The sequence below is a fragment of the Streptomyces sp. NPDC004031 genome (assembly GCF_053604375.1).
This window is the reverse complement of record NZ_JBSGHL010000013.1, coordinates 1-115343: the sequence shown is the minus strand read 5'-3', so window position 1 is coordinate 115343 and position 115343 is coordinate 1. Positions and strand designations below refer to the sequence as shown.

The 115343-nt window shown below is 73.3% G+C and carries 97 protein-coding genes, 4 tRNA genes, 5 pseudogenes and 2 CRISPR repeat arrays (1 of these 108 running past the window's edge); of the genes and pseudogenes, 56 read left to right on the top strand and 50 right to left on the bottom strand.

Features of this window, described 5'->3' with window-relative positions; translation table 11 throughout:
• Positions 1-162, top strand: the final stretch of a protein-coding gene (locus ACWERV_RS11180; protein WP_452931475.1) for a bifunctional DNA primase/polymerase. It extends 528 nt beyond the left edge of the window; only the last 162 of its 690 coding nucleotides appear in the window; the start codon falls outside the window, past its left edge; it ends in the stop codon at positions 160-162.
• A 581-nt stretch (positions 163-743) separates the two neighbouring features.
• Complete coding sequence (locus ACWERV_RS11175) at positions 744-953, top strand: hypothetical protein (protein WP_398175262.1); 210 nt, start codon at positions 744-746, stop codon at positions 951-953.
• A gap of 411 nt (positions 954-1364) precedes the next feature.
• Here the strand turns inward: ACWERV_RS11175 and ACWERV_RS11170 are convergent, their stop codons facing one another.
• The 3 genes from ACWERV_RS11170 to ACWERV_RS11160 all read right to left on the bottom strand — a co-directional run bounded on the left by ACWERV_RS11170 (position 1365) and on the right by ACWERV_RS11160 (position 4524).
• Positions 1365-2348 carry a DUF5926 family protein gene (locus tag ACWERV_RS11170; RefSeq protein ID WP_452931471.1) on the bottom strand — a complete coding sequence of 328 codons (984 nt, stop codon included), beginning with the start codon at positions 2346-2348 and terminating at the stop codon, positions 1365-1367.
• Positions 2349-2569: 221 nt separating this feature from the next.
• Entirely contained in the window at positions 2570-3199 is a 630-nt protein-coding gene (locus tag ACWERV_RS11165) for an ATP-binding protein (protein ID WP_452931468.1), read from the bottom strand.
• Between the two features lie 425 nt (positions 3200-3624).
• On the bottom strand, positions 3625-4524 hold the full coding sequence (locus ACWERV_RS11160) for a glycerophosphodiester phosphodiesterase (RefSeq protein ID WP_452931465.1): 900 nt from the start codon (positions 4522-4524) through the stop codon (positions 3625-3627).
• 166 nt (positions 4525-4690) lie between these two features.
• On the opposite strand from ACWERV_RS11160, the gene ACWERV_RS11155 reads away from it, so the two are divergent.
• Together ACWERV_RS11155 and ACWERV_RS11150 are read left to right on the top strand one after the other, a co-directional pair.
• Positions 4691-6448: a S1C family serine protease gene (locus ACWERV_RS11155; protein WP_452931462.1), complete on the top strand. Its 1758-nt coding sequence runs from the start codon at positions 4691-4693 to the stop codon at positions 6446-6448.
• 51 nt (positions 6449-6499) lie between these two features.
• Positions 6500-6586: transfer RNA gene (locus ACWERV_RS11150), tRNA-Ser, on the top strand.
• Between the two features lie 170 nt (positions 6587-6756).
• Here the strand turns inward: ACWERV_RS11150 and ACWERV_RS11145 are convergent.
• Positions 6757-7145 (bottom strand): annotated as a pseudogene (locus ACWERV_RS11145) (hypothetical protein); the annotation flags it as partial.
• Positions 7146-7228: 83 nt separating this feature from the next.
• Between ACWERV_RS11145 and ACWERV_RS11140 the strand changes: the two are divergent.
• Together ACWERV_RS11140 and ACWERV_RS11135 are read left to right on the top strand one after the other, a co-directional pair.
• The gene (locus ACWERV_RS11140; protein ID WP_452931459.1) at positions 7229-8017 is read left to right on the top strand and encodes a GntR family transcriptional regulator; all 789 of its coding nucleotides are present in this window, start codon (positions 7229-7231) and stop codon (positions 8015-8017) included.
• Between the two features lie 5 nt (positions 8018-8022).
• A complete protein-coding gene (locus tag ACWERV_RS11135; RefSeq protein WP_452931457.1) occupies positions 8023-8781 on the top strand; it encodes a glycosyltransferase family 2 protein in 759 nt (252 codons plus the stop codon).
• 237 nt (positions 8782-9018) lie between these two features.
• Positions 9019-10205: direct repeats of the CRISPR family, unit length 29 nt; unit sequence GGGAACAGCCCCGCAGGCGCGGGGACCAG.
• Between the two features lie 132 nt (positions 10206-10337).
• Here ACWERV_RS11135 and ACWERV_RS11130 read toward each other — a convergent pair.
• Positions 10338-10898: a hypothetical protein gene (locus ACWERV_RS11130; RefSeq protein ID WP_452931454.1), complete on the bottom strand. Its 561-nt coding sequence runs from the start codon at positions 10896-10898 to the stop codon at positions 10338-10340.
• Positions 10899-11003: 105 nt separating this feature from the next.
• Between ACWERV_RS11130 and ACWERV_RS11125 the strand changes: the two genes are divergently transcribed.
• Positions 11004-11927 carry an FkbM family methyltransferase gene (locus tag ACWERV_RS11125; protein ID WP_452931451.1) on the top strand — a complete coding sequence of 308 codons (924 nt, stop codon included), beginning with the start codon at positions 11004-11006 and terminating at the stop codon, positions 11925-11927.
• 210 nt (positions 11928-12137) lie between these two features.
• Here ACWERV_RS11125 and ACWERV_RS11120 read toward each other — a convergent pair whose 3' ends face one another.
• On the bottom strand, positions 12138-12791 hold the full coding sequence (locus ACWERV_RS11120; RefSeq protein ID WP_452931448.1) for an ATP-binding protein: 654 nt from the start codon (positions 12789-12791) through the stop codon (positions 12138-12140).
• 106 nt (positions 12792-12897) lie between these two features.
• On the opposite strand from ACWERV_RS11120, the gene ACWERV_RS11115 reads away from it, so the two are divergent.
• Positions 12898-13440, top strand: a complete 543-nt coding sequence (locus ACWERV_RS11115; protein WP_452931445.1) for an SMI1/KNR4 family protein — start codon at positions 12898-12900, stop codon at positions 13438-13440.
• A gap of 224 nt (positions 13441-13664) precedes the next feature.
• Here the strand turns inward: ACWERV_RS11115 and ACWERV_RS11110 are convergent, their stop codons facing one another.
• Genes ACWERV_RS11110 through ACWERV_RS11100 form a run of 3 tightly spaced genes read right to left on the bottom strand, consistent with a single transcriptional unit; the run spans position 13665 to position 14589 of the window.
• Positions 13665-13997: a UTRA domain-containing protein gene (locus tag ACWERV_RS11110; RefSeq protein ID WP_452931443.1), complete on the bottom strand. Its 333-nt coding sequence runs from the start codon at positions 13995-13997 to the stop codon at positions 13665-13667.
• Entirely contained in the window at positions 13994-14353 is a 360-nt protein-coding gene (locus tag ACWERV_RS11105) for a GntR family transcriptional regulator (protein ID WP_452931440.1), read from the bottom strand. Before ACWERV_RS11105 ends, ACWERV_RS11110 begins: the two co-directional genes overlap by 4 nt.
• A 47-nt stretch (positions 14354-14400) precedes the next feature.
• Complete coding sequence (locus ACWERV_RS11100) at positions 14401-14589, bottom strand: hypothetical protein (RefSeq protein WP_452931437.1); 189 nt, start codon at positions 14587-14589, stop codon at positions 14401-14403.
• Positions 14590-14609: 20 nt separating this feature from the next.
• Here ACWERV_RS11100 and ACWERV_RS11095 point away from each other — a divergent pair.
• From ACWERV_RS11095 to cas2e, 8 genes and pseudogenes are all read left to right on the top strand, one after another.
• A pseudogene (locus ACWERV_RS11095) lies at positions 14610-14975 on the top strand (UTRA domain-containing protein); the annotation flags it as partial.
• A 953-nt stretch (positions 14976-15928) separates the two neighbouring features.
• Positions 15929-20557: a type I-E CRISPR-associated protein Cse1/CasA gene (gene casA, locus ACWERV_RS11090; RefSeq protein ID WP_452931434.1), complete on the top strand. Its 4629-nt coding sequence runs from the start codon at positions 15929-15931 to the stop codon at positions 20555-20557.
• The gene (gene casB, locus ACWERV_RS11085; RefSeq protein WP_452931431.1) at positions 20554-21258 is read left to right on the top strand and encodes a type I-E CRISPR-associated protein Cse2/CasB; all 705 of its coding nucleotides are present in this window, start codon (positions 20554-20556) and stop codon (positions 21256-21258) included. Before casA ends, casB begins: the two co-directional genes overlap by 4 nt.
• Before the next feature lie 67 nt (positions 21259-21325).
• The gene (cas7e, locus tag ACWERV_RS11080) at positions 21326-22558 is read left to right on the top strand and encodes a type I-E CRISPR-associated protein Cas7/Cse4/CasC (protein ID WP_452931428.1); all 1233 of its coding nucleotides are present in this window, start codon (positions 21326-21328) and stop codon (positions 22556-22558) included.
• Positions 22555-23292 (top strand): type I-E CRISPR-associated protein Cas5/CasD, encoded by a 738-nt coding sequence (gene cas5e / locus ACWERV_RS11075; protein WP_452931425.1) that lies wholly within the window; start codon positions 22555-22557, stop codon positions 23290-23292. The genes cas7e and cas5e overlap by 4 nt, the downstream gene beginning before the upstream one ends.
• Positions 23292-23993: a type I-E CRISPR-associated protein Cas6/Cse3/CasE gene (gene cas6e, locus ACWERV_RS11070; RefSeq protein ID WP_452931422.1), complete on the top strand. Its 702-nt coding sequence runs from the start codon at positions 23292-23294 to the stop codon at positions 23991-23993. Before cas5e ends, cas6e begins: the two co-directional genes overlap by 1 nt.
• The gene (cas1e, locus tag ACWERV_RS11065; protein WP_452931419.1) at positions 23990-24934 is read left to right on the top strand and encodes a type I-E CRISPR-associated endonuclease Cas1e; all 945 of its coding nucleotides are present in this window, start codon (positions 23990-23992) and stop codon (positions 24932-24934) included. Before cas6e ends, cas1e begins: the two co-directional genes overlap by 4 nt.
• Before the next feature lie 12 nt (positions 24935-24946).
• Positions 24947-25322, top strand: a pseudogene (gene cas2e / locus ACWERV_RS11060) (type I-E CRISPR-associated endoribonuclease Cas2e).
• A gap of 111 nt (positions 25323-25433) precedes the next feature.
• Positions 25434-27110: a CRISPR direct-repeat array (repeat unit 29 nt; unit sequence GTGCTCCCCGCACCCGCGGGGCTGTTCCC).
• 476 nt (positions 27111-27586) lie between these two features.
• Here cas2e and ACWERV_RS11055 read toward each other — a convergent pair.
• Positions 27587-28066, bottom strand: a complete 480-nt coding sequence (locus ACWERV_RS11055; RefSeq protein ID WP_452931416.1) for an RrF2 family transcriptional regulator — start codon at positions 28064-28066, stop codon at positions 27587-27589.
• 124 nt (positions 28067-28190) lie between these two features.
• On the opposite strand from ACWERV_RS11055, the gene ACWERV_RS11050 reads away from it, so the two are divergent.
• From ACWERV_RS11050 to ACWERV_RS11030, 5 genes are all read left to right on the top strand, one after another.
• A complete protein-coding gene (locus tag ACWERV_RS11050) occupies positions 28191-28931 on the top strand; it encodes an SDR family oxidoreductase (protein ID WP_452931413.1) in 741 nt (246 codons plus the stop codon).
• A gap of 264 nt (positions 28932-29195) precedes the next feature.
• On the top strand, positions 29196-29510 hold the full coding sequence (locus tag ACWERV_RS11045) for a hypothetical protein (RefSeq protein WP_452931412.1): 315 nt from the start codon (positions 29196-29198) through the stop codon (positions 29508-29510).
• Between the two features lie 359 nt (positions 29511-29869).
• On the top strand, positions 29870-30646 hold the full coding sequence (locus ACWERV_RS11040) for a DUF1906 domain-containing protein (protein WP_452931573.1): 777 nt from the start codon (positions 29870-29872) through the stop codon (positions 30644-30646).
• A gap of 305 nt (positions 30647-30951) precedes the next feature.
• The gene (locus ACWERV_RS11035) at positions 30952-31476 is read left to right on the top strand and encodes a SigE family RNA polymerase sigma factor (protein ID WP_452931410.1); all 525 of its coding nucleotides are present in this window, start codon (positions 30952-30954) and stop codon (positions 31474-31476) included.
• Between the two features lie 121 nt (positions 31477-31597).
• Entirely contained in the window at positions 31598-33250 is a 1653-nt protein-coding gene (locus tag ACWERV_RS11030; protein ID WP_452931407.1) for a long-chain fatty acid--CoA ligase, read from the top strand.
• Between the two features lie 251 nt (positions 33251-33501).
• Here the strand turns inward: ACWERV_RS11030 and pdxR are convergent, their stop codons facing one another.
• A complete protein-coding gene (gene pdxR, locus ACWERV_RS11025) occupies positions 33502-35046 on the bottom strand; it encodes a MocR-like pyridoxine biosynthesis transcription factor PdxR (protein WP_452931404.1) in 1545 nt (514 codons plus the stop codon).
• A gap of 47 nt (positions 35047-35093) precedes the next feature.
• Here pdxR and ACWERV_RS11020 point away from each other — a divergent pair, with 47 nt between their 5' ends.
• Positions 35094-35636, top strand: a complete 543-nt coding sequence (locus tag ACWERV_RS11020) for a carboxymuconolactone decarboxylase family protein (RefSeq protein ID WP_398175302.1) — start codon at positions 35094-35096, stop codon at positions 35634-35636.
• 33 nt (positions 35637-35669) lie between these two features.
• Here the strand turns inward: ACWERV_RS11020 and ACWERV_RS11015 are convergent, their stop codons facing one another.
• The gene (locus tag ACWERV_RS11015; RefSeq protein ID WP_452931402.1) at positions 35670-39659 is read right to left on the bottom strand and encodes a PAS domain-containing protein; all 3990 of its coding nucleotides are present in this window, start codon (positions 39657-39659) and stop codon (positions 35670-35672) included.
• 492 nt (positions 39660-40151) lie between these two features.
• Positions 40152-40589: an SSI family serine proteinase inhibitor gene (locus ACWERV_RS11010; protein WP_452931400.1), complete on the bottom strand. Its 438-nt coding sequence runs from the start codon at positions 40587-40589 to the stop codon at positions 40152-40154.
• A 303-nt stretch (positions 40590-40892) separates the two neighbouring features.
• On the opposite strand from ACWERV_RS11010, the gene ACWERV_RS11005 reads away from it, so the two are divergent.
• A tRNA-Ser gene (locus ACWERV_RS11005) sits at positions 40893-40986 on the top strand.
• A 204-nt stretch (positions 40987-41190) separates the two neighbouring features.
• Positions 41191-41263: transfer RNA gene (locus ACWERV_RS11000), tRNA-Arg, on the top strand.
• A gap of 110 nt (positions 41264-41373) precedes the next feature.
• On the opposite strand, the gene ACWERV_RS10995 is transcribed toward ACWERV_RS11000, so the two are convergent.
• The 3 genes from ACWERV_RS10995 to ACWERV_RS10985 form a co-directional block, all read right to left on the bottom strand.
• Positions 41374-42438 (bottom strand): hypothetical protein, encoded by a 1065-nt coding sequence (locus tag ACWERV_RS10995; protein ID WP_452931397.1) that lies wholly within the window; start codon positions 42436-42438, stop codon positions 41374-41376.
• A 4-nt stretch (positions 42439-42442) separates the two neighbouring features.
• Positions 42443-42721 (bottom strand): LysR substrate-binding domain-containing protein, encoded by a 279-nt coding sequence (locus ACWERV_RS10990; protein WP_452931571.1) that lies wholly within the window; start codon positions 42719-42721, stop codon positions 42443-42445.
• 357 nt (positions 42722-43078) lie between these two features.
• Positions 43079-43810, bottom strand: coding sequence for a flavodoxin family protein (locus ACWERV_RS10985; RefSeq protein WP_452931394.1), 732 nt, complete (start codon positions 43808-43810; stop codon positions 43079-43081).
• Positions 43811-43985: 175 nt separating this feature from the next.
• On the opposite strand from ACWERV_RS10985, the gene ACWERV_RS10980 reads away from it, so the two are divergent.
• Complete coding sequence (locus tag ACWERV_RS10980; protein WP_452931568.1) at positions 43986-44936, top strand: LysR substrate-binding domain-containing protein; 951 nt, start codon at positions 43986-43988, stop codon at positions 44934-44936.
• Positions 44937-44962: 26 nt separating this feature from the next.
• Here ACWERV_RS10980 and ACWERV_RS10975 read toward each other — a convergent pair whose 3' ends face one another.
• The 3 genes from ACWERV_RS10975 to ACWERV_RS10965 form a co-directional block, all read right to left on the bottom strand.
• On the bottom strand, positions 44963-46033 hold the full coding sequence (locus tag ACWERV_RS10975) for an alpha/beta hydrolase (RefSeq protein ID WP_452931392.1): 1071 nt from the start codon (positions 46031-46033) through the stop codon (positions 44963-44965).
• A gap of 178 nt (positions 46034-46211) precedes the next feature.
• The gene (locus ACWERV_RS10970) at positions 46212-46847 is read right to left on the bottom strand and encodes a DUF4291 domain-containing protein (RefSeq protein ID WP_452931389.1); all 636 of its coding nucleotides are present in this window, start codon (positions 46845-46847) and stop codon (positions 46212-46214) included.
• A gap of 101 nt (positions 46848-46948) precedes the next feature.
• Complete coding sequence (locus ACWERV_RS10965) at positions 46949-47728, bottom strand: class I SAM-dependent methyltransferase (protein ID WP_452931387.1); 780 nt, start codon at positions 47726-47728, stop codon at positions 46949-46951.
• Between the two features lie 476 nt (positions 47729-48204).
• On the opposite strand from ACWERV_RS10965, the gene ACWERV_RS10960 reads away from it, so the two are divergent.
• From ACWERV_RS10960 to ACWERV_RS10920, 9 genes are all read left to right on the top strand, one after another.
• Positions 48205-48879, top strand: a complete 675-nt coding sequence (locus tag ACWERV_RS10960) for a TetR/AcrR family transcriptional regulator (RefSeq protein ID WP_452931384.1) — start codon at positions 48205-48207, stop codon at positions 48877-48879.
• Between the two features lie 234 nt (positions 48880-49113).
• Positions 49114-49776 carry a hypothetical protein gene (locus ACWERV_RS10955; protein WP_452931381.1) on the top strand — a complete coding sequence of 221 codons (663 nt, stop codon included), beginning with the start codon at positions 49114-49116 and terminating at the stop codon, positions 49774-49776.
• Positions 49777-49917: 141 nt separating this feature from the next.
• Complete coding sequence (locus ACWERV_RS10950) at positions 49918-50514, top strand: histone deacetylase (RefSeq protein WP_452931566.1); 597 nt, start codon at positions 49918-49920, stop codon at positions 50512-50514.
• Positions 50511-51389, top strand: coding sequence for a PhzF family phenazine biosynthesis protein (locus tag ACWERV_RS10945; RefSeq protein WP_452931379.1), 879 nt, complete (start codon positions 50511-50513; stop codon positions 51387-51389). Before ACWERV_RS10950 ends, ACWERV_RS10945 begins: the two co-directional genes overlap by 4 nt.
• Positions 51382-51879, top strand: coding sequence for a GNAT family N-acetyltransferase (locus ACWERV_RS10940; protein WP_452931376.1), 498 nt, complete (start codon positions 51382-51384; stop codon positions 51877-51879). Before ACWERV_RS10945 ends, ACWERV_RS10940 begins: the two co-directional genes overlap by 8 nt.
• Before the next feature lie 403 nt (positions 51880-52282).
• Complete coding sequence (locus tag ACWERV_RS10935) at positions 52283-53125, top strand: response regulator transcription factor (protein ID WP_452931373.1); 843 nt, start codon at positions 52283-52285, stop codon at positions 53123-53125.
• A 143-nt stretch (positions 53126-53268) separates the two neighbouring features.
• Positions 53269-54897 carry a HAMP domain-containing sensor histidine kinase gene (locus ACWERV_RS10930; protein WP_452931564.1) on the top strand — a complete coding sequence of 543 codons (1629 nt, stop codon included), beginning with the start codon at positions 53269-53271 and terminating at the stop codon, positions 54895-54897.
• Positions 54898-54922: 25 nt separating this feature from the next.
• A complete protein-coding gene (locus ACWERV_RS10925; RefSeq protein ID WP_452931370.1) occupies positions 54923-56341 on the top strand; it encodes a glycosyltransferase in 1419 nt (472 codons plus the stop codon).
• Positions 56338-58518 (top strand): glycosyltransferase family 39 protein, encoded by a 2181-nt coding sequence (locus ACWERV_RS10920; protein ID WP_452931369.1) that lies wholly within the window; start codon positions 56338-56340, stop codon positions 58516-58518. The genes ACWERV_RS10925 and ACWERV_RS10920 overlap by 4 nt, the downstream gene beginning before the upstream one ends.
• A gap of 36 nt (positions 58519-58554) precedes the next feature.
• On the opposite strand, the gene ACWERV_RS10915 is transcribed toward ACWERV_RS10920, so the two are convergent.
• Both ACWERV_RS10915 and ACWERV_RS10910 read right to left on the bottom strand, forming a co-directional pair.
• Complete coding sequence (locus ACWERV_RS10915) at positions 58555-59016, bottom strand: PPOX class F420-dependent oxidoreductase (RefSeq protein WP_452931366.1); 462 nt, start codon at positions 59014-59016, stop codon at positions 58555-58557.
• A gap of 196 nt (positions 59017-59212) precedes the next feature.
• A complete protein-coding gene (locus tag ACWERV_RS10910) occupies positions 59213-60823 on the bottom strand; it encodes an MDR family MFS transporter (RefSeq protein WP_452931364.1) in 1611 nt (536 codons plus the stop codon).
• 160 nt (positions 60824-60983) lie between these two features.
• Between ACWERV_RS10910 and ACWERV_RS10905 the strand changes: the two genes are divergently transcribed.
• Positions 60984-61181, top strand: coding sequence for a hypothetical protein (locus ACWERV_RS10905; RefSeq protein WP_398175334.1), 198 nt, complete (start codon positions 60984-60986; stop codon positions 61179-61181).
• A gap of 57 nt (positions 61182-61238) precedes the next feature.
• Here ACWERV_RS10905 and ACWERV_RS10900 read toward each other — a convergent pair whose 3' ends face one another.
• The 8 genes from ACWERV_RS10900 to ACWERV_RS10865 form a co-directional block, all read right to left on the bottom strand.
• Complete coding sequence (locus tag ACWERV_RS10900; protein ID WP_031512534.1) at positions 61239-62078, bottom strand: RNA polymerase sigma factor SigF; 840 nt, start codon at positions 62076-62078, stop codon at positions 61239-61241.
• A gap of 174 nt (positions 62079-62252) precedes the next feature.
• Positions 62253-63134, bottom strand: coding sequence for an RNA polymerase sigma factor SigF (locus ACWERV_RS10895; RefSeq protein ID WP_452931360.1), 882 nt, complete (start codon positions 63132-63134; stop codon positions 62253-62255).
• A 180-nt stretch (positions 63135-63314) separates the two neighbouring features.
• On the bottom strand, positions 63315-63608 hold the full coding sequence (locus ACWERV_RS10890) for a Dabb family protein (protein ID WP_398175338.1): 294 nt from the start codon (positions 63606-63608) through the stop codon (positions 63315-63317).
• 19 nt (positions 63609-63627) lie between these two features.
• Positions 63628-63792: a hypothetical protein gene (locus tag ACWERV_RS10885; protein ID WP_398175340.1), complete on the bottom strand. Its 165-nt coding sequence runs from the start codon at positions 63790-63792 to the stop codon at positions 63628-63630.
• Between the two features lie 208 nt (positions 63793-64000).
• Positions 64001-64087, bottom strand: a tRNA-Ser gene (locus tag ACWERV_RS10880).
• Between the two features lie 41 nt (positions 64088-64128).
• Positions 64129-64575 carry a nucleoside deaminase gene (locus ACWERV_RS10875; protein WP_452931562.1) on the bottom strand — a complete coding sequence of 149 codons (447 nt, stop codon included), beginning with the start codon at positions 64573-64575 and terminating at the stop codon, positions 64129-64131.
• 155 nt (positions 64576-64730) lie between these two features.
• Positions 64731-65273 (bottom strand): tRNA adenosine deaminase-associated protein, encoded by a 543-nt coding sequence (locus ACWERV_RS10870; RefSeq protein WP_398175342.1) that lies wholly within the window; start codon positions 65271-65273, stop codon positions 64731-64733.
• Positions 65274-65552: 279 nt separating this feature from the next.
• Positions 65553-65738: a hypothetical protein gene (locus tag ACWERV_RS10865; protein WP_398175344.1), complete on the bottom strand. Its 186-nt coding sequence runs from the start codon at positions 65736-65738 to the stop codon at positions 65553-65555.
• 156 nt (positions 65739-65894) lie between these two features.
• On the opposite strand from ACWERV_RS10865, the gene upp reads away from it, so the two are divergent.
• The gene (gene upp / locus ACWERV_RS10860) at positions 65895-66530 is read left to right on the top strand and encodes a uracil phosphoribosyltransferase (protein WP_398175346.1); all 636 of its coding nucleotides are present in this window, start codon (positions 65895-65897) and stop codon (positions 66528-66530) included.
• 378 nt (positions 66531-66908) lie between these two features.
• On the opposite strand, the gene ACWERV_RS10855 is transcribed toward upp, so the two are convergent.
• The 4 genes from ACWERV_RS10855 to ACWERV_RS10840 form a co-directional block, all read right to left on the bottom strand.
• Positions 66909-67592 carry a LytR C-terminal domain-containing protein gene (locus ACWERV_RS10855; RefSeq protein WP_452931357.1) on the bottom strand — a complete coding sequence of 228 codons (684 nt, stop codon included), beginning with the start codon at positions 67590-67592 and terminating at the stop codon, positions 66909-66911.
• 21 nt (positions 67593-67613) lie between these two features.
• Entirely contained in the window at positions 67614-67910 is a 297-nt protein-coding gene (locus ACWERV_RS10850) for a type II toxin-antitoxin system VapB family antitoxin (protein WP_398175350.1), read from the bottom strand.
• A 91-nt stretch (positions 67911-68001) separates the two neighbouring features.
• The gene (locus ACWERV_RS10845; protein ID WP_452931355.1) at positions 68002-68904 is read right to left on the bottom strand and encodes a LysR family transcriptional regulator; all 903 of its coding nucleotides are present in this window, start codon (positions 68902-68904) and stop codon (positions 68002-68004) included.
• 61 nt (positions 68905-68965) lie between these two features.
• Complete coding sequence (locus ACWERV_RS10840) at positions 68966-73675, bottom strand: wHTH domain-containing protein (RefSeq protein ID WP_452931353.1); 4710 nt, start codon at positions 73673-73675, stop codon at positions 68966-68968.
• A 236-nt stretch (positions 73676-73911) separates the two neighbouring features.
• On the opposite strand from ACWERV_RS10840, the gene ACWERV_RS10835 reads away from it, so the two are divergent.
• Together ACWERV_RS10835 and ACWERV_RS10830 are read left to right on the top strand one after the other, a co-directional pair.
• Positions 73912-75594, top strand: coding sequence for a hypothetical protein (locus ACWERV_RS10835; RefSeq protein WP_452931351.1), 1683 nt, complete (start codon positions 73912-73914; stop codon positions 75592-75594).
• A 207-nt stretch (positions 75595-75801) separates the two neighbouring features.
• Complete coding sequence (locus ACWERV_RS10830) at positions 75802-76392, top strand: snapalysin family zinc-dependent metalloprotease (RefSeq protein WP_452931349.1); 591 nt, start codon at positions 75802-75804, stop codon at positions 76390-76392.
• 131 nt (positions 76393-76523) lie between these two features.
• On the opposite strand, the gene ACWERV_RS10825 is transcribed toward ACWERV_RS10830, so the two are convergent.
• Complete coding sequence (locus ACWERV_RS10825) at positions 76524-80834, bottom strand: carboxypeptidase regulatory-like domain-containing protein (RefSeq protein WP_452931347.1); 4311 nt, start codon at positions 80832-80834, stop codon at positions 76524-76526.
• A gap of 252 nt (positions 80835-81086) precedes the next feature.
• Here ACWERV_RS10825 and ACWERV_RS10820 point away from each other — a divergent pair, with 252 nt between their 5' ends.
• Complete coding sequence (locus ACWERV_RS10820) at positions 81087-82133, top strand: helix-turn-helix transcriptional regulator (protein WP_452931345.1); 1047 nt, start codon at positions 81087-81089, stop codon at positions 82131-82133.
• Positions 82123-83190, top strand: coding sequence for a hypothetical protein (locus tag ACWERV_RS10815; protein WP_452931342.1), 1068 nt, complete (start codon positions 82123-82125; stop codon positions 83188-83190). Before ACWERV_RS10820 ends, ACWERV_RS10815 begins: the two co-directional genes overlap by 11 nt.
• Before the next feature lie 83 nt (positions 83191-83273).
• On the opposite strand, the gene ACWERV_RS10810 is transcribed toward ACWERV_RS10815, so the two are convergent.
• The 4 genes and pseudogenes from ACWERV_RS10810 to ACWERV_RS10795 form a co-directional block, all read right to left on the bottom strand.
• Positions 83274-84440 (bottom strand): endo-1,4-beta-xylanase, encoded by a 1167-nt coding sequence (locus ACWERV_RS10810; protein WP_452931339.1) that lies wholly within the window; start codon positions 84438-84440, stop codon positions 83274-83276.
• Between the two features lie 214 nt (positions 84441-84654).
• A pseudogene (locus ACWERV_RS10805) lies at positions 84655-85002 on the bottom strand (transposase); the annotation flags it as partial.
• 165 nt (positions 85003-85167) lie between these two features.
• Entirely contained in the window at positions 85168-86355 is a 1188-nt protein-coding gene (locus tag ACWERV_RS10800; protein ID WP_452931338.1) for a metallophosphoesterase, read from the bottom strand.
• A gap of 159 nt (positions 86356-86514) precedes the next feature.
• Entirely contained in the window at positions 86515-87513 is a 999-nt protein-coding gene (locus ACWERV_RS10795; protein ID WP_452931336.1) for a hypothetical protein, read from the bottom strand.
• Positions 87514-87560: 47 nt separating this feature from the next.
• Here ACWERV_RS10795 and ACWERV_RS10790 point away from each other — a divergent pair, with 47 nt between their 5' ends.
• Together ACWERV_RS10790 and ACWERV_RS10785 are read left to right on the top strand one after the other, a co-directional pair.
• The gene (locus tag ACWERV_RS10790; protein WP_398175368.1) at positions 87561-88145 is read left to right on the top strand and encodes a TerD family protein; all 585 of its coding nucleotides are present in this window, start codon (positions 87561-87563) and stop codon (positions 88143-88145) included.
• A 141-nt stretch (positions 88146-88286) separates the two neighbouring features.
• Complete coding sequence (locus tag ACWERV_RS10785; RefSeq protein ID WP_398175370.1) at positions 88287-88895, top strand: hypothetical protein; 609 nt, start codon at positions 88287-88289, stop codon at positions 88893-88895.
• Positions 88896-88991: 96 nt separating this feature from the next.
• Here ACWERV_RS10785 and ACWERV_RS10780 read toward each other — a convergent pair whose 3' ends face one another.
• Positions 88992-89969 (bottom strand): LysR family transcriptional regulator, encoded by a 978-nt coding sequence (locus ACWERV_RS10780; protein ID WP_452931333.1) that lies wholly within the window; start codon positions 89967-89969, stop codon positions 88992-88994.
• Between the two features lie 52 nt (positions 89970-90021).
• On the opposite strand from ACWERV_RS10780, the gene ACWERV_RS10775 reads away from it, so the two are divergent.
• The 6 genes from ACWERV_RS10775 (at position 90022) to ACWERV_RS10750 (ending at position 95010) form a co-directional block, all read left to right on the top strand.
• On the top strand, positions 90022-90933 hold the full coding sequence (locus tag ACWERV_RS10775) for a serine hydrolase (RefSeq protein ID WP_452931330.1): 912 nt from the start codon (positions 90022-90024) through the stop codon (positions 90931-90933).
• Between the two features lie 83 nt (positions 90934-91016).
• A complete protein-coding gene (locus tag ACWERV_RS10770) occupies positions 91017-91991 on the top strand; it encodes an MBL fold metallo-hydrolase (RefSeq protein ID WP_452931327.1) in 975 nt (324 codons plus the stop codon).
• A 3-nt stretch (positions 91992-91994) separates the two neighbouring features.
• Entirely contained in the window at positions 91995-92138 is a 144-nt protein-coding gene (locus ACWERV_RS10765; protein ID WP_452931325.1) for a hypothetical protein, read from the top strand.
• Positions 92139-92384: 246 nt separating this feature from the next.
• A complete protein-coding gene (locus tag ACWERV_RS10760; RefSeq protein WP_398175382.1) occupies positions 92385-92714 on the top strand; it encodes a hypothetical protein in 330 nt (109 codons plus the stop codon).
• Positions 92714-94207, top strand: a complete 1494-nt coding sequence (locus ACWERV_RS10755) for a C2 family cysteine protease (RefSeq protein ID WP_452931322.1) — start codon at positions 92714-92716, stop codon at positions 94205-94207. Before ACWERV_RS10760 ends, ACWERV_RS10755 begins: the two co-directional genes overlap by 1 nt.
• Complete coding sequence (locus tag ACWERV_RS10750) at positions 94204-95010, top strand: hypothetical protein (RefSeq protein WP_452931319.1); 807 nt, start codon at positions 94204-94206, stop codon at positions 95008-95010. Before ACWERV_RS10755 ends, ACWERV_RS10750 begins: the two co-directional genes overlap by 4 nt.
• A gap of 69 nt (positions 95011-95079) precedes the next feature.
• Here the strand turns inward: ACWERV_RS10750 and ACWERV_RS10745 are convergent, their stop codons facing one another.
• From ACWERV_RS10745 to ACWERV_RS10730, 4 genes are all read right to left on the bottom strand, one after another.
• Complete coding sequence (locus ACWERV_RS10745) at positions 95080-95913, bottom strand: PIG-L family deacetylase (RefSeq protein WP_452931316.1); 834 nt, start codon at positions 95911-95913, stop codon at positions 95080-95082.
• A gap of 238 nt (positions 95914-96151) precedes the next feature.
• Positions 96152-96838 carry a hypothetical protein gene (locus tag ACWERV_RS10740; RefSeq protein WP_452931314.1) on the bottom strand — a complete coding sequence of 229 codons (687 nt, stop codon included), beginning with the start codon at positions 96836-96838 and terminating at the stop codon, positions 96152-96154.
• 98 nt (positions 96839-96936) lie between these two features.
• On the bottom strand, positions 96937-97773 hold the full coding sequence (locus tag ACWERV_RS10735; RefSeq protein WP_452931311.1) for a hypothetical protein: 837 nt from the start codon (positions 97771-97773) through the stop codon (positions 96937-96939).
• Entirely contained in the window at positions 97770-98315 is a 546-nt protein-coding gene (locus ACWERV_RS10730) for an RNA polymerase sigma factor (protein WP_452931308.1), read from the bottom strand. Before ACWERV_RS10730 ends, ACWERV_RS10735 begins: the two co-directional genes overlap by 4 nt.
• Before the next feature lie 73 nt (positions 98316-98388).
• On the opposite strand from ACWERV_RS10730, the gene ACWERV_RS10725 reads away from it, so the two are divergent.
• The 3 genes from ACWERV_RS10725 to ACWERV_RS10715 all read left to right on the top strand — a co-directional run bounded on the left by ACWERV_RS10725 (position 98389) and on the right by ACWERV_RS10715 (position 101401).
• Positions 98389-99348: a serine/threonine-protein kinase gene (locus ACWERV_RS10725; protein ID WP_452931305.1), complete on the top strand. Its 960-nt coding sequence runs from the start codon at positions 98389-98391 to the stop codon at positions 99346-99348.
• Between the two features lie 162 nt (positions 99349-99510).
• Positions 99511-100590, top strand: a complete 1080-nt coding sequence (locus ACWERV_RS10720) for a L,D-transpeptidase (protein WP_452931302.1) — start codon at positions 99511-99513, stop codon at positions 100588-100590.
• Between the two features lie 232 nt (positions 100591-100822).
• Complete coding sequence (locus ACWERV_RS10715; RefSeq protein WP_452931299.1) at positions 100823-101401, top strand: hypothetical protein; 579 nt, start codon at positions 100823-100825, stop codon at positions 101399-101401.
• 48 nt (positions 101402-101449) lie between these two features.
• Here ACWERV_RS10715 and ACWERV_RS10710 read toward each other — a convergent pair whose 3' ends face one another.
• On the bottom strand, positions 101450-102088 hold the full coding sequence (locus ACWERV_RS10710) for a C39 family peptidase (protein ID WP_452931296.1): 639 nt from the start codon (positions 102086-102088) through the stop codon (positions 101450-101452).
• Positions 102089-102507: 419 nt separating this feature from the next.
• The gene (locus tag ACWERV_RS10705) at positions 102508-104058 is read right to left on the bottom strand and encodes a UvrD-helicase domain-containing protein (RefSeq protein ID WP_452931293.1); all 1551 of its coding nucleotides are present in this window, start codon (positions 104056-104058) and stop codon (positions 102508-102510) included.
• A gap of 778 nt (positions 104059-104836) precedes the next feature.
• Between ACWERV_RS10705 and ACWERV_RS10700 the strand changes: the two genes are divergently transcribed.
• The 3 genes from ACWERV_RS10700 (at position 104837) to ACWERV_RS10690 (ending at position 107190) form a co-directional block, all read left to right on the top strand.
• Entirely contained in the window at positions 104837-105040 is a 204-nt protein-coding gene (locus tag ACWERV_RS10700; RefSeq protein ID WP_452931290.1) for a cold-shock protein, read from the top strand.
• 246 nt (positions 105041-105286) lie between these two features.
• A complete protein-coding gene (locus ACWERV_RS10695; RefSeq protein ID WP_452931287.1) occupies positions 105287-106783 on the top strand; it encodes a DEAD/DEAH box helicase in 1497 nt (498 codons plus the stop codon).
• 71 nt (positions 106784-106854) lie between these two features.
• Positions 106855-107190, top strand: coding sequence for an SCO5918 family protein (locus tag ACWERV_RS10690; protein WP_398175408.1), 336 nt, complete (start codon positions 106855-106857; stop codon positions 107188-107190).
• Positions 107191-107345: 155 nt separating this feature from the next.
• On the opposite strand, the gene ACWERV_RS10685 is transcribed toward ACWERV_RS10690, so the two are convergent.
• Positions 107346-107681 carry a MerR family transcriptional regulator gene (locus tag ACWERV_RS10685; RefSeq protein WP_398175410.1) on the bottom strand — a complete coding sequence of 112 codons (336 nt, stop codon included), beginning with the start codon at positions 107679-107681 and terminating at the stop codon, positions 107346-107348.
• Between the two features lie 1271 nt (positions 107682-108952).
• Here ACWERV_RS10685 and ACWERV_RS10680 point away from each other — a divergent pair.
• Positions 108953-109154 (top strand): annotated as a pseudogene (locus ACWERV_RS10680) (IS5/IS1182 family transposase); the annotation flags it as partial.
• Positions 109155-109224: 70 nt separating this feature from the next.
• Here the strand turns inward: ACWERV_RS10680 and ACWERV_RS10675 are convergent.
• Genes ACWERV_RS10675 through ACWERV_RS10665 form a run of 3 tightly spaced genes read right to left on the bottom strand, consistent with a single transcriptional unit; the run spans position 109225 to position 113957 of the window.
• Positions 109225-109611: a hypothetical protein gene (locus tag ACWERV_RS10675; protein ID WP_452931590.1), complete on the bottom strand. Its 387-nt coding sequence runs from the start codon at positions 109609-109611 to the stop codon at positions 109225-109227.
• Positions 109612-109646: 35 nt separating this feature from the next.
• Entirely contained in the window at positions 109647-113270 is a 3624-nt protein-coding gene (locus ACWERV_RS10670; protein WP_452931283.1) for a P-loop NTPase fold protein, read from the bottom strand.
• 9 nt (positions 113271-113279) lie between these two features.
• Positions 113280-113957: a hypothetical protein gene (locus ACWERV_RS10665; RefSeq protein WP_452931280.1), complete on the bottom strand. Its 678-nt coding sequence runs from the start codon at positions 113955-113957 to the stop codon at positions 113280-113282.
• Between ACWERV_RS10665 and ACWERV_RS10660 the strand changes: the two genes are divergently transcribed.
• Complete coding sequence (locus tag ACWERV_RS10660; RefSeq protein ID WP_452931278.1) at positions 113944-114291, top strand: tyrosine-type recombinase/integrase; 348 nt, start codon at positions 113944-113946, stop codon at positions 114289-114291. The genes ACWERV_RS10665 and ACWERV_RS10660 overlap by 14 nt on opposite strands.
• Before the next feature lie 88 nt (positions 114292-114379).
• Here the strand turns inward: ACWERV_RS10660 and ACWERV_RS10655 are convergent, their stop codons facing one another.
• A complete protein-coding gene (locus tag ACWERV_RS10655) occupies positions 114380-115168 on the bottom strand; it encodes an HNH endonuclease (protein WP_452931276.1) in 789 nt (262 codons plus the stop codon).
• Positions 115169-115343 lie beyond the last annotated feature (175 nt).

The window sequence follows — 115343 nt, the reverse complement described above, 5'->3', positions numbered from 1 at the left end:
CCGCCGTCGAGCAGCAGCGCCGGCCAACTGCGTTGGGTGCGCCCGCCGCACGACGAGCGCGCGGGCGGCCCGCAGCCGTGGCTGCCGCAGATCGGCACCCTGATCGACGCCCTGGTGCGGGCGGGACGCAGCATGCCGGGCAGCGACCGGCTGACCTACTGACGCCTGGACACCCTGACGCCCCGGTCGCACACCGGGCAGGGCTGACAGGCACTCGGAGCACACCGGTGCCCGTGGGACGGTGCCGGACGGAGCCGTTCGAGCCGTATGCCCCGGCATCTTGCCGTGGCGTACGGCTCCGCGCGCGCCACGGGACGGTGACGGCGCCACGACACGCCGGTCGGGACGGCGGCAACAGGCCGCTCCCGCAGCCGCTTTGCCCGTCCCCGCGTGTCCCCGTGTGTCCGCGCAGGTACTCGCGCGCTCTCGTACGTCCTTACGCGCTCTGCACGTGGGGTGGCGTACGGTCCGTCGTACGACCGTGACGGGGACGACGGCGATGCGCAGGTGGCGGCGGGCACGCGACGGCGTACGGCCGGGGCGTGCGCGGCCCGCCGGAATCCCTCGTACGGGTGAACGCGCGTCCTGGTGTCACTCGTTCGGGCAGCGGCCGACCCGGGTGACCTGGCCCGTGGCAGCAGATGGGCGGGAGGGTCCGCACCTGACCGCTATGTTCTCTTTCGTGGCACATTGCGTCGCGCCCGTCGGGCGGCGACCCGGCACGAGGAGGAGGGGAGCGGCGAATGGCAGCACACCGCCCGTCGGCACAGGACCCCGGCGACCGGCTGCGGCTCATCGCGGCCGCGAGCGCCGTCGCGCTCGCCGTCGTCCTGCCCCTGGCCGCGGTGACCGCCGACCACCACGACGGCGCCCCGCGCCGCCAGGCGGGCCACAGCACTCCGCACGACGCGCCGGACGCGGGCCGGAGGGGCGGCCCGGCGGACGGCGACTGACCGCCGGCGGCGGGCGGTGCGCCGGGACGCTGTGCTCGGGACGCTGTGCTCGGGACGATCCGGAAGGTCCCGCGGTGCCCGGCGCGCCTCGTCCGCGGGCCGCTGACCTGGGTCAGGACATGGAAAACCCGGTCGCTGACGACGGGGGATGCATCAGCGACCGGGCTGACTAAACGGTAACAAGACTTCGTCCGATCGCAAATTCCCCACAAGCGGAGGCACCGCCGATTCCTGCGGATTCTGCGGGAGTTGTGACCGGAATCACTGACCAACCGCTCAGTCGGACACGTGGCGCGGAGGCGCGACTCCCCCTGACAGGGACCGCCTGACCGCGACCGCGTGCGCGCCGGCGCGCACGCCGTCACGAACCCGCGGTACCGGTGTCCGCCCGGACACCGGCCCCGGCGGGCGTCAGCTCAGGGTGATCTGGCGGTTCATGAAGCCGCTGCGGGCCCGCCGCTCCTCCGCGGTCAGCGGCTCGGTACGGGCCAGGGTCTCCGCCAGGCGCTCGCCGAAGGCGGCCGCGGGCTTCTCGACCTCCTCCGCGACCATGCCCACCGGCAGGTCCCACACCGGCACGGTCAGGCCGTGCGCGCGGAAGGAGCCGACGAGCCGGGTGCCCTCGCCGAGCGAGGACGCGCCCGCGACGTGCAGCCGGGCCATCGCGTCGAGGAGCGCCTCCTCCGGGTGCGGCATGACCCACCGCAGGTGGTTCTTCTCCGGCGTCTCGCACCAGTACGCCGCCTCGACGCCGTTCAGCCGCACGGTCGGGATCACGGCCTCGTTCGCGCGCTCCAGCGACGCGGCCACCTCGCCGGTCGCCGTCTCCGCGTCCTCCAGCCAGAACTCGAAGCCGGTGTGGACCTCCGGCACGAAGGGCGCGTCCAGGTCCAGCAGGTCCTGCAGCCGCGGCCCGTCCGGGGCCGTCCTGCGGCCCTCCACCGGGTTGCCGGGCTCGGCGGTGAGCGCGCGGGACAGGGTGTCGGCGAGGTCGCGGCTGATGTCGCCGGACGCGGTGTCGCTCTGCAGGCCGAGCAGTACGGCGCCGGTGTCGCGGCGCAGTCCGGGCCAGGCCATCGGCAGCACGGTGCCGAGCGTGACGGAGGGCACGCCGTCGGGCAGCGCGGCCTTGAGGGTGAGCGGGGCGGTCGCCGCGGGCACGAGCTCGCGCAGCGCCACCCAGTCGCATTCGCCGGGAAGGCCTTCGAAGGGGCGCTTGACCAGTTCCGTCACCGCGTGCGCCGCCTCCCGGCCGTGGCAGGCCTTGTAGCGGCGGCCCGATCCGCACGGGCAGGGCTCGCGCGCGCCGACCACCGGCACTGCCGCGCCCTTCGCGGTCCCGGCCGCCGGTGCGGCCCCCTTGCTCCTGGTGGCGGTCGCGCGCTTCTTGGCCATGGCTCGGTCTCTCCCGGTGCGGCGTTGTTCCCGGCCGCGAGCCTAGCGCCCGGCGGCCCCCCGCCCGACCACGACGGGCGGTACGGGAGGGGCTGTTGCCGCGCGTGCGGGGTTCGGTGGGGTGCGCGCGCCCTTGGCCGGTGCCCGCGGGCCTGCGTCCGCGTCCAGGCCTGCGTACGAGCCCGCGCGGGCCCTTCACGGCCGCTCCCGCGGGACTGGGATCAGCTGCGGTCGTCCAGGGACTCGGCCAGGTCAAGCGGGAGGCCGAGGGGCACCCCGCGGGGCAGGCCGATGCCCGTACCGCCCGGGGCCAGGTCGTCACGGCGGGCGTGCCGGCCGCGTACCGGCAGGAGGGCCCAGACGGTGACCTCGCCGGGCGCGTAGTCGCCCACGCCCCAGCGGAGGGCGAGACTGCCGACGATGCCCAGGCCGCGGCCGCCGTGGGCCGTCAGGGAGGGGCTGGAGGGGCGCGGCCTGGTGGGCCCGCCGCCGTCCGTGACCTCGATCTTGAGCAGTCCGTCGTTCCCGACCGCCCACCCGGCCCTTATCCCGCCGTCCGCCTCCTCCGGACCGGCCTGACCGGCAGCCGTACCCGTGGCCGCGCCCGTGCCTGGGCCCATGACGCCCGGCATCGCGGTCTCCGCCGCGTCGCCCAGCGGGCGGGCGTGCCGGCACGAATTGCTGAGCAGTTCGGAAAGGATGAGCACCGCGTCGTCCACGACCGGTTCCGGCACGCTCTGCGCGTACAGATCCCGGCGCATACGCCGACGTGCCTCCGCGACGCCGCCGGGACCATGGGGCAGGGCCATGGTCGTGGACGTCGGCACCTCCTGTGCGACCATCAACGACACCCCCGTGACCTCCTTCACCCCACGCCACGGGATGGATGCCCTCTGGGACTGGACCGGAAACAGGCCAACCGCGATCTATTGACGCACTCCTTACGTCCCGGCAAAAGCCCCTGCGCCATATGTAGGGAAAACCCTGCGTTCCCGCACGCCCCGGGCCCGCACCGCATCCGGCGCCCGCCCGCGTACGCCCCCAGCTCAGACGACGTACCGGCGACCCCTGCTGCGCGTAGTGCCGCGACCCCGGTGACGGGTTCCCGTCCGGTCGCGGTCCCGCGGCGTATTGCCGTGCCGACGCCATATGCAGGGTGGATATCCCGCCACCCGCCTCCGGCGGCCCGCGCCGTGTACGCGGTACGGCCCCTGCACCCGGGACGGACCCGGCCGCGCGCCCCTTCCGTGCTCCGCCCGCGCTTCTCCCGCGCCGTTCAGCGCCGGAGCCCGCCGGTGCTGTCGAGCCCGCCCGTGCCGCCCATGGCCGCGAGCTGGGCACCCACCTGCCGAGGCCGGTTGGTGATGACGGCGTCGACGCCGAGCCGGGCGCACAGCTCCACGTCTGCCGGGTCGTCGACCGTCCAGACGTGAACGCGGTTCCCGGCGCGGTGCAGCCGCGCCACATACCCCGGATTCGCCCGCACGATGCGCATGCTCGGCCCGGCGATCCGCACCCCCGCCGGGATCCGGCCGTCGCGGTGCCGCGGCGACACGTACTGCATGAGGTAGACCGTCGGCAGCGCGGGCGCCGCGAGCCGCACCCGGCGCAGCGAGCGTGACGAGAAGCTCATCACCCGCACCTGGGAGGGCGCGCCCGCCGTCGCGGGCCGGTCCAGCCCGAAGTCGCGCAGCAGCTCGATCAGCCGCTCCTCCACCTGTCCGGCCCAGCGCGTCGGGTGCTTGGTCTCGATGGCCAGCTCCACCCGGCGGTCGGTGTCGGCCACCAGCTCCAGCAGCCGCCGCAGGGTCAGCACACGGCTGCGTTCCTCGGGGTCGCCGGGATCCCCCAGCGGATCCCGTTCCGGCGCCTCCGGGTCGGTCTGCCGCCCCTTCCAGGAGCCGAAGTCCAGCGCCGCGAGGTCGGCCAGCTCCAGCGAAGAGACCGCCCCGCGCCCGTTGGACGTACGGTTGACGCGCCAGTCGTGCACGCACACCAGCTCGCCGTCCGCCGTCAGCCGGATGTCGCACTCCAGGGCGTCGGCGCCGTCCTCGATGGCTTTCCGGTACGCGGCGAGCGTATGTTCTGGTACATCTTCGGAAGCACCCCGATGGGCGACGACCTGGACAGGTCGCCCCTGCGGGTACGCCTCCGGGACCGCGCGCACATGTGTCACCGGTTCATGGTGCCACCGCCTCGGCGGGCGTCACGCGAACCGGCTCCCGGCGCACGCGTCCCTGACATGCACAGCTCCCGCTTACGGCGGTCCGACACGCCGTGGGAAATGCTGTGTTCGGCCCACCACTCTGTCCTGAAGCTGTCCTGAACCGAGGAGAAACGCTGTGAGCACCGAAAACGAAGCCGGTTCCGTCCCGGCTGCGGAGTCGGCGGCGGCCGCACCCGGCGGTGCGGCGTACGACGGTGCCTCGGCGGCACAGGCTCCCACTCCTCCGGCGGCCCCGCCGGCGCCCACGGACGACGCCGCGCGCACCGAGGTGCTGCCGGCGCAGGCGCCTCCGCCGGTGGGACCGCCGTCGCCGTACGGCCCGCCGCCGGCCGCGCTCGCCCACCAGCAGCAGGCCGCCCCGGCGTACGAGCCCACGGCCCCCGCTGCTCCCGCGTACGATGCCAAGCCGCCCGCGTACGACGCCCCCGCGGCCGCGCCCGTACCCGCGCAGCCTCAGTCTCAGCCCCAGGCGCCCGCCGCCGACGCCCAGCCGCCGGTGGTGCCGGCCCAGCCGCAGGGCTACGGGCAGCACGCCGCGTTCGGCGCGGAGCCGCCGCACCAGGCCCCGCAGCCGCCGCAGAGCCCGCAGCCGCACGTCCCGCAGCCGCCGCAGGACCCGTACGCCGTGCCGGCCACCCCCTCGTACGCCACCGGGGGCCAGCCCCCGCAGACCCAGCCCGGCTACGGCGCCCCCGGCGGCCCCGAGGGCCCGGTGTGGGGCCAGCCCGCGCCCGTTCCCCCGGACGGCGGACGCAAGCGCCGCGGCTTCGGCGGCCTGGTCGCCGCGGTCCTGGTGGCCGCGCTGGTCGCCGGCGGAGTCGGCGGCGGCATCGGCTACTGGGCGGCGGAGCACAACGACAAGAACGACACGAGCAGCTCCACCACCGTTGCCGACGGCGGCAGCCAGAAGGCCCTCAACCGCGCCCCCACCTCCGTCGCCGGCATCGCCAACAGCGCGCTCCCCCGCGTCGTGACGATCAAGGCGAGCGGCAGCCAGGAGAGCGGCACGGGCACCGGCTTCGTCTACGACACCCAGGGCCACATCCTCACCAACAACCACGTCGTCGCCCCCGCCGCCGACGGCGGCAAGCTCACCGTCACCTTCTCCGACGGCAAGACGTACGACGCGGAGGTCATCGGCCGCGCCCAGGGCTACGACGTGGCCGTCGTCAAGCTCAAGAACGCCTCGGGCGTCAAGCTCTCGCCGCTCCCGCTCGGCAACTCCGACAACGCGGCGGTGGGCGACGCCACGATCGCGATCGGCGCCCCCTTCGGCCTGTCCGGCACGGTGACCACCGGCATCGTCAGCGCCGTCCACCGCCCGGTCGCGTCCAGCGACGGCCAGGGCTCGCAGGCGTCCTACATGAGCGCGATCCAGACGGACGCCTCCATCAACCCCGGCAACTCCGGCGGCCCCCTCCTCAACGCCAACGGCGCCGTGATCGGCATCAACTCCGCGATCCAGCCCGGCGGCAACACCCAGCCCGGCAGCCAGGGCGGCAGCGTCGGCCTCGGCTTCGCCATCCCGATCAACCAGGCCAAGCGCGTCGCCGACGAACTCATCAAGACCGGCAAGCCCGTCTACCCGGTCATGGAGGTCCAGGTCGACAGCCAGTACCAGGGCGACGGCGCGAAGATCGCCAGCGGCTCCGACGGCGTCACCGCGGGCGGCCCCGGCGACAAGGCGGGCCTCAAGCCCGGCGACGTCATCACCGAGTTCGACCACACGATCGTCGACAGCGACGAGACCCTGATCGGCGAGATCTGGCAGCACCAGCCCAACGAGAAGGTGGCCGTCACCTACACCCGCGACGGCTCCACCCACACCACCACCGTCACCCTCGGCTCCCGCGTCGGCGACTCCCCGCAGTAGGCTGACCCCCGCAGCGCCCCACCCCCCCACCGGGGACCCGGGGCACCGCGGGGAGGCTTGCCCGAGCGGCCGAAGGGAACGGTCTTGAAAACCGTCGTGGCAGCGATGTCACCGTGGGTTCAAATCCCACAGCCTCCGCACAGGCGGTGAACATGCGGGTGAGGGCGGGTCTCGGAAGTCCGAGACCCGCCCTCACCTGTTGTGCCGTCCCGCCCGTGTCCCGCTGATTCCCGCTCGCGACCAGTGCGTGTGGTCAACCTGTGGTCAGGTTTTCGGCGGGCGGCCGACCGTTACCCTTCGCTGCTCGCTACCGCCCGAGCGGTGGCACGGTCGCAGGTGCTCTGGGCGGCGTCCCGCGCCGCTCGGCGACACCCAGCCGCGCGAGCAGCCGCTCGCGCACCTCGCGGGTGATGAGCGCGCCGAAGCCGTTGGACGACGCCTCCGGCCGGTGGTGCCGCAGTTCGATGCCCATGGCCAGGTGCCAGAGAACGGCGGCCATGATCGGCCCGATCACCGCCCGCACCGTTCCGCCGACCGGTCCCGACTCGGCGTATGCGGGGATGACCTGCACTCCCGCAATCGCCCAGGTCAGCAGGCCCGGGGCGCCGGGTGCGCCGTTCCCGTTGAGGTTCTGCCGCGCCATGAGTGCGGTCGCGAAGAGTGCCAGCTCGGCGGCGAACATTGCCGCGCGCTCAGCCCGAACCCGCACACCTCAACTCGTCAAGACCTCTTGAGGACTTGCTATGCTGAGGCTCGCCCGACGATCAGGACGGTGAGCCGGTGGCCAAGGCGTACGAACGGATCGCAGACGATCTCCGAGACCGCATCCGCGCAGGTGAGCTGGCCCAAGGCGACCGCCTCCCGTCCGAGACGACGATGGCCGAGCACTACGGCAACTCCCTGCCGACCCTCCGCCAAGCGCTCGGCCTGCTCCAGGCCGAGGGCCTGATCGAGAAGCAGCACGGCCGCGGCAACTTCGTCCGCAAGCTCCGCACCCCCGTGCTGCGCACCAACCTCCGCCACCAGTGGGAGAAGGACCGTGCCCTCGAACCGGAGGACGAGCGCAAGCAGACCGGCGCCACCGAGCACGACACCGGCCTCGACATGGACGATCTGGTCTTCCACGCCGAATACCACGAGGTCGAGGCGGGCGAGGAGCTGGCCGAGATCTTCGACGTCCCGGTCGGCACGGCCATGGTCGAGCGCACCTACCGCACCCGCTACCAGGCAGAGGAGCACCCCTTCAGCCTGGTCGAGTCCTACCTCGTACGGGACGTGGTCGCCGCCAACCCCGCCCTCCTCGACGCGGCGAACGAGCCCTGGCCCGGCGGCACGCAGAACCAGCTGCACACCATCGGCATCGAGCTGGACCGGATAGAGGAACGCGTCCTCGCCCGCCCACCGTCCCCCGACGAGGCGTACGACCTGGGCCTCCCCCCGGGCTCGGCCCTGATCGTCCTCGGCAAGACGTCGTACGACACGACCGGCCGCGTCGTGGAGCACTCCTTCGTCCGCATGCCGGCCGACCGCACCGAACTGACCTTCGTCACCCCGCTGGAAAGGTGGTGACCGCCGTGCCGGATCACCAGGCCCGCCGCATAGACGTCATCACGGCCGTGCACGCCCCCTCGGCGCCCTACCTCGCGGACGCGTACAAGTCGCTGTGCGCGCAGGAACTGCCCGAGGGCTGGGAGTGGCACTGGATCATCCAGGAGGACGGCTTCAGCGACGCCGTACCCCCCCACGTCCCGGACGACCCGCGCGTCACCTTCCACCAGGGCCGCCCCGGTGGTCCCGGCGTGGCCCGCACGATGGCGCTGGCATACACGTCCGGCCCGTACGTGAAGGTGCTCGACGCCGACGACCAGCTGACCCCCGGCGCCCTGGCCCGCGACCTGGCCCTCCTCGAAGCCGACCCCACCCTCGGCTGGACGACCTCCCGCGTCCTCGACCTGCTCCCCGACGGCTCGACGGCCGGCTTCGACGGCGACCCGGAAGACGGCCCCCTCGCCCGCGGCGCGGTCTTTGACTACTGGGAGGCCAACGGCTACCGCGCCCAGGTCCACCCGGCGACCCTCTTCACCCGCCGCGACCTCCTCCTCGCCCTGGGCGGCTGGATGGCCCTCCCCGCCTCCGAGGACACCGGCCTCCTCCTGGCCCTCAACGCGGTGTCCCCCGGCCACTTCACCCGCGAATACGGCCTCCTCTACCGCAAGTGGGAAGGCCAGGCCACGGCCCAGGCCAGCCACACCGACACGGCCGAGCGCGACGCCCGAATGGCGGTCGTCCGTGCTCGGACAGAGGCACTGGCCAGGTGGCTGCAAGAGTCCTGACAACGCCGGAGTGGTCTGTGTGAGGTTCGGACGCGGTAATCCCTTTCGAGTTGCGTCGACAGGGACTGAACGTGGAAGGGCATAAGGGCCCCCGCTGCCTCAACAGGTCGTCCGCACGGGGGAATGGTTCCGAAGCCGCCAAGTCCACCCGAGCGAGCACCGACCGGCGAGGTGGGCTGGGGAACCCCGCAAGCGCAGAGAGCACTTCGCCCGCGTAAGCAGCCAGCGTCCTGGCTGGGGGATAGCCCCGCAGGCGCGGGGACCACTGAAGCTCTACGACGAAGCTTTTGGCCAGAGCGGGAACAGCCCCGCACGCGCGGGGACCAGCGCCGCAACACGATGCCGGCCCCGAGCGGCTCGGGAACAGCCCCGCAGGCCCGGGGACCAGGGAGTCGCTACGTGGGCGGTCGCGCACTTCCTGGGAACAGCCCCGCAGGCGCGGGGACCAGCGGCGGCAGACGACCGGGCTGCCGCCGGAGAAGGGAACAGCCCCGCAGGCGCGGGGACCAGCGAGCCGTGACGTGACGGTGCCCCGCCGGCAGGGGAACAGCCCCGCAGGCGCGGGGACCAGGGTCGCAACGGCTCCAACAGCGCGCGGGACAAGGGAACGGCCCCGCAGGCGCGGGGACCAGATCGACTCGGGCACCACGAGGCGGCCTTTGCCGGGAACAGCCCCGCAGGCGCGGGGACCAGTACGAGCGCGCCGGCGCCTGGCTGGTCGAGACGGGAACAGCCCCGCAGGCGCGGGGACCAGCGAGCGGCGGCCGTCATCGAGCGGGTGCGCTGGGGAACAGCCCCGCAGGCGCGGGGACCAGCCTTTTCTCGTCGTCGAGGAGTGCGCCCATGAGGGAACAGCCCCGCAGGCGCGGGGACCAGGCCGAGCACGCGCGGGACACCGGACACACCCGGGGAACAGCCCCGCAGGCGCGGGGACCAGCGTTCCCCTCGTCGTCCTCGACGCGGCCGAGGGGAACAGCCCCGCAGGCGCGGGGACCAGTCGTTCGGGTTCGAGGGGGATGTCACGGTGCAGGGAACAGCCCCGCAGGCGCGGGGACCAGCCATCGCGAAGGCGGCCGGCCGCGACGGTGCCGGGAACAGCCCCGCAGGCGCGGGGACCAGTTGGCCAGCGCGAGCAGCTGCTGCGCCTTGAGGGGAACAGCCCCGCAGGCGCGGGGACCAGATGACCGGCACACCGGAGCCGTCCGGCACAGCGGGAACAGCCCCGCAGGCGCGGGGACCAGGGCTGTGTAGACCTTCACGAATTCGCGGCTGAGGGAACAGCCCCGCAGGCGCGGGGACCAGCGCTAGGCCGTAACCCCCGGCCCCGGTCGATCGGGAACAGCCCCGCAGGCGCGGGGACCAGGGCCGCGGCGCTGCTGGCGGGCGCCGCGGCGGGGGAACAGCCCCGCAGGCGCGGGGACCAGAGTGCGCGACCAGCACGGTTACCTCTGGGCGCAGCCGGTTTTACTTACCTTTCGAGAATCGGATATACGAGGCAATGCGCGCGTCTTGTGACAGCTCGTAGCCATCCAGTTGTGCGGCAGCCCCATGAACGCTCACGACCTCTCGGACGTGCGCGATGGCGGCAACAGCAGATCGCGGTCCGGGTGAGTCTCGCCCGTCACCGAGCCGGAGACACCGAGATCCACACGGGCCGACTCGTGGAAGGCGTTGATCGCCGCGAAGGCCTCGCGGTTGCGGTCGCGCCAGTCGGTGAGGGTGCCGGGCTGCTTGCCGGTGGCCTGCCAGTCGACCGCGCGGGAGGCCGCGTTGAGGTCGTGGGCGGCCTCGATGACCTCGTCGCCGGCCAGGAGCATGATGCGTTCGAAGGCGCGGCCTTGTAAGCGGATGGCGTCGGCGAGTTGGGCGCGGAGCTGGGGCTCTGGGTCGTCGCTGGCGCGGATGCCCTCGCGGTGCTCATACAGCTCGACCGCGAGGAAGACGGCGGCGCGGACGCGGTCGACGTAGTTCTCGTAGGCGTCGAGCTTGCGGTCGTCCCAGCGGGTCAGCAGCTCGCGGCGGATCTTCTGGCGCTCGGACCAGTAGTTGGTGACGTACGTGGTCATGGCGCCGAGGAGGACGGCGGCGATCGTTAAGAGCTGTTCGGACGTGCCCATGGCGTTCCCCCGCCCCCGAGTCATCAAGACGTCTTGAGGATTTTAGGGGGCCCGGCGGGGCACGGTGTTACGGTGCGGCGAAGACGGCGTTGGAGAGGCGAGCGGATGAGCAACCCCACATCAGAGGCCCTGGTCACGCTCGGGCGGTGGTACGTCCGCAGCGCGCCGGGCACGGTCGGGAAGGGACTGCTCGCCGGGCGCTACCTCAATCCGCGGCTGAAGGACGAGCCGCGAAGGCGCGTCACCGCGACGGCAGTTGGCGCGAGCTTCGCCGTGGACACCCAGGACCTCATCCAGCGCTACCTCTACCTCTTCGGGGTGTGGGAGCCGCGCATGACGCAGTGGCTGCGCAACCGCCTCCAGCCCGGGGACACCTTCGTCGATGTCGGCGCGAACATCGGGTACTTCAGCGTGCTGGCCTCCCAACTCGTCGGCCCGCAAGGGCGAGTGGTCGCGATAGAGGCCTCACGCGACTTCACGGAGCAGCTTGAGCTGAACGCCCGGCTCAACGGCTGCGCCAACATTCGCGTCGCCCAGACCGCCGTCTCCGACAAGCGGCAGACGCTGACCTTCATCCTCGCCAGCTCCGCCAACATGGGCGCCAACAGCATCGTGCCGTGGGACGGGCCGGTGGAGTCGCAGTTCGACATCGAGGCCTTCCCGCTGCCCGACGTCCTCGACGCCGACGAGATCGCGAAAGCCCGCGTCATCAAGGTGGACGTCGAGGGCGCCGAGGGCAGCGTCGTACGCGGCATGGCCCCGCTGCTGGAACGCCTGCGGCCCGACGCCGAGGTCACCGTGGAGGTCACGCCGGACCGTATGGCCCAGCTCGGCGACTCCGTCGAGGAGTTGCTCGCCACCATGCGCGAACACGGCTTCCACGTCTACCGGCTCGCCAACGAGTACGCCGCCGCCACGTACCCGACCGCGCTCCACGGGCCGGCCGCCGTACCTGTCCGCTGGCGCCGCCCGGTCACCGACGAGAGCGACCTGATCTTCTCGCGGGTCGACGCCGAGACGCTGCCGTAGGGCCCAGGCGGGAGCTGAACGCACTGCACCCTCCGTCGCCGCGACGAGCCCGCGGCGGACGGAGGGAGCGGTACGTTCAGACGTGCTGGCGGGTGCGTGGCCTGGGGCGTATGCCCAGGTCGGCGCTGGAGCCGAAGGCCGAGTTCCCCGCGGACGTACGGAGACCCCGGTGAGGACCGAGTACCTGCTCGTCCGGCTCGCCCTGGGGCGTCATGCGGTCGCCTGCCACGCCGGATCGTCCAGCGTCACGACGGCCCACACCCTCTTGCCCACGCCTTCACGCGGCCCAACACCCCACTCCCCGTCGGTCAGCGCGTGGACGAGGGCGAGCCCGCGGCCCGACTCGGCCTCCGCCGAGAGAGGTTGCACGGAGGGCTTCGCGTCGTCCGCGTCGTGGACCTCGATACGGACGCCCTTCGGCAGCCGCTCGTACCGCGTCTCGACCTCACCCTCCGGCGGAGTATCTGCGTGCTGGAAGGCGTTGGACAGCAGCTCGGATAGGACGAGTTCGGCACGGTCGGCGAGGTCGTTCAACTCCCAGGCCGCCAGAACCCGTCGGAGGTCGTGCCGCGCCGTGCCGACGCACCGCAGGTCGTACAGCCACCGCTTGACGTATGGGGACGTCGCCGAGCCGGACGCGGTGTACAGGCCGCGATTGAGGGCCAGTTGGAGGACGCCACCGAGCGATTCGCGGAGCCTTACGGCGGCGAAGCGGATGGCGTCACGGTCCGCGCGCGGGTCGTCGAGGACGGACGCGGCGACGTCCCAGACGGAGCGGGCCGAGTCGAACTGCTGGCGCTCGACGTCGTCGGCCAGACGGGAGAGTGGCTTTGTCCACGAGTACGGACAGCGAATGTTCACCACTTCGGGAGGCACCTGCTTTCAGCCCTGTTCGATGTTCATGGCCTGAGCAGCAGAGCAAGTGGAGCAGTCGCGATGGGCTGTCAGCCCCTTCTGCCAGCATGCTGCCGTGACAGACACACGTGATCAGCTTCCCGCCGAAGCCACCCTCGACTTCCTGCGCTCCGCGTTTCCGCCTGAGTGGCGAGAACCGGCGCTCGGACATGAAGCCGTCGCGGCCTGGGAGCAGGAGAACCGGGTGATCCTCCCGGAGCCGTACAGAACGTTCATCGCGGAGGTCGCCAACGGGTCCAGCCTCGGCCCCGCCGGCGACGGCGGTCTCCAGCCGCTCGGCTGGCTGCCGGACACGTGGCCCGATCTCGGCCCGCGACAGCCGGGAGAACCGTTCCCTCTGGAAGCGGCCTGGCCCTGGGAGGACGAGGAGGGTGTCGACCCCGAGGACCCGCTGATCAACGCCGCATTCAACAAGGGGTCCATCGTTCTCGGAGCCGAGGACGGACCGTCCTTCTGGCTCCTGCTGACCACAGGCCCCCACCGCGGCGAGGTGTGGATGATCGCCGACGTCGGCGCCAGCCCGGCGCCCAGCGAACCAGCATGGGGCTTCAAGGAGTGGGTGCAACGCTGGCACACCAGCGACGACTGGTGGGACTGAACGCTTCGTATTGGCCGGTAGCAGGTCACAGGCTGTTCGAATCCGGGTGCCTCCCGAAGTGGTGAACATTCGCTGTCCGTACTCGTGGACAAAGCCAGGAGAGGTAGCCGTCGGCGGCGACGAGGTGGGCGGGGCGCCCCTCGGGACCTTGCCACCGCAGGCGGCGGAGGACGCGGTCCGGCGAGGGCTCGGGCGGCTCGAAGACGGTGGTCTGGGGATCTCGGTCATGGGTGTGCCTTCTGGTGAGGCCTGATGGGGGTGGTGAGGGCGACCGCCGCGTGGTCGCCGGGAAGTACGAGGAGCGCGCCGCCCAGGACGTGGCCTTCGGCGTCGGTGAAGGTGCGCTCGATCGCGAGCACGGGCGTACGGGCGCCGATCCGCAGCGACTGCGCTTCCGCCGAGGTGGGGAACCTGGCGGTGGCCTGGTCGGTGCTGGTCGCGGCGGGTACGCCGGCGGCGGTGAGGAGGTCGCCGCCCCAGGGGGTGTCGGCCGTGGGCCCGCGGTTCGGGCGTGCGGGGGACGTAGACGTGCGCGAGGACGTACGGGGTCTCGTCACGGTTGGTGAGGCAGACGTACTCGGTGAGCGGGGTGCCGGGGTGTCGCGCCAAGTCGGTCAGCGAGATGATCCGTTGCCAGCGTCTCGGAGGAACTCAGCTTCGTGTTCACGTCCTTGAAGACCGCCGGATATGTGATCCGCTCGGGCGGCGCGCTGGCGAAGTTGCCGCGGCCCTGGAACTTGGCCACCAGGCCTTCCGCGCGCGGGACTTCGGGCGCGTCGCGCAGCGTCGGCGTACTGACCTTGTACTCGGCGGAGAGTCTGGTCTCGGGCGGGAGGTGGGCGCTGCTCTGGAAGGTGCCGTTGGCGATGAGGCGGTGCAGGTCGGCGGCAACCTGCTCGAAGCGCGCGGTCATGAGGCCGCGTCTACCGCGCCGGGCAAGGCCTCGCTGCGGCGGCGGGCCTACTCCTCGTCGCTCAGGGCGTACGGGCGGAGGAGCGGGCCGTCGTCGTTCCAGACGTACGGGTACGGGCGGCGGGCGCGTAAGGGGCGTGCGGTGGTGGACGGGGCCACGGCGATCCGGTGGACGTCCCGCGCGGGGAAGAGTTGCCGGGCGAGCCAGACGGTAGCTCTGCGGATGAGGTGGAACAACGGTTGTCTCCTACGGCAGTTGCGTGCGCACGGCGTACGAATTCCTGGCGGACGGCAAGCCGGTCCAGCTCTCGACGAGCTGGGAGCCGTACGCCCTCACGGCGGGCACCCTCGTCGTCCTCCCCGAGGCCGGCCCGCACGCGGGCGTCGGTGTTGTCCGCCGGATGGCGGAGATCGGCGTCACGGTGATCCGGGCGGTGGAGCGGCCGGAGCCGCGGGCGGTGAGACCAGAGGAGGCCACGCTCCTGGGCGTCCAACGTGGCACGCTGGCGACGCACATCCAGCGGACGTACTACGCCGAGGACGGGCGGGCGGTGGAGACGGCGGACGTGGTGGTGCCGTCGTCAATGTGCGAGATCGTTTACGAGGTCCCTGTCACCTGTTAGCACCGGTACATCGCGGTAGAAGTGACGAGGTAGACGATGGGCGCGGGGTGACTGCAGCTTGTTGGCGCCGTCGCTGGTACGGGTGACACAGCGGCGTTGCCCCTCGAAGGGACGCCGAGGATCCGTACCGTCGTTTGGGAATCTGCTCCCCGGTTTCCCGGGGGTGTTCCCTGGATGTGAAGCGGGCTGTTTGCTCGCGATACGTGCTCCCTGTGTCTACGGGGCTTCACCCAGATACTCGTGACGCCTTCGGCTTCCACAGTGCTGCGCTGCCGCGAGGAACTGTATTTGTAGCGGGAACTGGATTTATAGCGGGCTACCGGCGGCCGTGCCGAACGCAAGGATTGATTCTTCCGAGTGAAGCCCGCTGCTGAGCCGCACCTCTACCCTGGCCAGCGCGTTCTCAGGAAGCGCCGTGCCGAGGATGTCACTGCGCACACAAAGAGGGGCCGACCCCCGGCAGCTTCTCCAGGCGTGGGGAAGCTTCGGTGCCGGGGTCGGCCCCAGTCCTGCCGCGTTCATTCATAGACAGGAGTAAGTGGATGGTATCGCGATCGAATCTGCGTGGGCAGATTGGTGCGCTCTCTTTGTGGCCGTGGGTCATTCTGGGGACCGTGGTGCGGTCGGGAGGCGAGTCGCACTCGTCCCTTCTGTACGGCGGAGTCGCCTTGGTCCTCAGCGCATCGGCCATCTGCGTCGAACTGCGGTTGATCTGTGAGAAGCGGCGGGCGTTGGCGTCCGTCGGCACCCTTACCTGACGGCGCGAGTGGGTGCGTCTGCTGGGACATCGGGCGCACCCATTCGACGTACTGCCCGAACCGGATTCTTGTCCTCGCAGCCGACATAGTGCCCCAGGCGATCGGAAGTTAGATCCACGTGCTCGAAAATGAGCGACTGCAATCAGTTCCGGTCATGTTCGGCATCCCGCCCTCGCCCCGTGATCGAGTGCTCCCGTGAGCAGCACGTCACCCGCGGAGCACACCGCGTTCGGAGCCCTTTCGAAGGCTGCCCGCAGTGCGTGGGGGAAGCACGACCGGGCCACGGACGAGTGGCTGCCGTTGTGGCAGCACATGGCTGACAGCGGGGCGGTTGCCGGGCGGCTGTGGGATGCGTGGTTGCCCGGGAACGTGAAGGCGCTGGTGGGGGACGCGCTGCCCGGCGGAGTGGGGGCGGGGCGGCGGCTCGTGGTGTGGCTGGCCGGGGTGCATGACGCGGGGAAGGCCACCCCGGCGTTCGCCTGCCAGGTCGATGGGCTCGCCGAGCGCATGCGCAAGCAGGGACTGGACATGCCCACCTTCCAGGAGTTGCGGGAGGACCGGAAGATCGGGCCGCACGGGCTGGCCGGACAACTGCTGCTCGGGGAGTGGCTCGGGGAACGGCATGGGTGGTCCGGGCGGGTCAGCGGGCAGTTCGGGGTGGTGGTCGGGGGGCACCACGGGGTGCCGCCGGGGCATCAGCGGGTCCATGACCTTGCCCTGCGGCCGCACCTGCTCCGGACTCGGGGGGCGAGCGAAGGGCGCTGGAAGGGCGTTCAGTACGAGCTGATGGACGCCTGTGCCGAGGCGGCCGGGATCACCGAAGACCTCGCCGGGTGGAAGGACGTCAAGCTGCCGCAGCCCGTCCAGGTCACCCTCACCGCGATCGTGATCCTGTCGGACTGGATCGCCAGCTCCGCCGAGCTGTTCCCGTACGCGACGTCGGACGGCCCGCTGCGGTCGCAACAGGAGCGGCTTGAGGCGGCCTGGCGCGGGCTCGACCTGCCCGCCCCCTGGGCCCCTGACGTGCCTGAACAAGAAGCCGCGGACCTGTTCGCGGCGCGCTTCGACCTTCCCCGTGGCGCGGTCGTCCGGCCGGTCCAGGAGAGTGCGGTCGAGGTCGCCCGCGAGATGGACCCGCACGGGCTGCTGGTCATCGAGGCCCCCATGGGCGAGGGCAAGACGGAGGCGGCGCTGGCGGCCGCCGAGATCCTGGCCGCTCGCACCGGGGCCGGCGGCTGCCTCGTCGCGCTGCCGACCCGCGCCACCAGCGATGCCATGTTCAGACGACTCCTCGCCTGGCTCGACCGGCTGCCCAGCGACGGCCACGGCCCGCGCTCGGTCTTCCTCGCCCACGCCAAGGCGGCACTCAACGACGCCTGGGCGGGCCTGGCGAGCGCCGGCAGCCGCACGATCGCGGCTGTCGACCTCGACGGCGACGACGGGATCGAGAGCGCCGGTGCCCGCACGACCCGGCGGCGGCCCTCCGGCCTCCAGGCGCACCAGTGGATGCGGGGCCGCAAGAAGGGGCTGCTCGCGTCGTTCACGGTGGGGACGATCGACCAGGTGCTGTTCGGGTCGCTCAAGAGCCGGCATCTGGCCCTGCGCCATCTCGCGCTGGCCGGGAAGGTCGTCGTGATCGACGAAGTCCACGCCTACGACGCGTACATGAACATGTACCTGGAGCGCGTCCTGGAGTGGCTGGCGGCCTACCGCGTGCCTGTCGTCCTGCTCTCGGCCACGCTGCCCGCGGCCCGGCGGCGCGCGCTCGCCGAGGCGTATGCGGGCCACGACGTGCCGGAGGCCGACGCGCCGGCGGATGCGTACCCGCTGATCAGCGCTGTGTCACCGAACGGCCCCACCGTCCTTGTACAGCCTCCGGCCGCAGCGGCCCGCGGCACCGACGTACGTGTGCAGCACCTCGACGACGACCTCGGAGTGCTCTGCGACCGGCTCGCGGAGGAACTGGGCGAAGGCGGCTGCGCGCTGGTGGTGCGCAACACCGTCGACCGGGTGCAGGAAGCGGCCGAGCGGTTGCGCGAACGCTTCGGCGACTCACGCGTGACCGTCGCCCACTCCCGCTTCGTCGCCGCCGACCGGGCGCGCAAGGACGCGGAGCTGCTGGCTCGCTTCGGGCCCAAAGGCGATCGGCCGGAGGGCGGGCACGTCGTCGTGGCCAGCCAGGTCGTCGAGCAGTCCCTCGACCTTGATTTCGACGTGCTCGTCACCGACCTTGCCCCGGTCGACCTGATCCTGCAACGTACGGGCCGCCTGCACCGTCACGACCGCCCCCGCCCGCCACGGCTGCGCCAGGCCCGCTGCTACGTCACCGGATTCACCGGAAGGGGGACGGATCCACCCACCCTCGCCCCGGGCTCGCTCAAGGTCTACGAAGGCGAGCACCTGCTCCTGCGCTCGCTCGCCGTCCTCCAGCCGCACCTGGAGGGCGCTCCGCTGCGGCTGCCCGCCGACATCAGCCCGCTCGTCCAGGCCGCGTACGGGGACGAGCCGGTCGGTCCACCCTCATGGGCGGACCGCATGGCGGAGGCCCGTCAGAGCTACCGCGCCCTGCTCGCCGACAAACGCGAGCGTGCGGAGGTCTTCCGGCTGGGCCCGGTACGCCGCGCCGGTCGGCCGATCATCGGCTGGGTCGAGGCAGGCGTGGGCGACGCCGACGACACGACGGCCGGACGTGCACAGGTGCGGGACGCCGAGGACAGCCTCGAAGTCCTGGTGGTCCAGCGGCGGGCCGACGGATCGCTGACCACGCTCCCCTGGCTGGACAGAGGACGGGGCGGTCTCGATCTGCCCGAGCACGCCGTACCTCCGGGCCGTGCGGCCCGTGCCGTCGCCGCGAGTGCGCTCAATCTCCCGTGGCACTTCTGCAAGCCATGGTCGATCGACCGGACGATCCGGGAGCTGGAGGCCTTCTGCGTCGAGGCCTGGCAGACGAAGGAATGCCCCTGGCTGGCGGGGGAGTTGGTGCTCGTTCTGGACGAGGAAGGCCGAGCTTCGCTGGCCGGGTTCGAGATCCGCTACAGCCCCTCCGACGGCCTGCTCGTCGCGCCGGAAGGTGCGCGCAACTCAAGGACGGTGGACGGAGTGCCCTCCTTCGACCTGGTCTCCCAGCCCTGGATCCCGGTCCAGCGGACGGACGGCACGACCGCCGAGCTGTCGCTGCGCGACGTCTTCGCCGAGGCCGGATCGCTGCGGCGGCTGGTGGGCGATGTGCCCACGCAGGAGTTCGCCCTGTTGCGGCTGCTGCTCGCGATCCTCCACGACGCGGTCGACGGCCCGCAGGAGCTCGACGACTGGGGTCGGCTGTGGGAGTCCGGCGAACCCTTCGCCGCTGTTCCCGACTACCTCGAAAGGCACCGGGGCCGGTTCGACCTGCTGCACCCCGAGCAGCCGTTCTTCCAGGTTGCCGGGCTGCGTACGGAGAAGGACGACATCGGCCCGCTCAACAGGATCGTCGCCGACGTCCCCAACGGAGATCCGTTCTTCAGCATGCGCCGGCCCGGCCCCGATCGCCTCGGGTTCGCCGAGGCGGCCCGCTGGCTCGTCCACGCCCACGCCTTCGACGTGTCGGGCATCAAGTCCGGTGCGGTGGGCGACCCGCGCGTCAAGGGCGGCAAAGGCTACCCGCAGGGGACCGGCTGGGCGGGCAACCTCGGCGGGATCTTCGCCGAGGGGGACACCCTCAGGGACACCCTGCTGCTCAACCTGGTCTCCGCGGACAACGACTTCCTGCACATCGAGGAGGACGACAGGCCGGTGTGGCGCCGACCGCCGCTCGGCCCGGAGGCCGTCGAGCGGGACACGGACGTCCTCCGTCCGTCCGGCCCGCGCGACCTCTACACGTGGCAGAGCCGCCGCATCCGGCTGCACCACAGCGCCGGCGAGGTGACCGGCGTCGTCCTCTGCTACGGCGATCCGCTCACCGTTCACAACCGTCACCAGCGCGAGCCGATGACCGGCTGGCGGGACAGCCCGGTACAGGCCAAGAAGCTCGGTGTGAGCCAGGTCTACATGCCGCGCCAGCACGACCCGAACCGTGCCGCCTGGCGCGGTATGGCCACCCTTCTGGTCAACCGGGGCCAGGCGCTCGACACCCCGGAGCAGCGGCAGGAAGCGGAGCGGTACCGGCCGTCCGGGATCGTCCAGTGGCTGACCGTGCTCGCGTCCGAGGACTACCTCCCGCAACTGAGCCTGCTGCGGACGCGCATGGTCGGAGCGACGTACGGCACCCAGCAGTCGGTCATCGACGAGATCACCGAGGACGAGATTCTGATGCCGGTCCTCGTCCTGCATGAGGAGCGGCCCGACTACGGCACGGCCGCGGTGGATGCCGTGAGCGACGCGTACGAGGCCGTCCTCGCGCTCGGGCACCTTGCGGGCAATCTCGCGCGCGCCGCCGGTTCGGATCCGGCTCCGGCCGCCGCGAGCGCCCGTGACCTGGGGTACGCCGATCTCGACGACCGCTACCGGCAGTGGCTCCGGGCACTACGCGACACGTCCGACCCCGCGGCTCACCGTGCGCTGTGGCAGGCGACCGTCGACCGATCGGTACGGACCCTCGGGCGTCGACTGCTCGCCGCTGCCGGTCCTGCGACGGCCGAGGGACGCATCGTGGAGACGCCCGACGGCAAGGGCAAGCAGTGGCTCAACGACGCGCAGGCCGAGTTGTGGTTCCTGGCCCGGCTGAGAAGGGTCCTCCCGCTGGCCCGGCCGCGGTCGGCCGATGCCGTGCCGACTCCCACCGGCACGCAGGGGAACCCGGAATCCCCGGCCACTTCCGTACTCGCAGCGATGGAGCCGACGCCATGACCACCACCGTCCCCCGCCCCGCCGGGCCTCGCGGCTACGGCCTGGTCGGGGCCGCGGCCGACCGCCGCATCCGGCCGCTGCAGCGCGGCTACCGGAACGACGCCCCCTCGTCCGTCTCCGCCGTCGCCCGGCTGCGGCGTGGCGCGGGCCATCCGGCCCACCACGTACAGGACTTGTGGGGCGCGGTGGGGACCGCGGAGCTGGAGCATGTGCTGGCAGCCGCTGAGCCCGCCGAGCGGCAGGGGCTGCACGCGGACCGCGCCGACGAGGCGCTCCACCTGGCGATCACGCTCTGGGCCCTGCACCAGCAGTCCCACCGCGACACGGACACGCACGTCGTCGGCTACGGACTCGGCCGCTCCGTGCGGTTGCTGATGGCCCCGGGTGCGGGCCGCCCGCAGGGAGATGCAGCCGTCACCGACGCACCCCAAGAGGGCGCGGTCGGGGAGCAGCTGATCGACGAGGGCCTGCGCCGTCGCTTCGTCCGCGTCGGGACCGCCACCACGCTCGACGTCCTGTCGCAGCGGCTTCGCGAGATCGTCCTGCTGCTCCGCAAGGACACCGTTCCGCTCGACTACGCCCTGCTGGCCGACCAGCTCTATTGGTGGCAGTTCCCCGGCGTGCAGGCGGACGTCCGCCGTACGTGGGGTCGCGACTTCCACACAGCCGGAACCCGGGCCCGTAGCACCCCCCGGGTCTGACTCGCCGCGCTCATCCCCCGCCAACCGTCCCCGCCGCCTTCTCATCCCGACAGGAACGACGACCGCCGTGACCAAGACCATCCTCGACGTCCACATCCTCCAGACGGTGCCGCCGAGCAACATCAACCGTGACGACACCGGTTCGCCGAAGACCGGCATCTACGGTGGCGTGCGCCGGGCGCGCGTCTCCAGCCAGGCGTGGAAGCGCGCGACGCGCGAGGCGTTCGCCGACCTGCTGGACCCCGCGGACCTGGGGGTGCGGACGAAGAAGGTCGCGGACACGCTGGCCGCCCGCATCCTCGCCCACGAGCCGGCCATCGACCCCGCCGCCGCGCTCGCCCTGGCCGCGGAGACCCTGCGCACCGCCACGGGCTCGAAGATTGAGCCGCCGAAGCGCAAGGCGAAGGAGGGGGAGCCCGAGCCGGCTCCGGAATCGGCGTACCTGATGTTCCTCAGTGCCCGCCAGCTCGACGCGCTCGCCGAACTGGCCGTGGCCGGCAGCGGCGGAAAGGGCGAACTCGCGGCGCTGAAGGACCACTTCAAGGACAAGGACAACAAGGCCCTTGCCCGGCGTCTCGTGGACACCCGCCATTCCGTGGACATCGCGCTCTTCGGCCGTATGGTCGCCGACGCCCCCGACCTGAACGTCGAGGCGGCGACGCAGGTCGCGCACGCCCTCAGCGTCCACGCCGTCGACAACGAATCCGACTACTACACCGCCGTGGACGACCGGAACACGGACGCCGACTCGGGCGCCGGGATGATCGGCGTGGTCGACTTCAACTCGGCGACGCTGTACCGGTACGCGGCGCTCGACGTGGACCGGCTGCACGCCAACCTCGGCGTCGGCCTGCGGGAGGACGAGCATCCCGTGGCGCCCACCCGTCGTGCCGTCCAGGCGTTCCTGGAAGGCTTCATCACCTCGCTGCCGACCGGCAAGATCAACACCTTCGGCCACCACACCCTCCCGAGCGCCGTCGTCGTCACGCTCCGGACGAAACGGCCCATCAGCTACGTCGCGGCTTTCGAGCGGGCCGTCGTCCCGCCCCGCCGCGAGGAGGGCTTCGTCGAGGAGGCGTGCCGAAGGCTCGCCGAGCACGTTCCGGAGCTGGAGAAGGCGTACGGCGTGGCTGAGGAGGAGGGCACGTGGATCGTGCGGGTGGGGAAGGAGACCGAGCCGCTCGCCGTCCTGGGAGACGGCATCAGCATCCCCGAACTCGTCGAAGCGGTCGGTGAGTCGGTGGCGACCCGGCTCATGGAGGGCGCGACGGTTCCGGGCGCGCGGGAGGCGCGGGCGTGAGCGTGCTCCTGCTGCGGCTGGCCGGTCCGTTGCAGGCCTGGGGGTCCGCGGGACGCTTCGTGCGCCGCACCACCGAGAACGCCCCCACCAAGAGCGGTGTCCTCGGTCTGCTGGCCGCTGCGCAAGGGCGTGAGCGCACCGCGGATCTCGATGACCTGGCCGCACTGCGCTTCGGCGTACGCATCGACCAACCGGGCACGCATATCAGGGATTTCCACAAAGCCCGGCACCTCGTCACCGACAAGACGATGCCGCTCTCGGACCGCTTCTACCTCGCGGACGCCGTCTTCGTCGCAGGCGTGGAGGGCGCGGCCGAGCTGATCCACCGGCTGTACGAGGCGGTGCGCGAGCCGGTCTGGCTGCCGTATCTTGGCCGTCGAGCCTGCCCGCCGTCGGCGCCGCTCGACCTCGGGGTGCGCGACGACGTACCTCTCGGCGAGGCGTTGCGGCAGGCGCCGTGGCAGGCGTCGCCCTGGTACCGGGAGCGCATCGGTACGCCGGAGGAGCTGACGGTGCTGGTCGACTGCCCCCCCGGGGACACGCCTGACCTCAGCTTCCGGGACGTGCCGTTCGCCTTCGACCCGCGTCACCGGCGGTACGGCCTGCGCGGCGTGGTGTCCGGAGCGGTGCCGCTGCCGTCGCCTGAGGGAAGCGCGCCGACCGCCGCCGCACCTGGCCCGCGCCGTCCGCAGCCGTCCGACCACGACCCGACCTCGGCCCTGGGAGTCGTGTGATGTACCTGACCCGCTTCCGCCTCAACACCGCACGGCGCGACTGCCGTGCGCTGCTCGGCTCGCCCCACCGCATGCACGCCGCCGTCGCCCGTTCCTTCCCCGAACTGTCCGCGCGGGACGGCGCCGGGCCGCGGGTGCTCTGGCGCGTCGACCGGAACTCGGCCGCAGAGGTGCTGCTCTTCCTCGTAAGCCCCAAGCGCCCCGACCTCACCCACCTCGTGGAGCAGGCCGGCTGGCCTGCGGCGACGGACACGCCGGGCTGGCAGACGTACGACTACCAGGCTTTCCTGGACCGGCTCACCCTCGGCAGCACCTGGGCCTTCCGCCTCACCGCCAATCCCGTGCACTCCATCCGGCGCACACCCGACGAGCCGACCAAGCGCACCGCCCACATCACCCAGCGCCACCAGCGGTCATGGCTGCTCGGGCGCCAGGACGCGGCGGGCTTCGGCGTCGTCGAGAAGCCGACGGCGTCCCGGCTGCTGGAGTACGGCGACGAGCTTCAACTCTTCGTAAGGGACAAGCGCGACCTGAGGTTCGCGAAGGCGTCCGAGGGCCGGACCGTCTCGCTGACCTCGGTGACGTACGACGGCCTGCTGACGGTCACGGACCCCGACGCGCTGCGTCGCACCCTCACCCAAGGGCTCGGCAAGGCCAAGGCGTACGGCTGCGGCCTGATGACGCTGGCACCCGTCCAGTGAGCACGGTCGGCAAGCGAGGCGCCGCGACGCCCCGTGAACTCACCCGCATCGGCGACCGGTCGTCCTTCATCTACCTGGAACGCTGCGTCGTCCATCGCGACGACAACGCCATCACCGCATCTGACGCGGACGGCGTGACCCACATTCCCTCCGCCACGATCGGCACGCTGCTGCTCGGGCCGGGCACCCGGATCACCCACCAGGCCATGAGCGTCCTCGGCGAATGCGGCGCGGGGGTGTCCTGGGTGGGCGAGCACGGCGTGCGCTTCTACGCGGGAGGACGCGCGCTCACCCGCTCCTCGGGACTCGTCGAGGCCCAGGCGACGGCGTGGGCCAACCCGCGGCGGCGGCTCGACGTCGCGAGAGCGATGTACCGGTTGCGCTTCCCCGACGAGGACCCTGCCGGGAAGACCCGGCAGGAACTGCTCGGCATGGAGGGGAAGCGTCTCCGGGACTGCTACCGGGCGGAGTCCGCCCGTACCGGCGTCCCGTGGCGCCGTCGCGAATACCACCGTGACGACTTCGCCGCCGGCGACCCGCCCAACCAGGGTGTGACAGCAGCCGCCCAGTGCATGTACGGCGTCGTGCACGCGGTGGTCGTCGCCCTCGGCTGCGCGCCGGGGCTCGGCTTCGTCCACTCCGGCCACGAGCGCTCCTTCGTCCTCGACGTCGCCGACCTCTACAAGACCTCGGTGGCCATCCCCGCGGCCTTCGACGCCGCGGCGGAAGGCTCCGAGGACGTCGCCTCCCGGACCCGCCGCGCTCTGCGCGACCGGATCCACCGCGAGCGGTTGCTCGACCGCTGCGTCCAGGACATCAAGGACCTGCTCGGCTACGACGCCGCCCGCGAAGACGCCGACCGCGTCACCCTCCAGTCCGACCACGGAACCGTGGTCGAATCCGGCCGCAACCACGCGAGCGGCGGCGACATCATCTGGTGAGGGGCCCTGCCCGTGACCGTCCTCGTCCTGACCAACTGCCCCGCCGGCCTGCGCGGCTTCCTCACCCGCTGGCTCCAGGAGATCTCGCCCGGCGTCTTCGTCGGCACGCCCTCCGCGCGTCTGCGTGACGTCATCTGGTCCGAGGTCCGCGAGTACGCGGGCCAAGGCCGCGCACTCCTTGTCCACAACGCCGCTGGCGAGCAGGGCTACACCTTCACGACTCACGACCACGCCTGGCACCCCATCGACCACGAGGGCCTGACCCTCATCCACCGCCCCCCACCCCGGCACCCGCCGCACACCTCCCCCCGCTCAGGACTCCCCGCCGGCCGGTCAGCGGGAGGGCTGGAGCAAGGTCGCGAAGCGACGGCGCTTCGGGAAGGGGTGAGGGCGGGGTGGGGCGGCCGGGGGCCGCGGCGTGGTGTTAGGTGAAATGCCCGAATCGGTGAAGCTAAGTAAAATCGCGCCTGCTGGGCGCTGACTCCGCAGGTCGCGAACTGTGCTCCCCGCACCCGCGGGGCTGTTCCCACCCACAGGGGGGACGATGAGCCTCAAAGAGAGTGCTCCCCGCACCCGCGGGGCTGTTCCCCTAGCGAGAGGTCCGACGTGGACGACACTACAGTGCTCCCCGCACCCGCGGGGCTGTTCCCCCAGACCTCGGTGTTCCCGAAGACGGGGTGGCGTGCTCCCCGCACCCGCGGGGCTGTTCCCCGTGTCCGATTCTCGGCGTGCGCGGTGGGTAGGTGCTCCCCGCACCCGCGGGGCTGTTCCCTTCACGCCGATGGACCGAGACGAGGTCATCGGGTGCTCCCCGCACCCGCGGGGCTGTTCCCGCCGCGATGGACAAGGCCAGCGTCAAGGCTGGGTGCTCCCCGCACCCGCGGGGCTGTTCCCGCCGCCGTACGCCGTCGTCACCGAGGCCCAGTGTGCTCCCCGCACCCGCGGGGCTGTTCCCCCGGGCGGCCCCGGCCACGGCGCGGTGAAGACGTGCTCCCCGCACCCGCGGGGCTGTTCCCTCCGCCAGCAGGGCGGGTGCTCCACCGCGGATGTGCTCCCCGCACCCGCGGGGCTGTTCCCGCCGCGATGGACAAGGCCAGCGTCAAGGCTGGGTGCTCCCCGCACCCGCGGGGCTGTTCCCAGCATGTTCGACCCTAAGAGCGACGGCACGATGTGCTCCCCGCACCCGCGGGGCTGTTCCCCGGCGGACCTCGTCGAGCGTGTAGACGCCCGGGTGCTCCCCGCACCCGCGGGGCTGTTCCCGGGTCCGCGGGTGGGACCTGGTGCTGGACCTGGTGCTCCCCGCACCCGCGGGGCTGTTCCCGCCCGGACTCGAACGGGCCGAGCAGCACGTCGGTGCTCCCCGCACCCGCGGGGCTGTTCCCTGGGTGCCGGTGGGCATCGACGGGGCGATCCTGTGCTCCCCGCACCTGCGGGGCTGTTCCCTCGCTGTCGGGCGACCAGGCGGAAGTCACCGTGTGCTCCCCGCACCTGCGGGGCTGTTCCCGGCGAGCGCGGCGGCAAGGGCATCGAGGACGGGTGCTCCCCGCACCCGCGGGGCTGTTCCCCCGTCCACCCCCGCCCCTCGCCCGCCGGAGGGGTGCTCCCCGCACCCGCGGGGCTGTTCCCGGCACTTGGTGTCGTCGATGGTGTGCCGGTTCGTGCTCCCCGCACCCGCGGGGCTGTTCCCTGCGGGATCGGCACGCCGCTGGCGGGCGCCCCGTGCTCCCCGCACCCGCGGGGCTGTTCCCAGCCCGCAGACGAGCAGATGCCCGACGTGCCCGTGCTCCCCGCACCCGCGGGGCTGTTCCCGGGGTGGACGTCACCGAGGTTTGGTTCGGGCGGTGCTCCCCGCACCCGCGGGGCTGTTCCCCGTGCGGGCCAGATCAGGCCGTACAGGATGATGTGCTCCCCGCACCCGCGGGGCTGTTCCCCGATATCCCGTCCTTGGGGGCGGCTGATGAGGGTGCTCCCCGCACCCGCGGGGCTGTTCCCGTCACCCTCCTCCACCCCGCCAGCGATGGGACGTGCTCCCCGCACCCGCGGGGCTGTTCCCCAGGCGAACTTGGCCCGGCTTCAGCAGGCTGGGTGCTCCCCGCACCCGCGGGGGCTGTTCCCAGGAACAGCGGTACGCCGAACATGCGGGCGATGTGCTCCCCGCACCCGCGGGGCTGTTCCCCGGGCGCGGGGCGCACACAGCAGACCGCCGTGCGCTCTGCGCATCCGCCGTGTGGTCAACCTGTGGCCCAGGCAGAGTCCCTGGCGGCCCGTCGGCGGTCGTAGCGCCTGCTCACAGGCCCAGCGCGCCCACGCGCAGCAGCGGGCTTGAAAACCGTCGTGGCAGCGATGTCACCGTGGGTTCAAATCCCACAGCCTCCGCACAGCTAGCGGTACGAGCAGGCCAGAGCGGGTGCCCCGGAGTCCGGGGTGCCCGCTCTGTGTGCGTGTGAGCGCGCCGTGTCGGGGTTGGCGCGGTTTCGGCGGGCTGTGCCGTCGGCGGTTGGCTGGGTGCTGGTCGTCCGGTCTGTACGCCAGTCCCGCGCCGGGGGTCCTGTTGCCTTGGGGCACGTCTCACCAGGGCGACTACTTCCGGTGGGCGACCGCGGGGCCGAGCTCGGGGCGCGCTCCTGAGCGGTGCGGGGGTGGCGGGCGGTGTCACTGGGGTGTGTTGAGCCAGGCGCCGATCGTGGGGAGTGTCTCGGGGCCGTAGTCGCCGGTCACGTCGGCGGCGAGGTCGGCGACGGATATGCCGCGTAGCGCCGTGCGCCATGCCGCGTCCGCGGTCGACATCGCGCGGGTGATGGCGCAGGGGCGGGTGCAGGCCTCGGGGGGTGCGGCGAGGGGGCCGCGTCGGCGGATCTCGGTGCAGGTGAAGGCGGGCTGTGCGCCGTCCACGGCGGTGACGACGTCCAGCACGGTGATCTGCGCGGGCGGCCGGGTCAGCGCGTAGCCGCCCGCCTTGCCCTGTACGGATTGCACGAGGCCGGCCCGGGAGAGGGCCTGGAGCTGCTTGGCCAGGTAGCTGGGGGAGACGTCGTGCAGCTCGGCCAGCCGTGCGGCCGGGACCGGCTCGCTCGCGGTCGTCAGGACGACGCAGCAGTGCAGCGCCCACTCGACACCGCCGGAGATCTTCACGTCGGTTTCTTTCTTTTCGTGGAGAGACCCGCTGCCCTCGTTGACTCGGACAAAGGCTATCCGACTATCATCTCGGACAACGATTGTCCGAGTTGGCGCGTGGAGCACGCGAGAGGTGGCAGCCATGAAGTTCACCGTCATCGGTGGTACGGGTCTGATCGGGTCGCAGGTGGTCGCCGGGCTGCGGGAGGCGGGGCACGAGGCCGTGGCCGCGGCGCCGTCCACCGGTGTCGACGTCATCACCGGCGACGGCCTCGACAAGGCCCTGGAGGGCGCCGGGACGGTGGTCAGCCTGCTGAACTCGCCGACCTTCGACGACAAGTCCCTCGAATTCTTCCGCGCATCGTCGGACAACCTGCTCGCGGCGGGCGAGCGGGCCGGAGTGGGGCACCAGGTGGTGCTGTCGATCGTGGGCGTCGACCAGGTGCCGGGGCTCGACTACTACCGGGCCAAGGTGTTGCAGGAGGAGCTGCTGCGGCAGGGGCCGACGCCGTACTCGATCGTGCGGGCCACGCAGTTCTTCGAGTTCGTGGACGCGGTGCTGTCGTGGACCTCGGACGAGCGGACGGTGCGGCTGCCCGCTACGCCGGTCCGGCCGATCGCGGCCGCGGACGTCGTGGCCGCCGTCCTGGAGGTCGCGACGGGGGCACCGCTGGACGGCATCCGGAACGTCGCGGGGCCGGACGTCTTCACGCTCGACGACCTCGGCCGGCTCACGCTGGAGCTGAAGGGCGACGGCCGCGAGGTCGTCACCGACGACACGGCGGGGATGTTCGCGGCGGTCGACGGCGACGTCCTGACCGGCGGCGCGGACGTCCGGCTCGCCCCCACGCACTACCGCGACTGGCTTCAGAACCAGCTCTGACCTGCGATTTCGACGGACGCGGGGGAGGCGTGCGCGGCGGGCGCCCCGCGGCGGGCCGGTGACCCGAAAAAACGCATCAGGGGTGTTTGCGGACGGATCGTCACGCTTGGGAGGGAAAAGGAGTACGCGGGCGCATCGGGCGGAGCGTGGTGGGCAATCTGATCTTGGCGACGCCGCCGGAGGGGCGGGAGGAGCGGTCGGCCGGCCGTTCCGCCGCAGACAGCAGGTCCGACTTCGGAATTCTGTTTCCTGGGAGGGAACACCATGGCAAGCATCCGTACCGTCCGTGTCCTGGCCGCGGTGGCGGCACTGCCCGTCGCGGCGGTGCTGTTCGCGGCCGGCACCGCCGCGGCGGACGACGGCGCTTTCGCAGGTGGTCAGTCGGCCGCGACGGTCGTGAGCAACTCCGGGGGGAACGTCGTCGGGGACAACTTCGGCAACGTGACGACGACCCAGCAGGTGGCCACCGGCCCCGGTGCCTCGAACCGGAACAACCAGGCGAGCGTGGCCGGTTCCCCGTTCACCACCGTCGACCAGAACACCGTGGACGTGCACTTCTCGCCGCTCTGGTTCGGGTGACCCTCTGATCGACCCGTCCCCGGTGTGCGAGCTGCTCGCCGGCCGGCTGAGTCGGGTCCGGGCGCGCGACGGTCTCCCCGTGCCGTCGCGCGCCCATTAGGGCGTGGCCGTCGAGGCGGGTGTCCACAGGCTGTGGACGGCGGCGCCGGGAGGGAACGGTGAGGCCCGAGGGGGAGGAGGGTGTGAGGGGGGGGTGGGGGCGGAATCCGCCGCAGACGGGTGTGCGGCGGCGTGTCTGCGTGTGCCGCGGGCCTTCCCCGCGTTGACTCGCTGAAATGAGCGACAGAAGTGGTTTCATCCGTTATGTACGCCACCTCCTGGTCGGCACCCTGACGATGACCGGCCTGCTTCTCCCCGCGATGAGCGCCGCCGCCGCGTCGGACGCCTCAGGGGCGAACCGCGGCGACACCGCGCCCCGGCTCTTCCAGGGGCGCGGCTTCGACACATGCCAGGCGCCCGATCTGGAGACGATGCGCGCCTGGCGCGCCTCCTCCGACTACCGCGCGGTCGGGATCTACTTCGGCGGGCGCGCCCGCGCCTGCAAGAGCCAGCTCCACCTCACGACCGACTGGGTGCGGCAGACCACGGCGGACGGCTGGAGCCTGCTGCCCATCTACGTCGGCTCGCAGAGCCCGTGCGTCAACGGTTCCAACAAGAACCCCTACCGGATCGACCCGCTCAGCGCCTCGGCGCAGGGCGGCACGGAGGGCGAGGACGCGGTCGCCGCGGCCAAGGCGCTGGGCCTGGGCAAGGGCAGCCCGCTCTACCTCGACATGGAGGCGTACGACACGCAGGACGCGGACTGCGCCGCCGCGACCCTCACCTTCGTGCGCGGCTGGGACCGCGCGGTCCAGGCCGCGGGCTACCTCGCCGGTTTCTACAGCAGCGCCGACTCGGGCATCCGGCACATCGAGACGGCCCGCCGGGCGGGCGTCGGCGACCTGCCCGACGTCGTCTGGTACGCCCGCTGGGGCGTGGACGCGACGCTCACCGACGAGCCCGTCCTCGCCGCCGACGCGTGGGCGTCGCACGCCCGGATCCACCAGTACACCGGCAGCGTGACCGAGACCCACGGCGGCAAGACGCTCACCGTCGACCGCGACCTGATCGACGCGCCGGTCGCGATCGTCGGCTGAGCGGGCTTCGGCCGGTGCCGACAGCGCGGACCTGCGTGGACCTGCGCTGACCTGCGCGGAACCTGCCGGGACCTGCGCGGCTCGGGCGGCGGGGCGGCGGCTCCGGGAGGCCCCGCGCGGGCGCCGCGGATCCGGGCCGGTGGAGCGGGGTCCCGTACGACTGAGGGTGTATCCCGAGTCCGACCCTGAGGCCCGGCTCCCCCCTCGGGGGGTGGGGCAATCCCCCGGCCTACGACCTGAGGGTGATCTCCTTTCGGCACCTGCGGCCGATCCGCGCGGGCCACCCCGGCGCCTAGCGTGGAGCCATGACCACGCCCGTGTGCACCCGCGCCGGCACAACGCAGTTCACGGCCTACGTCCGGACCAAGGGCCCGACGCTGCTGCGCACCGCGCGCTCCCTGACCCCCAACCCTGCCGACGCGGAGGATCTGCTCCAGACGGCACTGACCAAGACCTACCTGGCCTGGGACCGGATCGACGACCACCGGGCCCTCGACGGCTACGTGCGGCGCACGCTGGTCAACACGCGGACCTCGCAGTGGCGCAAGCGCAAGGTCGACGAGTTCAGCACGGACGAGCTGCCCGAGCCCCCGACGACGGCCACGCCCGACCTCACCGAGCAGCAGGCCCAGCGGGACGCGCTGCTGCGCGCGATATCCCGCCTCCCTCCGCGCCAGCGCGCCATGGTGGTGCTCCGCTACTACGAGGACATGAGCGAGGCCCAGACGGCCGAGGCGATGGGCGTCTCCGTCGGCACGGTCAAGAGCGCCGTCTCCCGCGCCCTCGGCAAGCTCCGGGACGATCCGGAACTGGAGCTCTGCGTGGCCTGAGGCCGCCGCGCCCTCAAGTCACGGCCGCCGTGGCCCCCGCAGGGGGTAGTGACATACCACCCGGTATGCCAGCACAATCGGGACACCCTCGCCGATCCCGTGAGCCCGCCGGAGGCCCGTTGTGCTGAGCACCATGCAGGACGTACCGCTGACCGTGACCCGCATCCTCGTGCACGGGACGCTGGTGCACGGCCGGTCGCGGGTCACGACATGGACGGGTGAGGGCGAACCGCAGCGCAGGACCTTCCGGGAGGTCGGGACGCGGGCGGTGCAGCTCGCGAACGGCCTGCGGGACGGTCTCGGCGTGGTGGAGGGCGACCGGGTCGCGACCCTCATGTGGAACAACTGCGAGCATATGGAGGCATATCTGGCGATTCCCTCCATGGGTGCGGTGCTCCACACGCTCAACCTGCGGCTGCCCGCCGACCAGCTCACCTGGATCGTCAACCACGCCGCCGACCGGGTGCTGCTGGTCAACGGTTCGCTGCTGCCGCTGCTCGCCCCGCTGCTGCCGCGCCTGGAGCCGCTGGAGCACATCGTGGTCGTCGGGCCCGGCGACCGTACGCTGCTCGACGGCTGCCGCCCGGCCGTGCACGACTACGAGGAGCTGCTCGCCGACCGCCCGACCCGCTACGACTGGCCCGAGCTGGACGAACGCACCGCCGCCGCCATGTGCTACACCTCCGGCACCACGGGCGACCCCAAGGGCGTCGTCTACTCGCACCGCTCCGTCTACCTGCACTCCATGCAGGTCGGCAGCGCGGAGTCGATGGGGCTGACCGACCACGACACGAGCCTGCCGGTCGTGCCGATGTTCCACGTGAACGCCTGGGGGCTGCCGCACGCGGCCTTCATGAGCGGGGTCAACCTGCTCATGCCGGACCGCTTCCTGCAGCCCGCGCCGCTGGCCGAGATGATCGAGAGCGAGCGGCCCACGCACGCCGCCGCCGTGCCCACCATCTGGCAGGGCCTGCTCGCCGAGCTGACGGCCAAGCCGCGGGACGTCAGCTCGCTCAGCCGGGTGACCATCGGCGGCTCGGCCTGCCCGCCCTCGCTCATGAAGGCCTTCGACGAGCAGCTGGGCGTACGGCTCTGCCACGCCTGGGGCATGACGGAGACGTCGCCGCTCGGCACCGTCGCGCTGCCGCCGGGCGGCCTGGACAGCGAGGCGGACGAGTGGGCGTACCGCATCACGCAGGGGCGCTTCCCGGCCTCCGTCGAGCCGCGGCTCATCGGCCCGGACGGCTCCGTGATGCCGTGGGACGGCGAGTCGGCCGGTGAGCTGGAGGTGCGCGGGCCCTGGATCGCGGGGGCGTACTACGGGGGCGCGGGCGCGGAGCCGCTGCGGCCCGAGGACAAGTTCAGCCCCGACGGGTGGCTGCGCACGGGGGACGTCGGCGTCATCTCGCCGGACGGCTTCCTCACCCTCACCGACCGGGCCAAGGACGTCATCAAGTCGGGCGGCGAGTGGATCTCGTCGGTCGAGCTGGAGAACGTGCTGATGGCCCACCCGGACGTGGCCGAGGCCGCCGTCGTGGCCGTGCCCGACGAGCGCTGGGGGGAGCGCCCGCTCGCCACGGTGGTGCTGGTCGAGGGCTCGGGCATCGGCTACCAGGAGCTGCGGGACTTCCTCGCCGAGCGGATCGCGCACTGGCAGGTCCCCGAGCGCTGGGCGGTCGTCCCGGCCGTGCCGAAGACCAGCGTCGGGAAATTCGACAAGAAGGTGATCCGCAAGTCCTACGCGGACGGCGAGCTGGACGTCACACAGCTCTGAGGTCCTTCTCCGGGCGTCCCCGGGCGGGGGCGGCGCCGGACCGCCGCCCGCCCGGGACCGTCCACGTAACTCACCGGGGACGGGGCGGAGTTCTTCCGGCACCGCAGCCAACTGGGCTGTCCCGCACACCATCACGCGCGACGTGCCGCCCGAATCGCCGGGCTCGCAGAGGCGTTGACATGGCCGGGACCCCAACCGGCGCCGATACGAAGTGAGTTCGTCAATCTGCCTGCCAGCGGGGCAAATTGTGCTCAGGGAGACGGCAACACCCCGCACAGCGCGGTCAGTGCGGCCGTGAAGGAGTGGTCCGGCGGGGCCGCGTACCCGACGACCAGGCCATCCGGCGGGATGTCCGCACCGGTGGCCGACTCCCCTGTCCTCGGCGGCACATCGGGATGTAGGTAGTCCCCGAGCGCGCCCAGCGCCACGCCCTGGAAGGCGGCCGCCCGAGCCACCGCCGCCTCCATGCCCGGCGGGAGGCGCAGCACGGCGTGCAGGCCCGCCGCGATTCCGGTCACACGGATGTGCGGGGCCTTCTCCGCGAGCACGGCGGCGAGTTGGTCGCGGCGGCGTCGGTAGCGCTGCCGCATGCCGCGCAGATGCCGGTCGTAGCCGCCCGACTCGATGAAGGCAGCGAGCGTCAACTGGTCCAGGGCGCTGGCCCATTGCTCCCGTTCGCCCTTCGCCGCGACCACGTCCGGCACCAGGTGCGCGGGCAGCGCCATCCAGCCCAGCCGCAGCGCGGGCGTGAGGCTCTTGCTCGCCGAGCCCAGGTAGACGACCCGTTCGGGGTCCAGGCCCTGCACCGCCCCCACCGGCTGCCGGTCGTAACGGAATTCGCCGTCGTAGTCGTCCTCCAGCACCAGCCCGTCCGCCGCCCGTGCCCAGCCCACCGCCGCCGCCCGGCGGTCCGGATGCAGGGCCCCGCCGGTCGGGAACTGGTGCGCGGGCGTGAGGAGTACGGCCCCCGCGCCCGACGCCGTGAGCCCCGCCGGGTCGGCACCGTGGGCGTCCACCGGGAGCGGCGTGGTCCGCAGGCCCGCGCCCGTGAGCAGGCGGCGGTGGAAGGTCAGCCCGTACGCCTCGACCGCGAGCGGCGCCGACCGCAGCTGCGGCAGCGACGCGAGCAGCCGCAGCGCGCCCGCCGTGCCCGAGCACACCACGATGCGCTCGGGCGACGTGCGTACGCCCCGGGCCCGCGCGAGGTAGTCCGCGAGGGCGCGCCGCAGCTCGACACGGCCGCGCGGATCGCCGGGCCCGAAGGCGTCGTTGGGCGCGTCGGCGAGCGCCCGCCGGGTCGCCGCGAGCCATGCGGTGCGCGGGAAGGACGCGGTGTACGGGATGCCCTCGCGCAGGTCGTGCACGGGGCGGGAGCCGGGCGGCGGCGCGGTGGGCGAGGGAGGCGGACCGCTCGGTGCGATGGGCGGCGCGGCCCGGTCGGCGACCCGCGTGCCCGAGCCCTGGCGGGCGGACAGCCAGCCCTCGGCGACGAGTTCGGCGTACGCGTCCGCGACCGTGTTGCGGGACATGCCGAGGTCGGCGGCCAGCGAGCGGTACGGCGGCAGCCGGGTGCCCGGCGGGAGGCGCCCACCGCGTACGGCCTCCCGCAGCGCCGCCGTCAGCGCGGCCCGCTTGCCGCCGGTCCGGCCACCGCCGGATGCGGACAGCTCCAGGTGCAGGTCGCGCCCGAGGCCGCCGGCCGCCTCCGCCCAGCCGGACCCGTCACCGTCACCGGCGCCCGTATCCGTACCCGCGTCCCCGCCGTCCGGCAGCGAATTGACCCGCGAATCCGTCATGGAATTGCACTCTACGGCAGGTCACTGCGCTTCCTAAGCTCATATGCATGACGACGACAACGACGCAGCAGCCCACCGCCACCAGCACTGCCACCACCGCCACCACCACCGAAGCGGCCCCCGGGCACAACCGGCTGCTGGAACTGGCCCAGCACGCCCCCGCCGCCTTCAAGGCGCAGATCGCCTTCGACGCCGCCGCCCGCGCCGGGCTCGACCCGACGATCGCCGAGCTGGTCGAGATCCGCGCCTCGCAGCTCAACGGCTGCGCCTACTGCCTGCACCTGCACACCAAGGACGCGCGTAAGCACGGCGAGAGCGAGGAGCGGCTCTACCTGCTCGCGGCCTGGCGCGAGGCCCGGCACTTCTACACGCCCAAGGAGCAGGCGGCGCTGGCCTTCACCGAGGCGGTCACGCTGGTCTCGCAGGGCGGGGTGCCCGACGACGTCTACGACGAGGCGGCGGCGCATTTCGACGAGACGGAGCTGGCGCACCTGCTGGCGAAGATCATCTCCATCAACACCTGGAACCGCATCGCGATCACCAGCGGGCGCCGCGCGGGCACCGACGTGCGGGTGGCCGCCCGGAGCTGAGCGCCGCCGGGAGGCCGCCGGGGCGGGGCGGCCTCACGTCCCGATCTTGCCCAGCAGATCGACGATCCGGGACTGTACGTCCGTGCTGGTGGAGCGTTCGGCGAGGAAGAGGACCGTCTCGCCGGACGCCAGCCGCGGCAGCTCGGCCGGGTCTATGTCGGCGGAGGTGTAGACGACCAGCGGTGTGGTGTTGAGCCGCTGGTGGCCGCGCAGCCAGTCGACGATGCCCTGCCGGCGGCGGCGGATCAGCATCAGGTCCATCACCACCAGGTTGGGGTGGACCTGCGCGGCCTTCGTCATCGCCTCGGCCTCCGAGCCGGCGTGCGCGACCTGCATGCCGCGCCGCTCCAGCGTGGCGGCGAAGGCCTGCGCGATCGGCTCGTGGCCCTCGACGAGCAGCACCCGCGGCGGGTGCTGCTCGCTGTCGCGCGGGGCGAGCGCCTTGAGCAGCACGGCCGGGTCGGCGCCGTACGCGGCCTCCCGGGTCGCCTGCCCGAGACCCGCCGTGACCAGCACGGGGACGTCGGCGGCGGCCGCGGCCTGGCGCAGCGCCTGGAGCGCGGTACGGGTGATCGGCCCGGTCAGCGGGTCGACGAAGAGCGCGGCGGGCGGCTCGGCGACCTGCGCGTCGACCTCCTCGCGCGATCGTACGATCACCGGACGGTAGCCCCGGTCGGTGAGCGCCTGGCGCGTCGAGACGTCGGGCTCGGGCCACACCAGCAGCCGGCGCGGCTCGTCCAGCGGCTCTTCGAGCCGGTCGTCGGCGGCCTCGGTCATGTCGGTGACGTCGACCGCGCCGTTCGGGCCGTCCAGCGGCTCCGGCCCCTCCGCGGCACCGGCCGCGGGCGCGCCTATCGCGTACGACCGGCCCGGCGGCATCACGGGCGGCACGGCGACGGCCGCGGGCGCCGCCGGAACGGGTCGCAGCAGCGCCGTCTCCTCCTCCGGGGAGGGCTCGGGCGCGGCCTGCGGGGCCTGCTGCGGCTGGGCGGGGTGGACAGGCTGGCCGGGCTGGGCCGGCTGGGCGTCGGGGCGGCGTACGGGCAACTGCCCGCTGTCCGGGTCCGCCTGCGGGTGCTGGCGGGCCTGGCCCTCACCGCCCGGACCGTGCGGCTGGCTCGGCACCTGCTGGATGAGGCTGCGGGTCGAGGGCGCTTCGTCGGCGGCCCGGTCGGGGCTCAGCCGGCGGCGCCGCCCGGAACCGCCCGCGGCGACCTCGGCGGGCAGGCCCTGCGGATCCGTCTGGCCGTTCGGGCCCGGGGCGAACACGCCCTGGCCGAGGGTGCGCACGCTTATGGCCCGCCCGTACGTGCTGTGCGTCGGGTCCTGCGGCTGACCCGCGGGCGGACCCGGGAGCTGCGGCGGAGGCGAGGCGAGTGCCGGGCGGTTGCCGGGCGCCGCGGGCCACTCGGTGGGCGGCGGCAGCGCGGGCGTCCCGGCCGCCGGAGCCGCGGGTCCCCCCGGGGGCGTGGGGGCCGGGGCGGCAGGCTGACCGGCCGCGCTGGGCCAGGCCTGCGGGGAGGGCGGCACGGCCTGCCCGGCGTCGGGCCACGACTGGGGAACCGGCTGCTGAACGGGCACGGCCTGCTGTGCGGGCGCGGGCACCGGGGGCTGGGGCTGCGGGGGTACGGGGGCGAGCCCCGAACCGGGAGCCGGGGCGAGGCCTGTGCCGGGGGTCTGGGCCAGGCCCGTTCCGGGAGCCGGGGCGAGGCCGGAACCGGGGGCCGGGACGGGGGGCTGGGCGTCGGCGGGCGCGGGAGCGGGGCCCTCGGGGGCGCGGTGGGAGGCGCGGCGTCCGCCGGGGCGCGCGCTCTGGCCGTTCGCGCCGGTCTGTGCGCCGGAGCCGCCGACCGGGTCCTGGCCGATGTGCGGGTTGCCGTGCGGGCCGACGTGCGGACCGCCCGGCGCGCCCGGCGGGTCGAGCTGGGGCTGCGCGCCCGGGGTGTCCTGGGCCGCGGCCGGGAGGGCGTTGGGGATCGGGACGGGCGGCAGCTCGGCACGTTCGGGTGCCGGGGCCTGCGGCTCCTCGGCGCGGGCCCGGCGGCGGCCGGTCGGCTGGGACTGCGGGAGCTGGGGAAGCTGCTGAGGCTCCGTCGTGGCGGGAGTCGGCTCGGGGCGGCCCTCCGGACGGCGGAGCGCGCGCCGGCGCCCGGTGGGAGCGGCGTCCTGCTCGGGGGAGTGCGGGCCCTGCCCGTTCACCGGGCTCACCTGGTGCAGGCCCTGCGCCAGGGCGGCCTGGGCCTGTGCCTGGGCGGCGGCCTGCGCCTGGACCTGTGCCTGGACGTGCGCCTGGCCCTGCGCGGACCAGGCCGCCGCGTCGCCGCCCGGCTTGCCCGTACCGTCGCCGCCGGGCCCGTGCGTGCCGCGGACCGGCTCCGTCGAGACCGGCATCACGGTCGTCTCCGACTCGTGGGGGGCGCTCCCGTCGCCGGGTGCGCTGCCGCCCGCGCGCCGGGTGCCCCGGGGGGCCGCGTCCGCGCCGGCGTGCGCCTGCTCCGTGGCGGCCGGGACCGCCTTCGTACCGTCGCCGTCCACGTCGTCGGCGTCGTCAGCGCCGTCCGCCGGGCCGCCCTTGCCCGCGGGCACCTCCAGGACGTAGGCGCTGCCCGCGCCGGGGACCTCGTGGGTCTGGAGGACGCCGCCGTGCCGCTCGACGATGCCGCGGGCCAGCGGGAGGTGGACCGGGTCGCCGCCGGGGTGCGGGCCGCGCACGTCGATGCGGATGACCTCGCCGCGCGGGGCCGCGGCCACCACGATCGTCGAGTCGCCCGCGAAGGCCTGCGCGTTGCCGGCCGAGTCGATGCCCGCGACGTCCGCGATCAGGTGGGCCAGCGCCTGCGCCATGCGCTCGCCGTCCACCGCGGCCCGGATGGGCGGCGCGTGCACCGCGAACTGCGCGCGCCCGGGGCCGATCAGCTCGGTCGCACCCTCGACGGCCGCCGTGATGACCTGGTCCAGGCCGACGTCCGCGCGGCGCAGCTTCTCCTCGCCGCGGTCCAGCCGCTGGAAGGCCAGCACGTTGTCGATGAGCGTGGTGATGCGCGCGTAGCCCGCCGCGAGGTGGTGCAGTATCTGGTTGGCCTCGGGCCACAGCTGCCCCGCCGGATCGGCCGCCAGGCCCACCAGTTCGCCGCGCAGCTCCGCGAGCGGGCCGCGCAGCGACGTGTCGAGCAGCGCGCGCAGTTGCGCCGTACGGGCGGCGAGCGCGTCGAAGGACGTGCGGTCGGTGAAGGTCATGACCGCGCCGACCAGCTGGTCCCCGTCCCGTACCGGCGCCGTCGTCAGGTCCACCGGGACCGCGGTGCCGTCCTTGCGCCACAGCACCTGGCCGCGCACCCGGTGCTTGCGGCCGCTGCGCAGCGTGTCGGCGAGCGGGGTCTCCTCGTACGCCAGCGGGCTGCCGTCCGGACGCGAGTGGTGCACCAGCGGGTGCAGCTCCTTGCCGCCCAGGTCGGTGGCGCGGTGGCCGAGGATCTGCGCCGCCGACGGGTTGACGAGCACGACCTTGCCCGCGGTGTCCACGCCCACCACACCCTCGGCGGCGGCGCGCAGGATCATCTCCGTCTGCCGCTGCTGGCGGGCGAGTTCGGCCTCGGTGTCGACGGTGCCGGTCAGGTCGCGGACGACGAGCATGAGCAGCTCGTCACCGGTGTAGTGCGGCACGCCGTCGCCGTACTCGGCGTACGGGGTGCGGCCGTCCTCCAGATTCGCGCTGGTCACCTCGACGGGGAACTCCGTGCCGTCGGTGCGCCGCGCGACCATCCGGGTCGGCTTGGTGCGGGTGTCCTCGGCGGCCTCGCGCGGGCTGCGCATGGAGCCGGGGATGCGTTTCGAGTCGAATCCCGGCAGGAGGTCGAGCAGGCCGCGGCCGACGAGCGCGGTGCCCGGCGACTCGAAAGTCTCCAGCGCTATGGCGTTGGCGTTCACCACGGTGCCGTTGACGTCGACCAGGAGCAGGGCGTCCGGGAGGGCGTCGAGTATGGAAGCGAGGCGAGCAGAGCCTCGGGATGGCCTGCTGCTCACGAGACGCGTCCTCTCTGGTCACCGCACTGCTCTCGCCCCGGGTGCCGGCACCGCACACGGCCGGTCCGCCACCCGGCCGCACCGGCCGGCGACGTCGGCTGTCCTTGGCCGATTTCCGGGCGGCCCATCTTGCCGCCACCCCCGGGTCATGTCACTAGAGCGAGTGTACGTGTCGGCCACGGGAGCGGGGCGGCGGATGCCCATGTGGGGCTGTGCGTATAGGGGTTCGGATGTGTGCGGGGTTTGTGTGGCGTCGGTCACGGCGTGCGCGGGGGCGCGGTGGGGGCGCGCGGTTTCGGGGCCGGGCGGAGTGGGGCGCGGGAGGCGCGGCGGGGCGTGAGGCGCGCCCCGCCGGGCCGCGCGGCTGACCCGGCGCGCATGCCGGATCGGGCGGCGCGGGCGACTCGCCGTCCGGGCCGCCTGAGCTGATTGGGCCGTCCGGGCCGCCTGGGCGCGCTCAGCCCGCTCGTCCGTTCGGCCCGCTCAGGCCGCTCAGGCCGCGAGGGTGCGGGGTCCGCCCGCGGTGGGCTGGGGGATCGCGGGGACCATGCGCTTCCAGCGCGCGACCTCGCAGCCGTTCGTACGGCGGTACGTCTCGTCCACCGGCTCGCCCCGCCACATGCCCGTGACGTGGGCGGTCTGCGGGCCGCCGTAGATCATCGAGCACATCTGCCCGGCGGGCACGGGGGCGAGCGGGCCGCCCAGCGCGTCGAGCTGCCGGCACGCGGCGAGCTGCTCACCCCTGACCGCGCCGCCGCAGCTCAGGGTGTGCGTCCTGACCTGCCCGCTGCCGTCGTCGTACGCCACCGAGAGCCGGTCGGCACCTCCGGCGAGCGCGGACCAGGGCAGGCCGAGGGCGGCGGCAGGCCCGCCGGCCAGCACACCCCCGGCGACGGCGACGGTGACGGCGAGGCCGAGCGCGCCGAGCACCCCGGCACGGTGACGCCCCCGGGCGGGACGGGGACGGCGGACGCGAGAGCCTGCGCGGCGGTGCGCGGCACGAGCACTGACAAGAGCCATACCCATCCTTTACCGCCCCGATACCCCCGGAGTGGCACCATTCACCCGTTCGTGGGCGATCCGCGGCGCGCGATCCACGTGGTTCCCCCGCCCCGACCGCCCAACCCCTTTGCCCTGCCGACCGGCGGCCTTGTACCGTAGTCTGCGATTGGTCGCAGCCCGCAGGGCTGTGTCATCATCTGCACACGCACCCGCTCACGCGGGTCGCGCGTTGGAGGCGTCGCCTAGTCCGGTCTATGGCGCCGCACTGCTAATGCGGTTTGGGCTTTACCGTCCATCGAGGGTTCAAATCCCTCCGCCTCCGCCATCTCCCCGGAACCCCGCTCGTCCCTCTCGGACGGCGGGGTTCCGCCGTTTTCCACCCCCTCCTCCCCACTCCGCCCCACCACCCCCTCTCCGGGCCTCCCCCGCAGCTCAGCCCCCCTCCCCCTTATCGATTTCACGTCCCGCCCCACCTCATGTAATGTTGTTCCCGCAACGCCGACCGGCCGAAAAGCCGCGAAGCAGACCCGCACTCGTAGCTCAACGGATAGAGCATCTGACTACGGATCAGAAGGTTGCAGGTTCGAATCCTGCCGAGTGCACACAGGTGAGAGGCCCCCGGGATCGTCCGGGGGCCTTTTGCGTTGCCCGCGTGGCGGTGGCGGCCGCCCCCGATCGGCGCGCGGGGGCGGCCGGCCGTCCGGCGGGAGGGTCAGGAGGGGGACGGGGAGGTGTGGGCGGACCAGGCCGCGGTCTCGTCCGGGGGGAGGACGCGGGTCAGGGCGGCCGTGCCGGGCAGGTGCGGGAAGAAGCGGTCGGCGTTCCAACTGCGCTGGTAGGACGGCGTGTCGAGGACGAGGAGGCGGCGGCCCGCGACCACCGGGATGTCGTCGGGCAGGCCCTCGTTCCAGATGCGGGTGCCGTCCGGGGCGAGGAGTTCGAAGGCGCCCGTCGCGACGCAGTCGCTGCGGCCGCGGGCGGGCTCCGGGTCGGTGGCCAGCCGGACGCTCTCGGCGGAGGGCGGGGTGCCGGGAATGTGGCCGCCGCCGATCAGGACGTGGGCCAGCAGGGTGTGCAGCTGGAAGTTGTCGCCGATGCCGCCGATGCGTATCTCGAAGCCGGTTCCGGTGGGCCGGTGCAGGACGATCACGGGCTCGTCGTCCAGCACCGCGAGCGCGTAGGCGAGGCACTTGAGGTCGTGCCGGTCGAGGGCGGCCAGCTCGCGGCAGGCGGGGATCAGGGCGGCCGCGTGCAGGCGGCGTACGTCGGCGCTGCGGCACAGCACGGCCAGCGCGGGCGGCTGCCACTCCTGGACCGCGCACCAGGCCAGGGCCAGGCGGGTGGCCTCGTGCGGGTCGCCGCCGAGGCGGCTGATCAGGGCGTCGTCGATGATCTTCTCGTCCGGCTCGGGAAGTTCGTCCGCGGCCCCGCCGGAGGCCGTCCAGCGGCGGGCGAACTCCAGGGCGTCGTCCAGGTCGCGGTGCACGCCGTCGAGGATCGGCCCGGCGCAGGCCAGGGGGTCCGCGCCGGTCTCGACGCAGAAGCCGGCGGCCATGGCCAGCATCGGCCGCGGGCCGGTGGGCGGGAAGGCGGGCAGGAGCGCGGCGAGCCGGGGTCCGGCCGCGGCGCGGGCGTCGTCCGGTGCGGACTGCACGCTCTGGATCATGGTGGTGAAGGCGTGTTCGGTGCGGTCGCCGTCGCGCGCCGCGACGGCGGCCTCCAGCTCGGACACGGCGGTGGCGAGGCCCTGGGCCTGCTGCTTCCTCTTGAAGATCACCGGCTCACCCTAGGGCGGCCGGGGCGGCGGGCGAACCGCGGTGCGGGACACCGCCGTCGGGCGCTCGGGCCGGGCCGGGCGGTGCTGCCGTCCGAGCGGTGGCGAGGCGCCGGAAGTCGGTCCAGGCCGCCATGACGCCGGTGCGGGCCACGAGCGGCTCGTGCGCGAAGTCCCGCGGGGTGACGGACTCCTCGCCGACGAGGCGGTGGGCGGCCGGGACGAGCAGGGCCGGCGGCGCGTCGTGGAGGACGTCGATCTCCAGGCCGTCGGCCGGGACCGGCAGCGGTGTGCGGACCAGCAGGGCGTCGACCCTGCCGTCCGGCAGGGCGCGGGCCTCGTCGCCGCTCAGGTGCAGGGTGCGTGCGTATGTGGGCGTCGGGGTGGCGGCGGCGGAACTCCCGCACCGCGGGTGTGACGACGAGGTCCTCGTCGCAGCCGACGGTGAAAGCTTGAGCTGGCGGCTCAGGGCGGGCCGGGCGACATGGGGCGCGTCGGTGGCGCGCCCGACGAGGTCGCCAGGGCGGTCGCCTTCCTCGCCTTCGACGCGGCCTTCACCGCGGGCGCCGAACCGGCCGTGGACGGCGGCGGCTTCCGGATCCGAGGTCCTGCGCCGGACCCGGGAGCCGCCCGCCTGCCGGGGTCAGGCCACGGGGGCCGCCGCGCGCTCCCGGAGGGACGCGGACAGGGCGCGGGCCTCGTGCTCGGTCATCCGGGTCGTGGTGTACGGGACGGCGTTGACCCAGCGCTGGGTCAACGCGGCGACGCGCTCGCCGTAGCGCTCGGCGGTGATCAGGTCGCCGGGGGAGCAGCCGTCCTCCGGGCCGAGGTCGGTGTGACTCTGGGCCATCAGGCCGAGCCAGGAGCCGAGGCGGTTGAGGTCGTCGCGGGAGCCGCCGCTCCAGTTGTTGCCGGGCATGTCGGCCACGCCGATCCACTGCATGCCCATCTGGGCGCCGAAGACGGCCAGTTGCTGGAGGACGGTGAGCTTGTCGCCGCTCTGCGACGCGGACATGGTGAAGCCGCCCGCCAGCTTGTCCTTCCAGCCCTGCGTCGTGAAGGGCGTGAACGCCGCCTCCATGAAGGCCTTGAACACCGCGGACACGCTGCCCATCAGGGTCGGGCAGCCGAACACGATCGCGTCGGAGCGGGCGAGCAGCGCCTCCGCCTCCGCGTCGTGCCAGCGGCCCGCGACGACGTCCTCGGGACGCAGGTCGACGAGGTGGACCTGCGCGCCGGGGACGGTACGGGCGCCGGCCGCGAGGTGCTCGGCCAGCAGCCGGGTGCTGCCGTGCACCGAGTGGACGACCACCGTCACGGTGACGGTGGGGGATACGCCGGGGACGGGGACGGGGGCGACTGCGTTGCCGGTCATGTCTGTTCACGCTTCCTGAGGGCGGGGTGGGCGCCCCGCCTCCGGTCACGGCGGGAGGCGGGCGCTGCTTGCCCTGCCATCACAACCCGCCCGCGCCGCACCATCAACGCCGTACTTCGGCACGCAGCGATCGGTCGCACCGATCGATCGGCGCTAGCCTTGCGGGGTGGACAGGATGGAGCTGGAAGCGTTCGTCGCCGTCGCCGAGGAACTCCACTTCGGCCGGGCCGCCGCGCGCCTGCACCGCGGACAGCCGACCGTCAGCGACGCCGTGCGGCGGCTCGAAGCCACCCTGGGCGGACGGCTGTTCCACCGCACCAGCCGACGCGTCGCCCTCACCGAGCTGGGCGCCGCGATGCTGCCCGACGCGCACGCCGCGCTGGCCCAGCTGCGCCACTTCCAGCAGCGCGGCCGCGCCCTCGCCGCCGGTGACCGCAGCCGCACCACGCTCGTCGTGGGGCACGCCGAGTACACCGGCCACCAACTGCTGCTGCACTGCCTGCCGCAACTGCACGACCGCTTCCCCGACGTCGCGATCGTGCCCGAGCCGATGCCGACGACGGCCCAGCTCGGCGCCCTGCGGACGGGCACGATCGGCCTCGGCATCGGCTGGGCGACGGACGGCTTCACCGGCGTACGGGCCCGGGTGCTCTCCGCGGAGCGGTTCATGGCGCTCGTACCGGTGGGGCATCCGCTCGCCGGGCAGGCGGAGTTGAGCGCGGCCGAACTGTCCGCGACCGGGCTGCTCACCTGGCCGCACCAGATCAACAGCGGCCTGTGCGACCGGCTGCTGGCCGCCTTCCACATCGGCGGCGCCGATCTGCGCATCATCCGCACCGCCGACAGCGTGCACGCCATCGCCGCGCACGTCGCGGCCGGGGCGGGCATCGGCATCACCGTCGCCTCGGCCCTCGACCACACCCCGCCCGGCCTGCGCGTCATCCCGCTGACCGGCCCGTCGACGACCGCCGACCAGGTCGTCCTCACCCCCGCCGAGCCCACCCCCGCAGCCGTGGCGCTGCGCGAACTCCTGCTGAACGCCTCGGCACAGACGTGCGCTTCGACACAGACGCGCGCCCCGGCGCAGACGCGCGCCCCGGCGCAGACGCACGCCGCCGCGAGCTGACGTCCCGGGCGCAGCGGCGGTCGCGGTCAGCGCCCGGTCGCCCAGCGGGCGAAGGCCTCGACGGCGTCGCAGACGGCATGCAGGCGCAGGGAGGGGAGGAAGTCGAAGCTGTGCTGGGTGCCGGGGAGTTCGGCATGGACGACGGGCGCGGTGGACGTACGGGCGAGGTCGGCGGCGAAGGCGCGGGCGTCCGTGGCCAGCACCAGGGTGTCGAGGGCGCCGTGCACGATCAGGAACGGCGGCGCGTCGGGATGGACGTGGGCGTGCGGGGTTGCCGGGCCGCCGGACCGGCTGCCGCCGACCTCCCCGTAGTAGCCGTAGAAGCCGATCGCCGCGGACACCGCGCCGTCGGTGAGCGCGACGGTCGCCGCGAGGTGCGCGCCCGCCGATCCGCCCGCGAGGACCAGGAGTTCGGGGTCGGCGCCCAGTTCGTCGGCATGGGCGCGCAGCCACTCGACGGCCGCGCGGGCGTCGGCGAGGGAGTTCGGGTAGGGCGTGCGCTGTCGGTAGTCGGCGCTCGCGCACACCCAGCCGTCCGCCGCGAGGCGGTAGAGGAGGGGGAGTCCGCCGAGGAGTTTGCTGCCGGCCGTGAAGCCGCCGCCGTGCAGGTAGAGCAGGACGGGTGCGCCGTGCGGCCGTTCGCGCGGGAGGTAGACGTCGAGGCGTTGCGCACGCGCCGTCCCGTAGCGGCGGTTGCGCAGTCTGCGGACACCGCGGCGCGGCACGAGGAAGGGCAGTAGCACGCGGAGCAGCGGGAGCCTGGTGCGGGGAACGCGCAGGCCCGGCACCTCGGCGAGAGCCGCCTCCAGGACACCCCGCGCCGACCTGGTGCGTACCGCGAGCGCGGTCATGCCGCAGGCGACCGCGGCGGTGAGAGCTGCGGCGAGCCACCACCTCGGGGTGCCGACGTCGGCGGCGAGCGTCGTGTACGTGTTGAGGGTGAGCACCGCCAGCCCCACGAAGGGCTGCTCGTTGACGAACCAGCCGAGCCAGAACCACAGGTCGGACGGGCTCGACCGGCGCGGCAGAGGCGGGCGGAGCGCCGCGAAGGTGCACAGCGCGAGGACTGCGACCGAGATGACGAAGCCGGTCTGCACGGCGCGTTCAGCCCCCGTCCGGTGCCACGGGTGACACCCGTGACCGCGGCCCGCACGGGCGCGCGTCCGCGGCGGGTGTGCGGCTCATTCCGTCCCCCTCCCCGGCCGGTGGCGGGGCGTCCGGCCCTGGTGCGCCCATCCTGGCCCGCCCGCGGCGCGCCGGGAAGGCGGCGCGGGCTCAGCGGTGCAGGTGCGCAACGTCGGCGGGGTAGGGGCTCTCTTGCGGGAGAAGAGCGCGGGCCGCGTCGAGTTCGCCCGCGCGGACGTGGGCGTGGACGGTACGGGCGAGCGGCGTGACGTCGGTGATGCCGACGGTCCACGCGTCGGCGTAGCGGCGCACGGCCTCCCCGGACAGCCCCAGTTGCAGCGAGCGGTACGGCAACGGGCGCAGGTGGAGGTCGCGTTCGGGGTCCCACTGGACCCGGGCGGGCGAGCGCCTCAACTCCCGCTTCCAGGCGGCCCGGTCGGTGTGCAGCCCGGCGTCGTAGTGCGACAGGCACGCGTGCGCGAGCGCCCACGCGAAGCCCTCGCGGGTGATCTCGACGGCCAGGACGGTCTCCTGGCCCTCCTTCGTGCCCCATCCGCAGCGGTACATCATCCACAGGAACGACGGCTTGATCCACGTCATCCGGTCCCGCTTCCACACCGCGGGGAAGCGGCCCTCGCGCGCCGCCGCCAGGCCGATCTCCGGCCGGTACGCCTGGTAGACGGTGACGGTCGAGGCGGTGGCGAGGGCGCGGACGCGGTGGGTGGGCTCGGGCCTGGGGTCGGGCTCGGGTTCGGGGGCGTGCGGACGGTCGGTGGGCTCCTGCATGGGCCCAGGGTGGGCGGCGCGGTGCGGGGGCCGCCAGCGAATTACCGGACGGGCGCGGCGGGCCTCTACCGGGGGGAGCCGCCGGGCGGTCCTGACAGGTGTCAGGACCGCAGGACCGCGGTTGTTGCCAAAGTGGTGAACGGCATCGTGAAGGCGCCGCCGAGGGCGTCGATCGCCGTGCCGACGTCGGAGAGGATCACGGACAACTGGGAGGGGGTGAGCCGGGTGAGACCACCGGTCGTGGGGAGCAGAGCGAGCCATTCGTCACGGGTGTACGACCGCTGCCAGTCGTAGCGCCAGTGCTCGGGGGCGTCGAAGGCGCCGGTGTCGCGGATCGCGTCGCTGAACGTCGCGTAGAGGGCCTGGTAGGCGTCGAGCGGGCGGCGCGCGGGCTGGGCGCTCAACGGGGAGTCGGGGACGGCACGGCGGAGGGCTGCGGCGAAGGGCTCGGCGACTTCGGGGGGCGGCTCGTAGACGTGCCCGAAGACGGCGAGCCGGCCCCCCGGGCGCAGCACCCGGGCGGCGCGGGCAGCACCTGCGGCGGGGTCCACCCAGTGCCAGGACTGGGCGGCGACGACGGCGTCGAAGGTGCGGCCCGCGGGCTCCCACGCCTCGAACGTCGAGACCTCGACGCGCAGCCCGCGCGACCGGGCGAAGTCGGCCATGCGCGGGTCGGGCTCGACACCGAGCACGGTGCATCCGGCGGCCTGGAACTGCCGGGCTGCGATACCGGTGCCGCAGCCCACGTCCAGGACGTCGGGCCGGGCGTGACCGCCGTCGGGCGCGGGCACACCGGCGGCGATCCGGGCGATCAGCTCGTCGGGGTAGCCGGGCCGGGCCGCGTCGTACTGCCCCGCGTTCTCGCCGAAGGACTCGGCCATACGGCGAGCGGTGTGGGGCGCCGCGCCGCCCCCGGCGACCGGCGAGCTACGGGGCCCGGCGCCGGTGGCCGGGGGCGGGCCGGGCGGGGGCTCGGCGGCCGGAGCCGTGCCTGCGGCGGGAGCGGGGGCTGCGGTGGGGTCCGCGCTCCCGCCCGGGGCGGGGCTCGCCTCCGGGGCCGCACCCGGGGCCGTGGCGGGGCCCTGGTCCGGTGCTGCGGCCGGGGCGGGGCGGGCGGAGCCCAAGGCGGGCGGGGCTTGTTCGGGGGGCTGCGCCGGTAGAGTGGGCATGCGCCCACCTTAGTGGGCGCATGCCCACTGGGCAACAATCGGCCGTGGGGCGACGTCCGACGGTGACGGCCTCGGCCACGGCGACGTCCGACGGCCAGGACCAGGACCAGGACCGGGGCCGGGACCGGGACCGGGACCGGGACCACGGCGGACCGTTCGCGGACCGGAGACGAGAGAGGGAGCGGCACGTGCCGACCGGTGTGCATCTGCGCGACGCGCGGCAGCAGCTCTTCGACGCCGCCGAGCGCATCCTGCTGCGGTCCGGGCCCAACGGGCTGACCAGCAGGGCCGTCACCGACGAGGCGGGCTGTGCCAAGGGCGTGCTGCACCGGCACTTCGCCGACTTCGACGCCTTCCTGGCCGAGCTGGTGCTCGACCGGGCGGCGGGGCTGGAGGAGCAGGCACGGGCGCTGCGCGCGTCAGCCGGGGAGGGCAGCGTCGTCGACAACCTCACGGGGGCGCTGACAGCGCTGTTCGGGCCCGTGCCGGTGGCGATCATCCCGCTCATCACGTCCCGGGACGCCTTGCGGGCGCGGCTGCGGGAGGCCACGCCGGGCGGTGGGATCGCGATCCTGGGCCAGGCCACGGAGGCGGTCGGCGCGTATCTGGCCGCCGAGCGCGACCTCGGCCGGATCGCCCCGGGCGCGGACGTGGACGCGCTGACGCTCTCCCTCGTCGGCGGCGGCCACCTGATCTTCGCCGACCGTGACCGGGCGGCGAGCGCGGGCCCGGACGGTACGGAGGGGCCGGATCCGGCGGCCGTGCGCCGCCTCGTCACCGCGGTCGTGGCGGCGGCGACCCTGCCCGCGGGGCCCGATGGGCCGGGAACGCCGGGGCCACCAGGATCGTCCGGGGGGCGGTGAGGGCCGGTCCCGGGGAGCCGGTGGAGGCCGGGACGGGCACATGACCGCGTGGGCGTGGCGGCCCGGGACGGGACGGCCACGGCCGCAACGTCTTCCTCCTCGGGGCGTCCCCGGCATCGGCACCGCGCGCTGCGCCGGCAGGAGCGCGCGGGCCGCCCGTCGCCGCCCGCGGACCTCGGACGTACCCTCGCGGCAGGCTTGACACCCCGAGCCGCCCGGCCGCCTACTGCCGTCATGCCCGACGCCGACGCCGACTCTTTGCCCGCGGCGCCCGCCGTTCCCGCCGACGTCCCGGGGGCCCGCTCCCGGCAGCGGCGCCGCAGCAGGCGGTTCGCCGCGGCCGTCGCCGCCGTGTCCACCGCGCTCACGGTGATCCCGGTCCTGGTGGTCGCGCCGCGCTCCGACCCCGCCCCGGCGATGTTCACCGCGGGCCTGGCCGCCGGTTTCGGCCTCGTCCTGCTGCCGCACCTGTGCGTGGCCCGCGGCACCCTGCGGCGGCACGGCCCCGACCTCCGCTACCTCACCGCCCGCACCTGGACCGGCACCCGCACCCTCGACCTGCGCGAACTGCGCAGCGTGCGGACGTGGAAGGAGGTCGGCCGCGGCGGCAGCGAGACGTACCTCGTCCTCACCGACACAGCCGGGATCCGGCTGAGCTTCAGCGACACCCTGCCGGGCGGCGTGGGCCTCGTCCGCCGGTACGCGAGCGAGCGCCCCGCGCGCGAAGGAGGCGACGACGGCCCCGCCGTACGCGTGACCCGGCTCGCGCTCGCCGACCTGAACGTACGCCCGCTGCCGCTCGTGCTGTCCGGGCTGCGCTCGACGCTGTCTGTGGCGCGCACCTGCCTGCTGCTGCTCGGCCCGATGACGGTGGCGGGCATGCTGATCACCCGCTGACGTCCGCGTCGCGCCCGCCGCCCGGCACGTCCGCCTGGTACGGGTGGAAGCCCGGGGCCCCACGGCCACCGACGGCGAAGGGACGCGGGCGTGACCGAGGCGACGGGCGACCTGGTCTGGTACGTGGCGTACGGCTCCAACATGTGCGCCGCGCGGCTGCGCCACTACCTCGCGGGCGGCCGCCCGCCCGGCGCCTCCCGCACCTACCCGGGTGCGCGCGACCCGCGCATGCCCGCACGCTCGCGCCCCGTGGAACTCCCGGGCGCCCTCTACTTCGCCACGCACTCCCCCGTCTGGCACGGCGGCCGCGCCTTCTACGACCCCGACGCCCCCGGTACGGCGTGGGCCCGCGCCCATCTGCTCACCGTCGCCCAGCTCTCCGACATCGCCGCCCAGGAGATGTACACCCCGCCCGGCCGCGACCTCGACCTCGTACCCGTCCTCACCACCGGCCGCCACACCCTCGGCCCCGGCCGCTACGAGACCCTTGTCCGCCCCGGCACACTCGACGGCCACCCGCTGCTCACCTTCACCGCTCCCTGGCACCTCGACGACGTCCCGCCCGTTCCGCCCTCCGCCCCCTACCTGCGCGCCATCGCCGCCGGACTGCGCGAGACCGGCCACACCCCCGAGGCCGTCGCCCGCTACCTCGCCACCCGCCCCGGCGCCGCAGGCCACTGGACCCCCGCGCAGATGGCCCGCCTCCTCGCCGCACCGGGTGGCAGCATGCCCCTGTGAACAGCCGACAGGACGTGACGGTGATACGGGCCTGCGCGCGGGGAGGGCCGGGTCAGACCGGCGGCAGCCCCACCGCCGTCGTGGCCGAACGCGACGTCGCGGGGGCGAGCGACGCGGACCGCGCCGCCGTCGCCCCCGCCACAGGCGTCTCCCACACCGTCTTCGTCGACCCCACCCCCGACGGCGCCCACCTGCGCTTCTTCACCGCCGAGGGCGAACTTCCCGCCTGCGGCCACGGCACGGTGGCCGCCCTGGCATATCTCGCCGCACACGCCGACGGCCCCTTCACCGGGCAGCTCCGGGCAGGCGGCACGGCCTTCACCGGCCGGGCAGCACGCGACGGGACCGGCTACCGCGCCGCCTTCCGCACCCGCCGGATCGACCTGCGCGCGGCCACGCCGGACGAGACGGCCGCCGTACGGGACGCCCTCGGGGCCGGCCACCCCACCGCCGCCGTCATCGCCGCACTCGGCCGCGCCCGCATGCTGCTCCCCGTGCCCGGCCGCACCGAACTGCACGCCCTCGCCCCCGACCCCGCACGGCTGCGCGCCGCCTGCGACCGGCTCGGCCTGCTCGGCGTCTACGCCCACACCCCGCCCGACACGGCCGGGCGGCTCGCCGCGCGCATGTTCGCGCCCTCCATCGGAGTGCCCGAGGACATCGCGAACGCCAACAGCACCGCCTGTCTCGCCGCCCACCTCGCGGGCCACGGCGTCCCCCGCATCGCCGCCGACATGGGCGACACCCTCGGCGCCCCCGCCACGATCACCGCCACCGCCGAACCCGGCCACCGCCACGTCCACGTCGGCGGCCACGCCGTCCTCGCGCCCGGGGCCGTTGTCGGACCCTCCCCCTATCGTGATCAACATGAGTGAGAACGTGACCCTCGCGGCCTGGTCCGAGGACGACTTCCAGCTGCTGGAGCGGACGAACGCCCCGGAGATGACGGACCACCTCGGCGGCCCCGAGACCCCGGACGCCCTGGCAGCCCGCCACCGCCGCTACCTCGACCTGGCCAAGGGCGGCATGTTCCGGATCGTGACGGCCGACGGCCAGACGGCCGGCTCGATCGGCTTCTGGGAACGCGAATGGCGCGGCGGCCCCGTCTGGGAGACCGGCTGGAGCGTCCTCCCCGAATTCCAGGGGCGCGGCATAGCCGCCGCGGCCGCCCGGGAGATCATCCGCACCGCCCGCGACACCGACGGCAACCGCTACCTCCACGCCTTCCCGAGCGTCGACCACCCCGCGTCGAACGGCGTGTGCCGCAAAGCCGGTTTCGAACTCCTCGAAGAGGTCTCCTTCGAATACCCCAAGGGCACATGGATGACCTGCAACGACTGGCGCACCGACCTCCAGTCCCACTAGGCGCCTCCCCGGTGGGGGCTGAGCGCGCAGGTCCCCGCACCCCCCACCGGCAGGCAGCCGCTGAACCGGCCTGGAGGGGGACGGTGCGGGGTGCCCCCGCAGGAATGCGCTGGGAGGAGCTCCCGAACACCTCAAGAGGGCGAAGGCGCATTCCGAGGAGGTGCCCCGTGGCGGCCCCCGACCCACCCACCGGCGCGCCGCGCAAAGGGGCGCGTGGGGGCACCTCCCAGGCGAAGCTCTGGGGGAGAACTGCGCGACCAGCCCCCCACCCACCGCAAGGTCGCGCGACGGACCGCAACCACCCACCCCGGAGCGCCCCCCACACAACAGAACGCAGCGAATTCTCAGAGGATTCACAGATTCGACCAAGGCAGCTTTCATAGGCGCCCCACAGGCTGAACGCATGACGACGACACCCCCCGCTCCCGCCGCGCACGGCGCCGCGGCCGGTGGTGGCGCGCTGCGCGCCGCCAGGAGCTCCGTGAGCCACAGCGCGGCCACCACCACCGCCGGCCCCTCCGCCGCCGCCGCGGATCTCGCGCGGCCGGACGGCTCTCCCGTCCGGGTCCTGGTCGTGGACGACGAGGCCCCGCTGGCCGATCTGCTGTCGATGGCCCTGCGCTACGAGGGCTGGAAGGTGCGCACCGAGTGCGACGGCGCGAGTGCGCTGCGCGCCGCGCGCGAGGACCGGCCCGACGCGGTCGTGCTCGACGTGATGCTGCCGGACATGGACGGCTTGCAGGTGCTTGCGCGGCTGCGCCGCGAGACCCCGGACGTGCCGGTGCTCTTCCTGACGGCGAAGGACGCCGTCGAGGACCGGATCGCGGGCCTGACGGCGGGCGGCGACGACTACGTCACGAAGCCGTTCAGCCTGGAGGAGGTCGTCGCGCGGCTGCGCGGCCTGCTGCGCCGTTCGGGCGCCGCGGCCGTCCGCAACGAGTCGCTGCTGACCGTCGGTGACCTGGTCCTCAACGAGGACAGCCATGAGGTCAGCCGGGGCGGCGACAACATCCACCTCACGGCGACGGAGTTCGAGCTGCTGCGTTACCTGATGCGCAATCCGCGCCGGGTGCTGAGCAAGGCGCAGATCCTCGACCGCGTGTGGTCGTACGACTTCGGCGGGCAGGCGAACGTCGTCGAGCTCTACATCTCCTACCTGCGGCGCAAGATCGACGTCGGGCGCGCGCCGATGATCCACACCCGGCGCGGTGCGGGCTATCTGATCAAGCCAGGGGAGCCCGCGTGACCTTGCCGCGCCCCGGCAGGTTCGGCACCCGTACGGCCCAGGCCCAGGCCCAGGCCCAGGCCCAGGCACAGGCACAGGTCCAGGCCCAGGCACAGGCACAGGCCCAAGCCCAGGCGCAGCCGCATCCGCGGCCACGCCCGCGGATCTGGACGCGCTCGCGTCCCCGTGCGCGGTGGTCGCTGCGGCGGCGGCTGGTCGCGTCGTGCGTGGCGCTCGTCGCCGTCGTGTGCACGGTGATCGGCGCGGTCACGATCTTCGCGCTGCACGACTTCCTGTACGGCCAGCTCGACGGCAAGGTGCACGACCTGGCCGTCCGGGCGTCCGGCCCGCACGGCGGCCCCGGCGGCCCCCTCCCGGGCACGAACGGCGCGAACGGCGCGAACGGCGCCGACACCGGTAACGCCCCGCGCGGGGACCGCACCCCCGGCGGCGCCGCCGACACCGTACGGCTCGGCTTCCTCATCGGCGGCGGCCAGCCGCGCGAGACGGTCGGCGCGGTCGTGACCTCGTCCGGCGCGGTCGCGCAGGCCCAGGTGAGCGCGACGGACGCCGAGGACACCTCCGGCTCGTCCGGCGGCGCCCTGATCGCTGCCCCGCTGACGTCCGCGCAGGCCGCGGTCTTCGCCGACGTGCCGCGCGACGGCGACCCGCACACCCTCGACGTCCCCGGCCTCGGCGGCTACCGGGTGGAGTCCGCGCAGCCCGGCACGGACGGCAGCACGGTGCTGGTGGGGCTGTCCACCAAGGGCACCGAGGACACCTTGTCGACCCTGATGTGGGTCGAGGTCTCGGTGTCGGCGGCCGGTCTGGTCGCCGCGGGCCTGGCGGGCGCGGCGCTGATGCGGATCGCCCTGCACCCGCTGCGCCGGGTCGCCGCGACCGCGACAAGGGTGTCGGAGCTGCCGCTGGACCGCGGTGAGGTCGCCCTGCACGAGCGGGTCCCGGAGTCCGACACCGATCCGCGTACCGAGGTCGGCCAGGTCGGCGCGGCGCTCAACCGCATGCTCGGGCACGTCGCGTCCGCGCTGCACGCGCGGCAGGCGAGCGAGACCCGTGTGCGGCGCTTCGTCGCCGACGCCAGCCACGAGCTGCGCACCCCGCTCGCCTCGATCCGCGGCTACGCGGAGCTGACCCGGCGCGGCCGGGAGCCGGTGGGCCCGGACACCCGGCACGCGCTGGGCCGTATCGAGTCCGAGGCGTCCCGGATGACGACCCTGGTCGAGGATCTGCTGCTGCTCGCGCGGCTGGACGCCGGGCGCCCGCTGGACCCCGTGCCGACGGACCTGTCCCCGCTGGTCGTGGACGCCGTGAGCGACGCCCGCGCCGCCGGCGGCGAGCATCTGTGGCGGCTCGACCTGCCTGACGACCCGGCCGTGGTCGACGGCGACCCGCAGCGGCTGCACCAGGTGCTCACCAACCTGCTGGCCAACGCCCGCACCCATACCCCGCCGGGCACCACCGTGACCGCCCGCGTCACCCCGCTGCCCGGCGGCGGGGTACGCCTCCAGGTCGAGGACGACGGGCCCGGTGTTCCGGCCGAGCTCCAGCCGGTCGTCTTCGAGCGCTTCGCCCGCGGCGACGCCTCCCGCACCCGCACCCGCACTCCGCGCAGCGGCGGCAGTACGGGCCTGGGCCTGGCGATCGTGCAGTCCGTGGTGGCCGCGCACGGCGGCAGCGTGGACCTCGCGAGCGTGCCCGGACGGACCGTCTTCAGTGTCACACTGCCCTCTTCGCACTCACAGGTCACCCCCAGCCTCAGCACAACGTCGTGACAGGGCCCGAGCCGAGCCTCGGGGTATGCGAACCACACTCGGCAACCTGCCTCCCCGGCAGCACCTGCCGGTCGCGGACGCGGCGCCCGCCGAGGGCGTGAGCGGAGCGGCCGCCGTCCCGGTGCTGGACGTCGTGATCCCGGTCCACAACGAGGAGAACGACCTCGGTCCCTGCGTGCGCCGCCTGCACGCCCACCTGTCGGAGACCTTCCCGTACCCCTTCCGCATCACCGTCGCGGACAACGCCAGCAGCGACCTGACCCCGCTGGTCGCCGCGGAACTCGCCGCGCAGCTGCCCGAGGTCACGTCCTTCCGGCTGGAGCAGAAGGGCCGCGGGCGCGCCCTGCGCACCGTCTGGACCGCGTCCGACGCGCCCGTGCTGGCGTACATGGACGTCGATCTGTCCACCGACCTCAACGCGCTGCTGCCGCTCGTCGCCCCGCTCATCTCCGGGCACTCCGACCTCGCGATCGGCTCCCGCCTCGCCCGCTCCTCGCGTGTCGTGCGCGGCGCCAAGCGGGAGTTCATCTCCCGCGCCTACAACATGATCCTGCGCGGCTCGCTCGCCGCCCGCTTCTCCGACGCCCAGTGCGGCTTCAAGGCGATCCGCGGCGACGTCGCGCAGCGGCTGCTGCCGATGGTCGAGGACACCGGCTGGTTCTTCGACACCGAGATGCTCGTCCTCGCCGAGCGCGCGGGCCTGCGCATCCACGAGGTGCCCGTCGACTGGGTCGACGACCCCGACAGCAGCGTGGACATCGTCCGCACCGCGCTCGACGACCTGCGTGGCGTCTGGCGCGTCGGCCGCGCGCTGGCCACCGGCCACCTCGCCCTGGACCGGCTGCGCCGCCCCTTCGGCGACGACCCGCGCGACCGCGACCTGTCCGGCGTGCCCGTCGGACTGGCCCGCCAGCTCGTCGGCTTCTGCGTCGTCGGCGTCCTCAGCACCCTGGTCTACCTCGCGCTCTTCTCCCTCTTCCGGCTCGGCACGGGCTCGCAGGGCGCCAACGCGCTCGCCCTGCTGCTGTCCGCGCTCGGCAACACCGCCGCCAACCGCCGCCTCACCTTCGGCGTACGCGGCCGCGACCGCGCGATGCGGCACCAGGCGCAGGGGCTCGTCGTCTTCGCGATCGGCCTCGCGCTGACCAGCGGTTCGCTCGCCGCGCTGCACACGGCGACGGACGCGCCCTCGCACGGCAGCGAACTCGCCGTCCTCGTCGCGGCCAACCTCGCGGCGACGGTCCTGCGCTTCCTCCTCTTCCGCGCCTGGGTCTTCCCCGACCCGGCAGCCCCCGCGGCCGCCGCCGCACCCACCCCGTACGACGCGACACCCGCAGCGCACCCGTACGACCCCGCGCCCGACACCACCTCCTACGGCATCGCGGACGGCGTTCACGCGCCGGACCGCGGGGCCCCGAACCCCTCCGAGAGGAGTCCGCGATGACCGCGACGACCGGCTTCCCCCACGCGCCGACCGCCGCCCGACCGTCCACCGCGCAGGACCGCGCGGCGCGCCTGGCCCGCCGGATGTGGCGCGGCCGGGCCGCCGACCCGGCGTGGGCCCGCCCCGCGCTGCTCGCGCTCCTGCTCGGCACCCTCGTGCTCTACCTGTACGACCTGGGCGCCTCCGGCTACGCCAACTCCTTCTACTCCGCCGCCGTCCAGGCCGGCAGCCAGAGCTGGAAGGCCTTCTTCTTCGGCTCCTCCGACGCGGCGAACGCCATCACCGTCGACAAGCCGCCCGCCGCGCTGTGGCCGATGGCGCTGTCCGTACGGCTCTTCGGCCTCGGCTCGTGGCAGATCCTGGTGCCCGAGGCCCTCATGGGCGTCGGCACCGTGGCGCTGCTGAACGCCGCCGTACGCCGCCGGTTCGGCGCGGGCGCGGGCCTGCTGGCCGGGGCGCTGCTGGCGCTCACCCCGGTCGCCGCGCTGATGTTCCGCTTCAACAACCCCGACGCGCTGCTCGCGCTGCTCATGGTCGCCACGATCTACTGCGTGCAGCGCGCGCTGGAGCACGCGAGCACCCGGTGGCTGCTGGCCGCGGGCGGACTGCTCGGGCTCGCCTTCCTCACGAAGACCCTCCAGGCCTGGCTGATCGTGCCCGCGCTCACCCTCGTCTACGCCGTGTGCGCGCCCGCGCGGCTGCCGCGCCGGCTGCTGCAACTGCTCGCCGCGGGCGCCGCGATGGTCGTCGCGGGCGGCTGGTGGGTCGCGATCGTCGAACTGTGGCCCGCGTCCTCCCGCCCCTACATCGGCGGCTCGCAGGACAACAGCTTCCTGTCGCTGACCTTCGGCTACAACGGCTTCGGCCGCATCACCGGCAACGAGACCGGCAGCGTCGGCGGGGGCGGCGGAGGCCGCGGACCCGGCGGCGGGGGCGGTGGCGGCGGCGGCATGTGGGGCCAGACCGGTATCGGGCGGCTCTTCAGCTCCGACATGGGCGGCCAGATCGCGTGGCTGCTCCCCGCGGCCTTCGCACTGCTGCTCGCGGGCCTGTGGCTCACCCGGCGCGCCCGCCGCACCGACCTGATCCGCACGGACCTGATGCTGTGGGGCGGTTCGCTGCTCGTCACCTTCGTGACGTTCAGCTTCATGTCCGGGATCTTCCACCAGTACTACAACATCGCGCTGGCCCCCTACATCGCCGCGGTGTGCGCGATGGGCGGCACGCTGCTGTGGCGGCGCCGCGACGCGCTCCCCGCCGCGGCGGGCCTCGGCGCGGTCGTCGCCGGGACGGGCGCGGTCGCGTACGTGCTGCTCGACCGCTCCCCGGACTGGCACCCGTGGCTGCGCGCCGCGGTCCTGGGTGCGGGCGTCCTCGCCGCGGTCGCGCTCGTCGCGCTGCCGTACGTGCGGAGCGCGGGCGTGGCCGCCGCCGCGGCCGTCCTCGGCCTCGTCGCCGTCCTCGGCGGACCCGTGGCGTACACCCTCGACACGGTGGCGACCCCGCACGAGGGCTCCATCGTGACCGCCGGCCCCGCGGTCGCCTCCGGCGGCTTCCCGGGCGGTGGCGGTGGCGGCGGCCGTGGCGGCATGCCGGGTGGGCCCGGCGGGCAGACCGGCGGGCAGGGCTTCCCCGGCGGCCGGACCGGCCAGAACGGTGGCCAGGGCTTCCCCGGCGGCCAGCAGGGTCAGCAGGGCCAGGGCTTCCCGGGCGGCCAGAACGGCTTCCCCGGCGGCCAGGGCGGACTCCCGCAGGGCGCGGGCGAGGGCGGCTTCCCCGGCGGCGGCGGGGGCGGAGCCGGGGGCGGCGGCATGGGCGGCCTGCTCAACGGCACGCAGGTCAGCGCCGCGATGACGTCCCTGCTCAAGGCGAACGCGGGCCACTACACGTGGGTCGCCGCCGCGGTCGGCTCGCAGAACCAGGCGAGCTACCAGCTCGCGACCGGCAAGCCCGTGATGTCCATCGGCGGCTTCAACGGCAGCGACCCGTCTCCGACGCTGGCCCAGTTCAAGAAGTACGTCGCCGAGGGCCGCATCCACTACTTCATCGGTGGGGGCGGTACGGGCGGCGGGAGCATGGGCGGCTCCGCCGCCGCGTCCGACATCGCTTCGTGGGTCGCGTCCACGTTCACCGCGAAGACGGTGGGCTCGACGACGGTGTACGACCTCACGTCGTAGCGCGCCCCGCCCACGGGGGCGTACCCGGCGCGAGCGTTACGCGAGCCGCGCCGGGAAGCCCCCCGTGGCCACGGGGGACCACCGTTCCGGGGTGACGCGGATCAGGGACTTGCCCTGGCGGACCATCGCTTCGCGATACTCCGCCCAGTCGGGGTGCTCCCCGCTGATGTTGCGGAAGTACTCGACGAGCGGCTCGACGGAGTCGGGCACGTCCAGGACCTCGGCGGTGCCGTCCACCTGGACCCAGGGGCCGTCCCACTCGTCGGACAGGATGATGACGCTCACCCGGGGGTCGCGCCGGACGTTGCGGGTCTTGGCGCGTTCGGGGTAGGTCGAGACGACGATGCGGCCGGAGTCGTCGACACCGGCCGTGAGGGGGGAGCCCTGGGGGCGGCCGTCCGCGCGGGTGGTGAGGAGAATCGCCCGGTGCCGGGGGCGTACGAAGTCGAGGAGCTCTTCCCGCGAGACCGCGGTGTTGGTGGCGATGTTGGGGGCCATGCCCAGCACCTTACGTCGCTGCTCCCACGCCCGCCGGGCGTGGGAGCCGGGGATCCCGGCGGGCGGCGTCGGCCGTCCCCTGCCTCGGCCGCCGCCGGGACCCGTCACCCGTACCTCCGTGGCCTGGACCTCTCCGCTGCGGGCTCAGGACGGGTGGACGGGGGTTCATCGGTCGGGCGCGGAGCGCCCTGGGTGCTCAGTCGTCGACGCTCTGCAGACCGCTGCGGGTCTTGAGCGCGACCTCCTTGACGAAGATGACGAGCAGGAAGGACAGCAGGGCGAAGGGCGCCGCGTAGAGGAAGACGTCGCCGATGCCGTGCCCGTAGGCGCTCTCCACGACGCCGCGGACCGGCTTGGGGAGCAGGGCGACGTCGGGGATGCCGCCGCTGTCGCCGGAGCTGGGCTTGGCGTGGATGGCGGCGAGGCCGTCGCTCACGAAGTGCGTGACGCGGTTGCCGAGGACGGCGCCGAGCGCGCTGACACCGATGGCGCCGCCGAGGGAGCGGAAGAAGGTCACCAGGGAGCTGGCGGCGCCGAGGTCCGCGGTGGTGACCTGGTTCTGCACGGCGAGGACCAGGTTCTGCATCATCATGCCGACGCCGAGGCCCAGCAGCGCCATGTAGACGCCGACCTCCCAGTAGGGGGTGTCGTAGCGGATCAGGCCGAGCATGCCGGAGCCCGCGGTGAGCAGCAGGCCGCCGGAGACGAGGAAGATCTTCCAGCGTCCGGTGCGGGTGATGATCTGGCCGGTCACCGTGGAGGAGATGAACAGGCCGGCGATCAGCGGGATGGTCATGATGCCGGACATGGTCGGGGTCTCACCGCGGGCGAGCTGGAAGTACTGGCTCAGGAAGACCGTGCCGGCGAACATCGCGACGCCCACGAAGAGGCTGGCCAGCGAGGTGAGGGTGATGGTGGCGTTGCGGAAGAGCCGCAGCGGCACGATGGGCTCGGCGGCGCGCGACTCGGTGTGGACGAAGAGCGCGCCGAGCAGGATCGCGACGGGCACCATCACGAAGGTCTGCCAGGACATCCAGGCGTAGTTCTGGCCGGCCAGCGACACCCAGATCATCAGCAGCGACACGGCCGCGGTGATGAAGAAGGCGCCGGTCCAGTCGATCTTCACCTGGCGCTTGACGACGGGCAGGTGCAGCGTCTTCTGCAGCACGATCAGCGCGATGATCGCGAAGGGCACGCCGACGTAGAAGCACCAGCGCCAGCCGAGCGCCGAGTCGACGATGACACCGCCGATGAGCGGGCCGCCGACGGTGGCGACGGCGAAGGTCGCGCCGAGGTAGCCGCTGTAGCGGCCGCGCTCGCGCGGCGAGATCATCGCGGCGAGGATCACCTGGGTCAGCGCGGACAGACCGCCGGCGCCGATGCCCTGGACGAGGCGGCAGCCGATGAGCATGCCGGGGCTGGTGGAGAAGCCGGCCACGACCGAGCCGAGCACGTAGATCACCAGCGAGAGCTGGATGAGCAGCTTCTTGCTGAAGAGGTCGGAGAGCTTGCCCCAGATCGGCGTCGTGGCGGTGACGGCGAGCAGTGAGGCGGTGACGACCCAGGTGTACGCGCTCTGGCCGCCGCCGATGTCGGAGAGGATGCGCGGCAGCGCGTTGGAGACGATGGTGGACGACAGGATCGCCACGAAGAGCCCCAGCAGCAGGCCGGAGAGCGCCTCCATGATCTGCCGGTGGGACATGGCCGCCCCGTCCGGGGAGCCCGGCGGGGCGGTGTGAGCTGAGGATCCGGTCGTACCGGAGTTGCCGGGGAGCTGCTTGTTGCTCCGTGTCGACGGGGTCGCCATCAGGCCTCCACTTAATTGCCTGAAGCAACCATACGACGAAATGGTTGTATTGGACAAACGCTGTGGGGGAGCTGTGGCGCACACCACGTGCGCGTATTGCGCAGATGGGGGGCCTGCGGGGGGTGCGGCGGCCGGAGCCGACACGCTAGGGTCAGGCGGCATGTCGAGTAGCCAGCAAAGCCCTGAGAACAACTACGACCCGGCCGGCTCCACGCAGATGTTCCGGGCCTTCGTGGACGAGCAGCCGCAGGCCGTCGAGGTGCAGCGGGCGCAGGCCCGTCCCCGGGTCGGTCTGATCGTCGGCATCGTCGTCGCGGTGGTCGTCATCGTCGGAGTGGTCGTACTCGCCCTGAAGTAGCCCGCGGTCCTCGGTCGCCTCGGCACTCCAGCAGAGGGGCCCGACCACTCCGTCCCGTCACGCCTCGGCCGTGAGGCCCTCGCGCAGCTGCGCCAGCGTCCTCGTCAGCAGCCGGGAGACGTGCATCTGCGAGATGCCCACCTCCTCGCCGATCTGCGACTGCGTCATGTTCGCGAAGAACCGCAGCATGATGATCTGCCGCTCGCGCGGCGGCAGTTGCGCCAGCAGCGGCTTGAGCGACTCGCGGTACTCGACGCCTTCGAGTGCCGCGTCCTCGTAGCCGAGCCGGTCGGCGAGCGAGCCCTCGCTGCCGTCGTCCTCGGGCGGCGGGGAGTCCAGCGAGCTGGCCGTGTAGGCGTTGCCGACGGCGAGGCCGTCCACCACGTCCTCCTCGGACACGCCGAGGCAGGCCGCCAGCTCGCCCACGGTCGGGGAGCGGTCCAGCCGCTGGGAGAGCTCGTCGCTCGCCTTGGTGAGCGCCAGGCGCAGTTCCTGGAGCCGCCGCGGCACCCGTACCGACCACGAGGTGTCGCGGAAGAAGCGCTTGACCTCGCCGACGATCGTCGGCATCGCGAAGGTCGGGAACTCGACCCCGCGCTCGCAGTCGAAGCGGTCGATGGCTTTGATCAGGCCGATGGTGCCGACCTGGACGATGTCCTCCATGGGCTCGTTGCGGCTGCGGAAGCGCGCCGCCGCGTACCGCACGAGCGGGAGGTTCAGCTCGATGAGCGTGTCGCGTACGTAGGTGCGTTCCGGGCTGTCCTGCGGCACTTCCGCGAGGCGCAGGAAGAGCGAGCGGGACAGCGTACGGGTGTCGATGGCCTCGCCGTGATGAAGAGCATCGTGCGGTGCTGCGTCGGAGTCGAGCACCTTGGGACTGCCCACCTGTACGGACATGCCACCCCCTTGAGGTCGCGGACGGGTGTCGCGAGCGACGTCTTCCGGTTGTTCCTCCACTGGAATACCGGCTGAGCGCGCGCGACAAACGCGGTATCCGCAGAATGTCACATGTCGGCAACACGCTGTAGCGCCATGTCGACATATCTGTGCAGGTGACTTAATCCTCTTCGGTTAGGGTTCGAGCTGGTTTGCGGACCGCAGCCGCGCGAAGCTCCGCGACAGCAGCCGGGACACGTGCATCTGGGAAACCCCCAGCTCAGCGCTGATCTGCGACTGCGTCAGGTTGCCGAAGTAGCGCAGCAGCAGGATCCGCCGCTCGCGCTCGGGGAGCTGCACCAGCAGATGCCGCACCAGATCGCGGTGCTCGACGCCCGACAGGGCCGGGTCCTCGTAGCCGAGCCGGTCCAGCAGCCCGGGGGCGCCGTCGCCCTCCTGGGCGGCCTCCAGGGACGTCGCGTGGTACGCCCGGCCGGCCTCCAGGCACGCGAGCACCTCCTCCTCCGACAGCCCCAGCCGCTCGGCGATCTCGGCGGTGGTGGGCGACCTGCCGTGCAGCACGGTCAGATCCTCGATCGCACCGCTGACCTGCACCCACAGCTCGTGCAGCCGGCGCGGTACGTGCACGGTCCGCACGTTGTCACGGAAGTAACGTTTGATCTCCCCCACCACGGTCGGCATCGCGAAGGTCGGGAACTGCACCCCGCGGTCCGGGTCGAAGCGGTCGATCGCGTTGATGAGCCCGATGGTGCCGACCTGGACGACGTCCTCCATCGGCTCGTTGCGGCTGCGGAAGCGCGCGGCCGCGTACCGCACGAGCGGCAGGTTGACCTCGATGAGCGCCGCGCGCACCCGGGCGTGTTCGGACGTGCCCGGTTCAAGTGTGCGGATCTGTTCGAACAGCACCTGTGTGAGGGCCCGTGCGTCCGCCGCGCCGGCGCTGGGGGTGCGTGTCCTGCCGCGGGGATAGGAGGTCGACGCGGTCGCCGCAGTCGACGCCGTACGGGCCGGCACCGGCACGTCCCACACCCCTCTTCGGTTCTTCGGGTCACTCATCCGGCAAAAGCGGTCATAGCATCACAATTCATGTGTGGGGGTTCAAGCACCGCATAGTGCCGTGTTGTACGACCGGGGCCCCGCCCCCGCCCGCCGGACACGGCGGAGCCCCCCACCGTGACGGCAGGGGGCTCGGGGACCGCTCCGCGCCGCGGCCGGGGCGGCCGCGGGGGCGACGGGTCAGAACTCGTAGTCGGCAATCACCCAGGTGGCGAATTCCGTCCAGGGCGCGACCGCGGCCTGGTGCGCCGGGTGTTCGATGTAGCGGCGCAGCGCATCGGTGTCCGCGACCGAGGAGTTGATCGCGAAGTCGTACGCGATGGGCCGGTCGGAGACGTTCCAGCCGGTCTCCCACGACGCGACCTCGGGCACCAGCGCGCCCAGCTCGGCGAACGCCCGCGCGCCCGCCACCACCCGCGGCTCGTCCCGCGAGACGCCCTCGTTGAGCTTGAACAGGACCAGATGCCGGATCATGCCACCCTCGCTCGACTCGTCAGTTGGCCAAGTCGTGCATGAACTTCCCGATGCTCTTGGCCGCGTTCGATATTCCGACGAAGCCTACTTGGACCAGGTCGGCCGCCCGTGCGGGCTGGTTGATGATCGTGTAGAGCACGAAGATCACCAGCACGTACGTGGCGATCTTCCTCGCCTGCGCCATGCGCCTTGCCCTCCCCAGCCGCAGCCCCGCACCAACGGTCACAAGTGTGCAATCCGCAGAGTCTATCCGTCAGATGGCGCAAGAAGGCGTCCGCCGGACCTTTGATCCGATGAACGCCATGCCCGGTGATCCGGCCCCGGAAACGCCGAACGCCCGCCGACTCACGGGGAGTCTGCGGGCGATCGCTGCGCGCTGTACGCGCGGGAAGCGGTAGCGGTGGGATTTGAACCCACGGAGGAGTTGCCCCCTCACACGCTTTCGAGGCGTGCTCCTTAGGCCGCTCGGACACGCTACCGAGAGAGAGCTTAGCCCACGGCGGGCGTGCGCAGAAATCCGTTAGCGGTCCAGCGGGCGGCCGGAGCGGAAGAAGGCGGTCAGCAGGGCCGCGGCGGGCTCGGGCAGGACGCCGGCGATCACCTCGGGGCGGTGGTTGAGGCGCCGGTCGCGCAGCAGGTCCCACAGCGAGCCCGCCGCGCCCGCCTTGGCGTCGGCGGCCGCGTAGACGACCCGGTCGACGCGGGACTGCACCAGGGCCCCCGCGCACATCGCGCACGGCTCCAGCGTGACCAGCAGCGTGCAGCCGGTCAGCCGCCACTCGCCCACCGCGGCGGCGGCCCGGCGCACGGCCAGCACCTCCGCGTGCGCGGTCGGGTCACCGGTCGCCTCGCGCTCGTTGCGGGCGCGCGCCAGCACCGTCGTACCGTCCGCGGCCAGCACGACCGCGCCCACCGGGACGTCGCCGGTGAGCGGGGCCAGCTCCGCCTCCGCCAGGGCCAGCCGCATGGCGGCCGCCCAGGGGTCGCGTACGGGGTCGCGCACGCCGTCGTGCGGCCCCGCGGCGTCCCCCGGCGGCCGGCCGGGTGGCTGTACCGGTGGCTGCCCGGGTGGCTGGCCCGGTGGAGGGGAGGAGGGTGCGGGTGGGTGCGGTGGGTGTGCTGTCAGCGGACCGCCTCCAGAACCTCGCCGCAGCCCAGGGCCTCGGCGATCTCACCCAGCGCCTCGCCGGTGAGCGCGCCGTCGCCGCTGAGTGCCAGCAGCTCCTTGCGGCTCATCCCGAGGTCCGCCAGCAGATCGGTCTCGCCGAGCGGGCCGGCGGGCACGTGGTCCTCGGAGAGGCCCGCGACGGACCCCTCCTCGTCCTCGTCCCCGTCGCCGTCCTCGGTGCCGTCGAGGTCGACGAGCCCGTCGAGGTCCTCCGGGTCGCGGCCCAGCACCTCGTCGGTGAGCAGGATCTCCCCGTACGAGCTGCGGGCGGCTGCCGCCGCGTCGGACACGTAGATCCTCGGGTCGTCCTCACCGTCCACGCGGACGACGCCGAACCAGGCGTCCTCCTGCTCGATGAAGACCAGAACCGTTTCGTCCTCGTCGCCGGCCGCGCGGGCCAGATCGCTCAGGTCGGCGAGGGTTTCCACATTGTCGAGATCGGGTTCGCTCGCTTGCCAACCGTCCTCGGTGCGCGCGAGCAGTGCGGCGAAGTACACCGTGACTCTCCCACAGGTCTCAGGCCGTCCGGACCGGGTGGGGCCGCCGCCGACATCTCTCGGCATTCCACGGTCCCGCCCATCGGCATCGTGGCAGAAACCGGGGCGTTGCGAAGGGTCTTCGGCACTGCGACGTGCCAGGTCTTCGTCACTTCTGCGGGATTCCCGGGCCGCGTACCGCCATTGCGGGGGTCCGGCGGTCACCCGAGCGCCACCAAGCGGTCACACTCCGCGCGCGCCGCGATCGTCCGCGGACACCCGCGGACCCGTCCCGGGCCCTCACCACCGGAACGTGCGCATCCGCATCTGCTGCCGCAGCCGCGCCGCCCGCGCCCGGCGCGGCTGCACCCGGTCCCGCAGCTCGCGCGCCTCGTCCAGTTCCCGCAGGAAGGAGGCGCGCTTGCGGCGCCGCTCCTGCTCGCCCCCGGCCTCGCTCCCGGTCCCGTCGCCGTTCCGGTCCGCCATGGCGCCACCGTCCCTGGGTCGCTTCACCCGGGTGACGCGCCCGGGTGTACAGACCCACTTTCCCCCGTTCGGGCGGTTTACCCCACCGGCGGCGCAGGAGCCGGGGGTGAAGCGGGGCTGGCAGGACCCCGGGGAGCTGCGGTTACAGTCGTCCTCATGCGTCTCCACGTTGTCGACCACCCGCTGGTCGCGCACAAGCTCACCACCCTGCGCGACGAGCGCACCGACTCCCCGACCTTCCGGCGGCTCGCCGACGAGCTGGTCACCCTGCTCGCCTACGAGGCGACGCGCGACGTCCGGACCGAGCAGGTCGACATCCGTACGCCCGTCGCCGCCACCACCGGGGTGCGGCTGTCCCACCCGCGCCCCATGGTCGTGCCCATCCTGCGCGCCGGGCTCGGCATGCTCGACGGCATGATGCGGCTGCTGCCGACCGCCGAGGTCGGCTTCCTCGGCATGGTGCGCGACGAGCACACGCTGGAGGCCAAGACCTACGCCACCCGCATGCCCGAATCCCTCTCCGGCCGCCAGGTCTACGTCGTGGACCCCATGCTCGCCACGGGCGGCACCCTCGTCGCCGCGATCAACCTGCTCATCGAGATGGGCGCCGACGACGTCACCGCGCTGTGCCTGCTGGCCGCCCCCGAGGGCGTCGAGACGATGGAGGCCGCGCTTGCGGGCAAGCCCGTCACGGTGGTGACCGCCGCGGTCGACGACCACCTCAACGACCAGGGCTTCATCGTTCCCGGCCTCGGCGATGCGGGTGACCGCCTCTACGGCGCGGTCAGCTAGCCGCTGGGGCTTTCAGGGGCCGCACTTGCCCCGCGGAGCACCCGTTTCTCAGCCTGCGGCTGGGCTGCGGGGTTCCCGTTTTTCAGGCCGCGCGTGCCGCGCCGGGCACCCGTTTTTCAGGGGCGCGGGGAACTGCGCGAGCAACCCACCACCGGCCGGTGGTCCGGATCGGACCGAAGAGACTCTTTGGGTCGGTATCCGACCCGCGCCCCGGTGGGGGCTTGTCGCGCAGTTCCCCGCGCCCCTAAAAACGCTCGCCCGGCAACGCAGCTGTGCCCTAAAAACGCGTGCCCGGCAGCGCAGCCGTGCGCTGAAAACGCTCGCCCGGCAGCGCAGCCGGGGCCAAGGGCGCTCACCCCGCGCGGCAGCGCGAGAGGCTTAGTGCCCGGCGCCGGCCGACCGCTTCGGTGCGGGAGAGGCCGAGGCGGAAGCACCGCACGCGGTGCCCGGCGGCGGGGGGTTCGCCGCCACCACGCGGGCCTTGGCCGCATCCGCCGGGCTCGCCATCGCGGTGTACGCGTTGCCGATCATGACGTCGATGTTCTTGTCCTTGCGCGCCGGATCGATCTTCACGGACGAGCCGGCGATCTGCGTGCCCGCCTCGCGGGCCGCCGCCTCCGCCGCCGGACCGGCGACGATGAGCGCCGTCTGGGTGACCTTCTTGTCGTACGGCGCCGAGGCGTTCCCGAACGACTTGACCTTGAAGCCGCGCTTGGCGAACTCGTCGGCGGTGGTCTTGGCCAGGCCGCCCCGTGTGGTGGCGTTGTAGACGTTCATCGTCACGGCGGCCGGCTGCGGCAGCACCATGGGCTTGAGTACGGGCGCGGGGCTCGCGGTGCACGGGTGGCTCTGCGGGGCCGCGTTCGCCTTGGTGTCGCCGTCGTCGCCCTTGAAGACGTCGAAGAGCTGGAGCGCGCCGTAGCCGAGCAGGCCCAGCACGACGACCGACGCGATGACCACGGCCACGATGCGGCCGCGCCGCTTGGGCCGCCGCATCCGCGGATACTGGTCCCCGGTGATTCGGTATTTACCGCCCATCCCGGAGGGCGTCAGCATGCTCATGAGCGCAGCGTAAGCGGATTGTCAGTCCATCTCCAGGACCCGGGCATGCAGCACTTGACGCTGCTGGAGAGCGGCGCGTACGGCTCGGTGGAGGCCGTCTTCGAGATAGAGATCACCCTGCCATTTGACGACATGTGCGAACAGGTCGCCATAGAAGGTGGAGTCCTCGGCGAGGAGCGTCTCCAGGTCGAGCTGGCCCTTGGTCGTCACCAACTGGTCCAGCCGCACAGGTCGGGGTGCGACGTCCGCCCAGTCACGCGTACTCACCCGGCCGTGGTCCGGGTACGGCCGAGAGCTTCCGATGCGCTTGAAGATCACACGGAAAGCCTACCGGTCCGGCTTGTGCGGGCGCAGCACCCTGGGCTTCCTGCCCTGTGTCAAGCCCTGGGGTGCACATACCGGGCGGGCGTTAGGCCGTCGCGGCGTACAGCAGCGCGCGGGTCGCCGGACGGGTGTCGGCGGAGGGCGGCCAGACGAGGCGGAGCCGCAGCGCGGGGAGCGGCAGCGGGAGGGTGGTGAGGGTGCCGGCGGCCAGGTCGGCGGTGACCGCGAAGGCGGGCAGCAGCGCGACGCCCACCCCCTGCCGGGCCCAGGCCCGCATGACGGCGACGCTCCCGGCCTGCACCCGCTCGACGCCGGGCCCGAAGATGCGGGCCCCGGCGAGGGCGAAGGAGCAGGTGGAGGCGTTGTTGACCAGGAGCCGCCCGCCGTCGAGGTCGGCCGGTGCGAGGCCCGGCGCGGTGGCCAGCGGGTGGCCGGGGGCGGCGACCAGGACCAGCGGGACGGGGTCGAGGTCGAGGAAGTCCAGCTCGGGGCCGGGCGGCACCGCGAAGCCGAGGTCGCCGAGGGCCTGCCCGGTGTCGAGCAGCAGCGCGGCGTCCAGCTCCCCGGTGCGTACGGCGGCGAGCAGCGCGTCCCGCGAGGCCTCGGCGCGCACCTCCACGGCGAGGCCGGGGCGGCGGGCGGCGAGCCGCTCCAGGATCCCGGGCACCAGCTCGGCGGCGATGGACTCCAGCGCCCCCAGCCGGACGACCGCGGTCTGCCGGGCGGCGGCGTCCGCGGCGACGACCTCGTGCCGGGCCCGTTCCGCCTGCTCCAGCAGCCGCCGGGCCCACCCCACCAGCTCGGCCCCCGCCGCGGTGGTCCGCATCCCCCGCGCCCCCCGCTCGAAGAGCCGCACCCCGAGGTCCCCCTCCAGCGTCCGCACGGCCTGCGACACGGACGAGGGCGCCATCCCCAGCAGCACGGCCGCCTCGGTGACACTCCCGGCCCGCACGACGGCCTCGAAGCTCCTCAACTGCCGCAGCTCCATCGGCTCCGCCCCCTGTCCCCGTGACCTGCCGTTCCCCGGCCACGGTACCGGCGGGGGCCGGTCACCCGTTCGGGGTGAACCAGTCCGCGGCCTCGTTGGTGAGGCCCAGGGCGCGGGCCAGGTTCGCCGTCTCGCGCAGCTGCATGCGCAGTCGCAGGGCCACGGCCACGAGAGCGGAGAGGGAGATCTCCTCGGGAGGGGGCGGTTCGGCCGCGCCGGGCAGGGGGGCGAGGGCGGGGGGTACCGGTCCGTCCCCGTGACCGGCCTCGCGCAGCCAGGCGTCGAGTTTCCGTTCCGCCCGGACGTCCCGCTCGAAGTCCTCGTCGGGCGGCGCGACGTCGTAGCCCAGGTCCGTGAGGCCGCGGGTGATCTCGGAGCGGGAGCGGCCGGTGTGGGCGGCCACGGCGTAGATCTGCGGCGGGGTGATCGTGTCGTAGATGTCGGGGTCGGGGGTGCGGTAGTCGGTGAGGACGGTCAGGTCGTCCGTCGTCAGCTGTGCGAGGGCGGCGGGGCCGACGGCGACGGGCATCCCGACCCGGGTCACACAGACCGCGATGTCGGCCGCCGAGCAGTCGGTGCGCAGTGCCGCCTCGGCGAGGCTGATCGCGGAGATCTTCTTCCCGTGCGGGGCCCATCTCTGCGGGTACATGCCCGCGCGCAGGAGGAGTGTGTGGTCCTCCGCGCAGCGCTCGCACGACGTGACGGCGCTCTCCGGGTCGATCCGGAAGCCGAGTTCGGCGAGGCGCTGTGCGGCCCAGGCCGTGGAGCGGCCGGTTCCCTGGGCGGCGGCGAACACGTGGGGGGCGGGGACCGGTGCGTCCGGACCGGGCACCCGGTTCTCGCGGACGAGGAGCGCGCGGTCGTCGTCGTCCAGGTCGTCCGGGTAGGTGCCGGCCGGGGGCAGGACGAAGCCCCAGGTGTGCAGCCGGCGGGCGAGGGCGGGTACGGGGAGTCCGGTGAGCGCGGCCGTGTTGAGCAGTTGCGGCACCGACACGGTGTCGGGGGCGGACTGCCCGGGGTGGTCGCCCCGCCCCTCCCAGAGGTAGATGAGGACGGCCCGGTCCTCGGCCGACCAGCCGGAGCACCGCTCGAAGTCGTCGGTGACGTCGAATCCCAGCTCGCGAAGGCGCTTCGCCGCGGCCTCGGACGGGACGTCGGCGTTGAGGGCGCTGAGGCTGATCTGCGCGGCGGACACCGCGGAGCCGGGCCGCTCCCCGGGGTTGGCCGGGTTCAGCGTGTGGAGCAGGTGGTAGTCGTCCGTCCCGGCGTCCTCGGCCCCGGCCAGCGGCGCGGTGCGGTAGCCCAGCTCCCCCATGCGCCGGGCGATGTCTCCGGCGCGCATCCCGGTGGTCCATACGTTCAGCAGCATCGTGCGCGCCGGTACGGGGTCGTGGGGCCGCAGCCAGTGCGGGAGGTGGGGGAGGCCGAGGATCCCAGTGCGGCGCAGATACGGCGACGGGCGGGCGTCCTGGTAGTCGTTGCCCTGCGGACCGCGCAGCCACTGGTCCAGGTTGTGCTGCCAGAAGGCCGCGTGCTGCCAGTTGGTGACCAGCAGGTTCAGGTCCGACGGCCGGGCGGGAGAGGCACCGCCGGGGCGGGGCGCGTGCTGCCTGTCGTCGGCCGGGACGGCGCCGAGCAGCGTGGCGAGGCGCCAGCGCAGGATCGGCTCCGGGATCTGCCGTGCGTAGGCGGCTGCGTAGCGGCGCTGGTCGGCGGGGCGCCGTTCGGGGGTGAGCGCGGGCAGCAGCAGGCCGTCCGGCGGGAAGACGCCGACGTCGTCGAGCGGGGCCTTGCGGCCGTTCACCGGCCAGGGGAGGTTCCTGCCGCGGGCGGCGGCGACGATCGCGTCGGCCAGCGGCAGTGACACCGACCCGACCCGTCCCAGCCAGGAGGGGTTCAGCAGGGCGAGGCCGCCACCGTCGACGAGGCTCCGCGCCACCGCCACCGCGCGTATCTCCAGGGGCCGCCGCCGGAAGTTCTGGAACGTCGCGCGGTCGACGCTGAGTTGCGGACGGTGCCGCCCGTGGAGGTTGACGACGATGCCGTGCGGCATCGGCTCGGGTCCGCGGGAGGCGTCCGCGAACAGACCGTCCGACAGCGCCACACCCCGTCCGCCGATCCACCACAGGTCCGGGTCGGCGGAGCGGAAGACGCCGCCGCCCGGGTCGCGGAAGTCCGGGTTCTCGTACCAGTGCCGTTCCACCGCCCGCTCCGACAGTTCGCCCGGTTCCCATTCCAGGCGGCGGGAGGCGTGCACGGCGGTCGTGCGGTACTGCGCGACCCACAGCACCTCCTCCAGGGTGTCCACGCACGAGACCTGGCCCGCCGCGCGGGACAGCAGCAGCCGCACCGATGTGCCGGTCTCGTCGCCCTCGCCGACGTCCTCGATGCGGAAGAGGTTGCCGGGGCCCGCGATCGTGACCTTCAGGCGGCGGCCGGGGCGGCCGTCGCGGCTCATCCGGCAGGTGTGGACGACGATCTCGTCGGCGAGCATGAAGTAGCTCAGCACGCCGATGCCGAAACGGCTGTTGGGGAACAGCTCGATCTTCGGGTCGAGGGCGGACCAGGCGGCCTGCTCCTCGACGTATTCGGGGAGGTCGACGAAGCGGGCGCCGCCCTGGGCGAAGGTGCGGCTCAGTTCGTGGACGCCCATGCCGATGCCGTTGTCCCGGCATTCGAGGTAGGGGCGGCCCGCGTCGTCCACGCCCTGCCGGAAGGTGATCTCGCCGGTCCAGGGGGGCAGGCGGCGGCCGGAGTTGGTACGCGTCAGGTACTGGGTGCGGGCGTCGCGGTAGCGGACCGCGTCCAGGGCGTTCTGGTACAGCTCGCGGACGGCGAGCTTGCGGTTGCCGTACAGGGATTCGCCCATCAGCAGCTCCTGGACGCGGTCCTCGGCGAGCTGGAAGCGGATGCCGTCGGACAGGTGCGCGGGGGTGTTGCCGGTCAGCCGGACGAGGTCGGCGTCGGCGAAGGGCGGCAGGGCGCGCAGCGGGACGAGGGCGGGGGCGCGGTTGATGTCGCGCAGCAGGGCGTCGGTGCGGTGGGCGTGCTCGCGCAGGGCGATCTGCACGGCAGGGTGGTGGCAGGCGGCGTTGAGGGAGCGGCCGACGCCCGAGGCGTGCCACTCGCAGGCGCGCAGCGTGGCGAGGAGGTCGGGCAGGCCGACGTTGTCGGAGATGCCGAGGTGCTCGACGACGATCTCGGGCAGGTCGGCGGGGGAGACGGCCAGCGCGTGCGCGGCCTTGGCGAGCGCGAGGACGAGGTCGTGGCGCACCTCGTGCTCGTCGCCGGTGCTGGCCGCGATCACGTCGCGCGGCTCCTGGGCGCCTTCCGGGACGACGGCGAAGGGCGCGGTGAGCCGGGCCTGGAGGAAGCGGGCGAAGCGGTCGGCGGACAGGGCGCCGTCGATCCAGTCGGGGCGGTCGGGGTCTTCCGGTGTCCGCGGCGGTGCGAGCAGCGTCTTGAGGGACTGGGCGCCGTAGACGTCGGGTTGCAGGGCGAGCCAGCGGTGGAAGAGCCACCAGCGGATGCCGGCGGCGTCGGCCGCGCGCTCGTGCGTCCGGTCCAGCGTGCGCAGCCGCCGGACGAGGCGGGGGTGGGTGCGCACGAAGTCCTCGAAGCGGACGCGTTCGGGGCCGGTCGCGCCCTCGGCGAGCAGATGCGCGCGGGCCGCGGTCTCCGTCACCCGGAACGCCTCGGCGACGAGCGGCAGCAGGACGGCGAGCGCGGCCTCGGTCGGCGAGAAGGTGCTGGTGCGCTCCATCCGGCCGATGAGGAAGTGCATGCGCTTCTGCGCGCGCAGGGCGAACTCCGCGTCGTGCCAGGGGTCCTCGGCCAGTGCGCCGGAGGCGTCCTCGAAGCTGCGGGCCAGTTGCGCCGCGAGTGCGGCGCACGCGGCCTTGACCGCTTCCCTGGCCGGGCCGGGGGCCGTGCGCTCCCACGCCGAGTGACCGGCGACCAGGCCGAGCCAGGGGTGCGCGCGCGGCTGCCGGGCGGGGCCGGGCAGCAGCGCGAAGGCGGCCCGGTCGGTGTCGGAGGCGACCCGGATCCGCTGCGGGGTACGGGGTTTGCCGTACGCGACGTGCAGGTCGTCGATCCGCGACTGTACGCGCCGGGCGAACTCCGCGAGGTCCATGGCGTGTTCGGATCCGGCGACGACGTCGGCGACCGCCCGCGAGAACAGGCTGAAGGAGTCGCCCGTACGGCCCGCCGCCGCGTGGTCCGCCGCCCGGTCCGACGTCCGCACGTAGCGGGCCACTTCGGCGGGGGAGCACGCGTAGACGTGGGCGGCCTTGCGGCGCAGCGCGGCGGCGATCTTCGGGGTGCTCCATCCGCGCACGCCCGCCGGGGACTTGGTGTCCCGTTCGAAGCCCTCCCGGCAGGCGTCGATCAGGAAGACGACCTGGGCGGCGGGCGAGTTCTCCAGCTCCCTGCGCCAGTCGATCTGCACGCAGCAGTCGGCGAAGGGCTCGATGGCGAAGCTGGCGTCCTCCGGGATCAGGTAGTCGGCGCCCTCGAAGTGCTGGCCGTGCCCGCTGAGCAGGACGAGCAGGCAGTCGCCGCGGTCGGCCTCCCGCAGGAAGCGGCTGACCCGCGCGTTCACCGCGGTGCGGGTGATGCCGCGGGCCGATTCGAGGATCTCGGCGGAGGCGAAGCCGCGGTCGGACAGCACGGTCTGCAGCAGCGTCAGGTCGTCGCGGACGAAGGGCAGTGCGGAGATCGCCGGGTCGTCGTACTCGCTCGCCCCGATCAGCAGCGCCTTGTAGGCCACCGGTTGCCCCTCCCGCCCCGCCGCCGTCGTACGCGGCGCGTCAACTCTAGGGCGCGGCGCCGCTGTTCAGCGGTCAAAGGCCGGAGGAGCGGACGAACCGGTGACTTCCCCCGGGGGAGGACAGGTGCCGGATGCAACGGTTGCCAAAAATCGCTGGATGTGAGGTCCGTGACACCGGATGATCGCTCGATGTGAACCAGATGAAGAGAACAGGTAGGGGTTCGGTGAAATCGCCCATGTCCTCGCGGAGATCCAGGGTGCTCGCGGCGTCCGCCGCGCTGGGCGTGGTCCTGGCGGCGGCGTGTGTGGCCCAGCCCGCCGCGGCCTTCGCCGCGGCCGGGAACCAGGCGCCCGACACGCCCACCGCGCTGAGCACCTCCCCCTCGACGGCCTGTCCGGGGGACACCGTCGTGGGCCACGGCGACATCACGCTGCGGGCCCGGGTCTCCGATCCCGACGGCGGCGTGCTCGGCGCGCAGTTCCGCGTGGTCGAGCACGGTCCCGGCGGGGCGGTCGTGGTCGACATGCCGGAGGCCGCGCTCCACGCGGCCTCCGGCACCGACGCCGTGTTCGTGGTCCAGAGGGCCGTGCTGGACGCCGCCGCCGCCGACGGCGCCGTCACCGAGTTCGACTGGAAGGTCCGGGTCAGCGATGCGGACCGGACGTCGTCGTGGTCGGCCACCTGCCACTTCTCGTTCGACCGGACCTACCCGGCGGCCCCGGTCGTCGCCGACCCGGGCCCGGCCACCGTCGGCGAGCCCGTGACCCTCTCCGTCACCGCGGCCCCCGGCAGTACGCCGGCCGCCTCGTACGCGTACCTGGTCGACGGCGGTTCGCACGGCACTGTCGGCGCCGACGCGGACGGCAGCGCCGCGTTCACGGTCACGCCGGACTCCGGAGCCGTCCAGATCGCCGTCACCGCCTTCTCGCCGGGCGGCAACCACGGCGGCACGACCACCTTCACCCTCTTCTCCACCGTGCCGGTGGACCCGCCGACCGATCCCCCGACCGGTCCGTCGACCACCGATGTCCACGGTGACCTGAACGGCGACGGCCGTCCCGACCTGACCGTGGTCGGCGCCCAGGCCGGGCTGCCCTCGGGCCTGTGGTTCGCACCCGGTCTGCCCGGCAACCGGATCGACACCGCCGCGACCGACATCGGCGCCCAGGGCACCGGCATCGGCTCGGCCGACCCGGCGGCGGACTGGGACGGCACCCAGGTCGTCACCGGCCACTTCGCCAACGGCGCGGGCTCCAACGACGTCCTGAGCTACAACCCGGTCACCGGCTCGGGCGCGATCCTCTACGGGAACGGCGACGGCTCCGTGCTGTCGCCGACCAGCGGTCACGAGGTCAACGTCTCCTCGCTTGTCTTCGAGGACAGCATCACGGGTGCCCGCGCCACCTCCGTCGCCAACGGCGGAGGCCTCTACAACACCCTCAACGGCGCGCCGGTCAACGGCTTCCCGAACCTGCTGCTCGTCGTCGGCGGGGTCCTGCTCGACGAGGGCTCCGCACTCATTCCCGGAGCGTTCACCGGCGTGGACGGTGCCATCCCGGTGTCCTCCACCAACCCCGCGGGCACCGGCGACTGGACCGGGTGGACGCTGACCACCGGCCTCATCGACGGTCTGCCCGCGCTCTTCGCCCGCGACACCGCCGGCGGCGCGCTCTACTACTACACGCCCGAGGACCTGGAGAACCTCGCCCTGGGCAGCCCCGCCACCCCGGTGCAGCTCGCCGCGAGCGGGTGGGACGCAGCCGACGCCCCGGTCCTGCAGGCCGCCGACATCGACGGTGACGGCACCCCTGACCTGTGGAAGGTCGACGCGACCGGCACCGTCACCGCCTACCTCTTCGACGGCACCGCGCTGACCGCCCAGGCCCCGCAGCAACTGGCCGCCGTGACCGCGCCGTAGACGCGCGGACAGCAGGGGCCAGGGCCCCCCGGGACCGCGCCCGGCGCCGGAGGTACTCCCCCGGCGCCGGGGGGCGGGCGACGGGATCCGGCCGAACCCGTGGGGATCGTGCGGGGGATCGTGCGCAGTTCTTGTCATGGACGCGTCTTACGTGGTGCGCTTGTGGTCCACGGGGGGTGACGAGACCTGAGGAGGCGTACGAGGCTCATGATCAAGCGAACAGCCGCCGCGGCGGCGCTGATCACGGCCGTGCTGGCCGTCACCACCGGCACCGGGACGGCGCAGGCCGCGCCGCGGGCGACGACATCGGTGGTCACGCTGACCTACTCCGTCAGCCAGGCGGGACAGTGGTCCGCCGCGATCGCCCAGGGCGTGCAGAACTGGAACGCCGCGCTGCACAACGTGCGCTTCCAGCAGGTGAGTTCGTCCACCTCGGCCAACTTCGTCTACAAGGCCACCTCCGGCTGGCCGCAGACGACGCTGGGACCGATCCTGCCGGGCCACGGCCGCGGGCAGGTGCAGCTGGGCCAGGAGGCGGTGGACGAGGGCTACGACATGACGCGGATCGCCGCGCACGAGACCGGGCACATCCTCGGGCTCCTCGACGACTACAGCGGGCCGTGCTCGGAGCTGATGTCCGGGCACGGCCCCGGCACGGCGTGCACCAACGCGCTGCCGGACGCCGCCGAGGCGGCGGAGGCCGACCGCAACTACGCGGGCGCCGGCGCGGCGCTGCGGGCCGGCCAGCAGCAGGTCGTGATCGACGTCTGGTCCGCCCAGGAGTCCGCCGCCCGCTGAGGGCTGACGGCGACCGCCCTCCCCGCAGGCCGTCTTGAGCGGCCGCGCCTGCGGGGCGGCACGGCCCGGACAGGGCAGGAGGGCCCCCGCAGCGGATGCGGGGGCCCTCCGGACCGGTGGTGACCGGGAGGTCAGCCGGTGCGCAGCTCCAGGTCGGCCGTCACCGTGCCGCCGCCTTGCGGGAGGCGGACGGTGCGGCTGGCGGAGCGGTGGCCGGGGGCGGACGCGGTCACCGTGACGGGCTTGCCGCGGGCGTCCAGCCACAGGGCGTACCGGCCGTCGGCGTCGGCGGCCAGCACGTGCCGTCCGCCGTGTCCGGTGACGACGACCGTGGCGCCGGGCAGGGGCGTGCCGCCCTTGCCGGTGATCGTGCCGGTCACCCGGCCCCACCCGGCGGGCGGGCGGACCGTCAGCCGTACGGTGACCGGGGCGATCTGCTCCGGGGTCGGGGCGGACAGGCCCAGCACCGCCTGATGGACGGACGGTTCGGCGAGCCCGGCCGCGCGCGGGTCGAGGCGCAGGGTGACCTTGGCGTGGTGCCCGGCCGGGATCGTGACGCTCGTGCGGTCGGTGCTCAGCCACGGCACCGCGACCTTGCCCTCCTGGCCGTAGCCGGGCAGCAGGGTGACGTCGGCGAGGACGGCGCTGGAGGACGCGCCGCCGACGCTGTAGAAGCCGGTGGCCCCCGCTGCCTGCGCCCTGGGCGTGGCGGCGTTGGGCAGGGGCGTCCAGCGGTCCGCCGCCGGGTCGTACGCGAAGCCCCGGTTGGTCATCGCCGTGGAGTTGTCGGTGTAGCCGGTGGAGAGCAGCAGTTGCCCGTTCGCGACGGCGACGGCCGAGCTGCCGAGCTGGATCGGCAGCGAGGCGATCTTGTGCCAGCTGTTCTTGGCCGGGTCGTACACGTAGGCGTCGGTCAGCATCTTCCCCGAGGTGCCGCCGACGGGCGCGGAAGTGCCGCCCGCGCAGTACACCTTGCCGCCGATCCCGCCGCACTGCGGGGTCTCCACCGCCACCGGGTAGTCGGCCGCCCGGGACCAGGTGTCCGTGGCGGGGTCGTAGACGGCGACGTCGGCGGAGGTGCTGAAGGTGGACTGGTCGTAGCCGCCGACCGCGTACAGCTTGCCGCCTGCGGACGCGCCCGCGCCGCCGTAGCTGACGGGGTTGCCCGCCGTCAGCGACCAGGAGTCGGTCGCCGGGTCGTAGACCTGGGTGGCGGGGACGACGGCGAGCCGGCCGTCGACGATCCCGGCACCGCCGGACGCGTAGAGCTTGCCGTCCACGGTGGCGGTGGCGGCCGCGGCCACCGGGTAGGGGGCGTCGGCCTTGCGCTGCCAGCTGCCGGTGGCGGCGTCGTAGGCGGAGAAGGTGTTGAAGAAGGTGGTCGGGCCGTTGCCGCCGAGACCGGCGTAGAGGGTGCCGCCGAGGTTCGCGGCGACCCCGCTGTAGAAGCCGGAGGGCAGGTCCGTCAGGCCCGTCCAGCCGGTGCCGTCGGCGGCGGGGGTGCCGGGCGCGGCCGGTGCGGCGGGGGCGGGCGCCGCCGCGGCGGGGGCCTTGCCGTCCCGGTGCGCACGGGCGAGCGCGGCCGGGTAGTCGAGCACGTCGCCGGGCTCGACGCGTACGGTCTGCGGCGCCGCGCCCTTCGCCGTGGCTGCCGGGGCGGCCGCCGGGGACGTGGTGCGCGGGGTGAGGGTGACGGTGGCCGGGCCGTCGCCGGAGTTGGTGAGGGTCAGGGTGCGGGTGGCCGTGCCGTTCCAGGGCGCGGAGGCGTCCACCTCGGCGGTCGCGGTGACCCGCCCGGCGGGCATGACGAGGTGGGCCCTGCCCACGGTGTCGGCCGCCGCGTGCACCTTGAGCGTGCCCTCGTCGTACGGGTAGAGGGTGCCGCCGACCGTCCGGGAGGGGTGGGTGCCGGGTGAGAAGACGTAGAAGAAGCCGTCGGTGAGCCCGGCGGCGCCCGGCAGCGGGGCCGAGACGGAACCGGGGGTGAAGGGGTCGCCCGGGACGGGGTGCGGCGCCGCGCCCGCGGCGACGGCGACGCCGTCCAGCGGGTCGCCGGTCAGCCCGGCGGTCGTGGTGCCGGTGAGCAGCGCGCCGGGGAGCACCGTCAGCGAGGCGCCGCCGACGTGGACGTCGTCGAGCGACACCCCGCCGGTCGCGGTCGCGCCGCCGGTGGTCAGCAGGAAGCGGAAGCGCACCAGCAGGGTGCGCGCCGTGCCGGTCGCGGGCATCCGCACCTCCTCGTGGGAGGTCACCGGGCGGTTGCTGCTCCAGGCGGTGGTCCAGGTGGCGCCGCCGTCGTCGGACCAGCCGACCTCCAGCCGGCCGTCCGACTGCGAGACGTCGAAGGAGACGACGGGCGTCTCGTCGGCCGTCAGCGCCAGCGGCGCCGCGACGAGCGAGGTGTCGGCGACGGTCGGCTGCAGTTGCAGCGGGATCACCGCGTAACCGCCGTCACCGCCCGTGGGGTTGTTGTCCGCACGGAACGTCCAGTCCGGGCCCGCGGCCTTCTGCGTCGACCAGTGCGCGGGGAGCGCCGCGGCGCCGAAGCTCTCGGTGCTGCCGCTGAGCGACTGCCGGTAGCCGAGCGCGGATCCGTCGGACGCGAAGAGGTCGGCGTCCAGCGCGATGTCCTGCGCGACGGCCTTGGTGCCGGTCGTGACGGTGAGGTCGCGCGGCTGGTACCCGGCGTACTGCGGCAGCGCGTGCAGGGTGTAACTGCCCTTCTCCGGCAGCTCGATGGAGTAGCGGCCGGTGAAGGGGTCGGCGTAGAAGGGCCCGCCGGGCACCCCGTTGTCGATCTGGAGCGCGGTGTACACCGGCCAGCCGTGGCCGGAGCCGTCGGTGACGCGTCCGCTGACGGTCACCGTCGGCACCTTGGTCAGCGTCAGGTCGGCCGTGGTGATCTCCCCGGCCGCCAGGTGGATCTGCCGGGCCTCCGGCGCGGTGTAGTCGAAGAGGGCCGCGCGAAGGGTGTAGTCCCCCTCGGGGAGCGGGAGTCGGTACGTCCCGTCGGTGCCGGTCGTGGTCGAGGCGGCGCCCGCGGGGCCGGACGCGGCGACCCGGACGCCCGTCAGCGGCTTGCCGTCGGCGTCGGTCACGGTGCCGGTGACGGAGCTGGAGGGCACGTCGCTGCTGAGCGCCAGCGTGCTGTCCGGCGTGCCGAGACCGGTCGGGCCGTCGTAGCCGGGCCCGGCGGTGCACAGGTACGCGGGCGTGCAGGTGCCGTTGGAGCCGGACGTCACGTCGTGCAGGCTCGCGGTGTGCTCGTACGGGTAGCTGCTCGGGCGGTCCCCGGCGGGTATCGGCCCGGCCAGCGCGTAGGCCGCGGCGATGATCGGGGCCGCGACGCTCGTACCGCCGTACTGAGCCCAGCCGCTGCCCTGGCCGCCGTACGTGTCGTAGACGGCGACACCGGTGTACGGGTCGGCCACTGCGGAGACGTCGGCGACGGTGCGGCCGTCGCAGCCGGTGTCGTGCTGGTAGGAGGGCTTGTCGTGGAGGGTCGAGCAGCCGGAGCCGGGGCCGCCGCCCTTGCTGTCCCAGACCGTCTCGCTCCACCCGCGCGCGGTGCCCGCGTCGCGCTTCAGCGAAGTGCCGCCCACCGAGGTCACGTTGGGGGAGGACGCGGGGAACTGCACGCCGTACGAGTCGTCGCCGCTGCTCGCGACGATCGCGACGCCGGGGTGGTCGTAGAAGGCGTCGTCGCTGGTGCCCGCCAGGGCGTCGGAGATGCCGTAGCTGTTGGAGACGTATGTCGCGCCGAGTGCGACCGCCGTGTCCACCGAGGCGCCGAGGTCGTCGGAGCCGGAGGTGTCCGCCTCGACCAGGATGATGTCCGCGTGCGGGGCGATCGCCGAGACCATGTCCAGGTCGAGCGAGGTCTCGGTGGCCCAGCCGGTGTCGCCCTGGGGGTAGTCGCCCTGCACACCGCGCTGGTTGACCACGCGGAACTGCCCCGGCTCCAGCGCCGGGAGGCCGAACTGCGCCCGGTAGACGGCGAGATCGGAGGCGGCGTTCGGGTCGTCGTAGGCGTCCACGATCGCGATGGTGGCCCCCGTGCCGCCGTCCGCCGGGAGGTCGTAGGCGCCGAGCAGGTCGGCCGGGGCGTAACCGGCGGGTGCGGCCGCCGCGCGTGAGCGCAGCCCCGGGCCCTGCCGCTCGGTGGACTCCACGCGCCGGGCGAAGCAGCGTGCCATGCCCGGGGAGGCGGGCGCGGCGCAGGAGTCCGTGACGGTGCCGCTCGTGACGGGGGTGCCGTGGGGTGCGGCGGCGGCCGGGGTCGTGGCCGGGGTCGTGGCCGTGTCGGCGGGGGCCGGGGCGGCGGCCGCCGCGGGCTGCACGGACAGCGCGGACAGGGCGGTCAGCCCCAGCGCCGCGGCCGTGACCGCGCCGAGGAGCCCGCGGGCCCCGCGAACGCGCGGTGGAGGTACGGGATGTCGCACGATGCCACCAATCTCTGCGAGGACAGGCGCCACCGGCCGGGCGGGGCCGGTGACGCCTGTCGTCAGGACCCGGGCGTCGGAGGGAGCCCGGGAGTCGGGTTCCGGGCGTCGGGAGGACGCCCGGGAAACGGGGGGTCGGGGAGTCGGGGGAAGGCACGATCGTGGAATCCGTGGCCGAACACGGTCAAGGCGATCATGCGACAGTGTCGTAAAGTCCTTGTACTACTCATGGGTTCGCCGGAGCATGGCCCTGTGCTCGACATCCTCGGCCTCACCCCCGCTGACCAGGAGCTCTACGCACAGCTCGCGATCCGCCCGGCGGTCACCGCCGAGGAGGCCGACCTTCTCGCCGCCGCCTGCGGCCACCCCGGGACGGCCGCCCCCGCACTGCGGCGGCTGGCCCGGCTCGGCCTCGTCGCCGCCGATCCGGACGAGCCCGGCCGCTACCGGCCGCTGCCGCCCGACGAGGCCCTCGCCGGAGCGCTCGCCACCCGCGAACGCCGGCTCGCCGCGGCCCGCCGCCGGGTCGCCCGCCTCGCCGCCGCCCACCGCGCCAACGACCCGGGCGCCGAGGGGGACGGAGACGCGGACGCCGGGTCCGGCGGCCTGGTCGAGATCTGCCACGGACCCGAGGCCGCGCTCGCCTGGTACGTGCGCCTCCAGCGCGACGCCCGCCGCCAGATCTGCTTCTTCGACGGCCCGCCCTACCTCTCCGACTACCGCGAGAACCACCTGGAGCTGGACCGGCTCTCCCAGGGCGTCCGCTACCGGGTGGTCTACGACCGCAGGGCCGTCAGCGTCCCCGGCCGGGTCGCCGACATCGAGCAGTCCTCGGCGGCGGGCGAGGAGTCGCGCGTCGCCGACGTGCCCATGAAACTCGTCGTCAGCGACGCCCCGCTGGCCATGCTGCCGCTGCGCACGGGAGAGGTCGGCTCATGGCTGATCGTGCACGGCGGGCTGCTGCACCAGGCGCTGGCCGCGCTGTTCGAGAGCTACTGGGAGCGCGCGGTGCCGCTGCGGCTGACGGCCGAGGGCGGCGCGGCCGCGCACGGGACACCGCCACGGGAGCGCCCGACACCCGACGAGCGCGCGCTGCTCGCCCTGCTGACCGCGGGCCACACCGAGAGCACCATCGCCGGCCACCTGGGCCTGCACGAGCAGACCGTCCACCGCAGGCTGCGCGCCCTGATGAGCCGCCTGGACGCCACGTCCCGCTTCCAGGCGGGCTACGAGGCGGTGCGCCGCGGCTGGCTCGAACGCACGGCGGACCGGGAGGAGGCCCGCACCGATGGCGGCTGAACGGGACGGCGGGGCGGACGCCCGGCGGGCGGGCCGCGCGGCGGACCGACGGCCCCGGGGCGCGCACCGGTCCGGGGGCGGGGTGGCCGCGGGCCGGGCCGCGTTGCGGGTGCTGGGGCTCGGGGCGGCGGAGGAGGCCGCGTACGCGCTGCTCGTCGAGACCGGGCCCGTACCGCTCGCTGTGCTCGCCGGGCGGTGGCGGCGCAAGGAGGCGCTGTGCCCGGTGCTGGCCGCGCTGCGCGGGCGGGGGCTGGCCGAGCGGCTGCCGGGCGACCCGCCGCGGCACGCCGCCGCGCCGCCCGGCGCCGTACTCGACCGGCTGCTGGCGGAGGAGGAGCACCGTCTGACGCGGGCCCGCCACCAGGTCGCGGAACTGGCGGCCGCCTACCAGGACGCCCGGCGCGGGGACGGCGACGAGTCCCGGTCCGTGGCCGAAGCCGTCACCGGCCGGGCCGCGGTCGGGCGGCGGCTGGCGCGGATCCGGCTCGCCGCCCGCCGCGAGGTGCGCAGCCTCGGCCCGCTCCCCGACCCGCGGCTGCCGTCCGCGGGGGCCGCCCACCGCGCCCTGTACGCCCCGGGCCGGGCGGCCGGGAGCGCGGCGGCCGCGGCGGGGCAGCAGGTCAGGACGCTGCCCGAACTCCCGGTGCGGCTCTGCCTGGTGGACGACCGCTGCGCGGTGCTGGCCCCGGCGGGGGGCGGCGGCGAACCGGACGAGGTCGTGGTGGTGCACCCCTCCGCCCTGCTCGACGCCCTGGCCCTGCTCTTCGAGAGCCTGTGGGAACGCGCCGCCCCCCGCCCCGGCCAGGACGCCCGCCTCGCCGAGCGCCCCGCGGACCGCGCGGCCGACCACCCGGGCGACCGCCCCGCCGACCCGGACGCCCGGCTGCTCGGCCTGCTCCTCGCGGGCCTCACCGATGCCGCGAGCGCCCGCCAGCTCGGCGTCAGCCAGCGCACGGTGCAGCGCCGCGTCGCCGCCCTGCTGGCCTCGCTCGGTGCCTCGACCCGTTTCCAGGCCGGTGTCCAGTCCGCCTTCCGCGCCCTTCCCCCGCCGCACTGAGCCCTGTTCGGTCCGCGGGCGTACGGCGAGGGCCCCGGTCGCCAGGTTGACCGGGGCCCTCGGGTTCGGGAGGGGGTGACGGATTACCGGCCGCCGCCCACGGGGCCGTGCTTCTTCGTGCCGGCCGCCGCCCGGAGGTCCTGCTGGAGCGTGGAGTACACCGCCTTGGGCTGCATGTTCACGTCGTAGAGCAGGCCGTAGCCCTCGCCCTTGAACGTACTCGGGATCCACGAGTCGCCGTCGTAGACGCCCCACGCGGTGAAGGAGATGCACTGGCTGACGAGTTCGCAGCCCTTGAGCAGCTCGGAGAACTCGTACGGCTGCGCGAACTGCGCGAGCGCGTCGGTGGGCACCTGGGTGGCCGGGTCGTCGACGAAGGTCCGCACGTCGGCCTCGGTGATGGCGACCTTCAGGCCGAGGTCGCCGAAGGCCTGGAGGTCGCCCTGGTAGCGCTGGGCGTCGAAGCCGTACTGCGTGTCGAGGTGGCCCTGCTCGCCGATGCCGTCGATCGGGACGCCCTGCTTGCGCAGCTTCTTGACGAAGTCGTAGACGGCCTGGAACTTGACGTTCGTGCCGTCCTCGCCGGTGATGTTGTAGTCGTTGTACATCAGCAGCGCCTTCGGGTCCGCCTGGTGCGCCCAGCGGAAGACGTCGGCGAGCACGCCCGAGCCGAGGTGCTTGACCCAGAAGTCATCGGCGTTCAGGCCGTCGGCCTGCGGGGTCTCCCAGGAGTTGGCGAAGACCTCGTTGGCCACGTCCCACTGCCACACCTTGCCCTTGAAGTGCGTGACCTCGTCGGTGACGTGCTTGTGCAGGATGTCGCGCAGCTGCGCGTCGCTGATGGTGCCGTCGGTGACGCCGGTGGTCAGCCAGCCCGGGATCTGGTTGTGCCACATCAGGGTGTGGCCGCGGACCTCCTGGCCGTTCTTCTGCGCGAACGTGACCAGGTCGTCGGCGGCCTTCCAGTTGTAGACGCCCTGGCTGGGCTCGACGGCGTCCCACTTCATGGCGTTCTCGGCCGTGACCGCGGAGAACTGCCCGGCGACGAGGCCGGTGTAGGCCTTGTTGCTGCCGAGCTGGGCGGCGTCCACGGCGGTGCCGAACCGCAGCCCCTGCTTCGAGGCCAGCGCCCGCAGGGAGGTGTCGTTCGGCTTGCCGTTCCCGTGGGCGACGGCGACCGCGGCCGGGACGAGCATGGCGACGGCGACGGCACCGGCGGCGACGACTGCGGATCTGCGTCGGAGCTTCACGGCAGACTCCCGGGGAGTGAATGGTCTCGAAAGTTTCGGACCGATGTTCGATCGGAGCTGAAAGCTAGCTCCGGCGTTCTGGCGGAGTCAATGACGCTGCACGGCTCAGATTCGACGAATTCGCCGTCTCATATGGCGAAGTGGGGGCCTGGTCGAACCCGGGCACATCCGGGCATACCCGCGGCTGTGCGCGCGAGGCGGTCTCCGGTCAGTCCTGGCGGGCCGCGGCGCGCGCGGCCACCGCGTCCACCGCCGCGCGGGACCAGGCGAGTTCGGCCCCGGAGCCGGGCGCCTCGGACAAGGCGGCCCGCAGCGCGTCCCAGACCCGCGCGCCGCTCCACTCGGCGAAGCGGCGGTGCGCGGTGGGCCCGGACGGCCCGAGGCCCGGCGGCAGTTGGCGCCAGGCGCAGCCGGAGGTGGCCACGAACACGATCGCGGCCAGCACCTCGCGGTCGCCGTGCCGCCGCCGTCCGCCGCCCTGCGGCCGTACGGGAACAGCGGGTGCCACGTGCAGGAAGGCCTCCCACAGCGCGTCCGGCACGAGCCGCTCCACGATCGTCACGGCGTCAGGGTAGCCGCCGGGCCAAACGAGATGTTTCCGCGGTGTCGCACCGGAGTTGATTGCCCCTGTTTCACCCCTCGATGGTGAGGTCGAAACTTTCGACCGGGCGGCCGATCATGCTCACCGCGCCCCGGACGCGGCGGAGTTGAACGGCGGGGCCCGACGTCAGGCGGTGCCGCCCGCGCGCAGCGTCAGCACCGTGATCTCGCTCGGCGCGAACACCCGGAAGGGCGGGCCCCAGAAGCCGGTGCCGCGGCTGGTGTAGAGCCGGGTGCGCTCGCCGTGCCGGCTCAGGCCCTGCACCACCGGCTGGTCGATGCGGACCAGGAAGCGGAAGGGCCAGATCTGGCCGCCGTGGGTGTGCCCGGAGATCTGCAGGTCGATGCCCGCGGCCGCGGCCTGCGCCACGTACTTGGGCTGGTGGGCGACGAGCAGCACCGGCCGCTCCGGATCCGCCCCCTCCAGCGCGCCGTCCAGGTTCGCCCGGTGCCCGGCCAGGCCCGAGGACTCCGCGGTCACGTCGTCCACCCCCGCGAGCACGAGGGCGTCCCCGCCCCGCTCGACCACGACATGGCGGTTGTGCAGCGGCTCCCAGCCCAGCTCCGCCATGCGGTCCAGCCAGCCCTGGGCCTCGCCGAAGTACTCGTGGTTGCCCGTGACGTAGACCTTCGCGAGCCGCGCCCGTACGGTCCCCAGCGGCGCGGACTGCGCGCGGCGCTGCTCGGGCGTGCCGTCGGCGATGTCCCCCGCGTGCACGACGACGTCCGCGTCGAGCGTGTTGACCACCTCGATGACCCGCGCCGACCAGGCCGCCCGGTCGATGGGCCCGTAGTGCGTGTCGGCCAGGACCACGACCCGGGTCCCGTCCAGCCCGCCGCCCAGCCGCGGCAGCGGGACGTCCACCCGCCGCACCCGCGGCACCCGCATGGCCTCGTAGTGCCCCCACGCCAGCAGCACCGCCGCGACCGCGACGACCCCCAGCGCGACCACCCGCGCCCGGTGGGCGCCCCCGGCCCCCAGCGCGATCAGCACGAGGTGCGCCACCCCGCCCAGCACCGACCACGAGAAGAGCACCCACACCACCCCGAGCGTGGTGTCCGCGACGCGCGAGGCCCGGTCGTTGCGCCGCGGCCCGTGGCCCGCGGCCATCAGGAACGGGAAGGCGACCAGCACGGCGGCGAAGACGGCCGTGCCCGCGGCGAAGACCGGGAGCGGCCAGCCCGTGCCGAAGGCGAACAGCGTCGCCCACGGCAGCGCGAACAGCAGCGCCACCACGAGCAGCACCACCACCAGCCCCAGCCCCCGCCGCCGCGACCGCCGTCCACCACCCGCGTCCGCAGCGGGCTCCGCCACCGCGTCCGTACGCTCAGGCTCCGCCGCCCTGATGGATCCGCTCTCCGCCACTGCCCCGCCCCTCGCCGCCGCCCTGCCGTCCCCTCCATCATCCGGCACGCGCCCGCCACGGAACGGGCCCGCGCGCGGGAGCGGGCGCCTGCGCGCGGGGATCGGGCGTCAGAGCAGCAGGCGGGCGAGCGCCGTGGGCGTTCCGGCGGGCGCGCGGGACCACAGCTCGGCGTCGGTCGCCGGGTGGGCGGCCAGGATCTCCCGTCGCAGCTCCGCCCGCTGCCGGGCCGCCGCCCGTACGGCGTTCCCGGCCGGCCGCATGCCGCCGGTCAGGGTGACGGTCACACCGTCCCGCTGGAGCACGTACCCCACCGTCTCCTGCTCCGTGCCGCGGAACCACAGCCCCGGACCGTCCGCCGTGCACGGCGGTGCCGACTCCGCGGCCGCGTCCCCTCGGCCCACCAGCAGCGGACCGCACGGGTCGGCCGCGCCGAGCGTGACGGTCTCGGCGCCCACCCACGCGTCCGATTCGCCGACGGGGACGACGAACATCGCGGTGAGCGTCCTCCCGTCCCAGGTGTACGGCTCCTGCCGGGTGCCGGGCAGCGCCACCACCTGGGCGAGCGCGCGGGACGGGATCCCCTGGGCCCTCAGCCACTCGCGCGCGGCGACGTGCTGCTGCATCCCGCGCACCGGCCACGCCAGCGCGTACACCGCGAGCAGACCGCACAGGGCCGTCAGCGCGGCCGTCCGGGTCCGGACGAGCGCGCCCCACCCCGTGCACAGCGCGGGCAGACAGTAGAGCAGGCAGCTCAGCACGCCCCAGCGGTAGGGGAGGAGCAGCGCGAGCAGCAGTGTCGCCGCCGCGTTCGCGAGGAGCAGGGGGAGGAGGAAGGGCCGCAGGTCGCGGTGCCAGGTGCGGCGGACACCGTGGACGGCGAGCAGCATCGGGACCGCCGCCACCAGCAGCCCCGCCCCGACGAGCAGCCCCGCGCCGACCGGACCGAACGGGATGCCCCGTACGCGGCCGAGCCCCGCCATCAGCCCGGCCGCCGGCAGTGCTGCGCCCAGCGCGCCCGCGAGCCCCAGCCCGGCCAGGGCGGCGAACCGGCGGGCCGTCGGGCGGCCGGGCCCGGGGGGACGGGTGGAGGACAAGACGGTGATCACACGGCACACTTCACATGGCGCAGTGCCAACCGACAAGGGGACCGAGCATGATCACGCTGAAGAAGGACGACGAGCCCGCGGACCTGGGCGGGGTCACCCACCTCTCCATCGGGGTGTCCTGGGACCCGAGCACCGGGAGCAGCGGCGGCCTGATGGGGAAGATCCGGCAGAAGAGCGGCACCGACCTCGACCTGATCGCGATAGCGATGGCGGGCGCCGAGCCGGTCCGGCTGGCCGGGCTCGACTCCCTGGACCCCTTCGGCAACGGCGCGCTGGTGCACAGCGGCGACAACCAGACCGGACGCGGCGACGGCGACGACGAGACGGTGACCGTCGTGCTCGACAAGGTGCCGGACGCCATCACGTCCATCGTCTTCGTCGCCGCCGCCTACAAGAAGCGCAGCGCCTTCCAGAACGCCCGCAACGTCAGCTTCAAGGTCTACGACGCGACGGGCGGCAGCGCCCAGCAGGTCGCCGACATCTGGCCGAGCCTGCTCACCACCGACAACGGCTGCGCGGTGGCCAAGGCGGTCCGCGAGGGCACCGTCTGGAAGCTCCAGGTGATCAACGAGACGGGCAAGATCAAGCAGGGCGACGAGCAGGCGCTGATGCGCTTCGCGATGAGCAAGTAGCGGTGCCCGGCCGTCCGGCCGTCCCGCAGCGTGCCGCGGACGCCGCCGTAGGGGCCCGCCCGCCCACGGGCCCCTACGCTCCTGCGCCCGGTCGCCGGGCGGGTGTCACGGTGCCCCGCGCGCACCCGTAGGCTCCGGGCCATGGCACTGCGACCCGACGACTTCCACGCCCACGCCCTGGGCGCAGCCGACGCCGAGGCCCGGCTCCCGCTGTCCCGGATGACGGGGTGGGAGATCAGCCCGTTCGAGCCGGAGGGCCTGCGGGTCGCGCCGCTGCGCCCGCCCGTGCTGCCCGAACCGCCCCGGCACGGCGAGGACCCTGCGGACTGCTCCTCGTGCCGCGCGCGCGACGAGGGCATCTGGCGCGACGACCGCTGGCGGCTCACCCGCATCGAGAAGGTCGGCGTCCCCCTGGTGCTGATGCTGCACCCGCGCGACCACCACGACCTCGACGACCTCCCCGACGACCTGGCGGCGGAACTCGGCGTGCTCACCGCGCACATCGCCCGCCACGTCCAGGCCCTGCCGCACATCGCCCGCGCGCACGTCTACCGCATCGGCGACGGCGGCGCCCATCTGCACGTCTGGTTCTTCGCCCGCCCCGAGGGCCAGGCCCAGCTCTACGGCTCGTGGATGGTCGTCTGGGACGACCTGCTGCCCGAATACCCCGAGGACACCGCCGCCGCGGACGCGGCCCTCGTCGCGGAAGCCCTGACCGCCTCCTACGGCGGCCACCGGCCCACCGCCTGAGGACGCGGGCCGCGCCCAGCCCGCCGTCGCCGGGCCGGTACGCCGCCCACGCCGTCACTGGCTGCGACCTGCGACCGGCCTCGCGGCCCGGGTTCCTCATCGCTCGGGCGCTGCCGGGCCGTTGCCGTCGAAGACCACCGACCAGGGGCGCGGACGGTCGGGGGATTCCGGTACGGGCTGCCCGGACGGCGCCCCGCCGGCGAGGGCGCGGGCGGCGGTGCGGGCGAAGGCGCGGACCGCCGGGTGCGCCGCGCCGCGCGGCCACACGGCGGACAGCCGCGGGCGCAGCGGGCGCCCCGCCAGCGGACGCCACGCCGTACGCGGCTCCCTGGCCGCGGTGCGCCCGTCGTCGAAGGCGACCCCGTGCCCCGACGCGACCAGGCCGAGCCGGAACTCGGCCGTGCCCGCGTGCCGTACCGCCCCGGGGACGAACCCGGCGGCGCGGCAGGTGGCGAGGATCTCGTCGTACCAGCCGGGGGCCGCCGACCGGGGGAAGAGGACGAGGTCGTGGCCGGACAGCTCCGCGAGCGCGACCTCCGGGCGCCGGGCGGGCGCGGAGGCGCGGTGCAGGACGACGCCCCAGTCGCTCTCGGCGGCCGGGCCCGCCACCAGGTCGTCCGCAGTGCCCAGCGGGTGGTGCAGCAGGCCGGTGTCGAGTTCGCCCGCGCGCAGCAGCCGCAGCTGCTCCGCCTCCTCCGCCTCCCGCGGTTCGATGCGCAGGCCGGGCAACTCCCGCGCACCGGCGGCCAGGAGGGCGTGCAGCGCGGCCGCCGACGTCTGCGGGGGGACGCCCACCCGCAGGGTGTCCGGCTCCTGGGCACCGGCCATGACGGCACGCAAGTGCTGCTCGGCGGCGAGGAGTCGGCGGGCCTCGGCCAGCAGGAGCACTCCTGCGGGCGTGAGGCGCACGTTCCGGCGGGAGCGGTCGAACAGGTCCGTGCCGAGGTGCGCCTCCAGTCGGCGGATGGACTGGCTGAGCGGCGGCTGGGCCATGCCGATGATGTCGGCGGCGCGGCTGAAGTGCAGTTCCTCGGCGACGACGACGAACAGCCGCAGGTGCCGGAGGAGGTCCATCCTGCGAGCCTATGTGAGGGTGGGAGCCGGACACGGGGAGCGGGGAGCGGGGATGCCGGAGACCGGGACGGTCGGGGAGCGGGTCACCGCGCTGCTCGGCGCGGCGGGCGCGACGGTCCGGCTGCACGCCGTCGATCTGCGCGGCGGGCGGGAGGTCGGCGTGGCCGCCGACGAACAGGTCGTCCTGGCCTCGGTGTTCAAGATCCTGCTGGTGCTGGAGTTCGCCCGGCAGGCCGCCGCCGGGCAGATCGACCCGGCCGAACGGGTCGTGCTGACCGCGGCCGACCGGCTCGGCGGCTGGGGCGTCGCCGGATGCGTCGACGACGTGACGATGTCGCTGCGCGACCTGGCCTACTTCACCCTGTCGGTGAGCGACAACACGGCGGCGGACGCGCTGATCCGCCGCGTCGGCCTCGACACGGTACGGCTGCTCGCCGCCGAACTCGGCCTGGACCGCACCCGGGTGGTGGGCGGCCCGCGCGACCTGCTGCGGTCGATGTTCGAGGACGCCGGGGCGCGGGACGCCGCGGAGTTCGCCGCGCGCTACCCGGACCTGGAGCCGCGCCAGGTACGCGGTTTCGCGGCGCTGGACCCGGCGCGTACGACGTCCGCCACGGCCCGTGACGTCACCTCGCTGCTGCGGCTGATCTGGCAGGACCGGGCGGGACCGGCGCAGGCGTGCGCGTGGGTGCGCGAGCTGATGGCCCGGCAGGCCTTCCGGCACCGCCTCGCGTCCGGCTTCCCCGCCGACGTGCGGGTCGCGGCCAAGACCGGGACGCTGCCCGGCCGGCACATCGAGGCGGGCGTCGTGCGGTATCCGGACGGCGGGCAGTACGCGGTCGCGGTCTTCGCCGAGACGCCCGACCTCGCGCCCGCGCAGCCCGCGGTCGACCGGGCGATCGGCCGCGCGGCGCGCCTCGCGGTGGAGCACCTGCGCGCCGCACCGCTGCCCGACCCCGTCTGACCTGGTCCGATACGTGCGCGCATATCACCGCGGACGGTGATCGGTCTTGGACACCGCGCCGCGGCCGGTGCTGTGCTCGTCCCATGAGCGAGACGACACGTACAGGATTCCACCGGCGGCGGCTGCTCCAGGGGGCTGCGGCGGGAGCGGTCGGGGCGGTGGCCGCTTCCGCGCCCACACCCGCGTCGGCGTCGGCAGCCCGGACCGGGGGCGCGGCCGCGGGCGACGTCACCTTCCAGTGGTTCGGGACCAGCGGCTGGCGCATCGACACGGGCACCCGCACCGTCCTGGTCGACCCGTACCTGACCCGCTTCCCGACCGGCCTGTTCAGCGGCACCTTCGACCCGCGCACCGAACTGACCACCGACGAGGCCCTGGTCGCGGAGCACACCGGCCACCCCGAGACGGTCCTGGTCACCCACAGCCACTGGGACCACTTCACCGACGTGCCCTTCATCGCCACCACGACGGCCACCGCGCGGATCGTCGGCACGGAGACGACGTACCACCTGCTCAGGGCGTACGGCGTCGAGGCGGCCCGGATCGTCGTCGTCAAGGGCGGCGAGGTCCTCGACTTCGACGGCTACACGGTCGAGGTCGTCGCCGGCCGCCACAGCCGCAACGCCGCCCGCGGCTACTTCTCCCCCGGCACCCTCCACGGCCCCGCGATCCCGCCCCGCCCCGCGACGATCGGTGACCTCCCCGAGGGCGACACCCTCGCCTTCCACGTGACCTTCGACGGCGGCCCCTCGGCCTTCTTCATGGGAGCCAGCGACTTCAGCGAACGCGACACCACCGGCCTGCGCCCCGACGTCGCGATGATCGCCCCGCCGACCAGCACCTCGACCCACCGCTATGTCCCCCGCCTGCTGACCGCCCTGGGCAACCCCCGCACCGTCGTCCCCGTCCACTGGGACGACTTCGAGACCCCGCTGTCCCAGCCGCCCCGGCGCGACCCGTCGGTCAACTGGCCCGCCTTCCTCCAGCAGATACGCGAGACCTCCCCCGCCTCCCGCGTCGTCCTCCCGGACTACCTGACCCCGTACCACTTCGCCTGACGCGTGCGGCTCGACCCCGCCGACGAGGCCCGGCTCACCCTCCCCGAGCCGGGCGTCTGCCGCACCCCCCCACCCCAGCTCCTGCATCTCGGCCCCGCCCCCGCGAGCCGCCGGGGCGGCCACCAGGACGACACGACGGCGGTGTGACCGGGGGGCGGCCGGGGCGTCGCCGTCCGGCCGTGACGGAAAAACGCCGGGGCCCACCGGGTTCCGGCGCCCGGGGGAACGGCCCGGACGAACCGCCCCGTGCGTGGTCGGGGACATGGCCGTGACGTCGTAGCGGTTGCGTAACAGTCCCCACCGGTCGGCTCGTCACCGTGCGGAACGCGCCATTACGTTGGGCCGGACGGCGCACGAAGCGTGTGCCCGGGGGACTCTACGGGGGAGTGGCCCATGGTTCGGCCGGAACCTGACGGTACGGCGGAGACGCCGCAGCAGATGCGGCAGCGCGCGGACGATCTGCGCGAGTGCGCGCGGACCGCCCGCAAGATCGCGGGCAACCTCGGACCGTATCTGGACAAGGCGGTCGCGCAGGCGACACCGGCGATCTGGACCGGTCCCTACGCCACCTCGACCAGCGGGATGCTCGGCTCCCGCAAGTCGACGCTGCACCGGATGGCGGCCGATCTGACGCAGGACGCGGGGCGCTGGGAGACCGAGGCGCACGACCTGGACGACCGGGCCGCGAAGGCCGACGCCAAGCAGAAGGCCGGGGGCGGCTGATGAGCTTCCACGGTTTCGACACCACCAAGATCCGCAGCCTGGCCGGCGACCTGGAGACGCTGAGCCAGGGCGCCACCGCCCTGCACCGGGACGTGGCCGGCGTGCTCACGCGCGCGGACGGGCTGATGGCCGGCAAGTCGGCCACCACCAGCCCGCTGCTCCAGCCGCTGGTCGGCTACCCGGTCGGCGGCCGCGCCGGCCTGCCCGGCACCCTCGCCCCCGAACTGCACGACACCCAGGGCTCGATGCTGCGCCGCTGCGACCAGCTCGACGGTGTCCAGCACCTCACGGACGAGGGCTACGACATCGATCCGGCGCTCTACTTCGGCGACGAGAAGGCGCCCGACGAGAAGAAGATCACCGACCTGCTCTCCGCGGTGAGCGCGCTCGACGGCAAGGACTTCGGGAGCAACGGCAACCGGGACGATCTGCGCAAGCTCCGTGACCAGTTCGGCGAGCTGACCCCGGCCGAGCTGGACGCCCTGCTCTCCAAGGTGCCCGCCGCCGACCTCAAGCGGCTCAACGACCTCGCCGCGGACGACAACGACGGCAGCGGCTGGAAGTGGTGGGACCACAACGGCCTGCCCGACGGGGAGTTCCGCGACTTCGTCAGCTCCCTGGTGAAGAAGGCCGGCCCCTCCCACTGGCCGGCCCTGGAGGCGGCCTTCCCGAGCGTGCAGCCGGGCTTCGACACCACCGACGCCTGGATCGAGGGGTACAACCCGCAGTCCGGCCAGGGCGCCAAGGGCATGCACTACGGCATCCCCGGCGAACCGCTCTTCGCCACCCCGGGCCAGATCGACGTGGACGGCATCGCGCAGGGCCGGTTCGGCGACTGCTGGTACATCTCCTCGCTGACCGCCACCGCGCACGCCAACCCGAAGTTCATCCAGGAGGGGATCAAGCAGAATCCCAACGGCACGGTCGACGTGCGGATCTGGGACAAGGACGGCAACGTGCACTGGGTCACCGTCACCCCCGACCTGCCGATGGACGAGAACGGCAACCTCATGAGCGCCAACGGCAACGGCGAGGTGTGGCCCGCCTACTACGAGAAGGCGTTCGCCCTCATGTACGGCGACGACAAGGGCGGCGCCCCCGACGGCCACGAGAACGACCCGCGCTACGACCGCAAGGAGCAGGGCGACTACGGCGCCATCGAATGGGACTTCACCGACAAGGCGCCCTCCTACGTCACCGGCCACAAGTCGAAGTCCATCGACAACGACTTCGGCAGCGTCAAGAACTCCTTCGAGTCGCACCACCCGGTCATCGTCGCCACCCGGTCCGACGACGACCTGAAGAAGGACCACCTCAACCCGCAGTTCGACCCGCACTACGTGACACGGCACGTCTTCTACGTGAAGGGCTTCGACGCGGACGGCAAGATGATCCTCGGCAACCCCTGGGGACCGGGAGGGGACATCCACATCACCGAGCAGCAGTACCACGACTACTTCAACAGCCCGCAGGAACTCCAGGTGGGCGGATGAGCACCGCGCGCACGGCCACCCGCGCCGCCCTCGGCCTCGGCGCCCTGCTGCTCATGACGACCGCCTGCGGCGCGGGCGGCGATCCGGCCACGGACCCCTCCGGCCCCGCCACGCACCCCACCGCCCCGGCCACGGACCCCACCGCCCCCGCCACGGGCGCCCCGGCACCGGCCGCCGACAAGGGCCCGCAGTGCGAGGGCACGGCGCCCGCGCACGGCCTGCCCGCCCTGCACGTCCTGATCAACGCCGACGCCGCACTGCCCGGCGGAGCCACCGTGCACTACGCCGCCGCCCACGCCGACGGCACGCACCGCACCGCCGACCTCAGCACCGCGGCGGGCACCGGCAGCGGGTCCGGTACGCCGCAGACCGTACGCCCCGCGCAGCGGATCACGGTCGGCGGCCACGCGTACACCGTCGCCCAGATCTGCACCTACCGTGTGGTCCTCACCGGACCCGGGCTCACATCCCCCGCCGACCAGGGAGGCACCATGACATCGCGATGGCCGACGACGCACGACGGCCGGTGGCGGCTGCTGTGGCACCTCCCCGACAGCGGGCCGGGCCAGAACAGCGCGGTGGTCACCAGCATCCTCGACGGCCCGCCGCGCACCTCGATCAACGTCGTGGCCGGCGGCCGGGCGGCCGCGAGCTACGTGGACGTGACGCAGGGCGACACGGTCGAGATCGCGGGCCGGCTGTGGAAGATCGCGGCGGTCGACCAGGGCGCCATGACCGCGGACACCGGCTCCTCCGACTTCACCCCCGGCTACGTCGACCTCCAGCTGATCGGCCCCGCCTGACCCCCGCCACGGGCTCCTCCCCCCGGCCCCCGCGGGCGGGCCGGGGGAGTGCGGCCCCGGGCGGGCGGGTCAGCGCAGTCCGGCGAAGAGGTCGTTCTCGGGGACGGCCGCGCCCGTGGTGTCCCGGACGCGGACGAAGGTCTCCACGCCCAGCAGTTCGCCGAAGCGCTCCTTGCCCATCTTGAGGAAGAAGATGTTCTCGCCCTGGCTGGCGTGCGCGGCCAGCGAGTCGAACTTCTGGCCGCTGTAGGCGGTGGTGTCCACCCATGTGGTGATCTCGTCGTCGGGCAGGCCGATCTCGGCCATCGCGGCGGTCTCGGCGGGATCCGGCTCGGGCATGTCCGCGCCGAACTCGCGCATGGTCTCGCCGAACCGCTGCATCATCGAGCGGGGCACCGTCGTCCAGTACACCTTCGGTGTCAGCGTCGTCAGCTCCAGCGCCGCCATCGTGATGCGGTGGGCCTGGATGTGGTCCGGGTGGCCGTAGAAGCCGTTCTCGTCGTAGGTGACGACGACGTCGGGCCGGTAGTGCCGCATGAGGTCCGCGAGCCGGGCCGCGCCGTCCGCGACGGGGGTCTGCCAGAAGGACCCGGGGGCGTCGTTGGTCGCCCAGCCCATCATCCCGGAGTCGGCGTAGTCGAGCATCTCCAGGTCGCTGATCTTCAGGACCCCGCAGCTCGCCTCCAGCTCGTGCCGGCGCATCACGGCGACCGCGGCGGGGTCGTGCCCGGCGTCCCCGGGCTTGACGCCCTCCGGGCCGTCACCGCAGCCGCCGTCGGTACAGGTCACGAGCACCGTGCGGATGCCCTCCGCCGCGTACCGCGCGAGGATCCCCCCGGTGCTGGTGGCCTCGTCGTCGGGGTGGGCGTGCACCGCCATGAGCGTCAAGGGCCGGTCGGTCATGAGTCAGTCCTCCTGCGGAGATACGGCGTGATCCGGAGCGCGGGCCGGTCGTCCCACGATGCAGGGTCCCCGGTGCCGGAGGGCGAGGCGACCCGCCGGTCTCCGTGTCCCCCGCCCGCGCGCCGCCGACCCCGCACCCCGTCCAACCGCTCGGGCCGTCCCCCCTGTTCCCGCCCCGGCCCTTCGACCGCCGGGATTCCACGGCGGACGGCGGGGCGGGGCGGAGGCGGGGGGTGGGTCAGGAGGCGAGGCGGTTCAGGGCCGCGGTGGTGATGCCCTTGACGTAGGACGGGGCGTCCGTGGGCTGGCCGGTGAGTTCGACGACGGCGACCCTGGTGCCGCTGCGGAGGACCGCGACGCCGCCGGTGGCGGTGCCGTCGCCGTTGTAGGACGGGTACCAGTGGCCGGTGCCGCCGCCGGTGGTGAGGGCGTGGGCGGCGCCGTAGTGCCAGTGGCCGGCCGGCTCGTCCTGGCAGTCCTGCACGAGCGCGTTCAGCTGCTTCTCGTACGCGCTCGCCGAGCTGCTGGTGGCGGCGTTCGCGGCCGACTCGGTCAGCAGGCCGTCGGAGTCGAAGGTCCAGGTCACGGACGCGTAGGCGGTGGCCTTGCCCTTCGTCAGGTCACGCAGGGTCTCCTCGCCCGAGCACGCCGAGAGCGCCTGGCGCCCGTCCAGCGACACGGTCGCGCCGACCGGACCGAGGCCCTGCTGGAAGAAGTCCTCGCTCTGCACGAGGGCGGCGGAGCCGAGTCCGGGCGCGGCGGCCGCGGCGGCGGTGCGGGGCGCGGCGCCGCGCGCGGACCCGTCGGCGGCGGCCGACTGGATGCCCACGACGCCGGCCGTGACCAGCGCGGCGGCGAAGCAGGCCGCGGCGGCGAGACGGTTGCGGCGGACGGACGTGCGCTGGACGGCCTGGTTCTTGGACATCTGGGTCTCCCCCTGCTGGTCGGGACGCCTGCTGCGTCCTCGTACAACCGGGGGAGATGACGCGGGCGGAGGGAAAGTTGGAGCGCTGACCCGCTGTTTCACAGCTGTGACAGAGCGGTCCTGACGACGTGGGACATCGCGTCCGTGCCCAGGCAGGCGTCGATCTCCAGCACCCCGTAGTGGGTGCCGCTGCGGAGCACGGCGATGCCGCCGCAGGGCTCCTCGCCCTCGGGCGCCTTGCCGGTGGTGTTGCGGGATCCCGGGTAGGTGCCCATCCAGCTCGCGCTGACGTCGGGGGCGAGGTCCACCGTCGTGGTGCTGCCGTAGACCCAGTGGCCGGGAACCTCCTCCTGGCAGGGCACCTCCTCCAGCAGCAGGCGCTCGGCGAAGTTCTGCGCCAGGGACGGGCTGTGGGCCTCGGCGGCGACCTCGCGGGCGATCTGCTCGGCGCCCTCCGCGGCCACGGTGGGGTCGTCCGGGTTGACGCGGCTGCTGGTCGTCAGCCCGCGGAAGTGGGCGCCGGGCCCGCCCAGCGTCTCGGTGAGCGTCTTCTCCCCGGTGCAGGCCGCGTTGGCGTACGAGCCGTCGCCGAAGCGGTCCCGGGCGTAGATCTTCCCCGTGACGCCGACCGCGGCGAACGCCGCGGGGCCGACCAGGTCGGCGGTCGTCAGCGGCCCGGTGGCGGCCTTCGGCGGGACGGTGGCGGAGGCCGCGGGCGTGGGCGGCGAGGTGGAGGCGCCCACCGTCGCGGGAGCGGAAGTGCGGTGGGGCGCGCCGTCCGCCTCCGCCGCCGGGTGCGCGGTGCCGGACGGCGGCGGCAGCACGTAACGGCCGGCCACCAGGCCGCACGCGGCGGCCGCCACCAGCGCGGCGACGGCGGTACGCGGCCGGACGGCGGTACGGCCGCCTCCCCCCGCCGCGGGGCCGTCGCTCACCGGCCGCCCGCCAACTGCTCGCGCATGAAGCGCCGCGCCTGGTGGATGCGGTCCTTGACGGTGCCCAGCGGGACGTCCAGCTCCTCCGCCACCTGGACGTACGTCAGGTCGCCGAGGTCGCGCAGCACGAAGGACTCCACCAGCGCCGGGTGCTGCTGCTCCAGCGCGGTGAGCGCCTCCATCAGGTCGAGCCGGGTGCCGGCGATGACGCTGGTGCTCCGCGGGTCCACGGACTCGGGCAGGTCGGCGTGGCTGTCCTCGGCGCGCCGGCGCATCGAGCGGTAGGTGGACCGGGCGGCGTTGGACGCGATCACCGTCACCCAGCCCAGGAAGGAGCCGTGGCCCCCGTACTCGCCCAGGTGCGTGCTGATGGACAGCAGCGCGTCCTGCGCGGCCTCCTCGGCGTCGGCGTGGTGCGGCAGGAAGCGGGAGCAGCGGCGCAGCACCACCGGCCGGAGCTTGGCCAGCAGGTAGTCCGTCGCCCCCGGGTCCCCCGCCTGAGCCGCCGCTACGAGCTTTTCCAGCTCGCCTTCCTCGAACACCCCGAGCCCCCGTCCTGTCCCACACGTCGAACGGAGTTTCCCACTCCCGACGATTCCGGCAGAATGCTGCCACATGCGCAAGCTCGGCCGTTACCTCCTCCTGGACCGGCTCGGGGCAGGCTCCTTCGCGACGGTCTGGAAGGCCTACGACCCGGAGCTGGACACCGAGGTCGCGGTAAAGGTGCTGGCCGAGAACTGGGCCGCCAACGCCGATGTGCGCGAGCGCTTCCTGGCCGAGGCGCGGCTCCTGCGCCGGATCGCCAGCCCGCGGGTGGTCCGGGTCCACGACGTCGGGGTGCAGGACGACCGGCCCTACTTCGTCATGGACTACGTGCGCGGCGGCACCCTGGCCGACCAGGTCGGGCGGTGCGGCCCGCAGGAGGCGCTGCGGCTGGCCGCGGAGGCGGGCTACGCGGTCCAGGTCCTGCACGAGGCGGGCGTGGTGCACCGCGACGTCAAGCCGTCCAACCTGCTGCTCTCCACCGACGTGACGCCCGCCGCCGTGCTGGTGGCGGACCTGGGCAGCGCGAAGCAGCTGGCCGACGCGTCCGGGCTGACGGTGACCACGGGCACGCCCGCGTACATGGCGCCGGAGCAGGCCTTCCAGACCGGCGGGTTCGACGGGCGTGCGGACGTGTACGCGCTGGCCGTCGTCACCTACGAGCTGCTGACGGGGCAGAAACCGTTCGGCCCCGGGGGACGCGCCACGGCCCTCATGACGGACCAGCCGGCCGCGTCGACGCTGCCCGCGCTGCCGGCCGGCCAGGAGCTGCCGCCGGGCGTGGCCCTGCTGCTGCGGACCGCGATGTCCGTCGAGCCCGCGGACCGCCCGCAGACCGCACAGGCCTTCGCGGACGCGCTGCTGGCGCCGGTCCCGAAGCTTCAGCAGCAGTCCGGCCCGCGGTCCGAGCCGCAGTCCGGCTCGCCTTCCGGACCGCCGGATCGCGCCGGGCGGCTGACTCCGCGCGCGGTCGCGCTGGCGTCGGGCGCGGTGTTCACGGCGGCCACCCTGCTGAGCTGGCTGCTGCGCTGAACGGCGGCTCCCCGCCCCGCGGACGTGGTTTGTCACCACTCTGGAACAGCCTCCCCGGGTGCCAAACATTTCCGCCGCCGCCGGCATCTCCCCAGTGCACGAGGGCGCGACAGCGGTCGCGTTCCCATGACGCACAGGGGATTCAAGGGGAGCGTGGAGAACATGGCACGGAACGCACGAACGGCACCGGGGCGCGGTCGGCGCGGCGGACGCGGGCCCGCCAGGCACATCGGCGCGGCGCTGCTCGCCGCCACGGTCCTGCTGGGCGCGGCCGCGTGCCAGGGCGGCACCGCCAAGTCCGCCGGGCCGGGCACCTCGTCGGCGCAGGCCCCGTCGTCCGGCGCCCCGACGTCCACCGGAACCGGCACCGGGACCGGGACCGGCACCGCGAGTCCCACCACCACGAGCGCCGCCCCGACGCATCCCGCGGGCCCGCCCATGCTGCTGGAGACGATCACCCCGACGGACGGCGCGAAGGTCGGCGTGGCGATGCCGATATCCGTGAAGTTCACCTCCCCCGTCGCCCGCAGCGCCCGCGCGACGGTCGAGCGGGCGCTGAAGGTCACCACGTCCACCCCGGTCACCGGCGCCTGGCACTGGTTCAGCAGCACCCGCGCGGACTGGCGGCCGAAGGACTACTGGCCCTCGGGCACCCACGTGGACATCGACGCCCGCCTCACCGATGTCGCCGACGGCAACGGCCGCTACGGCATCCACGACTACCACCACGCCTTCACCATCGGCCCGGCCTGGGAGACCAAGGTCGACGCCGCCGCCCACACCATGGACGTCTACCTCGACAAGGTCCGCCAGAAGCACTTCCCGATCGACGCGGGCAGCGCCGAATTCCCCACCTGGGACGGCACCATGGCCGAGATGGGCAAGGCCCCGTCGGTGCACATGACCTCGTGCAGCGTGCACATCAGCTGCACCCCGGGTACGCCCAACTACTACGACGTCACGCTGCCCTGGGACGTCCAGCTCACCACCAGCGGCACTTACGTCCACTTCTCCGACAGCCACCCCAACCCCGGCCAGTCCGGCTCCCACGGCTGCATCCACCTGTCCCTGGCCGACGCCAAGTGGTTCTACGCCCACGCCCACCAGGGCGACCCCGTCACCGTCACCGGCACCCCCCGCGGCCTCGTCCCCGGTGACAACGGCTACGCCGCCTTCACCCTCACCTGGTCCGCCTGGCTCACCGGCAGCGCCACGGGCGCCCAGCAGACCACCACACGGTAAGCAATGGGTAAAGCTTTCCGGAGCGAAGCGGTGCAAACCACATGAAGAAGATCACTTCCCGGCAGGGGCCGACTTTCCGCCGGTCACCCGCCCCACCAGCGCTGTTAATCTCACCATCCGCTCTGTCGACCGCGGCTTGCCGAAGGCGCCGCGTCCGGAGCGGCCACGTCAGAGGACGTGCCCAGCACCCGGACCACCCCGGCCGGCTCCCCCGCAGTCAGGAGGAATCCTTGTGAGCGCGAATCTCGACGCACTGGCCCGGCTGCTGCCGCCTCCGCGGGAGCGCGTGGCGGCTCCGCCGTGGGAGCGGTCGAAGGCGGCGTGCGGCTTCGCGTTCCCCTCCGACTACCGGGAATTCGTGGACCGCTACGGCGGCGGGTCGATCCTCGCGGGCGCCGACCGGTGGCCGGTCCAGGTGCTCGCGCCCAGCGCGGTTCCGCCGACCCCCGGCGCTCCCGGCGGCTTCGAGGCGTTCGTGCGGGAGACCGAAGAACTGCCCCTGGGGCACGCGGAGAACGAGTGGGACGGCCCCGCCTATCCGGATCTCCCTGCCGCGGGCGGCCTGCTGGCCTGGGGCCACGACCAGGACGGCGACACCTTCTACTGGTCGACCGAGCACCCCGACCCCGACCGGTGGCCGGTGGTGATGCTGGCCCGCGGCCCCGCGGAGGTCCTGCCCTTCGACGGCGGGATGGTGGAATTCCTGCTGGCCGTCTACAGCGGTGCGCACCCCGCGTCCGCGTGGATGGCGGACCCGGTACTCCGCTGGCGCAGGGAGTCGGACTGGCTCCGGAACACCCCGGCCCGCTAGCCGCCCCGGGCCACGGTGCACGGCCCGTCTGCGGCGAGGGTCAGGGGGTCACCGCGCGGCGTCCGTCCGGTTCCCGAGCACGACCCCGCGCCCGGCGAAGAACCGCTCCAGCGCCGTCCACGAGACGCGGGCGTGCTGCTGCGACCGTCCCGGGAAGCCGGAGGGGTTGTTGAGCTCCACCCCCTCGGCGTCGGCCCCGACCACCAGGACCAGGTGGCCGCCCCTGCCGGGCGGTTCGGTCTCGGGGGTGCGGATGCCCGGATGGACGGAGACCATCACCAGGCGACCGGCGGCGATCTCCTCCCGGATCCCGTCGAAGGCCAGTTCCGGGGCCACCCGCACGGGCAAGCCCCACCGCCGTGTGACATGGTCGGCGAACGGCCGGTAGATCAGCCCCCGCACCCGCTCCCCGTCGCGCACGTACGCGCCCGCGGCCTCCAGCTCCCGCACGAGCGGTACGGACGGGGGCACGTCCAGACCCCAGTGGTCCAGCGCCATCCGCAGGCACGCGACCCCGCACATGCGCCGCGCCCAGAACGCGTACTCCTCGACCGAGTCGGCGCCGGACTTCTGCCACAGCGGATCGTCGGCCGCAGCCCTGGTGCCCGCGACGAACTCGGGCACCAGATCGGCGGACTCCCACTGCGAGTAGTACGGAACGAGCGGCTTTGCCGTGGAGCCTGTCATAGCTCCACAGTCTCGCCCACGGAGCGCCGGACGGATCGGCCGCAGCCCCGTCGAGCCGTGCGATCGCGGCCCGCAGCGTCTCGCCGGAAACGGCCACCCCGCTCACCTCCTGCTCGACGACCCTGCCGTCGGGCGGCTTCCGGCGAAGTGGCCGGACGGCCGACGGGAAGCTGCGGCAGACCCAGCAGGGGCGCGAGGCACTCGTTGGCCTCCGACTCCCCTGTGGTGGCCCACACCAGGTCGCAGGGCAGAACCGGCAGCCTGGGCCCGAAGGCGGGCGTACTCCCTGGCCGAGTCGGGGCCGTACTTCCCCACGGCGGAGCGTCGGCACTCCGGACGGGCGCGGATGCCGTTGATCCCGGTGTTCGCCTGTCTTCCTTCGAGGTGCTCTCGGCCCAGGTCGTGACGGGAGTCTTCGGCTAGTCGGCGGGCGGCGGGCCCAGCGTGTCCCAGGGCGAAGCTGCCCCGTCGGCTGCGCCGAGGCGGGTGGCCGTAGCGGGCCCGTGGTCCGGAGGGGCGTGCTCGGCGGGCGTGGTGCGAGCGGGGGCGTCGGGGTGGGTGTCGAACCAGGTCAGGCCGGCGGGGTCGAGGTGCAGGCGGGCGCGGGTGATGGCGACGTAGGCCAGCCGTGCCTCCTCCGGAGGGATCGGCATCGGCAGTGGCCGGCCCTGGGCGTCCGTCTCCTCGTCGGGGGCGGGCTCGAAGTCGGGGCCGATCCGCACGCAGGGCCATTCGCGGCCCTTGGCCTTGTGGGCGGTGGAGACGACGATCTCCGCGTCGTGCTCCTCCGACAGTTTGCGTACGGCGGCGAGGATGACCTCGACACCGTGTTCGTCGACGATGTCCACGAGCGGCAGCAGGTCCTGGCCGGACGGGTCGAACTCGGCGTACTCCTGCAACTCGCCCCAGGTGCTGAACAGTACGAGTTCGGGGTGGGAGGCGCGCCGGCCGGACTTCAGCTGGCCCGCGGCGATCGCGAGTTCCTCCAGGGCTCCCCCGCCACCGACCAGGGCGACGCGGCGGTTGTCCGCGAGGAGCTGCATCACCGCCAGCATCGCGCCGACGTTCGTCCGGCACAAGATCGCGTCCGGTGAGTCGGCCGGTCCGATGGTCGTGGTGATCGCGGGGGTGCCAGTGAGCCTGATGGGCGATTCCACGAGGGTCAGCCAGCGGTTGGCCTCCTGGGCGAGGGCGGGCCCGAAGCGGAAGGACCGGGAGAGCGCGAGCTGTTCGCCGTCGAAGCCGGTCATGACGTCGCGGGCGCCGCGCCAGGAGTAGATCGCCTGGGCGGAGTCACCGACCATGACGAGCTGGGCGTGCGCGCGCTGGTTGGTGAAGATCTCCTCCAGGACCGGGTTGGTGTCCTGGGCCTCGTCCAGCAGCAGGTAGTCGCCGTGGATGGCCGGCTCGGTGAGGGCCCACATCTTCAGGTAGTGGTCGTGCTCGAAGCGCATCGCGCCGCCCGCCGGGTTCTGCAGGTCCTCCCAGGCCCTGTGGGCGTAGGGGAGGATGAACTGGGCCAGCTGGTGGTGGAGTTCCTCTTCGTGCAGTCCCCGGAGCCTCGGCACGTGGTGCAGCCGAGGAGTGGCGTCGGCGGAGAAGCAGAACCTGCGGACCGTGCGGACCAAGGCATAGGCCAGGCCCTTGTCGGTGACCGTCCGGTCGCCGATCCGCAGCTGGGTTCTCGGTGAGATGCCCAGCTCGGCGGCGCTCCGCCAGGCGGGTTTGCGCGGGGATCGCAGGCGCGATTCGAAGCGGCGGCCGACCTCCGCGTAGGCGAGGGAATGGGCGGTGCGGCAGGACACGTTCGGCGGGAACTTCGCCGCGGCGTCGGCGGCGATGGACTTGTTGAAGGCGATGTAGCGGCCGTGGCGACGATCGGCACGCGCGAGCATCGTCAGCGTCGTGGTCTTCCCGGTGCCGGCGCCCGCCTGCAGCGCGAGGTGCTTCCCCGACCGGAACACCGCCACGGCGACTTCCTGTTCCGGTGTCGGCCGACGAACCGCCGCCCCCGTCCGGTCCGTCGGCGCGGCCCTGCCGGCACCGTGCGGAGCAGCCGTGTCCGACGGCGCAGCCCGCTCGGTGAGTTCGGCAAGCCAGGCAGTTGCGACGTCCGCCACCCTGCGGACCAGATCCAGATCGGCCCCGGCATGACTGCGGATACCGAGCCGGCGGTTGATCTCCGCGTTGACCGCGCCGCGACCGCTTGCGGTCGCACGGGCCAGCTCGTCCACGAGGCGCCGGAGTTCTGCCCGCGGGTTTGAGGAGGCCGGCGGCCCGGCGGATGAACGGCTCAAGGATCCCTCACACAGGCCGAACCACTGGGGGTGGTTCACCGAGAGTATTCGCCTCCCTGCATCTTGTACAGAAGCACCCGGACGGGTCCCGACTGACCGCGGTCGACGCCTGCCGGCGTGACGAGGCTGAGCGCGACGTCATCTTTCCCGAACTTCTGTGCTCCGGCCGCCTCAAAACCTGTTCCGGCCGATCCAGAATTTGGCCGGAGGCGCGCGCAGATTTACTTTCGTGGCGGCTGTAATGGAATTATTCGACCTGCTCCGGCCGCTTCGGCGTGCTACTGTCGTCCCCGTTGCAGTTGTGGTTCCCAGTGCTTCAGGTTTTTCGGCCGGTGTGCGCGCCGCTGAAAAAGACCTGGTAATTCCGGTATTCTCCGGTCGGGGTGATCATCGCGGCGACACGGCATTCGTATCGTGCGGATCCCGGTGCACTGCCCCGAAGGAGAATGACATGAGTTCAGGTACCGTGAAGTGGTTCAATTCGGAAAAGGGCTTCGGCTTCATCGAGCAGGACGGTGGCGGCCCTGACGTGTTCGCCCACTACTCGAACATCGCCGCCCAGGGCTTCCGTGAGCTGCTCGAAGGCCAGAAGGTGACCTTCGACATCGCGCAGGGCCAGAAGGGCCCGACGGCCGAGAACATTGTTCCTGCCTGACGCGTCTGATACGCCTGACGCGCCTGACACACTCGCAGCTGGGGCCCGCATCCTTCGGGGTGCGGGCCCCAGCTGCGTTCGCGCGGCGACACGTCACCCTCATGGCCGCCTTTTCGCAGACGTCTGCGCAGGCCGTACGGGGTCACGTTCCTCTTTCGCGTTCCACCCGGCCAACTCTTGCGATTCTCCGTGCCGCTCATCGCTGCGGAAATTCCTTGACGTGTGCCGTATCAAGGAAGGTTCCCCATGAACCGCACACGTACGAACAGCCGCTCATCCCGCACCCGTGACCGCAACGCCGACGCTGGGAAGGGGATTCGCTTTGGCTCGACGGGCGGGGGCCGTCCTGGCGGTCCGGCCCGTTCGGGTGGCCGCGGATTCGTGCGACCCGCCCGGACGCAGGGCGAGTTCGCCCTCCCCCGGACGATCAGCCCCGCGCTCCCCGCGGTGGAGAGGTTCGCGGACCTCGACATGCCCGGGGCGCTCGTGGCCGCACTCGACGCTCACGGCCTGACCGTGCCCTTCCCGATCCAGGCGGCGACGCTTCCGAACTCCCTCGTCGGCCGCGATGTCCTGGGCCGGGGACGCACCGGCTCGGGGAAGACGCTCGCCTTCGGCCTGGCCCTGCTGGCCCGTACCGCCGGGCGGCGCGCCGAGGCCGGTCAACCGCTCGCGCTGGTCCTCGTACCGACCCGCGAGCTGGCGCAGCAGGTCACCGACGCGCTCGCGCCCTACGCCCGCGCCGTACACCTGCGGCTGGCCACGGTCGTGGGCGGGATGCCGATCGGTCGGCAGACGGCCGCCCTGCGTCATGGCGCGGAGGTCGTCGTCGCGACACCCGGGCGCCTGAAGGACCTGATCGACCGCGGCCACTGCCGACTCGACGAGGTGACCGTCACGGTCCTCGACGAGGCCGACCAGATGACGGACATGGGGTTCATGCCGCAGGTCACCGCCCTGCTCGACCAGGTGCGAGCCGGAGGGCAGCGCATGCTGTTCTCGGCCACCCTGGACCGCAACGTCGACCTGCTCGTGCGCCGCTACCTGCACGACCCCGTGGTGCACTCCGTCGACCCCTCGGCGGGTGCGGTCACGACCATGGAGCACCATGTGCTCCACGTCCACAGCGCCGACAAGGACGCGGCCACCACCGAGATCGCCGCACGCGACGGCCGCGTGATCCTCTTCCTCGACACCAAGCACGCCGTCGACCGCCTGACCGAGCGTCTTCTGAACAGCGGGGTGCGGGCCGCGTCCCTGCACGGCGGGAAGTCGCAGCCCCAGCGCACCCGCACGCTGGCGCACTTCAAAACGGGTCATGTCAGCGTGCTGGTGGCGACCAACGTCGCCGCACGCGGGCTCCACGTCGACGACCTCGATCTCGTCGTCAACGTCGATCCGCCGACCGACCACAAGGACTACCTCCACCGTGGCGGACGCACAGCTCGGGCCGGCGCGTCCGGCAGCGTCGTCACCCTGGTCACGCCCGGCCAGCGCCGCAGCATGGCCCGCTTGATGGCAGAGGCCGGCATCGTTCCGCACACCACACAGGTCCGTGCCAGCGAAGAGGCCCTGCACCGCATCACCGGCGCACAAGCCCCCTCCGGCGTCCCCGTCGTCGTCACCGCGCCGACGGCGGAACCCCGACGCAAGCGCGCCGCCGCCTCGCGCGGCCGACGCCGCCCCGCCCCGGCCGCCGGCCGTACGCCCGCCCGACCGGCCGCATCCGGTGCGGCGGCCTAGAACCGTCGTTGACCAGGGGAGCAGGAAGCCCCTCACCGCCCGCCCCGCCCGCTCCTTCCCTGTGAGGCATCATGCGCTGTGTCATCGCCCGCTTCCCGTTCGACCTGACCAAGAAGGGCGTGCTGGAATCCATGAAGGGCGTCAAGCCCGAGCCGGCCACCGACGACCTCGACCTCGTCGTCATCGGACGACACCACTACCCCGCCAAACAGGTCGGCCAGGTCATCACCCGCCAGGACCGCCGTGACTTCAGCGCCGCCGAAGTCCTGAGGGCCATGACCCGCCTCGGCTTCAGCTGCCGCCCGCGCCCTGCCGCCGGTCCCGCTCCCGTGGCTGACTCCTACCAGCAGGCCTCCGCCATGCTCGGCAGTCAGCAGCCCGTCCCCCTCACCTACGATCACGCGTGAGCCCGGCGGACGGTCGAGCCGCCGTCATGGCCGTCACGCCGCCGGGCCCGGGGCGTGGCGCGGCCCGGTGAATCGCCGCCGGACGGACGGTACCCGGGTCGGCACGTGCCTGCGCCGCCCGGGGCGCTCCGGCTCGTCCGGGAGCCGAGCGAGGATCAGGCCGACGGCTCCGATGGGCCGCGACCTCGGAGTTCTTCGTTGATCCGCTGGGCATCCTCAAGCTGATCCTCAAGGATGATGATGCGGCAGGCCGACTCTATGGGCGTTCCGGCGTCGACGAGTTCGCGAGCCCGGCCGGCGATACGCAGCTGGTAACGGGAGTAGCGGCGGTGACCGCCTTCGGACCGCAGCGGGGTGATCAAGCGGTGTTCACCCAACGCGCGCAGGAAGGCCGGCGTCACGCCGAGCATCTCGGCGGCCCGGCCCATGGTGTAAGCGGGATAGTCGTCGTCGTCGAACTTGTCGGTGGCGCGGGCACTGCTAGGGGGCACAGACCTCTTCTTCCAGGGACGCATCGAGGGGCCCGAGCGCCGACCGGCGCTCGGGCCCCGAGCTTTCAACACCATCTACCGGTTGACTGCACCGGCTTTCTTCTTCCACAGATCCACCCACATGGGTGTATCCGCGAGGATCGCGGTTGCGTGACCGGGGACCACCTTCCAATCCGGGGCCTGCGGTACCCGGGCGGACATCGTCCCGACCCCGGGCGATCCTGATGGCGTTCTGCTCCTTACCTCTTCGATCAACGTGCACTTGCCGACAACGCTACTGCTGTGCGACCACCGGGTCGCTCAGCCCGGCAGCCAGCGAAGGAACCCTCCTGTACCTGGCTCCGCCACTCCGCCGCCGGGCCGCTACCGCGTTGAACTGCTCGCGCGGCAGTTCGTCCCTGCCGCGCCTCACTGACTTTCAGGCTACGTCGAAGACACTAACCCTCCTCGGCGCCAATGTCTACCTCAGCCGCTATAGATTTTCTTCAGTGTCGAACCACCGTATTGTGCACCTCCGAGATAGGGAACGACTCCGTACCGGGCTGAAGTCCTGTACTGAGGGCGGCGGCCTGCGCGGCCGCGACCACGCCGTCGACGCCGCGGTCGCAGAGGCGCCCCGCTGACCTCCGACACCGACGACATGGCAATGCTCTGCGGCAACCGAGTGCGCACGGTCTCCGCGCAGCCGCACCGACCGCGACGGGAAGCCTCCGACTGGAACCCATCCGCACTCCGAACGTCGAAGGGCCCCACCGCGGACGGCGGGGCCCTTCGACGTCGTGCCCGGTGAGGCACTGGCGGAGGATACGAGATTCGAACTCGTGAGGGGTTGCCCCCAACACGCTTTCCAACCGGTCACGAGGGTGTGCGTCACGGGCCGGAGCCGGTCCCACCTGCGTCGAAGCGGGCGGTGTCCCGGTTCTGAACGCCAGCGGACGGGGCTGAATGAGACCAGAACTGAGACCGCTCCGACGAGCTGCCAGCCGCTCCAACAGCGTAATCCCGTCTGCAGAAACCCCGATCGGGTCCTTCTGGCCTAATGCTCTCCCGCAGCGCGACCCCGAGAGCGCAATCACCCTCGGCCGGGTCGCCTACCTCGGCGTCGAGGCGAACTCGCGGTCAAGGTGGCGATCGGTGGCTCCGATTTCTCCACCAGTTCCGGGTACGCCCGGGTGGCGTCGACGAACCCTGGCCACGGTAGGAACTGTTGCAGTACTGGAGGTTGTCCCGTAACTGCCGGTCGCGGGTGAGATGACCTTTTTGCGGCTGGTGTGATCACGGCATCGGAGCCGTCCTGGATAGCCCGTTCATCGGGCTGAACCCGCAGCAGTTCACCAAGCTGGTCGCCGCGCTGCGGCTGAAGGAGCCGATGCGGTCCGCAAGGGCCGGCCTTGTTCGATCCCGTCGGAAGACCGGGTACTGCTGGTGGCTGCGTACCGGCGCACCAACGGCGTCCACCACGCAATGCGCCCGCCTGCACAACCTCGCCCTCGCCGACTGACGGAAACCCCGCTGAGCAACCAGCACACCGAAGATCTAACCTCTAGGGTCTGGCCGGGTACTCGTGCGCCAGCTTCTCAAGCTTCGGAGCGTCCTTCTTTATCCGCGCCCAGGCCCGGTCGAGGAGGGCCGTGCCGGAGGTCGACTCGACGATCACGCCGCAGCGGTGGTTCCTCACGCAGTACGCGAAGTCGTCCATGTCGTCGGGATCCACACTGAAGGTCACCGTTTCGCCGTCCTCGCTGCGCTGGACGTCGCTTACGTTGAACTTGTAGCTGACGACCTTGTCGTAGTTCAGCGCCGACGTGGAGTACCTCCCGTCGGGGCCGCCAGCGCAGCCTCCGACGAGCAAGGTCGCGGTGATGCCGAGCGCGGCCGTGGATAAGGCAACGCTGCTGAGCAACGGCGGGCGGTTCGGTGTGGCGGACAAGGCTCTTCTCCTCTGCGGAATGGCGGTGACGTAGCTTACGTGGCGTTATCTCGACGCGGACGCTGCAGCGTGCCGATGACGCGGCCGGCTGGAAAGGACAGCCGCGCAACCGGCAGCACCCACTCTCGCCACGGGCCCAACCGGCCCGGCAGGTGCAGGCCGCGCGCGGCGGCGTCGCCCGTGACGTGGAGCAGCGCCTCGTGCAACGTGCTCCACTGCCTCACCTGCTCCGGACCGAGGCGACCCTCGGCGGAGTTGGACCAGCCTCCCGACTCCTCGTCCTGGCACGGTCGCAGCCCCCGGCAGAAGTCCACCCAGGGCCGATCCGGACGCGCCCCGGCCTCGTGGTGCAAGTACAGGCAGAGACCGGGGCCGAGCGCCGGGAACGCGACCAGTGCGGCTAGCAGCACCATGCCGGCACGATAGGGGCGGTAGCCGTGCTGGGCGGAACCGGAGGCCGCGTCCTCCGACGCGACCGGGCCCGGAACAGCGGCTTCCGGGGCGGTGGGACGGGGGCCCGCGGTAAGCACCGCATCACCGAACTCGTCCAACTCCGAGCGCTCAGCAAAACCCACGCACTCGGCCGCACCAGGTGTCATTGCGAGGTCGTTCAGGCGGTGGACGCGGCGCAAGGCGCTCAGCAGGCCGTAGCTGTTGGCGAGGCGCTTGACCTGGCGCGGCGTCCTCACCAGCCACGGCGGCCCCAACAGGTCAAGCAGGGCGATCTCGTCCGGGTCCAGCGTCAGCGGGCTCACGCGTTCGGCGGTCCGAAGTGTTCGGACTCGCGGCCCGTAGGGCTCGCCGTCGTCTTCGTCTGCTTCCCCTGCTTCGTCCGCGGCCTGCCCGGCGACTCCCGGGGCCACCGCGCCGGCGCCCTCCCTCTCCGGACCGGAGGCTGGAGTGGTGAGCGGAGCGACCGGCGCGGCCCGCTGCCGCGGAAGGCTGCCGTCCGTGGGCGCGGAACGGGCCGCCTCGTCGGCTGCCGAGCCGACATCGACCGCGGAACGCAGCATCCGCTGGTACCCCTGGCGGTCGAGAGGCGGCAGGGTCAGTACGATCTGGAAGATCTTCTCCAGGTACTGGGCGGGGGTGGACGGCGACGGGTCCTCGGCGTCCGGTGATCGGCCGTACGTCCCGTCAGACGCGTCGCCATACCCGCCCAACATGGCCCGGTGGTGCGCGGCCACCGCCCGCAGCAGCCAGCGCGGGTCGATCGCGACCACGACGACGAAGAGGTCCACGGCGAGTAAGAGGTGGATCACCTCAAGCATCTCGACCACCCGCGCGGGCGGGCAGCGGTCCAGGTCGTCGATGTACAGCACGATTCGGTTGATCCGAGGTAGTTCGTCGCCTGCTTCGTCCCTGTCGGGCCCGGCGCCGCCACCGTCACCCCCGGACGCTGCCGCCCGGGGCCCACCGCGCCGATTACCAACGCGTGGCCCTCCGGCGGCCGGAGCGCCCGGATCGGCCGACTCCGAGGCGGAGACGAGTAGATCCGCCATCCGCTGGAAGTCCTCGCGGATCTGTGTCATCACCCCGAGCCGGCTGCGGTAGTCCGCCGTTGCGGCTCGGTCACCGATCATCCCCGCCAGCTGCCCCGCTGCTGTAACGTTCTGCAACTCTTCACGCAATGCCTTGACTTCAGCCGCCGCAACATCTGCCCTGGTCCGCAGAGAGCTCCGCTGTGCCTCGGCGAACTCGTGCACCGTGTCGAGTACCCCCATGATGTCCTTGCGGTCCTTCCGGTACCGCGTATGCCAGAGGGTCGCCACCGACAGGACGGGCATGCAGAAAGCCAGCACCTTCTTCAGCCCTGACCCCGCCGGCACGGCGAACAAGACTCCCAGGACGATCACGGCAGTGACACTTGCCGTGAGCAGCAGGGCGCGAAGCCCGAGACCGCGCATGTCGTGCGCCAACACGACAAGGCGCCCTTTGACCGTGGCGAAGTCACCGGCCGTCTGACCATACAGCCGGCTGGCCAGGGACTCGCTCCCTACAATCTCCGCGAGACGCCTCCTGCGCTCGGCGGAGAGCCGGTCCCACCGCTCGGGCGTCTGGAGCGCGTGCTCCAGCTTCTCCTGTCGGTCCACCGCCCCTTCGAGGCGCTCGCGAACCTGCCGGTCGGCGACCATGTCCGCGGTCAGCCGCGACATGCTGCGCTGTGCCTCCCGCGGGTCGTCCCCCTTCACAGGCGTGGTGAGTTGGGCGAACAGCTCGGCGACGAGGCTGGCCCACAGAGCGGTCTCCGCGTAGTGCCACGCGTTGAACCTGATCTGGCGCACCCAGCGATACGCCAGCGGGTTGTCCGTGGTGGCCACCGCGTCCACCTGGTGTTGCAGCAGACGCAGGAAGTGGCTCTTGCCCTCCCCCCAGTCGCCGAACAGCCCGACCGCTAGCGGTGGACGGGCCGAGCGCGCGGTGATCAGCTCGGCGAGCGCCCGAGCCTCGTCCGTACGCGCCAGATCGTCGCCCTCCTCAAGCGCGTCCGAACGGTAGCGGGGCAGCCGGGTCACGGAGTGCTCCAGGACGACTTCCCAAAGGCGGACCGATCTGTCCTCGCTGCCGGTTGCCAGCAGTAGTCGGTCGCCGTGCCTTGCCCAGGCCAGCGAGGAGACCGCGCCGGTGTGGCCGGTGAGGGGGGCGCCGAGGGGGACGAGCTGGCCGGCCGCGTCAATCTCCCACAGCCGTGCGCACGCATCGTCACCGGCGGTGGCCAGCAGAAGCCGGTCGCCGTACGAGGCCCAGGCCAGGCAGGAGAGGGCGGCGTCACTCGCGGGGTGCGGGACGCCGAGGGGCTCCAGGCTGCGGCCTTCGGTCAGTGTCCAAAGCAGCACCTTCCCGTCGAAAGCGCCGGCTGCCAGGAACAGGCGGTCGCCACGCGCGGCCCAGGCGACCGAGGAGATCGCGGCGGGGTGGGTGGAGACGAGGCGGCGGCGGGGCGGCCCGGGACCGTTGGAGGCGTCCTCGACCAGCACCTTCCCGTCATGGCCGCCGGTCGCCAGCAGCACGCGGTCGTCGCGGACCGCCCATGCCACCGAGGCGACGGCCGCCTCGTGGGCCAATCTCTGGCCGGTGCGGTGCGGGAAGGAGGAGGAGTTGAAGGTGTCCCACCACGTCAGACCTCCGTCACGACCGCCGACCACCAGGCTGAGGTGATTGCCGAGGCGTGTCCACCGGGCGGTCAGCACGGGGACCGTTCCCGGGGTCAGGGGTCCGCCAAAGGGCCGGAACTGGTCGTCATCCCCCAGCTCCCACGTCCGTACCATCCCGTCACGACTGCTCGACGCCAGCAGCAAGTGCCCCTCGTACTCGGTCCAGTCGACTCCCAGCACGGTGTCGGGTTCCCTGGGTAGCGGCCCTCCGAGCGGGTTGAGGTGATCGCCGGCGGCAACCTCCCACAGTCGTACCAGGTTGTCGTAGCCGCCGGTGGCCAGCAGGAGACGGCCGCGGCGACGCGCCCACGCCAGGCAGGTCAGGGGCGCGCCATGAGCTGACGGCATGGCCGGCAGGGCGATGGCCCGGAGAGTGCGGCCGCCGTCGGGCGACACGGACGGCTCTTCGGGCAGGTCGGGCAGGTCGGGCTCTCCGGACGCATCGTCCGGCCCAGGCACCCCGGCGCCCCCGGGCTCATCGGATAACCCCGCCGTATTTGGCATGGGCAGATGTTAGCTGCGAACTCCGCCCGTTGAAGCTGTATCAGGCCCCCCCGCGAGACCTGTGCTGGTACGTGCTCGCTGCGGGAGAGTGGACGACCCGGCTTCGGTCGAGCACATTGAGGCCGTCCGGATTTGCTGTCCGGGCAGTTCAGCGACAAGCCGTACCTTCCAGCAGCGGAAGAGATGCAGGGCAGCGGCAGTTCGGCCGGAACCGCGCACCAGGCACACCGCACCGTGCGCGCCGCCCTCAACGAGGCCAGGCGCCGCCGCCACCTCACCGAGAACCCGGCCACGATTGCCAAGGCGCCCCGGCTTGTGGAGGAAGAGGTGGTGCCTTACACGGTCGAGGAGGTGCAGCACCTCCTGGAGGTGGCCAACTGCGAGCGGAACGCGGCTCGCTGGGTCATCGCCCTGGCGCTGGGCCTTCGCCAGGGCGAGGTCCTCGTGCTCAAGTGGACGGACGTCGACTTCGAGCTGGGGGTCCTCGTCGTTCACCGAGGCCGGCTGCGGCCCCGCTATCAGCACGGCTGCGGCGACACCTGCGGCCGCAAGCCCGGTTACTGCCCGCAGAAGATCAACATCCGCCGCGAGACCAAGGAGACCAAGTCCCGTGCCGGACGGCGCCCCGTCGGTGTCCCCGACGAGCTGATAAAGCTCCTCGCACAGCATCGCGATGAGCAGACCCAAGACACGCATTCTGGTCCGCGACCTCTGGGTGGAGAAGGGCTACGTCTTCACCTCGCCGACCGGCGAACCGCTCAACCCCAACACGGACCACCACAAGTGGAAGGAGTTGTTGGAGACCGCCGGCCTCCGCGACGGGCGTCTGCACGGTGCCCGCCACACCGCGGGCACCATCCTGCTCATCCCCGGCGTCCCCGACAACGTTGTGGACGCGATCGGTCAGTCAGCGCGCATGCGCCGCCGCTACCAGCACCTGACCAACCGCGTGCTCACTGATACGGCCAGTAAGGTCGGTGGCCTGCTGTGGCCCTTGGCTGAGAAGCCGCCCGGCGACTGACGCGGGCCCCAGTTCGGCGATGGGTCGGCCCGTACGCATCTGGCTTCGGGTCGACCCTTTCGAACTGACGGCGTGCGCCACGGATGTCCTAGTCTTCGGCGCTCTGCGATTCGCCCTGCCCGGAGGTGAAGGGCCGACCGTCCTGATCCGCGACGACGGCCTGCGATGCAGGCTGAATCTCGACCCGCAGCATGGGCCATGCCATGGGGTCGCCTCGGCCATCGACGTAGAGCATGTGGCGCACATGTGCGCCCACGAGAAAGTCCTTCTCCGCGAGGTCGCGGATGTTGTGCTCCAGCGTTTTCTCCGCGTCCCGGTTCTCCCGCACGCTGTGGAGCTCCGGGGCGATGTCCAGGTAGTCCCGGAGGAGGTCCAAGAACTCAACGATCAGCGACTCGTCATCGTCAGGGAGGCCGTCGGGCATGGCGTACTCGAACGTCACGCTCGTCTTGATCATGTTCCACAGGGGGTTGCCACGAGTGATCAGTGCCAGCACCCGGGGCTGCGGGAAGGCTGGATCGGGGACGAGCCTTGGGCCGCCAGCAGCCTTCTCGTCCAACGAGCGACGGACCCAAGCAGCGTGCTGCTCCTTGATCTCTCTGAGTCGCTCGACCGTGAAGTGGTTCGGCTGGTCATCGATCTGCTTGTGGTGCTTGCTGCACAACAGCAGCAGATTCGTATGGCTGTTCCTGGAGTCGTCGTCTAGGTTCGCCGCCCGTGGACCGCCCTGGGAACGGGCCACGATGTGTGCTTCCTCACCGAAAACGGACGGATCGTCGCAGTCTGTTCCTGGGGTGATCACTTCGCCGCGGCAGATTGCACATCTCCCACCGGCTTCAGCCCACACGATCTTGCGCGTTTTCTCGGAGACCCCCATGCGTGGCACCTTGCCAGAGCGCCCGGGTCGACGCAGGAGAACCGGACCGGTCCCCCTGCGCGAAGGGGCTCGTCGAAACTGCCGCCCAGACGCTGTCCACCACCATGGCGCTGAACGCCCCCGCGTCCGCGTCCGCCACCGCCGCCCCCGTCGTCCTGGCCGCGACCTCCGCCGC

Excerpts from the sequence above, each read along its gene's own strand:
- ACWERV_RS11175 (WP_398175262.1), top strand. The coding sequence starts at position 744 with ATGGCAGCACACCGCCCGTCGGCACAGGACCCCGGCGACCGGCTGCGG.
- ACWERV_RS11170 (WP_452931471.1), bottom strand. The coding sequence starts at position 2,348 with ATGGCCAAGAAGCGCGCGACCGCCACCAGGAGCAAGGGGGCCGCACCG.
- ACWERV_RS11130 (WP_452931454.1), bottom strand. The coding sequence starts at position 10,898 with ATGGGCACGTCCGAACAGCTCTTAACGATCGCCGCCGTCCTCCTCGGC.
- ACWERV_RS11125 (WP_452931451.1), top strand. The coding sequence starts at position 11,004 with ATGAGCAACCCCACATCAGAGGCCCTGGTCACGCTCGGGCGGTGGTAC.
- ACWERV_RS11105 (WP_452931440.1), bottom strand. The coding sequence starts at position 14,353 with ATGACCGCGCGCTTCGAGCAGGTTGCCGCCGACCTGCACCGCCTCATC.
- casB (WP_452931431.1), top strand. The coding sequence starts at position 20,554 with ATGACCACCACCGTCCCCCGCCCCGCCGGGCCTCGCGGCTACGGCCTG.
- cas6e (WP_452931422.1), top strand. The coding sequence starts at position 23,292 with ATGTACCTGACCCGCTTCCGCCTCAACACCGCACGGCGCGACTGCCGT.
- ACWERV_RS11050 (WP_452931413.1), top strand. The coding sequence starts at position 28,191 with ATGAAGTTCACCGTCATCGGTGGTACGGGTCTGATCGGGTCGCAGGTG.
- ACWERV_RS11045 (WP_452931412.1), top strand. The coding sequence starts at position 29,196 with ATGGCAAGCATCCGTACCGTCCGTGTCCTGGCCGCGGTGGCGGCACTG.
- ACWERV_RS11040 (WP_452931573.1), top strand. The coding sequence starts at position 29,870 with ATGAGCGCCGCCGCCGCGTCGGACGCCTCAGGGGCGAACCGCGGCGAC.
- ACWERV_RS11035 (WP_452931410.1), top strand. The coding sequence starts at position 30,952 with ATGACCACGCCCGTGTGCACCCGCGCCGGCACAACGCAGTTCACGGCC.
- pdxR (WP_452931404.1), bottom strand. The coding sequence starts at position 35,046 with ATGACGGATTCGCGGGTCAATTCGCTGCCGGACGGCGGGGACGCGGGT.
- ACWERV_RS11020 (WP_398175302.1), top strand. The coding sequence starts at position 35,094 with ATGACGACGACAACGACGCAGCAGCCCACCGCCACCAGCACTGCCACC.
- ACWERV_RS10985 (WP_452931394.1), bottom strand. The coding sequence starts at position 43,810 with ATGACCGGCAACGCAGTCGCCCCCGTCCCCGTCCCCGGCGTATCCCCC.
- ACWERV_RS10980 (WP_452931568.1), top strand. The coding sequence starts at position 43,986 with ATGGAGCTGGAAGCGTTCGTCGCCGTCGCCGAGGAACTCCACTTCGGC.
- ACWERV_RS10970 (WP_452931389.1), bottom strand. The coding sequence starts at position 46,847 with ATGCAGGAGCCCACCGACCGTCCGCACGCCCCCGAACCCGAGCCCGAC.
- ACWERV_RS10965 (WP_452931387.1), bottom strand. The coding sequence starts at position 47,728 with ATGGCCGAGTCCTTCGGCGAGAACGCGGGGCAGTACGACGCGGCCCGG.
- ACWERV_RS10955 (WP_452931381.1), top strand. The coding sequence starts at position 49,114 with ATGCCCGACGCCGACGCCGACTCTTTGCCCGCGGCGCCCGCCGTTCCC.
- ACWERV_RS10950 (WP_452931566.1), top strand. The coding sequence starts at position 49,918 with ATGTGCGCCGCGCGGCTGCGCCACTACCTCGCGGGCGGCCGCCCGCCC.
- ACWERV_RS10940 (WP_452931376.1), top strand. The coding sequence starts at position 51,382 with ATGAGTGAGAACGTGACCCTCGCGGCCTGGTCCGAGGACGACTTCCAG.
- ACWERV_RS10935 (WP_452931373.1), top strand. The coding sequence starts at position 52,283 with ATGACGACGACACCCCCCGCTCCCGCCGCGCACGGCGCCGCGGCCGGT.
- ACWERV_RS10925 (WP_452931370.1), top strand. The coding sequence starts at position 54,923 with ATGCGAACCACACTCGGCAACCTGCCTCCCCGGCAGCACCTGCCGGTC.
- ACWERV_RS10920 (WP_452931369.1), top strand. The coding sequence starts at position 56,338 with ATGACCGCGACGACCGGCTTCCCCCACGCGCCGACCGCCGCCCGACCG.
- ACWERV_RS10915 (WP_452931366.1), bottom strand. The coding sequence starts at position 59,016 with ATGGCCCCCAACATCGCCACCAACACCGCGGTCTCGCGGGAAGAGCTC.
- ACWERV_RS10910 (WP_452931364.1), bottom strand. The coding sequence starts at position 60,823 with ATGGCGACCCCGTCGACACGGAGCAACAAGCAGCTCCCCGGCAACTCC.
- ACWERV_RS10905 (WP_398175334.1), top strand. The coding sequence starts at position 60,984 with ATGTCGAGTAGCCAGCAAAGCCCTGAGAACAACTACGACCCGGCCGGC.
- ACWERV_RS10900 (WP_031512534.1), bottom strand. The coding sequence starts at position 62,078 with ATGTCCGTACAGGTGGGCAGTCCCAAGGTGCTCGACTCCGACGCAGCA.
- ACWERV_RS10895 (WP_452931360.1), bottom strand. The coding sequence starts at position 63,134 with ATGAGTGACCCGAAGAACCGAAGAGGGGTGTGGGACGTGCCGGTGCCG.
- ACWERV_RS10890 (WP_398175338.1), bottom strand. The coding sequence starts at position 63,608 with ATGATCCGGCATCTGGTCCTGTTCAAGCTCAACGAGGGCGTCTCGCGG.
- ACWERV_RS10885 (WP_398175340.1), bottom strand. The coding sequence starts at position 63,792 with ATGGCGCAGGCGAGGAAGATCGCCACGTACGTGCTGGTGATCTTCGTG.
- ACWERV_RS10875 (WP_452931562.1), bottom strand. The coding sequence starts at position 64,575 with ATGCGGCTGGCCCTGGCGGAGGCGGAGCTGGCCCCGCTCACCGGCGAC.
- ACWERV_RS10865 (WP_398175344.1), bottom strand. The coding sequence starts at position 65,738 with ATGGCGGACCGGAACGGCGACGGGACCGGGAGCGAGGCCGGGGGCGAG.
- upp (WP_398175346.1), top strand. The coding sequence starts at position 65,895 with ATGCGTCTCCACGTTGTCGACCACCCGCTGGTCGCGCACAAGCTCACC.
- ACWERV_RS10855 (WP_452931357.1), bottom strand. The coding sequence starts at position 67,592 with ATGAGCATGCTGACGCCCTCCGGGATGGGCGGTAAATACCGAATCACC.
- ACWERV_RS10845 (WP_452931355.1), bottom strand. The coding sequence starts at position 68,904 with ATGGAGCTGCGGCAGTTGAGGAGCTTCGAGGCCGTCGTGCGGGCCGGG.
- ACWERV_RS10835 (WP_452931351.1), top strand. The coding sequence starts at position 73,912 with ATGTCCTCGCGGAGATCCAGGGTGCTCGCGGCGTCCGCCGCGCTGGGC.
- ACWERV_RS10830 (WP_452931349.1), top strand. The coding sequence starts at position 75,802 with ATGATCAAGCGAACAGCCGCCGCGGCGGCGCTGATCACGGCCGTGCTG.
- ACWERV_RS10815 (WP_452931342.1), top strand. The coding sequence starts at position 82,123 with ATGGCGGCTGAACGGGACGGCGGGGCGGACGCCCGGCGGGCGGGCCGC.
- ACWERV_RS10790 (WP_398175368.1), top strand. The coding sequence starts at position 87,561 with ATGATCACGCTGAAGAAGGACGACGAGCCCGCGGACCTGGGCGGGGTC.
- ACWERV_RS10785 (WP_398175370.1), top strand. The coding sequence starts at position 88,287 with ATGGCACTGCGACCCGACGACTTCCACGCCCACGCCCTGGGCGCAGCC.
- ACWERV_RS10780 (WP_452931333.1), bottom strand. The coding sequence starts at position 89,969 with ATGGACCTCCTCCGGCACCTGCGGCTGTTCGTCGTCGTCGCCGAGGAA.
- ACWERV_RS10775 (WP_452931330.1), top strand. The coding sequence starts at position 90,022 with ATGCCGGAGACCGGGACGGTCGGGGAGCGGGTCACCGCGCTGCTCGGC.
- ACWERV_RS10770 (WP_452931327.1), top strand. The coding sequence starts at position 91,017 with ATGAGCGAGACGACACGTACAGGATTCCACCGGCGGCGGCTGCTCCAG.
- ACWERV_RS10760 (WP_398175382.1), top strand. The coding sequence starts at position 92,385 with ATGGTTCGGCCGGAACCTGACGGTACGGCGGAGACGCCGCAGCAGATG.
- ACWERV_RS10755 (WP_452931322.1), top strand. The coding sequence starts at position 92,714 with ATGAGCTTCCACGGTTTCGACACCACCAAGATCCGCAGCCTGGCCGGC.
- ACWERV_RS10750 (WP_452931319.1), top strand. The coding sequence starts at position 94,204 with ATGAGCACCGCGCGCACGGCCACCCGCGCCGCCCTCGGCCTCGGCGCC.
- ACWERV_RS10745 (WP_452931316.1), bottom strand. The coding sequence starts at position 95,913 with ATGACCGACCGGCCCTTGACGCTCATGGCGGTGCACGCCCACCCCGAC.
- ACWERV_RS10740 (WP_452931314.1), bottom strand. The coding sequence starts at position 96,838 with ATGTCCAAGAACCAGGCCGTCCAGCGCACGTCCGTCCGCCGCAACCGT.
- ACWERV_RS10725 (WP_452931305.1), top strand. The coding sequence starts at position 98,389 with ATGCGCAAGCTCGGCCGTTACCTCCTCCTGGACCGGCTCGGGGCAGGC.
- ACWERV_RS10720 (WP_452931302.1), top strand. The coding sequence starts at position 99,511 with ATGGCACGGAACGCACGAACGGCACCGGGGCGCGGTCGGCGCGGCGGA.
- ACWERV_RS10710 (WP_452931296.1), bottom strand. The coding sequence starts at position 102,088 with ATGACAGGCTCCACGGCAAAGCCGCTCGTTCCGTACTACTCGCAGTGG.
- ACWERV_RS10700 (WP_452931290.1), top strand. The coding sequence starts at position 104,837 with ATGAGTTCAGGTACCGTGAAGTGGTTCAATTCGGAAAAGGGCTTCGGC.
- ACWERV_RS10695 (WP_452931287.1), top strand. The coding sequence starts at position 105,287 with ATGAACCGCACACGTACGAACAGCCGCTCATCCCGCACCCGTGACCGC.
- ACWERV_RS10690 (WP_398175408.1), top strand. The coding sequence starts at position 106,855 with ATGCGCTGTGTCATCGCCCGCTTCCCGTTCGACCTGACCAAGAAGGGC.
- ACWERV_RS10670 (WP_452931283.1), bottom strand. The coding sequence starts at position 113,270 with ATGCCAAATACGGCGGGGTTATCCGATGAGCCCGGGGGCGCCGGGGTG.
- ACWERV_RS10660 (WP_452931278.1), top strand. The coding sequence starts at position 113,944 with ATGAGCAGACCCAAGACACGCATTCTGGTCCGCGACCTCTGGGTGGAG.
- ACWERV_RS10655 (WP_452931276.1), bottom strand. The coding sequence starts at position 115,168 with ATGGGGGTCTCCGAGAAAACGCGCAAGATCGTGTGGGCTGAAGCCGGT.